General features: G+C 62.7%; 77 protein-coding genes and 2 pseudogenes. 38 read left to right on the top strand and 41 right to left on the bottom strand.

Annotated elements, in window-relative coordinates; translation table 11 throughout:
- Positions 1-204, top strand: a 204-nt coding sequence (locus AC0L2M_RS31175; protein WP_473536831.1) for a hypothetical protein, incomplete at its 5' end; no start/stop codon positions are given.
- 146 nt (positions 205-350) lie between these two features.
- Here the strand turns inward: AC0L2M_RS31175 and AC0L2M_RS31170 are convergent.
- Positions 351-1,385, bottom strand: a complete 1,035-nt coding sequence (locus AC0L2M_RS31170) for a hydantoinase/oxoprolinase family protein (RefSeq protein ID WP_128173317.1) — start codon at positions 1,383-1,385, stop codon at positions 351-353.
- A gap of 56 nt (positions 1,386-1,441) precedes the next feature.
- On the opposite strand from AC0L2M_RS31170, the gene AC0L2M_RS31165 reads away from it, so the two are divergent.
- Positions 1,442-2,140 carry a HisA/HisF-related TIM barrel protein gene (locus AC0L2M_RS31165; protein WP_128173316.1) on the top strand — a complete coding sequence of 233 codons (699 nt, stop codon included), beginning with the start codon at positions 1,442-1,444 and terminating at the stop codon, positions 2,138-2,140.
- A 265-nt stretch (positions 2,141-2,405) separates the two neighbouring features.
- On the opposite strand, the gene fae is transcribed toward AC0L2M_RS31165, so the two are convergent.
- The 7 genes from fae to AC0L2M_RS31130 all read right to left on the bottom strand — a co-directional run bounded on the left by fae (position 2,406) and on the right by AC0L2M_RS31130 (position 8,984).
- Entirely contained in the window at positions 2,406-2,912 is a 507-nt protein-coding gene (gene fae, locus AC0L2M_RS31160) for a formaldehyde-activating enzyme (protein ID WP_023797737.1), read from the bottom strand.
- Between the two features lie 168 nt (positions 2,913-3,080).
- The gene (locus tag AC0L2M_RS31155) at positions 3,081-3,950 is read right to left on the bottom strand and encodes a triphosphoribosyl-dephospho-CoA synthase (RefSeq protein WP_023797738.1); all 870 of its coding nucleotides are present in this window, start codon (positions 3,948-3,950) and stop codon (positions 3,081-3,083) included.
- Positions 3,947-4,915, bottom strand: a complete 969-nt coding sequence (locus AC0L2M_RS31150) for an ATP-grasp domain-containing protein (RefSeq protein WP_128173315.1) — start codon at positions 4,913-4,915, stop codon at positions 3,947-3,949. The genes AC0L2M_RS31155 and AC0L2M_RS31150 overlap by 4 nt, the downstream gene beginning before the upstream one ends.
- An 86-nt stretch (positions 4,916-5,001) precedes the next feature.
- Positions 5,002-5,958, bottom strand: a complete 957-nt coding sequence (gene mch, locus AC0L2M_RS31145) for a methenyltetrahydromethanopterin cyclohydrolase (RefSeq protein ID WP_128173314.1) — start codon at positions 5,956-5,958, stop codon at positions 5,002-5,004.
- Positions 5,955-7,091, bottom strand: coding sequence for an ATP-grasp domain-containing protein (locus tag AC0L2M_RS31140; protein ID WP_287180476.1), 1,137 nt, complete (start codon positions 7,089-7,091; stop codon positions 5,955-5,957). Before AC0L2M_RS31140 ends, mch begins: the two co-directional genes overlap by 4 nt.
- A complete protein-coding gene (locus AC0L2M_RS31135; protein ID WP_128173313.1) occupies positions 7,081-7,974 on the bottom strand; it encodes an NAD(P)-dependent methylenetetrahydromethanopterin dehydrogenase in 894 nt (297 codons plus the stop codon). The genes AC0L2M_RS31140 and AC0L2M_RS31135 overlap by 11 nt, the downstream gene beginning before the upstream one ends.
- A 41-nt stretch (positions 7,975-8,015) precedes the next feature.
- Positions 8,016-8,984, bottom strand: a complete 969-nt coding sequence (locus tag AC0L2M_RS31130; protein ID WP_128173312.1) for a beta-ribofuranosylaminobenzene 5'-phosphate synthase family protein — start codon at positions 8,982-8,984, stop codon at positions 8,016-8,018.
- Between the two features lie 159 nt (positions 8,985-9,143).
- On the opposite strand from AC0L2M_RS31130, the gene AC0L2M_RS31125 reads away from it, so the two are divergent.
- From AC0L2M_RS31125 to AC0L2M_RS31105, 5 genes are all read left to right on the top strand, one after another.
- Positions 9,144-9,524: a 4a-hydroxytetrahydrobiopterin dehydratase gene (locus tag AC0L2M_RS31125; protein ID WP_128173311.1), complete on the top strand. Its 381-nt coding sequence runs from the start codon at positions 9,144-9,146 to the stop codon at positions 9,522-9,524.
- Positions 9,525-9,788: 264 nt separating this feature from the next.
- Positions 9,789-10,880: a tungsten formylmethanofuran dehydrogenase gene (locus tag AC0L2M_RS31120; RefSeq protein ID WP_473536829.1), complete on the top strand. Its 1,092-nt coding sequence runs from the start codon at positions 9,789-9,791 to the stop codon at positions 10,878-10,880.
- Positions 10,874-12,505, top strand: a complete 1,632-nt coding sequence (locus AC0L2M_RS31115; RefSeq protein WP_287364401.1) for a formylmethanofuran dehydrogenase subunit A — start codon at positions 10,874-10,876, stop codon at positions 12,503-12,505. The genes AC0L2M_RS31120 and AC0L2M_RS31115 overlap by 7 nt, the downstream gene beginning before the upstream one ends.
- Complete coding sequence (gene fhcD / locus AC0L2M_RS31110; RefSeq protein ID WP_128173308.1) at positions 12,493-13,401, top strand: formylmethanofuran--tetrahydromethanopterin N-formyltransferase; 909 nt, start codon at positions 12,493-12,495, stop codon at positions 13,399-13,401. The genes AC0L2M_RS31115 and fhcD overlap by 13 nt, the downstream gene beginning before the upstream one ends.
- The gene (locus AC0L2M_RS31105) at positions 13,398-14,207 is read left to right on the top strand and encodes a formylmethanofuran dehydrogenase subunit C (protein ID WP_128173307.1); all 810 of its coding nucleotides are present in this window, start codon (positions 13,398-13,400) and stop codon (positions 14,205-14,207) included. Before fhcD ends, AC0L2M_RS31105 begins: the two co-directional genes overlap by 4 nt.
- 61 nt (positions 14,208-14,268) lie before the next feature.
- Here AC0L2M_RS31105 and AC0L2M_RS31100 read toward each other — a convergent pair whose 3' ends face one another.
- The 3 genes from AC0L2M_RS31100 to AC0L2M_RS31090 are packed head-to-tail and all read right to left on the bottom strand — an operon-like array spanning position 14,269 to position 17,837.
- Entirely contained in the window at positions 14,269-15,093 is an 825-nt protein-coding gene (locus AC0L2M_RS31100) for an alpha/beta hydrolase (RefSeq protein ID WP_128173306.1), read from the bottom strand.
- An 11-nt stretch (positions 15,094-15,104) separates the two neighbouring features.
- Positions 15,105-16,592, bottom strand: a complete 1,488-nt coding sequence (locus AC0L2M_RS31095) for an NAD-dependent succinate-semialdehyde dehydrogenase (protein ID WP_128173305.1) — start codon at positions 16,590-16,592, stop codon at positions 15,105-15,107.
- 18 nt (positions 16,593-16,610) lie between these two features.
- Positions 16,611-17,837: an iron-containing alcohol dehydrogenase gene (locus AC0L2M_RS31090; RefSeq protein WP_128173304.1), complete on the bottom strand. Its 1,227-nt coding sequence runs from the start codon at positions 17,835-17,837 to the stop codon at positions 16,611-16,613.
- 137 nt (positions 17,838-17,974) lie between these two features.
- Between AC0L2M_RS31090 and AC0L2M_RS31085 the strand changes: the two genes are divergently transcribed.
- Positions 17,975-18,676 carry a GntR family transcriptional regulator gene (locus tag AC0L2M_RS31085; protein ID WP_128173303.1) on the top strand — a complete coding sequence of 234 codons (702 nt, stop codon included), beginning with the start codon at positions 17,975-17,977 and terminating at the stop codon, positions 18,674-18,676.
- A gap of 126 nt (positions 18,677-18,802) precedes the next feature.
- The gene (locus AC0L2M_RS31080; protein ID WP_023797753.1) at positions 18,803-19,396 is read left to right on the top strand and encodes a DJ-1/PfpI family protein; all 594 of its coding nucleotides are present in this window, start codon (positions 18,803-18,805) and stop codon (positions 19,394-19,396) included.
- 87 nt (positions 19,397-19,483) lie between these two features.
- Here AC0L2M_RS31080 and AC0L2M_RS31075 read toward each other — a convergent pair whose 3' ends face one another.
- The 3 genes and pseudogenes from AC0L2M_RS31075 to AC0L2M_RS31065 all read right to left on the bottom strand — a co-directional run bounded on the left by AC0L2M_RS31075 (position 19,484) and on the right by AC0L2M_RS31065 (position 22,772).
- Positions 19,484-21,007, bottom strand: a complete 1,524-nt coding sequence (locus AC0L2M_RS31075) for a xylulokinase (protein WP_128173301.1) — start codon at positions 21,005-21,007, stop codon at positions 19,484-19,486.
- Between the two features lie 82 nt (positions 21,008-21,089).
- Positions 21,090-22,057: pseudogene (locus tag AC0L2M_RS31070) on the bottom strand (shikimate dehydrogenase).
- A 73-nt stretch (positions 22,058-22,130) separates the two neighbouring features.
- Positions 22,131-22,772, bottom strand: coding sequence for a glucose-6-phosphate isomerase (locus AC0L2M_RS31065; RefSeq protein WP_287171187.1), 642 nt, complete (start codon positions 22,770-22,772; stop codon positions 22,131-22,133).
- 103 nt (positions 22,773-22,875) lie between these two features.
- Between AC0L2M_RS31065 and AC0L2M_RS31060 the strand changes: the two genes are divergently transcribed.
- The 6 genes from AC0L2M_RS31060 to AC0L2M_RS31035 all read left to right on the top strand — a co-directional run bounded on the left by AC0L2M_RS31060 (position 22,876) and on the right by AC0L2M_RS31035 (position 29,256).
- Positions 22,876-23,649, top strand: coding sequence for an orotidine 5'-phosphate decarboxylase / HUMPS family protein (locus AC0L2M_RS31060; protein WP_287171185.1), 774 nt, complete (start codon positions 22,876-22,878; stop codon positions 23,647-23,649).
- Positions 23,634-24,140 (top strand): SIS domain-containing protein, encoded by a 507-nt coding sequence (locus tag AC0L2M_RS31055; RefSeq protein ID WP_473536827.1) that lies wholly within the window; start codon positions 23,634-23,636, stop codon positions 24,138-24,140. Before AC0L2M_RS31060 ends, AC0L2M_RS31055 begins: the two co-directional genes overlap by 16 nt.
- 308 nt (positions 24,141-24,448) lie before the next feature.
- Positions 24,449-25,921 carry an ABC transporter substrate-binding protein gene (locus tag AC0L2M_RS31050; protein WP_091596667.1) on the top strand — a complete coding sequence of 491 codons (1,473 nt, stop codon included), beginning with the start codon at positions 24,449-24,451 and terminating at the stop codon, positions 25,919-25,921.
- 73 nt (positions 25,922-25,994) lie between these two features.
- On the top strand, positions 25,995-27,131 hold the full coding sequence (locus AC0L2M_RS31045; protein WP_031254400.1) for a carbohydrate ABC transporter permease: 1,137 nt from the start codon (positions 25,995-25,997) through the stop codon (positions 27,129-27,131).
- Positions 27,128-28,174: a carbohydrate ABC transporter permease gene (locus tag AC0L2M_RS31040; RefSeq protein WP_023797762.1), complete on the top strand. Its 1,047-nt coding sequence runs from the start codon at positions 27,128-27,130 to the stop codon at positions 28,172-28,174. Before AC0L2M_RS31045 ends, AC0L2M_RS31040 begins: the two co-directional genes overlap by 4 nt.
- Before the next feature lie 5 nt (positions 28,175-28,179).
- Complete coding sequence (locus AC0L2M_RS31035; protein ID WP_128173295.1) at positions 28,180-29,256, top strand: ABC transporter ATP-binding protein; 1,077 nt, start codon at positions 28,180-28,182, stop codon at positions 29,254-29,256.
- Positions 29,257-29,347: 91 nt separating this feature from the next.
- Here AC0L2M_RS31035 and AC0L2M_RS31030 read toward each other — a convergent pair whose 3' ends face one another.
- The 6 genes from AC0L2M_RS31030 to AC0L2M_RS31005 all read right to left on the bottom strand — a co-directional run bounded on the left by AC0L2M_RS31030 (position 29,348) and on the right by AC0L2M_RS31005 (position 36,837).
- A complete protein-coding gene (locus AC0L2M_RS31030; RefSeq protein WP_027151366.1) occupies positions 29,348-30,856 on the bottom strand; it encodes a tripartite tricarboxylate transporter permease in 1,509 nt (502 codons plus the stop codon).
- A 10-nt stretch (positions 30,857-30,866) separates the two neighbouring features.
- Complete coding sequence (locus AC0L2M_RS31025) at positions 30,867-31,328, bottom strand: tripartite tricarboxylate transporter TctB family protein (RefSeq protein WP_023797766.1); 462 nt, start codon at positions 31,326-31,328, stop codon at positions 30,867-30,869.
- Between the two features lie 99 nt (positions 31,329-31,427).
- Positions 31,428-32,402: a tripartite tricarboxylate transporter substrate-binding protein gene (locus tag AC0L2M_RS31020; protein WP_128246209.1), complete on the bottom strand. Its 975-nt coding sequence runs from the start codon at positions 32,400-32,402 to the stop codon at positions 31,428-31,430.
- A gap of 257 nt (positions 32,403-32,659) precedes the next feature.
- A complete protein-coding gene (gene uxuA, locus AC0L2M_RS31015) occupies positions 32,660-33,892 on the bottom strand; it encodes a mannonate dehydratase (RefSeq protein WP_473536826.1) in 1,233 nt (410 codons plus the stop codon).
- A 264-nt stretch (positions 33,893-34,156) separates the two neighbouring features.
- Positions 34,157-35,263 (bottom strand): glycosyltransferase, encoded by a 1,107-nt coding sequence (locus AC0L2M_RS31010; RefSeq protein WP_287259124.1) that lies wholly within the window; start codon positions 35,261-35,263, stop codon positions 34,157-34,159.
- Between the two features lie 8 nt (positions 35,264-35,271).
- Positions 35,272-36,837, bottom strand: coding sequence for a GumC family protein (locus tag AC0L2M_RS31005; RefSeq protein ID WP_128173290.1), 1,566 nt, complete (start codon positions 36,835-36,837; stop codon positions 35,272-35,274).
- 171 nt (positions 36,838-37,008) lie between these two features.
- Here AC0L2M_RS31005 and AC0L2M_RS31000 point away from each other — a divergent pair, with 171 nt between their 5' ends.
- The gene (locus AC0L2M_RS31000; RefSeq protein WP_287225747.1) at positions 37,009-38,385 is read left to right on the top strand and encodes a VpsF family polysaccharide biosynthesis protein; all 1,377 of its coding nucleotides are present in this window, start codon (positions 37,009-37,011) and stop codon (positions 38,383-38,385) included.
- Here AC0L2M_RS31000 and AC0L2M_RS30995 read toward each other — a convergent pair.
- Entirely contained in the window at positions 38,334-39,776 is a 1,443-nt protein-coding gene (locus AC0L2M_RS30995) for a glucosamine inositolphosphorylceramide transferase family protein (RefSeq protein WP_473536825.1), read from the bottom strand. The two genes, AC0L2M_RS31000 and AC0L2M_RS30995, sit on opposite strands and share 52 nt — an antisense overlap.
- Positions 39,777-39,974: 198 nt before the next feature.
- Here AC0L2M_RS30995 and wecB point away from each other — a divergent pair, with 198 nt between their 5' ends.
- Genes wecB through AC0L2M_RS30980 form a run of 3 tightly spaced genes read left to right on the top strand, consistent with a single transcriptional unit; the run spans position 39,975 to position 43,253 of the window.
- Positions 39,975-41,129 (top strand): non-hydrolyzing UDP-N-acetylglucosamine 2-epimerase, encoded by a 1,155-nt coding sequence (wecB, locus tag AC0L2M_RS30990; protein ID WP_091596635.1) that lies wholly within the window; start codon positions 39,975-39,977, stop codon positions 41,127-41,129.
- A complete protein-coding gene (wecC, locus tag AC0L2M_RS30985) occupies positions 41,122-42,453 on the top strand; it encodes a UDP-N-acetyl-D-mannosamine dehydrogenase (RefSeq protein ID WP_287342127.1) in 1,332 nt (443 codons plus the stop codon). The genes wecB and wecC overlap by 8 nt, the downstream gene beginning before the upstream one ends.
- Positions 42,450-43,253 carry a WecB/TagA/CpsF family glycosyltransferase gene (locus AC0L2M_RS30980; protein WP_473536824.1) on the top strand — a complete coding sequence of 268 codons (804 nt, stop codon included), beginning with the start codon at positions 42,450-42,452 and terminating at the stop codon, positions 43,251-43,253. The genes wecC and AC0L2M_RS30980 overlap by 4 nt, the downstream gene beginning before the upstream one ends.
- Positions 43,254-43,357: 104 nt before the next feature.
- On the opposite strand, the gene AC0L2M_RS30975 is transcribed toward AC0L2M_RS30980, so the two are convergent.
- Entirely contained in the window at positions 43,358-44,797 is a 1,440-nt protein-coding gene (locus AC0L2M_RS30975) for a lipopolysaccharide biosynthesis protein (protein ID WP_287342129.1), read from the bottom strand.
- 165 nt (positions 44,798-44,962) lie between these two features.
- Here AC0L2M_RS30975 and AC0L2M_RS30970 point away from each other — a divergent pair, with 165 nt between their 5' ends.
- Positions 44,963-46,081, top strand: coding sequence for a glycosyltransferase family 4 protein (locus AC0L2M_RS30970; protein WP_287342130.1), 1,119 nt, complete (start codon positions 44,963-44,965; stop codon positions 46,079-46,081).
- A complete protein-coding gene (locus tag AC0L2M_RS30965; RefSeq protein ID WP_287395706.1) occupies positions 46,078-47,496 on the top strand; it encodes a phenylacetate--CoA ligase family protein in 1,419 nt (472 codons plus the stop codon). The genes AC0L2M_RS30970 and AC0L2M_RS30965 overlap by 4 nt, the downstream gene beginning before the upstream one ends.
- Here AC0L2M_RS30965 and AC0L2M_RS30960 read toward each other — a convergent pair.
- Positions 47,490-48,734, bottom strand: coding sequence for a glycoside hydrolase family 5 protein (locus AC0L2M_RS30960; RefSeq protein ID WP_287342132.1), 1,245 nt, complete (start codon positions 48,732-48,734; stop codon positions 47,490-47,492). The genes AC0L2M_RS30965 and AC0L2M_RS30960 overlap by 7 nt on opposite strands.
- Positions 48,735-48,851: 117 nt before the next feature.
- On the opposite strand from AC0L2M_RS30960, the gene AC0L2M_RS30955 reads away from it, so the two are divergent.
- From AC0L2M_RS30955 to AC0L2M_RS30945, 3 genes are all read left to right on the top strand, one after another.
- Positions 48,852-50,756 (top strand): heparinase II/III family protein, encoded by a 1,905-nt coding sequence (locus tag AC0L2M_RS30955; RefSeq protein WP_473536823.1) that lies wholly within the window; start codon positions 48,852-48,854, stop codon positions 50,754-50,756.
- 241 nt (positions 50,757-50,997) lie between these two features.
- Positions 50,998-51,987, top strand: a complete 990-nt coding sequence (locus AC0L2M_RS30950; RefSeq protein WP_287342133.1) for a sterol desaturase family protein — start codon at positions 50,998-51,000, stop codon at positions 51,985-51,987.
- Positions 51,984-53,114 (top strand): GNAT family N-acetyltransferase, encoded by a 1,131-nt coding sequence (locus tag AC0L2M_RS30945; protein WP_287342134.1) that lies wholly within the window; start codon positions 51,984-51,986, stop codon positions 53,112-53,114. Before AC0L2M_RS30950 ends, AC0L2M_RS30945 begins: the two co-directional genes overlap by 4 nt.
- Before the next feature lie 92 nt (positions 53,115-53,206).
- Here the strand turns inward: AC0L2M_RS30945 and AC0L2M_RS30940 are convergent, their stop codons facing one another.
- From AC0L2M_RS30940 to AC0L2M_RS30910, 7 genes are all read right to left on the bottom strand, one after another.
- Entirely contained in the window at positions 53,207-54,526 is a 1,320-nt protein-coding gene (locus AC0L2M_RS30940; RefSeq protein WP_287171337.1) for a PQQ-dependent sugar dehydrogenase, read from the bottom strand.
- 64 nt (positions 54,527-54,590) lie between these two features.
- Positions 54,591-55,676 (bottom strand): c-type cytochrome, encoded by a 1,086-nt coding sequence (locus AC0L2M_RS30935; protein ID WP_473536822.1) that lies wholly within the window; start codon positions 55,674-55,676, stop codon positions 54,591-54,593.
- The gene (locus AC0L2M_RS30930; protein WP_023797787.1) at positions 55,676-56,299 is read right to left on the bottom strand and encodes a cytochrome c oxidase assembly protein; all 624 of its coding nucleotides are present in this window, start codon (positions 56,297-56,299) and stop codon (positions 55,676-55,678) included. Before AC0L2M_RS30930 ends, AC0L2M_RS30935 begins: the two co-directional genes overlap by 1 nt.
- Positions 56,296-56,676 carry a hypothetical protein gene (locus AC0L2M_RS30925; protein ID WP_128166553.1) on the bottom strand — a complete coding sequence of 127 codons (381 nt, stop codon included), beginning with the start codon at positions 56,674-56,676 and terminating at the stop codon, positions 56,296-56,298. Before AC0L2M_RS30925 ends, AC0L2M_RS30930 begins: the two co-directional genes overlap by 4 nt.
- Positions 56,677-56,683: 7 nt before the next feature.
- Positions 56,684-59,200: a cytochrome c oxidase subunit I gene (gene ctaD, locus AC0L2M_RS30920; RefSeq protein ID WP_473536821.1), complete on the bottom strand. Its 2,517-nt coding sequence runs from the start codon at positions 59,198-59,200 to the stop codon at positions 56,684-56,686.
- A complete protein-coding gene (gene coxB, locus AC0L2M_RS30915; protein ID WP_473536820.1) occupies positions 59,197-60,198 on the bottom strand; it encodes a cytochrome c oxidase subunit II in 1,002 nt (333 codons plus the stop codon). Before coxB ends, ctaD begins: the two co-directional genes overlap by 4 nt.
- Positions 60,199-60,498: 300 nt before the next feature.
- Positions 60,499-60,969, bottom strand: coding sequence for a nucleoside deaminase (locus AC0L2M_RS30910; RefSeq protein WP_023797791.1), 471 nt, complete (start codon positions 60,967-60,969; stop codon positions 60,499-60,501).
- Between the two features lie 164 nt (positions 60,970-61,133).
- On the opposite strand from AC0L2M_RS30910, the pseudogene AC0L2M_RS30905 reads away from it, so the two are divergent.
- A pseudogene (locus tag AC0L2M_RS30905) lies at positions 61,134-61,570 on the top strand (DUF2267 domain-containing protein).
- A gap of 35 nt (positions 61,571-61,605) precedes the next feature.
- On the opposite strand, the gene AC0L2M_RS30900 reads toward AC0L2M_RS30905, so the two are convergent.
- Complete coding sequence (locus tag AC0L2M_RS30900; RefSeq protein WP_023797793.1) at positions 61,606-61,785, bottom strand: hypothetical protein; 180 nt, start codon at positions 61,783-61,785, stop codon at positions 61,606-61,608.
- Between the two features lie 423 nt (positions 61,786-62,208).
- Here AC0L2M_RS30900 and AC0L2M_RS30895 point away from each other — a divergent pair, with 423 nt between their 5' ends.
- The 4 genes from AC0L2M_RS30895 (at position 62,209) to AC0L2M_RS30880 (ending at position 68,259) form a co-directional block, all read left to right on the top strand.
- Entirely contained in the window at positions 62,209-64,158 is a 1,950-nt protein-coding gene (locus tag AC0L2M_RS30895) for a PrkA family serine protein kinase (RefSeq protein ID WP_023797794.1), read from the top strand.
- A gap of 19 nt (positions 64,159-64,177) precedes the next feature.
- Positions 64,178-65,488: a YeaH/YhbH family protein gene (locus AC0L2M_RS30890; protein ID WP_023797795.1), complete on the top strand. Its 1,311-nt coding sequence runs from the start codon at positions 64,178-64,180 to the stop codon at positions 65,486-65,488.
- A 9-nt stretch (positions 65,489-65,497) separates the two neighbouring features.
- Positions 65,498-67,120 (top strand): SpoVR family protein, encoded by a 1,623-nt coding sequence (locus tag AC0L2M_RS30885; RefSeq protein ID WP_128166565.1) that lies wholly within the window; start codon positions 65,498-65,500, stop codon positions 67,118-67,120.
- 548 nt (positions 67,121-67,668) lie between these two features.
- Entirely contained in the window at positions 67,669-68,259 is a 591-nt protein-coding gene (locus AC0L2M_RS30880; protein WP_287062108.1) for a DUF1772 domain-containing protein, read from the top strand.
- A gap of 21 nt (positions 68,260-68,280) precedes the next feature.
- On the opposite strand, the gene AC0L2M_RS30875 is transcribed toward AC0L2M_RS30880, so the two are convergent.
- Positions 68,281-68,487 (bottom strand): hypothetical protein, encoded by a 207-nt coding sequence (locus AC0L2M_RS30875; RefSeq protein WP_023797798.1) that lies wholly within the window; start codon positions 68,485-68,487, stop codon positions 68,281-68,283.
- Positions 68,488-68,605: 118 nt separating this feature from the next.
- The gene (locus AC0L2M_RS30870; RefSeq protein WP_473536819.1) at positions 68,606-70,600 is read right to left on the bottom strand and encodes a protein-L-isoaspartate(D-aspartate) O-methyltransferase; all 1,995 of its coding nucleotides are present in this window, start codon (positions 70,598-70,600) and stop codon (positions 68,606-68,608) included.
- Positions 70,601-70,860: 260 nt separating this feature from the next.
- Between AC0L2M_RS30870 and AC0L2M_RS30865 the strand changes: the two genes are divergently transcribed.
- The 3 genes from AC0L2M_RS30865 to AC0L2M_RS30855 are packed head-to-tail and all read left to right on the top strand — an operon-like array spanning position 70,861 to position 74,886.
- A complete protein-coding gene (locus AC0L2M_RS30865) occupies positions 70,861-73,272 on the top strand; it encodes a phosphoketolase family protein (RefSeq protein ID WP_473536818.1) in 2,412 nt (803 codons plus the stop codon).
- Positions 73,272-74,444: an acetate/propionate family kinase gene (locus AC0L2M_RS30860; protein WP_473536817.1), complete on the top strand. Its 1,173-nt coding sequence runs from the start codon at positions 73,272-73,274 to the stop codon at positions 74,442-74,444. Before AC0L2M_RS30865 ends, AC0L2M_RS30860 begins: the two co-directional genes overlap by 1 nt.
- Entirely contained in the window at positions 74,410-74,886 is a 477-nt protein-coding gene (locus tag AC0L2M_RS30855; RefSeq protein ID WP_473536816.1) for a hypothetical protein, read from the top strand. Before AC0L2M_RS30860 ends, AC0L2M_RS30855 begins: the two co-directional genes overlap by 35 nt.
- Before the next feature lie 180 nt (positions 74,887-75,066).
- Here AC0L2M_RS30855 and pdxR read toward each other — a convergent pair whose 3' ends face one another.
- Positions 75,067-76,575 (bottom strand): MocR-like pyridoxine biosynthesis transcription factor PdxR, encoded by a 1,509-nt coding sequence (pdxR, locus tag AC0L2M_RS30850; protein ID WP_473536815.1) that lies wholly within the window; start codon positions 76,573-76,575, stop codon positions 75,067-75,069.
- 169 nt (positions 76,576-76,744) lie between these two features.
- Between pdxR and AC0L2M_RS30845 the strand changes: the two genes are divergently transcribed.
- The 3 genes from AC0L2M_RS30845 to AC0L2M_RS30835 are packed head-to-tail and all read left to right on the top strand — an operon-like array spanning position 76,745 to position 78,974.
- Entirely contained in the window at positions 76,745-77,377 is a 633-nt protein-coding gene (locus tag AC0L2M_RS30845) for a LysE family translocator (RefSeq protein WP_473536814.1), read from the top strand.
- A gap of 11 nt (positions 77,378-77,388) precedes the next feature.
- On the top strand, positions 77,389-78,309 hold the full coding sequence (locus AC0L2M_RS30840; RefSeq protein ID WP_128183971.1) for a dihydrodipicolinate synthase family protein: 921 nt from the start codon (positions 77,389-77,391) through the stop codon (positions 78,307-78,309).
- A 23-nt stretch (positions 78,310-78,332) separates the two neighbouring features.
- Positions 78,333-78,974, top strand: coding sequence for a LysE family translocator (locus tag AC0L2M_RS30835; RefSeq protein ID WP_473536813.1), 642 nt, complete (start codon positions 78,333-78,335; stop codon positions 78,972-78,974).
- A 364-nt stretch (positions 78,975-79,338) separates the two neighbouring features.
- On the opposite strand, the gene AC0L2M_RS30830 is transcribed toward AC0L2M_RS30835, so the two are convergent.
- From AC0L2M_RS30830 to AC0L2M_RS30810, 5 genes are all read right to left on the bottom strand, one after another.
- Positions 79,339-79,491 carry a hypothetical protein gene (locus AC0L2M_RS30830; protein ID WP_473536812.1) on the bottom strand — a complete coding sequence of 51 codons (153 nt, stop codon included), beginning with the start codon at positions 79,489-79,491 and terminating at the stop codon, positions 79,339-79,341.
- Positions 79,491-80,324 carry a methyltransferase gene (locus AC0L2M_RS30825; RefSeq protein ID WP_473536811.1) on the bottom strand — a complete coding sequence of 278 codons (834 nt, stop codon included), beginning with the start codon at positions 80,322-80,324 and terminating at the stop codon, positions 79,491-79,493. The genes AC0L2M_RS30830 and AC0L2M_RS30825 overlap by 1 nt, the downstream gene beginning before the upstream one ends.
- A 311-nt stretch (positions 80,325-80,635) precedes the next feature.
- Positions 80,636-81,301 (bottom strand): DUF6064 family protein, encoded by a 666-nt coding sequence (locus AC0L2M_RS30820; protein ID WP_473536810.1) that lies wholly within the window; start codon positions 81,299-81,301, stop codon positions 80,636-80,638.
- 160 nt (positions 81,302-81,461) lie between these two features.
- Positions 81,462-82,277 carry an aldo/keto reductase gene (locus tag AC0L2M_RS30815; protein WP_473536833.1) on the bottom strand — a complete coding sequence of 272 codons (816 nt, stop codon included), beginning with the start codon at positions 82,275-82,277 and terminating at the stop codon, positions 81,462-81,464.
- Between the two features lie 312 nt (positions 82,278-82,589).
- A complete protein-coding gene (locus AC0L2M_RS30810; RefSeq protein ID WP_287171143.1) occupies positions 82,590-83,090 on the bottom strand; it encodes a hypothetical protein in 501 nt (166 codons plus the stop codon).
- Positions 83,091-83,327: 237 nt separating this feature from the next.
- Between AC0L2M_RS30810 and AC0L2M_RS30805 the strand changes: the two genes are divergently transcribed.
- Both AC0L2M_RS30805 and AC0L2M_RS30800 read left to right on the top strand, forming a co-directional pair.
- Positions 83,328-84,173, top strand: a complete 846-nt coding sequence (locus tag AC0L2M_RS30805) for an alpha/beta hydrolase (protein ID WP_473536808.1) — start codon at positions 83,328-83,330, stop codon at positions 84,171-84,173.
- A 28-nt stretch (positions 84,174-84,201) separates the two neighbouring features.
- Positions 84,202-85,788: an ABC transporter substrate-binding protein gene (locus tag AC0L2M_RS30800; RefSeq protein ID WP_473536807.1), complete on the top strand. Its 1,587-nt coding sequence runs from the start codon at positions 84,202-84,204 to the stop codon at positions 85,786-85,788.
- Positions 85,789-86,054: 266 nt separating this feature from the next.
- Here AC0L2M_RS30800 and AC0L2M_RS30795 read toward each other — a convergent pair whose 3' ends face one another.
- Positions 86,055-86,231, bottom strand: a complete 177-nt coding sequence (locus AC0L2M_RS30795; protein WP_473536806.1) for a hypothetical protein — start codon at positions 86,229-86,231, stop codon at positions 86,055-86,057.
- 101 nt (positions 86,232-86,332) lie between these two features.
- Complete coding sequence (locus tag AC0L2M_RS30790; RefSeq protein WP_023797816.1) at positions 86,333-86,524, bottom strand: hypothetical protein; 192 nt, start codon at positions 86,522-86,524, stop codon at positions 86,333-86,335.
- A gap of 240 nt (positions 86,525-86,764) precedes the next feature.
- Here AC0L2M_RS30790 and AC0L2M_RS30785 point away from each other — a divergent pair.
- Positions 86,765-86,974 (top strand): hypothetical protein (locus tag AC0L2M_RS30785; RefSeq protein WP_473536805.1); only part of this gene is annotated, 210 nt, incomplete at its 3' end.

Here is an 86,974-nt window from a genome sequence, read left to right as displayed (position 1 = left end):
CCCTCAATGCGAGCGCGACGTCCGGTTCGTGATCTCTACCTCACCCCACGCGCCCATCCCGCGCAGCGGGTTCGTTCGTCGGCCCCATTGCGGTCATCCGCGAGCATGAATCTGGCTGACTGGTATTGGCGCAACTACGACCTCCAGCGTGATCTCCGGCAAGGTCTGCTTTCAGGAAGCTGCGAAGCCGATCTCTACGGCTGAGATGGGCCGCAAACCGGACATGCGCCGAGCGGGTGCCGAACGCGAACCTTCCACCCTGTTGCGACCTGCGCTGGTACGGGTCGGGATCTTCGAGCCGGGGGAAATATCTCATCGATCCGACTGATCGGACGGCCATGATGTAGCGCCTACAAGTGCGATCCCGCCAGCAGCGCCACCGCTGACGCGGGCGCGACGCTGCTGGCTTCGCCGCGAACGGCGTCATCTGCGGGGATGATCTCGGCGAAATCGACGAAGCGGCGTTCCATGCGTTCGGCCAGCCGCCTGATCTGCCAGCGGCCGGTTCCGGCGCCGACGATTGGCACATCCGGGACAAGGGACCCGGCAACCAGGGACGCTGCGTCGTGGATCTTGCGCAACTGCTGTTCGCTGAACCAGCGCGCGATTTCATGCCATTCCGGCAGGGTCAGCTCGGCGGCGTCGCGCCCGATCATGCGCGCCAGCCGCGCGATCGAGCCATCGATCGTCTTTTCCTTGCCGTCGGCGGAAGCGTGCCTGTCGTCCTTTTCGTCGAGCACCCCGAGGATCCGGTGCGCATCGGCGATCGAGGCGAAATACTCGTTCATCAGCGGTGTCAGCCTGCCGCGGACGGGGGCCGACGAGGCGACGCCGAACAGGAACGTCCTGGTGAAGCCGGTGTAGACCAGTTCGCCGCTCAGCAGCCGTCCGGCATCGGTGTAGCCGTCATTGGCGACGGCGCCATTGCTAGTGGCGATAATGTCGGTGGTGGTCGAGCCAATGTCGACGAACAGGGCATCGCCGGCGAGCTTCGCCACCAATGACGCTGTCGCATGCCAGTTGGCAGAGGCGACGTCGGCGCTCAGCCGCGCTGCCTGCTCGACCCCGACAAATCCGGACGGTCCGGCATAGATCAAGTTTTCGCCTGGGACCCGCGCTGAAATCTCATCCAGCAGGGCCGCGACGCCGGCGTCGCGAGACGGAAAGATATCAGCCAGTTCGCCGGTCATGGTGAATGCGTTGAGATCGGCGCCGGCATAGATCGGAGCGGTTTCCTCGAATGCCGAGGTCAGGGTATGGAGCCCTAGCCAAAGCGGCGTGGCGATCGTTACAGCCTCAACGATGCGGCCGTCTTGCGCACGCGTCACCTTCAGATGGGCGCCGCCAATATCGAAGCCGGCAACGATGCTCTTTCTTTTTTCCACACTTCAAGCTTTCATCATAGTTGGTCAGGGGCAGTTGGTCAGCGAGAAAAAGAGCGTTGCGTATCATTCCGGTTCTTGACCTGAAAGGCGGCGAGGTGGTGCGCGCCCAGCAAGGAAAACGCGATCGCTACAGGCCGATCGTCACGCCGCTTAGCCAAACTTCCGATGTCGTTGCGGTCACTGAGGGCCTGCGCCGGCTTTACCCTTTTCCGACCTTCTATATCGCCGATCTCGATGCCATCGAAGGCGGAACGCCAAACAGCGGCGCGCTTGCCCGGCTGAAGGCGATGGCGGAGCCGCCGGAGCTTTGGGTCGATGCCGGCGTCACCGACGAGAAAACACTTTCGGCGGCACTTGCCGAATCTTGGCTTTGCCCGGTCGTGGGGTCCGAATCGCAGCAGGACGACGCGCTGTTGCGGCGTTTTTGCGATCATCCGGAGCTTATCCTGTCGCTGGATTTCTTCGACGATGGGTTTCGCGGTCCGGCATCATTTCTCGACGAGCCGGCGCTTTGGCCGCAAAAGGTGATCGTCATGACATTGGCCAAGGTCGGTTCCGCCACCGGTCCCGATTTCACGCGGCTCAAGGCCATCAAGACGAAGGCTGGAAGCCGCTCCGTCATCGCGGCCGGCGGGGTGCGCAATGAGGCTGACATTCGCGCCCTTTCGTCACTCGGTATCGCCGCGGCGCTGGTTGCGACCTCGCTGCATGACGGCACGCTCACGCCGGGGCACCTCGCAGCGCTTGTCACCTGACAAACGCTGGGCACCTGACATTCGTGTGGCCTCGAACTTCGGCCGCGGAAACAGGGCCTTGTAGAGCGGCGGGCCGTCAAGTCGATCGTCTCGCCGCTCTATCTCTTTGCTGGAGCATCGGATTTCCCAAAACCGGTCCACCCTCGGGTCAGGCCCGAGGGCAGGCTCTTTGTCCGGTGCTCTAAAGGCCCAGAAGCTTTTTCAGGCGGCGCAACAGACCATCCGGCTCCGCGGAGGGTTTTGCCTGTGCGGGGCTGTCTCTTGTCTAAGCCGCGAACGGATGCTTCACTTGGTCCCGCTTATCCGTGGCTTCGGCGGCCGTTGGCGTTCCTGCAACGGCGCGTTGGATGGCTTCCTTCGTCGCTTCGTAATTGTACTTCTGGATCTTGGCGTCGTCGGCGGCGTCCCAATGGATGAAAACGCCGACGCAGATGAACAGGTCGTCCGCCTCATTGGCAGGAATGGTCCCATCGGCGACGCTGTCCTGCACGGCCTTTGCGACTGCATGCTGGGCCGGGCCGAACATCTGCACCGCCTGCTTGGCGCCCTTGATCGTGACCTTGTTGAACATCACGGTGTTGGGCTTGCACTGAAGATTGGGCGCGATCACCGCCAAAAGGGAGGTAAAGCCGTCCTTGTTGTTGGTCAGCGCGTTGCAAAATGCTGTTTCGACTGCGCTCCCCCGTGGGCCGATGAGCAGGTCGACATGCGCCACTTCGTTGCCGTCTCCTACGAGCGATTCACCGACCATTACTTTCGAGATCTTTGCCATGCCAATTTTCCTCCAAGACACAGTTATGGTGTCCAAAGACGCGCCAAACCGAGCGAGCGCTCGATGGACAGCTATCCTTGTTGGCAGCGCCCGGGGATCCGGACCGGTTGGCTGGATAGCCGCGGAAGCCCAGCTTCCGCTCCTGAAAGTCAACCACCAACGTTGCGATTATGCAAGCTGAACGCCGAGAGTGTGGACTAAAAGAGTAGCCACGGTCAGGTCGGCCGAGGTGCCGGGGTTGACGTTGTTCGCTTTCAGCCGGCGGTCGAGCTCCATGAGCAGACGAATGCGTGACGCCTCGTCGTCATTGCCATGCAGTGCCGCCTCAACGGCAAGGGCTTGTTGCCGCGCCTGATTTGCGACTTCAGCGCCATGGTTGCGCACCACATGACTGTCCGGGAAGACGGCGAGAAACGCCATATAGGCGAACACCGTCGGCCACATGCCGCCTTCGCCGCGTGCCAAGGCCGCTTGCAGAGCCGCAAGCCCGACGCCGAACACGTCGCCGAAACCGGTAACATATTGGCGGGCGATCATGTCGCGGTCGGCCGCCTCCCGCATGGCGTCGAGCAGATGAACCTTCGGCTCCTGCCGCACATCGTTCTCGGCCTCTCCGAGGCCGCCCGGCGCGGCGGCGACGATCGCCTCGAATACAGCCCTGGTATCGTCGATGCTCATCGCGCGCAGCACCGCGTCGAGATTATCGCGCAGGCGATTGTCGTGCAGTTGGGCGCCCGCCATTTCGGCGGCGCATAGCAGAGGCCCAGCAAGAAGGATGATGCCGAGATTGGTATTGGTCGCGACCGCCAGGCGCGTCGCGCGGACCGCTTCCAGCATGCGCTGTCCGACCGGCAGGCGCGGATCGGTCAGCGGGACGGACGAGACCTCGGCGCTGGTCATGAACTGGGCGGCGGACATGCCGTGCCCGTCGGCGAACAGATGGACGTTGCCCGGTTTCAGCGCCTCGATCTCCATCCGGCAGGCGTCCTTGTAGGCAGCCCGGAGGCGTTCTCGCGAATGCGCCATGCCGTCGGTCACGAATTCGCCGGCGCGGTGAGGCGGTAGGGTCGCGCCGCCGCCGCCTCTGGGTGATCAGCTGGGCGATCAGCCAGGAATTTCAGCAGGGCGTCGGCAATCGCATCGGCGATGTTGACCGCGACCACCGATTGAAGCCCGGACCAGGCGGGCATGCTGTTGACCTCCAGCACCAACAGCTTGCCGTCTGCCGCCGGCACGATATCGACGCCGGCGAAATCCGCTGAGATAGCGGCGGCGGCGGCCCGTGCCAGCGCCGCCAGTTCGGTTTCGCCATGCCCCGAAACCTGCCCCGAGACTTGCTCGGGCACCGCCCCGCGATTGACATTGGTGATCCAGTCGTCGCCACGGCGGCTCATCATCGCCAAAACCTCGCCGGCGCAGACGAAAACGCGAAAATCGCGGAAAGGAGGGCCAGAACGCGGCACGTAATGCTGGAGATAGTAGACGCCGTTCACCTCGTCCTCGGCGGGGAGGTCGGACAGTGTTTCGATCAGCCGGATGCCGCGGCCCTGGGCGCCGAAAAGCGGTTTTAGCACCAGTGGCGCGAACGGCAGTTCGCGTCTGGCGACCGCTTCGGCCATGGCAAGACCCTCGACCGCGAATGTCGGCGGCGTCGGCAGGCCGGCATTCTTCAGGAGGAAGGTCGTCATCGACTTGTCGACGCAGCGTTCTATCGCCTGCGCGGAATTCCACACCGGAATGGAAAGCTTGCCGAATGCGTGCAGCACGCCGAGACGCCGGGTGACCGCTTCGAACGATCCGGCGGCGATCGAACGGACAAGCACGGCGTCGGGCAGCGCGCCGTCGAAACCGGGGATCGACAGTCCGCTCGGGCTGCCGGTGTCGAACGCGATCGCCGCCAGCGGCACGGTTGCGACCACGGCGCCGCGCCGCTCCAGCCTTGCCGCCAGGCCCTTGGAGCGGGCGTCCGAGACGTCGCTGACGATCAGGATGCGAGGGATCATGTCACGCCTTGGACACCGGTATACGGAAAGCCGGAACGAATGCCCCGGCAGGCGGATGACAGACCGATCCATTGCAGCGCCATGGTCTAACCGAGGCTCCGTTCGAGCATCTGCAGATCACGCTCGCCGGCGCGGAACGTATCGCCGGTCTCGATCGCCGTGACGATCACTTCGGCCGGGCTGAACAGCAGCGGATCGATGGCATAGAAATCTCCCTTGAACCGCTTGAAGACTTCGGCGAAGGGGTGGCCGTGGTCGCGCGAGGCGCGGCTCGGCAATCGCTCCGCGAGTTCGCTGGCGTCTTTCGCCGAGCCTTTTACGAAGAGCTGGACGCTGCCGCCATAGATGATGGCGTCGTTGGTTCTGCCCATGGCGGTCAGAAAATCCGGATGCGGGGCGGGGATGGGCGCCGTGCCGATGCCGTCGACAACGTTCTCCAGCGGAAATTTGAGATCGTTGGTCTTGTGCAGGGCAACCTCGAGCGCGCGCGCAACGATCTGCACGCCGCCCGCCAGGCTTTGTGTCGGCGCATAGAGGAAGGTGAGCTTTTCGGGTGCCAGTCCGGTTGCCCTGCTGACCTTCTCGACGATCGCCTGGGGCGGCGGTTTTGCCGTCTCCAGGATCAGCACGGCGGACGACGCGGTATCGCGATAGGAGAGTGTTTCGAACAGCGGTTCGACGCGGGCGAGCGCCCGCGCCGGTCCCGATCCCATGGCAAAATAATCCTGGCTCGACAGGTTCCAGCCCGCATACTGGCTGCCCAGGCAGGCAAGCACCGGCTGCGACGACCGCACTTCGATGGTGAACGGCCATTTTGGCGACGCACGGTCCATGCACACCGAAATGCTGCCGAGGCCGCCCATCGCGGCTTCCGCCATGCGCAGCCCGGCCTCGACGCCGCCGGCGGCCTTGGCGCCGGCGTCGATCAGGCACTCGCCCAATGGCCCGGTGGAAACGCCGATACGCAGGCGTTCGGCGTCGCCGATCATGCCGTCGATGATGCGCTGCGCATTGTCGTTGAGGAATGCCGAACCGTCTTTCATGTCCGGTCTCCTTCCCATTGGTGTTGCAATCGGCTGGCTTGTCCCTTGATCAGCCGCCTGGTCAGATCGGCGCTCGGACCGCGCGCGAAGATGGTGCAGACCGGATCGCCGGCGATCAGTCGGGTGCCGGGCGACTGATGGTCGGCAGTCCATTCAGGCCAGGCAATCGATGGAAAGCGGGCGATCGGCGCCGCCGCATAGGTCACCATCGACGCCATCGAATCGACGAAGCGCGGCAGACGGTATTTCTTGCCCGCCGCGGCGCGCAGATGCGCTTCGATCAATGGCGCGTCGGCATCGTCGAAAATGTCGAGCGTGGCGCCGGGCCGCGGATTGATCTCGATGAGCTTGTAGCCATCCGGTCCGCGAATGAGATCGGCGCTGCACAATCCAACCAGGCCGGCGCGACGCGCCAGACCTGAAAGCCAGCCGCGGATCATCGCCGCCCGTCTGCGATCGAAGCGCCTCAACCGCACGGCGCCGCCATAGCGATAGGGCGCTGCCGGGGCAGGCGACGCCCATTGTTGGCTGAAGCCGACGATGTCAGCGCTTTGGCCGTCGCCGACGAACAGGGCCGAGATGCTGCGACCGGCAACGAAACGCTGAAAATAGCGGCCGCTAGGAGCCTGACACTGTAATATCGGGGTTTCTCCGGCGGCCCGCCTGATATGCGCGCCGCCGGCGCCGCCTGCGGTCTTGACCACCCAGTTCTCCGGATCGGGCGGCGGGTCCCATCGGAAGTCCGGATGCGGGATGCCGAGTTCGGCGCAATCGGCGGCCAGCAATTGCGGGTCCTTGATCCTGCGGATCGCGGCGCCGCTGTTGCCGGCGAGCGGAAAATGGCGCGCGAACTCGTCGACGGTCTCCGTCATCCGCTCGAAGCCCGAGCCCAGGACAATGGCGACCGGCTGGTCGTCTCCGGCCAGTTGCCGAAGCGTCTCGATGATGCGCTCGCCGTCGATGCCGCCTTGCAGGTCGCCCGGCAGCATCGTCGCGCGCTCGGCAAGCGCGACCGTGTCGGTATCGCAAAAGAAATCGGCGACCAGCGGACGATAGCCGGCGCGGCGCGCAGCGGCAGCCAGCGCCCGGCCTGAAATCGCCGCGATCAGGAGAGATCCGGCGTTATTTGGCAATCTCGCGTGCAAGGGAAAATGCTTCCTGGAAATCGAGCGTGATGGTTTTTTCGGATTCGATCATTCTTTTGAAGAGGCCGAATTCGACCTTGTATTTCACGTTGCCGATGGCGAGCGGACCAATGCCGACAGCTTTTGCCGCTTCGAGCGGATCGCCATTGGCATTGACGGCCACGCCTTCGATGCCGGCCGGCGGGACCGCATTGACGTCGGCGGCAATGAGCAGGCCGTCGCCTTTCAACTGGGCTTTTGAGACCACCTGGACGCCGGCCTTGGCGCACGCCAGGATCACCTCGCTCGCCTCGACCAGCTTCGTCTTGCGGGCGTCGCTCGATCCGTCGGCCGCATCGACGGCGGTGTTGAACCGGCTTTTGATCTCGGCCGCGATCTGCTTGACCCTTTCGATGCCGTCATGGCCGACCAGGGTCACCCGGGCGCCTTCCCTCGCGGCGATCACGGCGGTGCAGAAGCCGACGACGCCGGTGGCGCCGAAAACAGCGATCCTGGTGTCTTTCAGCCCGCGCTCGAATTTCTTCTCCAGCGCTTTTTCGACCTTGGTCACCATCGCCGCGGCCGTGGTGAACGAGCCGGCCGGATCGGCGAATACCGAGACCTGGAAAGGCGGCACCATCGCTTTTCGCGCTGCCTCGAACATGTCAAGCGCCAGCGAGGCATCCTTGCCGGCGATAAAAATGCCGGTATCGACGCCCACATCGGGCGGGCGCGAAAAGATCGCGTCCTGCACGAGGCCTGTCACCTCTCCCAGGCTTACATCGACATAGGGGACGACGGCGTCGAAGCCTGCATCGAGCGCCATGTTCACGTCGAAAGGGCTCATATGCTTCAACGGCGTCAGCATGTGTAGGATATGTTTGCGGGCCATTTCTCGCCTTTCTTCTTGAACCTGATCGCGTTGCCCAGCCGTCAGCTGCCGACGAGGTCAAGTCTGGTCGAACTGATCTTCGCGCCGGAATTCCTGCCCTTGACGATCCTGATCTCGATGCCGTCTTCAACTGTCTGCCGAACCGCGTTGACGAAGCTGACTGCAGCGTCTTGCGATGGGGCAAAGGCAAACCCTGTCGGCCCCCACGAGCTCTGGCCGATGCCGACAGCGCCTGCTTCGTTGAGAGCGTGGGCCACGTTCTCGACCCGCCTGGAGGTGAACACGCCGCCTTGCGCCGGGGCGAAATGGGTGCCGATCAGCATCTGGATCGCGGTGACGGCGGCGCCGAAAGCCGGCAGGTCGTGCTCGACAAGAGCCGGCATGATGCCCATCAGCACCCGCCGGCAGATCTCGCCGCTGCCGGATGCCGGGAAGGGCGGCAGCGAACGAAATGCCGCGATCTCGGCATCGCCATGCAGTCCATGCCCGCTATGGTCGAGGATCAGGATAACGCGCCACTCTTCCGGAAACGGCAGTCGCGCCACGACCGGCGGCGGCCTGCCGCTGTCGTCCTTGCCAGCGTCGACAATGACGCCACCGCTTTCGAAGCTGGCGATGCCGATGCCGGATCGTCCGCCGCGATCGAGCAGGGTCGCATCGCTGCCGATATCGAGCGGCAGTTTGTGGAGCGTGCGCAACGCCGCGGCGACGGCAAGGGCGATCTGCGTGCCGGAGCCCAGGCCGGCATGGCTCGGGATCGACTGTTCGACCACCAGACGGTGCTGACCGCGAATGCCGAGATGGCTGCAGAGCGTCGACAGATGTTCGCCGGCGCGCCGGCTCTCGGCACCTTCGACGATGGTCTCGCTGGACCGTGACAGGGTGACGATGGTTTCGGGTTCGCTCAGCGGCAGCCCGACGCTGCCAAAGCGACGCCCGGTATCGCCGTTGAGATCGAGGAAGCCAAGATGCAGGCGGGCGGGCACTTGTAAGGTGACAGAATTCGACATCTACCCCCCGATGGGTGCATCATAGACGCATCATGGAAGTTTAGGTGCCCGTCGCCATGATAGCTGTTTTCGTCGAAGGGGCAAGCCGCAGAGAGTGCATTCGTTTTATCTTCTTTTGGCTCGGGGCGAGAACGGACCGGGCAATTCGCGGAGGTCGAGATGAACGAGACGCCCAAGGAAAAGGTCTATTCGGAAGCCGAGATTGCCGACCGGCTCGAGAAGGAACTGCCGAAATGGTATTACGAGAACGGCTGGATCCGGCGCAAATATAAGACCCACAGCTGGAAATCGACACTGATGGTCATCAACACGGTCGGCCATCTCGCCGAGGCGGCATGGCACCATCCCGACATCACGGCTTCCTATGCCTGGGTCGAGGTGCGCCTGATGAACCATGCGGCCAAGGGCATCACCGACAAGGACTTCGAGCTGGCCAAAAAGATCGAGGAGGTCGTCCAGTGGCAGCCGGCCCGGGAAGGCGGCGCGCTGGAAGGCACTCCGCCGACCGATCAGCGCTTCGCTTACATCAAATATGATTAAGCGCGGTCGGAATTTGTTGATGGCGTATAAAAACATTCGCTAATCTGCTGAGAGACTGTTTGGAAACTCTACTCTGGCGGCCATCTGATGGCGTTTTCTGCGCTTCCGGTGCTCACGGACCCAAATGTCCGCTGCGCTCCGGTTCTCGAAACCACCACCATATGACTCACCAGAGCGAATTTCGAAACAGTCTCTGACAGGCGGGGTTCACGGCCGATCCAGTTTCGTCTAGGATCGGGCCGGCACCAGAAAGTAGCGTAGTGAATGGCGGTTGCTTGGATCGGCAACCGGGAAACGCTGGTCGAGCGCGCGGCCGCACATGCCGCCGCGCTGTTGGGGTCAAGCCGGTGCCCGGTTTTCAGCCTGGATACGGATATACACGGCACCAGGGCGGCGATCGCGCTGGCTGAGCGGGTTGGCGCGGCATACGATCATGCCGATGGCGCGGCAGTTTCCCGGGAGGCCGCGCTTTTTACCGACAAAGGCGCGATGACCGTCGCGCCCGGCGAAACGCGCCGGCGCGCCGATGTCGTGGTGATCGTCGGCGAACTCCCGCAGATCCATCATCAATTTGTCGGCGAGCTTGCCGATACGGTTCCCGACCTCTCGGCCAAGAATCAGCGCGAGATCTTTCTGGTCGGGTCGAAAGAAACGTCTGCGCCGCGGTTGAGCAACGGGCGGACGGCGACGCTGCTGTCCTGCGGCGAGGCAGGCCTCGGCGCGACGCTGGCGGCACTGAGGGCGCAGTGGAGGGGGCGCCAGACATCGCAGCCGGTGTCGAATTTCGACGATTTCGCCAAAGCCCTGGAGGCTGCGCATTTTCCCGTCTTCCTGTTTTCAGGCGACGCAACCGAAGGGCTGGCGCTGGAGATGCTTCAGGGACTGGTCAGCGATCTCAACCGCAAATCACGCGCATCCGGCCTGCATCTGCCGGCGAGCGAAAATGGCTGGGGAAGCGCGCTCGCCTCGACCTGGATGACCGGTTTTCCGCTGCGCACCGGCTTTGCGCGCGGCTTCCCGGACTTCGATCCCTGGCGTTACGATGTCGCGCGCATGATCGCCGCCGGCGAAGCCGACCTGCACCTGCGGATCTCGTCCTCGATTGTCCAGCCGCAGAAGAAAAGGAACCGCATGGCGCTGATCGCCCTGGCGAAAACGCATGAGCCGGTCGCGGGTGCTGCGGTCACCATCGCCATCGGCGAAGCCGGCGTCGATCACCAGGCGGTGGCCTATTCCAGCCGCACCGGTTCGCTAAGGTCGGTCGAGGCGCGAGCGGCGTCGGAACTGCCCTCCGCTGCGACCGTTATCCGGCTGGTTGCCAGTCATGTCTCCGCCGAGGCGGCGTTGCCATGCTGACGAAAATCGCCGGCGGCGACATCATCGATCCGGTCAACGGCCGTCTCGGCAAGGGCGACCTGTGGATCAGCGACGACAAGATCGCTGCGGCGCCGGCGGCGGGCGCTGCCGACCGGACCATCGACGCAGCCGGCTGCATCGTGATGGCGGGCGCCATCGACATCCATTCCCACATCGGCGGCGGCAACGTGAATACGGCACGGCTGCTCCTGCCCGAGCAGCATGCGGCGCACCAGGCGCGACCGGCGACGACGCCGCTTTCCAATGCCGGCTGGTCGACCTTCCAGACCGGGTGCCTCTACGCCAAGATGGGTTTCACCACGGTGGTCGAGCCGGCGATGTCGCCGGGAGCCGCGCTTCACACCCATCTCGAACTGGCCGACATCCCGATCATCGACAAGGCGACGCTCGCCATTCTCGGCAACGACGATTTCCTGCTGTCGATGATCCGCGACGACGCCTCCTCAACGATGATCGAGGACTATGTCGCCTGGACGGTCGCCTCGACGCGGGCGCTTGGGGTCAAGGTGATCAATGCCGGCGCGGCGGCCGCCTTCAAGGAAAACGTCCGCACCTTCTCGCTGGACGATGTGGTGCCTTCCTATGGCGTCAGCTCGCGCAAGATCGTCAAGACGCTGCAGGCGGCCGTCGACAGCCTTGGCGTCCCGCATCCGCTGCATGTCCATTGCAACAATCTGGGCAGCCCCGGATCGGCGGACACGGCGGCCGCGACGATCGCAGCGGCGGAAGGATTGCCGCTGCACCTCGCCCATCTCCAGTTCTATGGCTACGGCACGGAAGGCAAGCGCAGGTTTTCCTCGGCCGCGGCGCGCCTTGCCGAACTGGTCAATGCGACGCCGGAAGTCACCATCGATATCGGCCAGGTGATGTTCGGCCAGACGGTCACCATCTCCTCCGACGTCATGCGGCAGTTTTCGGCGCGTGGCAGTGCGCAGCCGAAGAAATCCGTCATTCATGACGGCGACGGTAATGGCGGCGGCATCGTGCCCTACCGCTATGGCAAGGATTTCTATGGCACGATGCAGTGGGCGATCGGGCTCGAGCTTTTTCTCCTGATCGACGATCCGTGGCGTGTCTTCTTCACCACCGATCATCCCAACGGCGCGCCCTTTACCGCCTATCCGGCCCTGTTCGAGCTGCTGATGAGCCGGGAAGCGCGCACCGAAATGATTGCCGGACTTCCAAAATCCGCCATAGCGCTCTCCACCCTGGCCGCAATCGACCGCGAATACACGTTCGAGGAAATCGCCATCATGACGCGTGCTGCCCCGGCCAAGCTGCTCGGGCTGACGGATCGAGGCCATCTCGGCGCCGGCGCTATCGCCGATATCGCTGTCTACCGCAGGGAGGACAATATCGCGAAAATGCTGGGGCAGGCGGCGTATGTCTTCAAGGATGGCGATCTCGTCGTGCAGGACGGAGAGATCACCCATTACCGCTGGGGCAAGGCGCTCAGGCTCAATCCGCCGCCGGACAAGGCGATGCTGCGGCGCTTGGAGGATTATCACCAGCAGCGCTACGGCCTGTCGCTGGACTGGTTCAATTTCCCGGAATCGGCGATCGCGCGAGAACAGCCATTCGGCGAGGTTGCATGCCGAACGTGAGCGTAAATGGCATAGTGATCGACGATACCTTTGCCGAGGCCTTCGGCATGCGCGCGACCGCCATCATCATCACCGCGCCGAACCGGAAATGGGCGCGCCAGGCGGCGATCACCATGACCGGCTTTGCCACCTCCGTGATCGGCTGCGGCTGCGAAGCGGCAATCGATGTCGAACTGGCGCCATCGGCCACACCGGATGGCCGGCCCGGCTGCCGCGTGATGATCTTTGCGATGGGAACAGACGAACTGCAGAAACAACTGCTCAATCGCGTCGGCCAGTGTGTCTTGACCTCGCCGGGTTCCGCCTGCTTCGCCGGACTGCAGGGCAGCGCCGAGCTGAAGCTCGGTTCGGCGCTGCGTTATTTTGGCGACGGCTGGCAGATCTCCAAGAAAATCGGCGGCAGGCATTTTTGGCGCGTTCCCGTCATGGACGGCGAATTCCTGTGCGAAGCGACGACCGGGCTGACGAAGGGCGCCGTCGGCGGCGGCAATTTCTTCGTCATGGCTGAAAGCAGCGCCAGGGCCTTAGCTGCCGCCGAGGCCGCGGTTGCCGCGATCGGCCTGGTGCCGGGCGCGATCGTGCCGTTTCCGGGCGGCATCGCTCGTTCGGGTTCCAAGATCGGCGGTAAATACAAGGGCATGATCGCCTCGGCCAACGAAGCCTATGCGCCGACACTGCGCGGTGTCGTCAGGAGTGAGCTCGGTGCCGACATCAACGCCGTCCTGGAAATCGTCATCGACGGCGAGACCAACGATGCCGTTGCCGCCGCGATGAAGGCCGGCATCAAGGCCGTCATCGAGCTTGGGCCGAAGCGAGGCGCGGTTCGCATAAGCGCCGGCAATTACGGCGGCAAGCTCGGCAAGTTCATCTATTCGCTGAAGGATATGCTGCCGTGAAAGCGCTGACCTTCACCCTTGTCGCCGAGCCGCCCGAGCGCCTTGACCTGTCGGCGCTGACGCCGGAGCGGCTTGCCGGGATCGAAAGGCGCGATATCGAAAAGATCCAGATCGGCACGTCGAAGCATGGCTCGAAGGTCGGCGATATCTTTCGCGTCGCCGGCAACGATCCGCTGGACATCGTCTTCGAAGGCGGCAGCGCGCGCCTCGACCGTGTGGCGGAAGCCATGCGGGGCGGTTCGGTTCGCGTCGTCGGCAATGCCGGCGCCCAGGCCGGGCACGCCATGCGCGGCGGCATGCTCACGATCGAAGGCAATGCAGGCCCGCATGCCGGCTCCGGCATGCGCGGCGGCAGGCTTGAAATAACCGGCAACGCCGGTGATCACCTTGGGGCGCCGCTCGCCGGGGAACTGGCCGGCATGAATGGCGGCGTGCTGATCGTCAGGGGCAAAGCCGGCGCTTTTGCCGCCGACCGCATGCGGCGCGGCCTGATCGCGGTGCTGAAAGGCTCGGGCGACAATGCCGGCAGCCGCATGATCGCCGGCACGCTGGTGGTGGCCGGCGGCACCGGCGAGATGCCCGGCTATCTGATGCGTCGCGGTTCGATCCTGCTCGATCGCGCGCCGAAAAGCCTGTCGCCGAGCTTCGTCGAATGCGGCGCGCCGGAGAGCGTCTTCGCCGCCGTCATCGATCGCCATCTGATCGCAAGTGGTATTTTGAAACGGCCGCTGCTGGGCAACGCGCCGCAGAAATACGGCGGTGACAACGCGGTGCTTGGCATGGGTGAGGTTCTTTTCCCCCGCTGAGGCGTGCTGCTGACGCCCTTGCGGTAAGCCGCGATGGATGATGGCCGGCATGTCTGCTGGGTCAACGATCGTCGTTGGCAATCAGTTTCGTCAGGCAATCCCCCGCCTGGCTCTCCGGCAGGCCGAGATCTCTGACACTGTCCATGTGGTTGCGGTTGGCGAGAACAAGCGACGTTACCGGCAAACCCTGCTGCAGCAGGTGGACTTTGAATCGATCTGCTTGCTGATGGAAAGCCGGCGTCTCGTTGGCTCCGACCAGAACCATCGCCCTGGTTTGAGGGTCATGCCGATGGGCAAGCGGTGTAAACCTGGCGACTTCCTCATCGGTGATTGCAATCTCGTTGGCGAGAAAGGAGTTTTGGAGCGGTTTCAAATCGTAGAGCCCGCCGAGCAGAAGGGCGGCCCGCACATTCGAGGGGCTATGCTCGCTGGTGAACAGGAACGTTGCAAGATGGGCTCCAGCCGAATGACCGCTGACGGTGAGGTCTGCCGGGTTTCCGCCATGGTCGGCGATATGGGCCAGAACCCACTGCTTGGCGCGGCGCACCTGGTCGACGATCGTCGCCATCCTGACCTTGGGCATCAGAGCATAGTCGACGATGGCGGCAATCGCACCGGCCTGGGTAATCGTCGCCGCGACGTATGAGTAGTCGCGCTTGGAGAACATCCTCCAGTAGCCGCCATGGATAAACATGTGCACCGGCAGGCCGCTTGTTTTGCCCGGGGGAAAGAACAGGTCGATGGTTTCGGTCTGATCCGGCCCATAGGCAATGTCCGCTGTCATCGGGATGGTTGCGCGGACGGCCTGGCTGCGGTGAACGATGTCCTGGACGATTTTGTCAAAATCGGCGACATGGTTGCGGATGCGGAACGGATCGTTTTGCACTCTTCCTCCGCTCAGATGCTGATGGCGAGGTATTTCGCCTCCATGAACTCGGCAATGCCGTGATGCTGGCCGCCCTCGCGGCCGAGGCCGCTCTGCTTGACCCCGCCGAACGGTGCTGCCGGATCGGACATCAAGCCGCGGTTGAGAGCGACCATCCCAGCTTCGATCCTGGATGCCACCCGCATTCCACGCGCAAGATCGCGCGTGTAGATGTAGGCGGCAAGACCGTATTCGGTGTTGTTGGCACGCGCGATGATTTCGGCTTCCGTTTCGAAGCTCGAGATCGGCGCCACCGGCCCAAAAATTTCCTCGTGCGCCATCTCCGCCTCGGCCGGGACGTCGCAGAGCACGGTCGGCGGATAATAGTATCCCGTTCCGGAGCCTGCCTTGCCTCCGCACAGCACCCGCGCGCCACGGGCGACAGCATCGTTGACCAGGCGGTCGATCTTGTCGACTGCCTTCCTGGTGATCATCGGCCCGCACTCCGTGGCCGCGTCCGTGCCGGCGCCGATCGTGAGTGCCGACATCCGCCTGGTGAGGCTTTCGCAAAAGGCATCGTAAACGCCGGACTGGACATAGATGCGGTTTGCAGCCGTGCAGGCCTCGCCGGCGTTGCGCATCTTCGCTACCATCGCCCCATCGACCGCCGCGTCGAGATCCGCGTCATCGAACACCAGGAATGGCGCGTTGCCGCCAAGTTCCATCGAACACGAAACCACGTGCTTTGCGGCCTCGGCCAGCAGAACGCGCCCGACTCCGGTCGAGCCGGTGAAGGAGAGTTTGCGCACCCGCGGATCGGCCAGCATCGCGGCCGTCACCGGGCCGGGATTGGAGGTTGTCAGAACGTTGACAACCCCTGGCGGAACACCTGCTTCCTGGTAGAGCGCGGCGAGCGCGTAGGCGGTGAGCGGGGTCTCGCTGGCCGGCTTCAAAATCACCGTGCACCCGGCAGCCAGGGCGGGCGCGATCTTGCGCGTCGCCATGGCGGCAGGAAAATTCCAGGGTGTGACAAGGACGCAGATGCCGATCGGCTCGTAGTCGACGACGATGCGGTTGGTGCCGGAAGGCGCCATCCCGAATTCGCCGGTGATGCGAACGGCTTCCTCGGCATTCCAGCGAAAGAATTCCGCAGCATAGGCGATCTCGCCACGCGCGTCCCGCAGTGCCTTGCCGTTTTCCAGCGAGATCAGGGTGGCCAGCGTCTCGCAACGCTGCGTCATCAGCTCGAAGCAGCGTCTGAGGATTTCGGAGCGCTTGCGGGGCGCCGTCGTGCGCCAGCCATCGGCGGCCTTGGCTGCAGCCTCGACGGCGGCTGCGGCATCTTCGATCGTCGCATCGGGAACCGCAGCGATCACCGCTTCCGTGGAAGGGTCGACGACCTGGATTTCCCTGCCGTCGGCGGATTGCCGCCATTGGCCGCCAATATACAAGCCGTGGGAGAATCTATGGAAGCCGGCAGTGTCCTGCTCGTCCTCCAGCAGCTGATGAGATATGTTCATGGCCTGCTCCTCAATTGCTCACATGACACAGGCGGCGAGGTCGCCATCATAGGCGGCCTGGATCAGGCCGCGCATGGCTGCCGGATCGAAAGGACGCGGATTGTTCTTGATGAGACGGTCGATGCCGAGCGCCTGTTGTGCCGTCCAATCGAGCTTGTCGGCGGGAAGCCCGAGCCTGGCCAGCGTAGGCGTGATCCCGATCGCTGCAAACAGCCGGCCGATCTCGTCGATCGTCGCGTCGGCCATCTCGGCGGTGCTCCGGTCCTTGCCGTCGAGACCAAGGGCAAGGCCGATCTCGGTCATCTCGGCGGCCGCGGCGGCCCGGTTGTACTTCATGACATACGGCAGCATGGTGGCGACACCCAGCCCGTGAGCGGTGTGGGTAAGGGCGCCGACCGGATATTGCACCGCGTGCGCCGCCGCCGTTCCGGCCGTCCCGAACGCGCAGCCGGCTGCAAGCGCGCCCATCATCACATCGGCGCGAGCGTCCTCGTCGGCGGGGGCGCGGCAGGCCTTCTCGAGACTGCGGCCAAGCAGCTTGATCGCGAGCAGCGCAAAATGATCGGTCAGCGCGCTCTTGCCGATGAAGACATGCTGTTGCGGCAGGCTGGGGTCAGTGCCGCGCCTGGCGGCGGTAAAAGCCTCGACCGCATGGGTCAGCGCGTCTGCGCCGGCGATCGCCGTCAGTCCCGGGGGACATGTCATCGTCAGTTCCGGGTCGCAGATGGCGGCTGCCGCGATCAGATGCGGGCTGGAGATGCCTACTTTCATGGTGCGATCCGGATCAGAAATCACCGCGACAGGGGTCACTTCCGAGCCGGTGCCGGCTGTCGTTGGCACCGCGATCAGCGGCAGCGTTGGACCAGGCACCTTGAACTCGCTGTAGTAGTCCTGGAGCAGGCCGCCGTGACTGATGAGCAACGCGGCGCATTTGGCCATGTCGAGACAACTGCCGCCGCCGATGCCGATCACCATGTCGGGCGCAAAATCCCGCGCCTCCTCGACGCAGACGGCAACCGTGTCGCGTGGCACATCGGGCTGCACACGGTCGTGCACCAGCACAGCGATCGATGCGCTCTTGAGCGCCGCGATGATCTCGGCGAAGGCGACGGTTGCGGCAAAGCGCTCGTCCGTGCAGACGAGAGCGCGCTGGCCGTGCCTGGCCGCAACGGTTGCAATGACATGGCGCTGGCCCTTCCCGAAGAGGATTTCACGCGGCAGCCTTATGGCAGCGAAAAGGCTCATGGTCTTGCGTCCCTCGATGATGGTGGAAAGGCGAAAGCTCGCCGAGCTCCCAAGGTATCCTCTATCGAATCGTATAGGATATAGGATTGTATTGAGCGAAGCATCGTGTTAGCCAGTGATCCTGTCAAGAGGCAAAGATGCAGGTCACGAACGCAACCAATGCCCGAGAAGTCGACCCCGCCAGCGGGCGCATCCAGCGATCCACCAGCCTGGTGGAGGACGTCTATGAAGCGATCTTCGCGCAACTCATGTCGCTGAAGATCGCGCCTGGCTCACGGATCACCGTCGACAGCCTGGTCAAGGAACTCGACGTATCGCACACGCCGATCCGTGAAGCGCTTGGCCGCCTCGAAGGCGAAGGCCTTGTGCTGAAGACACATTTGATCGGCTACCGCGCCGCGCCGCAGATAACCAGGCGCAGATTTGACGAACTCTATGAGCTTCGCCTGCTGCTCGAGCCGCATGCGGCGGCCAAGGCAGCCGCATTGATGGATGAGACGAAACTTGCGGTGCTTGAGGAGTCCGCAGGCGGCATGGCGCGCCGCGAAGGCAAGGATGAACGCCTGCGTTACTCCAACTTCGCGCGGCAGGACGCCATTTTCCACGACCGGATCATGGAATTTGCAAACAATGAACTGGTGCGCGAAACCCTCGCGTTCCAGCATACGCACTTCCATATCTTCCGCCTCATGTTCCATTCGCGCGTCACCGAGGAAGCGCTCGACGAGCATCAGGCCATCCTGGCCGCCTTCGCTGCCTCTGACCCCGCTGCGGCGGAACAGGCGATGCGCCGTCATATCGAGCATTCCCGTGATCGTTTGCTGCCGGCGTTCGATTGAGGCTGGCACGATGTTTGCCACCGTCGGGAGCGGCGCCGTCAAGTTGAATTCACCGTTTATCAACGCGAGCAAACGTCCGGGAGATCCCGGATAAAACCCTTCCATCCAAAAAACGAGGAGCCGACCATGCCAGGCAAGAAAATACTGATGTTGACCGGTGAGTTTACCGAAGAATACGAGATCTTCGTCTATCAGCAGGCGATGGAGGCGGTCGGCCACATCGTCCATGTCGTCTGTCCTGACAAGAACGCTGGCGACCTGATCAAGACGTCGCTTCACGATTTCGAGGGTGACCAGACCTACACCGAAAAACCCGGCCACTACGCGTTGCTGAACAAGACCTTTTCGGAGGCGGAAAGACAGCTCGACCAGTATCATGCCGTCTATTGCGCCGGCGGCCGTGGCCCCGAGTACATCCGCACCGACAAGCGTGTGCAGGCGATGGTTCGCCATTTCCACGAGACCAGGAAGCCGATCTTTACCATCTGTCATGGCGTCCAGATCCTGATCGCGGTGGACGGCGTCGTGCGTGGCAAGAAGGTCGGTGCGCTGGCTGCCTGCGAGCCGGAAGTGACGCTGGCCGGCGGAACCTATATCGACCTGTCGCCGACCGAGGCCTATGTCGACGGGACGATGGTCTCGGCAAAGGGCTGGACCGCACTTGCCGCGTTCATCCGCGAGTGCCTGAAGGTGCTGGGAACGGAAATCCGCCACAGCTGAAGTCGATCGTCCGATGCATCCCAAACGGGATGCATCGTGATTGCCAGATCTGTCGCTGCAGTCAGGGCTCGGCAGGCCTGAGATGCGTTACGGCTGCTTCGGCCGCGTGGCGGCCGCCAGTGCGTCGATGTCGTCGTAGAGCGCCTGGCTGTGATGGTAGAGCTGCTCGAAAACCGGTTGGGTGCGGCTGTAGATCTCGACCCATCCGGGGTCCGGCAGGATTTCGGCGCCGTAGCTCACGAAGCGCTCGGCCGCCTGGTCGACGCGCGAGAAGCGGCCTGTCGCCGTCGCGGCCATCGCGGCACAGCCGACAATGCCGCATTCGGGCTCCCGCGGGACCAGGATCGGAATGTTGAAGGCACTGGCCTTGATCTTCAGCCAGAGTTCGGTGCGCGCCCCGCCACCGGCGGCGATAACGCGCTCCAGCGGCCTGTTTGACGCCTGTTCCATGATGCGGATGTGGCGGGTCATGGCAAAGGCGATGCCTTCCAGGATCGAGCGGTGCAAATGCTCCATGCCATGCCCGGCGCCCAATCCGAAGAACTGTGCGCGGGCGTTGCGATGGCGCCCCAGGCGTTCGCCGGTGAGAAAGGGCATGAAGAGCAGCGCGTCGCAACCGGCCGGCGCCTCGGCGGCGCGGGCGACGATCTCGTCATAGGACAGCGCGTTGCCGTGGAAGGCACGGCGTGCCCAGCGCATGCCGTCGCCGCCGGTCTCCAGCAGCACGAATTGCCCCCAGTTGCCTTCGACCGTCGCAACGTTCGAGATTTCCGGGTCAAGCAGCGGCTTCTCCGCGATAACAGTGATGATGGCGCCCGTGCCGGTGCTGTCGGAACCCATTCCCGGGCGACAGGCGCCTGAGCCGAGCAGTGCCACCGGATAGTCGGCGCCACCGACCAGCACCGGGGTTCCAGGGCGCAGGTCGGTGTCGAGCGCCGCCTGTTCGGTGACGTGGCCGACGACGTCCAGCGGGTTGCGGATCGGCGGCAGCTTGGCGGCGTCGAGACCCATGCGTTCGATCATCACCGGCGACCAGTCGAGCCGCTCCGGGTTCATCAGGAAGCTGCAGGACGCGTCGCCTGTATCCATGGCGATCTCGCCGGTCAGCCGGTAGTTGATGTAATCCTTCGGCATGATGGCGACTGCGCTGCGGGCGTATGCGGCGGGATCGTTGTCTCGGACCCATTGCAGTTTGAAGCCCGGCCATGCCGGGGTCGGCGTGTTGCCGCTTTCGGGCAGGTAGCTGTCCGGCTCATTCGCTTGCTCGAAGCGACGGACGAGATCGACGGTGCGCTTGTCGTTCCAGAGCGGTGCCGTGTCGCGCGTCAGCGCTCCGTGCGCGTCGAGCAGGACCAGCCCGTGCATCTGCCCGCAGACGCAGATGGCAGAGATGTTTTCGCGGGCGCCTTCGACGCGGTCCAGCACCGTCTTGACGCTCGCTCGCGCACCCTCCCACCAGTCGAGCGGCCGCTGTTCGGCCCAGCCGAATTCCGGCACGATCTGGTCGTGCTCGCGCGACGCAAGCTCGAGGATCTTGCCGGCGACATCGATCAGTGCGGCGCGGACGCTGCCGGTGCCGACGTCGATGGCGAGGAAAAGCTCGCCGCTCATTTCGGAAGAGTCCTGAGATGGGCAAACATGTGATCCTCTGTCTATCGGTCAGAGCGAGCGCGGCGTGACGAGACCCACGGCATCAGCCTTTCACCGCTTCGATGGCGATGCGCGACATCGCGTCGAAATCCGGCCCGGACACCGGGATCGCGATGTCGAAGACCTCTGCGATCACCTGCGTCCAGCCATGCAGGAAATATGTCCAACCATCCTCGATCTGCAACTGCTGTCGGGCCTGCTGCCGCCTTGCCTGGTCGAGGAAGATCAGGTCGCCGCGATAGTTGAGATCCCAGGCAATGCCGCGCTTGGGGAACACGCCGTCATCGGTAATCGGCGAGCCGGGCGCGTCCTTGCCAAGTCCGGTCGCGTTGATCACCAGCGAGCCTGGTTTCAGCGCCGCCAACGTCTCGTCATTGATCTCTGGTCGGTCCGCCAGGACATATTCGAGCGCGACCGCCGACGTCATGTCTCTGTGGATGCGATCGATTTCATCTAGACGCGGCTGCCAACGGTCGCTGACAATGATGCGCGAAGGCACGTCGGCGCCACGTTGCTTGCGCATCAGGTGCCAGGTGATCGCTATCGTCGATCCGCGGCGCCCATCGACAGGACCTCCGCGCCGGTGTCCGCAAAATATCCCGCCGGAATGAAACCGTCTATCGCAAGGCCCGAAGAGATCGGATCCTTGGCATGGCAGACGAGTTTTCCGCCCCGCTTCGACAGGCAACTGGTCTCGTGCATCAGGCGGGCGTGCGGATCGATCACATCGAACAGGTCGCGCGCTGCGTTGAAAAGATCGATCTTGTGCGTGGTGACCAGCGCGCCAAGCGACTGCGGGTCGGATTTTATGAAGGAGACGACCTCACGGTAGGCCTCCGGATCGGCATGGAGTGGAAAGTCGATGCCCCTGAGAACCGCATCTTTGAGAACCGCTTCCTTCAGCCCGAGGTGGCGCGCCCATGCCGGGAAAACCCGCATGATCGAGCTGCTCGTCGTCGTGACGCCGATAAAATAGAATGTCGGCTGGGTGGCCGGCCGATAGCGGCTCATTTGCCATTCTCCCGGATTTTCTCCGCGCGCAGTGCAGCAATGCTAAATGAAGCAGCGATCTCGTAGCGAGCCTTCATGCCGGCGCCGTGCCGGATTGTTGCCCATAGAGGGCAGAGATCAGCTTTGCGTCACGCGGTCGCCAATCCGGGTTGTCGACTTGCCTCCAGCCTCCATCGCCGGCGACCACGCGCGAGCGCATGCCTCCCGATCTCGCGATGATCTCGTAGTCCTGCCCTGAATCGGCGGGGTAGCAGAACAGCATCACCAGATCGCCTTCCCCGACATTGATCGAGCGGTGGATCCAGAACGGCGGAACGTAACAGACGGTCTGGGCGTCGATCGGCAGGATGCGAACCTCGCCCTCCGGCGACTCCATCAGCATGAGACCGTGGCCTTTCTGGCCATAGTAGATCTCGGGCCGGTTGGCCTGCCTGTGGATATGGCCGCGCGTCATGAAATACTCGTCGCCGACCTTGCCGGGCGCCATGTGCGTGACGCCGAAAATCAGATCGCCCGACTGCTCGGTCGGTCGGAACTCGGAAACCTCGTAGACGATGCGCTCGCCCCATGTCGCGCGCATGGCTTCGAAGGCCGCGGCGTCGGCATAGAGCCCGTCCAGATCGCGGAAACGCTTCTGGTAGCTGCCGGTTGCATCTCCCATCGCACCAGTCGACAGGTCGACCTTGCATCCAATGGGCTCAAACAATCTCGTCAAAGGACTACCTCATACTGCATTGCAGGTGGCGTCGGCGCTGATCTGGCCCGCACCTCCTGCTTTCGACAAGACCACTTGCTTTGCAGGGTACGATTTGCTCCCTATGCAGACCAGCCTGGAGGTTGCTGGATTATGGCAGATTTCGACCACGAAGCACACGACAGTGGGTTGGGCGGCATGCCGCATCCGCTGTCTTAAGCAATCCGAGAGAACCGCCTTGCTCCTCCAAGTCGCCTTCGACAAGCCTGAACACCTGGCCCTGCTCGCGCAGATGAAGGAATTTGCCGACATTATCGAGATCGGCACGCCGTTGCTGAAACGCCTCGGCCTCTCGGCCATCGCCACGGCGCGCGAGCTCTGCCCTGAAGTCATGGTGTTGGCCGATACCAAAACCGTCGACGCCGGCCAGTTCGAGGCTGATATGGTATTCGGCGCCGGTGCCGCGTTTATGACGGTGCTTTCGTGTGCTTCGTCCGCCACGCATGAGACGGTGGGAAAACGTGCCGCAGCCTTCGGCGCGACGGTCGTCGTCGACACCATCACCGAGGCGGGCAAGGCAGAATTGATTCCCTTGAATGCTGTCTTCCCCGAAAGCTTCGGCTACATCGCGGTCCACTCGCCAACCGATGCGCGGCTGGCAGGCAACATCTCCACCTCACATATCGACGCCGTGAGAAAGATGCATGATCGCGGCTTTCTGGTTTCGCTCGCCGGCGGGATCGGCCCCGACACGCTGGAAGCGGTGATCGCAGTCGAGCCTGAAATCCTCGTGGTTGGCAGCGCCATCACAGAATCCGCAAGCCCGAAAGAGGTAGCCCGATGGATTCGCGACAGATTGCCCAATCCAGGCCGTGGCTGGCCGTGGGACAGGAGATAACCGAAGTTCTTGGCCGGATCGACGCCGACTCCTTTGCAGGGCTGGTGCAGGCGTTCGATGACTCCGATCAGCGATGGTTCTTTTCCGGGCAGGGACGCTCCGGCCTTGTCGCGCAGATGGGTGCGATGCGCTTCATGCATCTTGGCCGAACGGTGCATTTCGTCGGTGAGGTATCGGCGCCATCGATCCGCGAGGGCGATGCGCTGCTGATCATCTCCGGCTCCGGGGAAACGCCGGTCAGTACAGGCTTTGCCCGCATCGCCAAGGCGGAGGGCGCCAAGGTCGTTACGCTGACGCATCAGCCGGCCGGGACCCTGGCCGGCATTGCCGATGTCACGCTGCATGTCCCTGTCGAGGGTTCGAAACAGTTTGGCGGCAGCCTGTTCGAGCAGTCCTGCCTCATCCTGCTCGACAGCATTGTGCTCTTCATGGCCCAGCAGATACCCGACGCGCACAGACTGATGCTGCACCGCCACACCAACTTGCAGTGACCATGCCGACGGTGGTGAGCATCGGTCACGGGGATTGTCGATGCGGTGGAATATTCCCCAGGCAAGATCGAGCGGTTTTCTGGCGACTCCGCGCTAAAACCGCTGCGCGCTTTTGGGCGACATGCATTGGCCGGGAAGCCTGGCTGGGCGCCTCATCTTCCGTAGCGGCAAGGCACTGGACTCGCTGCGCGATGCCGATATTGTGCTTGGCAAGCGTTGGTGCCGTGCTCTGGCGACGGCAACCGACGGGGAGATACCGGCGGCTTGGTTCGCAGGAACATGTCCCGGTCAACACGGGAGGAAGTCTGATGAGAATTGGGGTCTTTCTGGCCGGCTTTTCGGCTTTTGCCGCGCTGGTTGGCGCGCCTGCCTTCGCGCAGGACAAACCGTTTGCGGGCGTTACCGTGAACGTCATTACGCAGACCGGTGCGATTCAGGAGCCGCTACAGCGGCGCGCGCCCGAGTTCGAAGCGCTCACCGGCGCCAAGATCAATGTCATCGCGGTGCCATTCTCGGATCTCTATCAGAAGATTCTCACCGACTGGGCGAGCGGCACCAACTCGGTCGATGCCGGCGTGTTCGCCCCGCAGTGGATGGTCGACTACATTGCCGGCGGCTATCTCGAGGACCTGACGCCGCGAGTGGAGGCCGACAAGGACATCCAGCAGGACGATGTGGGCGCGTTCTTCCGGGACTTCTCCGAGAAGTACAGCGGCAAGACCTACATGATCACGCTCGATGGTGACTTCCACATGATGTACTACCGCAAGGACGTGCTGGAAGCGGCCGGCCTGGCGGTGCCGAAAACCTGGGACGAGTATCTCGAGGTCGCCAAGGCCACACATGGCAAGGACATGAGCGGCGATGGCACGCCGGATTTCGGCTCCTGCATCGCCAAGAAGCGCAACGCGCAGAGCTATTGGTTCGTCACCGATGTGGTCGGCTCGATGACCCAGTCCAAGGGAACCAGCCAGGGCACCTTCTTCAACACCAAGGACATGACGCCGCTCGTCAACAACGACGCCTTCCGCAAGGCGCTCGACTTCCTGTCTGAATCGACCAAGTACGGCCCGCCGGACGAACTGAACCTCGACGTCAGCGATACAAGGCCGCTCTTCGCTTCCGGCCGCTGCGCGCTGAACCTCGACTGGGGTGATGTAGGCACGATCTCGATCGATCCGAAGCAGTCCAAGGTGATGGGCAAATGGGGCGCTGCGATCATGCCCGGATCCAAGGAGGTCCTGAACTGGGACACCGGCAAGCTAGAAGCCTGCACGGCAGAAAACTGCCCGCACGCGATCGACGGCGTGAACCATGCACCATTCGCCGCCTTTGGCGGCTGGGGCGGCGGCATCAACGCGGCGGCCGATCCGAAGGTGAAGGACGCCGCCTACGCCTACTTCTCGTTCATGACGCAGCCAGCGCAATCGAATGCCGACGTTACCGTCGGCGGCACCGGGTTCAACCCGTACCGCACCTCGCAGCTCGGCTACAGCGACCTTTGGAAGAAGGCCGGCATGAGCGAGGAGGAGGCCAAAGTCTACCTGGGCGCGATCAACGACAGCATGAGCAGCCCGAACATGATCCTCGACCTGCGCATCCCACAAAATCAGAAGTACCAGCAGGTCGTGCTCGACGAGGCGGTCTCGCGCTTCCTCGCCGGCGAAATCGACAAGGAAGCGACCGTCGCGGCGGTCGAGGAAGGCTGGAATGAGCTGAACGAAGAGGTTGGCAAAGACGAGCAGCTCAAACTTTACAAGGCGACCATCGGCGCCAAATAGGCAGCCAAGCAAACAACCCGGCGTGGCATCGTCCGCGCCGGGTCTGATGCCTGCCCCACTTTCTCAGGGTATGATGACCGCAACCGACACGATGCCAGACGCTGCCGACCGCCGCAGCTGGGCCGAATGGCTGGACGGTCACTCAGGCCGGATCATGGTGCTGCCAGCCGTCGTCGTGCTTCTCTGCTTCGCAATTTTTCCGCTCATCATCTCGGCCTATCTCGCTCTTTCGCGCTTTGCGCTCGCGTCGGGCGGATTCACGTTGAAATTCATCGGACTTTTGAACTTCCGCAAGCTGCTGGTCGGCTCGCAGCAGTATCACCTGCTCGGTAAGTTTGGCACGTTCGGCTTTGTCCAATTCGCTTTGCTGGCCTTGATCGCGGCAGGGCTGTTTTTCCTCCTCGCCCGCTACTTGTTGCGTGGCAGGCCGACCGTCGTCGGCACGGTTGGTCGGCTTCTGGCGACGGCGATGGCGATGAGCCTGGCGGTTCTTGCGCTGGCCACCATGGCGCCGGGCGGCGTGCCGGGGACTGTCGTCAACACGCTTCTCTACGTGTTCGTCGGCGTGTCCGTGCAGTTCGCACTGGGACTGGGCCTCGCGCTGCTGTGCGGCCAGCCGATCCGCGGCCGGAATTTCTTTCGCGTCCTCTTCTTCATCCCGCTGATGGTAACCCCGGTCGGTATCGCCTACACGTTCCGCATGCTCGCCGACATGCAGAAGGGGCCTTTCGCCCCACTCGTGCGCGCTTTCGGCATCAGCGAGTGGTCGTGGGCGACAGAGGCCTGGTCGGCGCGGCTGATGGTGTTGGTCGGCGACACCTGGCAGTGGACGCCGTTCATGTTTATCGTGCTGCTGGCGGCCATCGAGAACCAGCCGCGCGATCAGGTCGAGGCGGCGCGGCTCGACGGCGCCAACGGCTTCCAGATTTTTCGCGACATTACCTGGCCAGCGATCGCGCCGATTGCCGCCACCGTCGTGCTGATCCGGCTCATCGAGGCCTTCAAGATCATCGACCTGCCGAACGTGCTCACCGGCGGCGGTCCCGGCCTGGCGACGGAATCGATGACGCTCCATTCCTTCATTTCCTGGCGCACCCAGGATCTCGGCGGCTCGGCCGCTATCGGCTACATGCTGCTCTTCATCTCGACCATCGTATGCGTCTCGTTCTTCAACTTCGTGGTCCGGCCGGCGCGCCGGTTCGAAGCATGAGCACCGAGCCGCGCTCGCTGGCGCGCCGGCTGTTCGAGCCGGCCTCGATCGACAGCCAGGCGCCGGTCGCCAGGGTGCTGACCTATGTGCTGTTGTCCCTGTGGACGCTGGTTGTGGTGATTCCCCTCTACTGGGTGTTCATCACGTCCTTCAAGGGGCCTGGGGAGGTCGACAACGGGCCGTTCTATCTCCCGTTCGTCGACTTTGCCCCTTCGCTTCAGGCATGGGACTTCATGCTCGTGCAGAATTACACGCTGCGCCCTTACATGAATTCGGTCGTTGTCGCGGTCGCCAGCACACTGCTCGCAGTCCTGATCGGCTCGCTGGCGGCCTACGCGCTCGTGCGTATCCGCTTCCAGGTGAAGCTCGCCGCTGTTGCAATCTTCTTGATCCTGCTCACTGCAATCATCGTGGCGGTGGCCACTTTCGGCGTGCGGTGGGAGATCGCTATTGTCGTGGCGGCAGCTCTCTTCGTCATTGCGCTGTTCACGCTCGTTGGACGCACGAAGCTTGCGGTCGGCAACAGCGACATTGAGTTCTGGATCATCTCGAACCGTATCATGCCGCCGATCGTCGCCGTATTGCCGATCTACGTGATGTTCCAGCAGATGCGCCTGCTTGACACGCAGGTGGCGCTGATCGCCACCTACACCGCCATCAACCTGCCGATCGTGGTGTGGCTGACGCGCGATTTCTTCGCCGGCATCCCGCTCGACCTCGAGGAGAGCGCACAAATAGACGGCGCCTCCAAGTTCCGCGTTTTCTTCACCATCGCGCTGCCGCTGGTGCGGTCCGGCCTGGTCGCGACCTTCCTGCTGGTGCTGATCCTTGCCTGGAACGAGTATCTGCTGGCCCTCTTCCTCTCCAATGCCGATGCGCAGACCATGCCGGTGCTGGTATCGGCACAGAACACGACCCGCGGGCCGCAATGGTGGAACATGTCGGTGTTGATCACCGTGATGATCGCCCCCGTGATCATCATCTCCAGCATCCTGCAGAAGCACATCGCGCGCGGGCTGCTGGTCGGCGCAGTGAAGGGCTAGTCAATATGCGGGTCACCCTGTCCGATATCTACAAGTCCTTCGGCGCGGTCGAGGTGGTCAAAGGGCTCGACCTGGAGATCGAGGACGGCGAGTTCCTGGTGCTGCTCGGCCCTTCAGGCTGCGGCAAGACGACAGCGCTGCGCATGGTGGCCGGGCTTGAATCGGTGAGTTCCGGCCGCGTCCTCATCGGCGACCGCGACGTCACCCACGTGCTGCCCAAATATCGCGACGTGGCGATGGTGTTCCAGTCCTACGCGCTCTATCCGCACATGACGGTTGCCGAGAACATCGCATATCCGCTGAAGCTTCGTGGCGTGCCGCGCACTGAGCGCGACGCCGCCGTGCGCAGTGCCGCCGTCAAGGTGCATCTCGAGGAGTTCCTCGACCGCTATCCGCGGCAGCTTTCCGGCGGTCAGCGGCAACGCATCGCGCTCGCCCGCGCCATGGTGCGGCGGCCGAGCGTGTTCCTGATGGACGAGCCGCTCTCCAACCTCGACGCCAAGCTGCGCGGCCACATGCGTTCGGAACTGAAGCGCCTGCAGGCCGATCTGGGCGTGACGACGATCTACGTCACCCACGATCAGATCGAGGCCATGACCCTGGCGCACCGTGTTGCCATCATGAACCGCGGCGTCGTGCAGCAGATCGCGACGCCCCGTCAGATCTACGACGATCCGGCGAACCTGTTCGTCGCCGGCTTCATCGGCTCGCCGCCGATGAATTTTCTCCACGGTGAGCTGGTCGAGGGTAGCTTCGCCTGCGCGGAAGGGCGATTTGCGACCAGCGTTGCCGAAAGCCGTAAGAAGGTCACTGCCGGCCTCCGGCCCGAGGATTGCCGGGTCACGGCGCCATCGGAGGGCAAGATTGCGGCGCGAGTCTATGCCGTGGAACTGATCGGCGATCATACCTTGATCACCTGCCAGTTCGGTGGGGCCACAGTAACCGTTAAGGCCGACAAATCGGCGCACTACGACATGGATGAGCCGATCGGCATCACCTTCCAGGATGCCGCCGTCTTTCTGTTCGATGCGGAAACTGGGGCCCGCATTCGCGGCCGCGCCGGTAGACAGGCGGCCGCGTGACTTAAGTTCTTGTTTTTATGGATGTCGTTATCGCAAAACCGCTGCGCACCCTCGGGTCAGGCCCAAGGGGCATGCTTTTGCGCGACATACATTAATTCTCTTCCACGAACACCTCTTCGCGCTTCTTCTTGACCGCCGGCAGGAAGACGATGACGAGCACGGCGAAGGCGATGAACAGCAGGCCGGCGCTGATCGGCCTCGTCACGAAGGTGGTCGGGTCGCCGCGCGCGAGAATCATGGCACGGCGCAGGTTTTCCTCGAGCAGCGGGCCGAGCACGAAGCCGAGCAGCAGCGGCGCGGGTTCGCAGCGCAGCTTGGTCAGGAGATAGCCGAGCAAGCCGAAGAAGGCGACGGCGTAGAGGTCGTAGATGTTGGTGTTGACGCTGTAAACGCCGATCGAGCAGAACGCCATGATGATCGGGAAGAGCACGTAGTAGGGGATCGTCAGGAGTTTCACCCAAAGCCCGATCAGCGGCAGGTTCAAGATGATCAGCATCAGATTGCCGATCCACATCGAGGCGATGATGCCCCAAAACAGCGCCGGCTGTTCGATCGCGACATTGGGGCCGGGCACGATGCCCTGGATGATCATCGCGCCGATCATCAGCGCCATGACCGGGTTGGCCGGAATGCCGAGTGTCAGCATCGGGATGAAGGAGGTCTGCGCACCGGCATTGTTGGCCGATTCCGGTCCGGCGACGCCTTCGACGGCGCCCTTGCCGAATTCCCCGGGGTTTTTCGAGATGCGTTTTTCGACCGTGTAGGAGGCAAAGGCTGCAAGGATCGCGCCGCCTCCCGGCAGGATGCCGAGCGCCGAACCGATGATGGTTCCGCGCACGATCGGCGCCGCCATGCGGCGAAAGTCGTCGCGGGTCGGCATCAGGCCGGAGACGCTTCGGATCATCACCGAGCGCTCGTGCTCGTTTTCGAGGTTGCGCAGGATCTCGGCGACGCCGAAGACGCCGACCGCCACCGCGACGAAATTCAGCCCGTCGGCATATTCGCGGATGCCGAGCGTGAAGCGCGGCGTGCCGGTGTAGATGTCGGTGCCGACGATGCCGAGCAGCAGGCCAAGCACGACCATCGCCAGCGCCTTGACGATCGAGCCGTGGGCGAGCGCAACGGACGAGACGAGGCCGACGATCATCAGCGAAAAATACTCGGCCGCGCCGAATTCCAGCGCGATCGCCGTCAGCGGCGGGGCAAAGACGGCGACGAGGAAGGTCGACACCGTGCCAGCGAAGAACGAGCCTATCGCCGCGATGGCGAGTGCCGCCCCGGCGCGGCCGTTCTTGGCCATCTGGTAGCCGTCGATGGCGGTTACGGCCGACGAGGACTCGCCAGGCATGTTGATGAGGATGGCGGTGGTCGAGCCGCCATATTGCGCGCCGTAATAGATGCCGGCGAGCATGATAAGGGAGGAAACCGGGTCGCCGATCTGGAAGGTGATCGGCAACAGCATGGCGATGGTGGCGGTGGCGCCGATACCGGGCAAAACGCCAATCAGCGTGCCGAGAAGGACGCCGATCAGGCAGAAACCGAGATTTGCCAGCGACGAGGCCGTCGAAAAACCAAGCGCGAGGTTGTCGAGGAGTTCCATGTTCATCTCCTCAAAACTGCAGCCACGGGCCGAAGCGCCGGAACGGCAGGCCGAGCGCATAGCTGAAGACGAGGAACGCAAACAGCGTCAGGCCGGCGGAGAGCACGAGCGCGGTCAGCGGCCTCATGCGACCGCTGGCAAAGGATGCAATCAGCGCCGTCAGGAAGATCGAGGGGAGGAAGCCGAGGCCGCGCACGGTCAGGCCGAAGAAGATCGGGGCAGGCAGGATGAACAGCATGCCACGCCAGGCTACATGGCCGATCGGCTCGCTCTCGAAGCGCACCGCTTCGACGAGGATGACGGCGCCAAGCAGGATCAAAACGATTGCCAGGACCAGCGGGAAATAGCCCGGTCCCATGCGGAAGGCGGTGCCGATTTCGAGGTCGAGCGACTGCAGCGCGAAAAATCCGCCGAGAAAGATGAACAGCGCGGCGCATATGCCGTTGGTCGTGTCGATGGTGAAGGGTTTCATGACGTCCTCCCAGGCCCGCGCCGCGGGCGCGCCGATGCCGGTGTGAAAATGGGCCGGTGTGAAAAAAACGGGGCGCTGGTGGGCGCCCCGTTCAAAATCTCAGTCGGCGTACTGGCCGGCGGCTTCGATGATCGGCTTCCAGCGCGCGATCTCGCCCTCCAGCTTGGCCTTCAGCGCGGCCGGAGTCGCATCAGCTTCAGGCGATGGCTTGGTGCCGAGTTCGGCGAAGCGGGCGACGACATTCGGGTCCTTCAGCGCGACCTGAAGCGACTTCGACAGGCGTTCGGTGACCTCTGCCGGCGTGCCCTTGGGCGCGTAGAGGCCGTGCCAGATGCCGACCTGCACCTCCGGGAGACCGGCTTCCGTCGTCGTCGGGACGTCCGGCAGAACATCGAGGCGTTCAGCCGAGGTGACGGCGTAGACCTTGATCGTGCCGCCCTGGATCTGCTTGGTGGTGTTGGTCGACTGATCGCACATGATGTCGACCTGGCCGCCGAGAAGGTCGGTCATGGCCGGTCCGGTGCCTTTGTAGGGCACGGTGACCAGCGGCGTGCCGATCGCGCTCATGAACAGCATGCCGCACAGATGCGAGGCCGCGCCTATGCCGGCATTGGCGACGGTGACGGTATCCTTGTTGGCCTTGGCGTAGTCGACCAGCCCCTTCAGGTCGGTCGGCTCGAGGTCCTTGCGGCCGACGACGGTCATCGGCACCTCGGTGACGAGGCCGACATATTCGAAGCTGTTCAGCGTGTCGTATGCGAGCTTTCTGTACAGCGTGGCGCTTGTCGCCATGCCGATATGATGGAGGAGAAGCGTATAGCCGTCGGGCTCGGCGCTCGCGACGCGACCGGCGCCCAGCGTGCCGCCGGCGCCGCCGACATTCTCGACGATGATCTGCTGGCCGAGATCCTTCGACATGGCTTCCGCGACGAGGCGCGTGACCGTGTCGGTCGGGCCGCCGGCCGAAAACGGCACCACCACGGTGATGGTGCGTTCGGGATAGGTTTGCGCGCCCGCGGCGAACGAATACAGCGTGACGGCGGCGGCGGCCAGAGCGGCGGCGAATCTTCTCATCTCAACTTCCTCCCAGGATATGAATTCCCAACCGCCTCCTGGAGTTCTTCTCAACACCGGCTGCGGGTGGACCAATAACTAGCGTAACCTAGCGGATTGCAATCGGACTCAAGCCGCATGCTGCTATTATACACAAGTCCGCGCAAATGGGTGAAAAGGTGCCATCGAGCCGGAGGCGGACTGCCGGGCGCCCAGCGGTCGAAGATGGCATGTTTAACGAGCATAGGTCGCGGACCGGCCTTACGCCTTTCCTTGGATTATGCGGGATAAGTGGAGAGCGGCTCTCCTGATGTCGATCTGCGAATCGCATGTTCGACGCCGCGGAGCTCGGCCAATCCCTTGAGCCGACCGATGGCCGGATAGCCGGGCTGCGCCCCGCGAGTCAGGTCATCGAGGATATCCTGGCCGTGGTCGGGGCGCATCGGGATGACGGCGTCCTGGCGGCCCTCCACTTTGCGCCGCGCTTCCTCGCGAAGCAGCGCCGCCACCACCGCCACCATGTCGGTGTCGCCGGCAAGGTGCTCGTCCTCGTGGAACGAGCAGGGGGTGCCGGCCGCTTCCTTGCGCACATTGCGCAGATGGGCGAAGTGGATTTTTGGCCCCATCCGCTCGATCATGCCGGGCAGATCACTATCGGGTCTCGCGCCGAGCGAGCCGGTGCACAGCGTCGCGCCGTTGGCCGGGCTGTCGACTGCGTCCAGAACGTAGCTGTAGTCGGCCTCGGTCGACATGATGCGCGGCAGGCCGAGCAGCGGAAACGGCGGGTCATCGGGGTGGCAGCAGAGTCGCAGGCCGAGGCGTTCGGCCGTGGGCACGACCTCCGCCAGGAAATCGACGAAATGCCGGCGCAGGGTTGTTGCGTCGATACGGTCATAGTTTGACAGTTGAGCCGCGAGGCCGTCGAGAGACGTGTCTTCGGTCGAGCCCGGCAGGCCGGAATTGACGCTTCTTGCCAGAATCTTGCGCGCATGGTCATCCATTTGCGCATATCGGCGCGCCGCTTCGGCGGCGATCTCCGGTGTGTAGTCGCCGGGCGCCGCCTGGCGTTTCAGAATATGGATGTCGAATGCGGCGAAGTCGATCAGATCGAAGCGCATGGTGGTGCCGCCATGCGGCAGGCGCCAGGCAAGATCGGTGCGGGTCCAATCGAGCACGGGCATGAAATTGTAGCAGATGACCGAAATGCCGGCTCGCGCCAGGTTTTCCAGCGATGTCCTGTGGTTGGCAAGATGGCTGCGCCATTCGCCGACCTGCGTCTTGATCGATTCGGAAACCGGCAGGCTTTCGACAATCTCCCAGGTCAGTTCGCTTGCGCTTCCATCCGGCAAGGATGCGACTTCGCGCTGACGCCTTTCGATTTCGGCGGGCAGCCAGACGGCGCCGTGAGGAACGTGGTGAAGGGCCGTGACGATGCCTTGCGCCCCGGCTTGACGCGCGTCCGCAATCGTCACCTTGTCGACCGGGCCGAACCAACGCCACACATGTCTCATTCGAACACTCCTTTAAAAAGAATCGCCGTGCGGCCCGCCCGCGCTCCTGCCGCGGTGTGACCGACCTGCTGCTTTTCTTCATCCGCTGCTATCAGATTCCGGTGTCGGCGCGAATGGCGATAGTGGCTGACGGCAATCGACGCCAGCGCGAAGTTCTAGGCTAAAGCGCGTCGTGTCTGAAGGGATTCATGCGACGCGCTTTAAATCTTTGTTTTTGTGCATGTCGTTGACCCAAAACCGCTGCGCACTTTTGGGCGGCGTGCATTAGAGCAGCGCTTCGTACAGATCGCCGATCTTTTCAACTTCGAAATCCGCCGCCCTGCTTTTCAGGATGGCGGCAGAAGTGGGGTGGTCCAGCATGTCAGCCATCGCCTTTGCCATAGCCGCGGCATCGCCGACCGGCACCAAGGCGCCGAAACGGCCGTCACCGAGAATCTCGCGCGGGCCATGTGGCGCATCCGTGGAGACCACCGGGACGCCCGCAGCCATGGCCTCGACCAACACATTGCCAAAGCCTTCGCTCGTCGAGGAAAGCACGAACAGGTCGGCTGCGGCATAACAGGCGGCTGGGTCGTTGACGTAGCCAGCAAAGAGCACGTCCGCGCCGATACCGGTTCCCTCGGCATAGGCGCGCAATTCGACAGCCAGCGGACCTTCGCCGAAGATGATAAGCCGAGCGCGGCCGCCGGCGCGCAGGATGGCGAAAGCCCGCAGCAAGGTCCGATGGTCCTTGACTGGCACCAGGCGCCCGGCGGTCGCGATGACCGGGCCATCGCCCATCGTTGACAGCTGTGCCTGCCATGCTTGGGAATCTTGTTCGAGCGCCGCAACCGGCGGCAGCGGATTGTTGATGACGACAATTTTGGATTTGGGAAAACCGCGGGCCGCAAGGTCGCGGCCGACACCCGCTGAGACGGCGATGGCTTTGGTTGCGCGCGCTGCAACCAGTGCGGAAAGCCAGACCGCTATTCTCGCGCCGAGGCTGCTGGAAGGCAGTGAGGCGGCTGCGTGGAAGCTTGGAAAGAACCGCGCCCGGCTTCGCGCCAGGAGAAGCGCCAGCGCCACGACCAGATTGGCAAATTCCGGGGCGCTGTAGACCGCATGCGGACCAAGGCGGCTGAACAAACCTGCGCTTCGCACGATGCCTTTCAGCGTCTCCCACTTGCCGTAACCCTCGCCCTGGATGGGAAGGTCGAAATCGACCAGATGCACGGCGGGGGATCGCAGCGCGGCGTTGGGTCCTTGCGCGTTCCAGGTAAAAAGGGTGACATCGTGCCCACGCGATGCCAATTCATTTGCCATGAGGACGAAGACACGCTCGGCGCCGCCGCCCCTGAGACTGGCGATGTGAAAGACAATGCGCTTCGCCATGCCTGGATTCAGGCTCGGCTGACGCCGATGCCTGATCGGTTCGGCGGCTGGCGCATGTCGCGAACGATACCCATGGCAATGGCCAGCAGCATGCCCAGAGCAAAGCCGGCGAAAGCTCCCAGGCCTGCCGTCACAGGGGTGCGGGGCGGCCACGAGCGACCCGGTGGCGGCACGGCGGTGGAAATCACCTGCACATTGGTGGTGTCGATCTGCTCGCGCTCGGTGATTTGGCGCGCGCGAGACAGGAAGCTTTCATAGACCGCCCTTCTCGAGGCGGCGTCGCGTTCAAGCTCACGCAGGGCGACCTGGGACTCGCTGTCGGTGAAAACGTTGTTCTTCAGAGCGTTCATCCTGGCGGTGAGAGAAGCCAACGAGGCGTTGGCCTTGTCCAGGTTGGCTTTTGCCGTGCCGACCGTGCGGGAGAACTCCGCCCTGAGTTGAGAACTGACGGTTTCGAATTCTGTCCTGAGCCGGACGATCGTCGGGTGGCGCGGACCAAAGGTCATGGACTGAGAATCGATCTGCTGCCGCAAGCCATTCGCCTTGTCGCGCAGCACTGAGAGTGCTGCCGAAACCGCGGGGTCAGGATTGGCCCCATTGACACCGGAAGCAACCAAGGCGTCGTAACTTGCCTGCGCCGCGATAACGCGCGATTGCGCCTCGCCAATTTCGCTATTGAGCTGCGTCATCGTCTGCGAACTGACAAGCTGGCCATTGCTGGCCGACAAATTGTGGCTGCGCCTGTAGCTCTCGACCTTCTCTTCGGCTGCCTGCACGTCGCGCTTGAGTTGGCCGAGCCGGCCCTCAAGAGCAGCTGCGGCACGGCCGGCGCCAGCAGCTTCGGCCGTGGCCAGTTCTTCCTGGAAAGCCTTCACCATGGCTTGCGAGATCAGGATCGCCTTGCCGGTGGTTTCTGCCGATACCGCGAGGGTTGTGACGAACGAGGTTTCATCTGCAGCGACGCTGACCCGCTGCGCCAGGCTTTTCTGGGCGACAAGCTTCGGATCGGACTTGCCGCCACTCACTGCAGCACCAGAGGTGGAAGCGGTCTGGTCCGGATCGAAAAACTCCGGATCGTTGGCGAGACCGAGTTCGTCCACCACACGTGCAAGCACGTTGCCGGAGGTCAAGATGCGCTGCTTGCTGCGCGCGTTCAGTATTTGGCTGTCGACCTGGCCCGGTTGCGAGTAGACATCGTTTTCCACAACCTGCAAATTGGCAGGATTGATGAGGATTTCCGTCGTGACGGTATAACGCTGTTTGCTCAGCAATCCGTAGGCGGCGCCGATGACGCCGCCGGCCACCGCCAGCATCAATGCCAGGACGAGCCCGGCACGCAGCCAGACAAAAAGGCGTCGAAAATCGAGCTCGAGGAAATCGCCGATCTTGTCGAGCGTCACCGTCGGGACAGGCTCGGGCGTGGGCGGAGTGACAGGGGCGGAGGGGCGCGCCGTGACCGGAGCATCCTGTTGCAGCCTTGCCCTGCTGGCGCGCCGCGCATTGGCGATCCGCTCGAATGCGCTGATATTGGAATCCGCTGTAGGGGGAGGGGTTGTGCCGGAAGCGGCAGACATGGCGCTAACTCTGGTTATTCGCTACGCGGACCAGCACTACAGAAAGATCGTTAACATGTCATTTTCCAAGTTGGCATATTTTGCCGAGTCAGGCACCGCGTCTGTTCAGCGGTCCCTTGAATGGATCTCGTTGGCCAGAATGGCGTCTGAATACCCTCACTTGGATCGGCGATGAGCTATCCCGCCGCCGTATCGGAACGAACCAGCCAGGCGCGCCGTCAGAACGCGCTGTCGCTGCTGTTTTTCCTATGCGCGGCGTTGGCGTTCCTGCTCCGCTTCACGGTATCGCCGCAGATCATGAACATGGTCGTCGACTATACCGCCGACGGCGGTTCATTCTACGAGAAACTGCATGTCGGCACCTATGCCATCTTCCTGCTGCTTCCTGTCGTTCTTTTCAGCCGACCGTTTCTGCTGCAGGGCGACGAAATTGGAATCTTCAAGGCCTTGCTGCTCTATTCTGCGGTGATTTTCGCGCTGGTGCCGTATCTGTTCATCACCGGCCGCGCCGGCTCCTCCGGGTTTATCATCGATACCTATCTGGTGGCGGGCGCCGCAGGCCTGTTGATGCTGGCCCTGAACGCGCAAGTGCGGCGTGCCTTGGGCGACCTCGTGCTTGGGATGGTGGTCCTCAGCGCTGTGATGGGCACGATCGAAGCGGTGACTCAACATCGGTTTCTGCCCTACGGTCTCAACGAACTGCAGTTCAGGCCGATCGGGCTATCGGCGCACCCGCTGGCCCTGGGCGCGCTCTGCGCCACAGTCATCGGGTTCGTACCGCTGACGAACTGGCGCATATGGGTTCGGGTGCTGGCGATCTTCGTATTGCTCGTCGGCTGTGCTGCATCAGGCGCGCGCGCCGCCCTGTTGCTCGCTGCCGCAGAAACCCTCATTCTGCTGATGTTCGTGCCTTGGCCGCGCCTGTCCCTCAAGCATCAGCGGCAGGCCAAGTCTGTCGTGCTGCTGTTCGCTGTGGCGGGCGGCGCAGTGCTGGTGGCCATACTGTTTTCGGGCGGGCTGCTGAACCGATTCGGCAACACGATCTTTGACGAAAATTTCATGGCGCGGGTGACGATCTACCAGGTGTTCGGACTTGTCAGCTGGAAAGACATCCTGTTTGGCATGAACGTCGACGACCTCCTGGCGATCGTCAACGAGAAGTTGCATCTGCCCTATATCGAGAGCGCGCCGGTGGTCATCATCATGCTGTTCGGCTTGCCGATCGCTGCGCTCTTCATCGGGCTGGTATTCTGGTTCATTTTCCGGTTGCTGCGCGGGGCGCTGCTGCCGGCATGGATCGGCACCATGACGTTCCTGCTTGCTGCGCTATCGAACAACGCGCTCTCGTCAAAATCGCCGGAGATCACCATTATCGTGGTGTTGCTGCTTGCCTATAGAAACGATCCGTTTCGAAACCGGCAGGGGAGCATATTGTCGACCGCGGCGGCATCCGAGCCGACACTGGATCGGCCTGGACAGCGCAGACTCCAGACGCGTCAGCCGGCGCTATCCACAACCTCGAGATTGCCTGCGCGGTTGAGCGTGTGAATGCCAGCGCGGACCCATGCCGGCCCCGGGCCGATCGGGCAGGGCGGCGCAAAACGGACCTCGAAATCGTCAAGCCGTTCCAATCGCATCAACCCGAGACCGCCACCATAGGCTCTCGAGCCGTTTTGCACCGGCAGCACCAGGGCGTCACCGTGGCGGATGAAGGCGCCGCCGGGCCGAGCGGCCGAGTGATCGACGGCGATGGGATTGAGCGCGTGCGTAACCCACGGCCCGCGCAGCGAGGGTGCGGAATAGACCGCCATCGTGTCCGACGCGCTGCCATAACCGAACCGCTCCGTCCCCAATAGCCAGAAGCGGCCGGCCGATTCGAGCAGCGTGGCGTCATTGAAATCCTTGTCCGTCAACAGCACGGTGTCGCGTACCCAGCGATCTGGAAACTGCGCAGCGCGGTAGAGCACAAGCTCGCGCGCCGCCGCACTTTCAGGAATCATGAAAATCTCGCCGGCGCGAGCGAACACCTGCGGATACGACAAATGGTGGGTTTCCTCCAGCACCACCCTCGGCACGCCGAAGCTGCCGTCGTCACCCAGTTCGGCGACAGAAATCACGCCGCGACCGGTAGCGTAGGGAAATTCCTCGACGAACAGATAGTGGCGGCCATCCCGCTCGAGGACGAATGGGTCGGCATAGAATCGCTGGCCATCGTCCGGCAGGACGGTGAACGGCTTACCGTCGAGCTGTCCGGTTTCGGCGACACCTGGCCCGTCGATCAGCCGATAGGCAACCTGCCAATAGAAGGGACGCCGTCCAAGCCTGAGTTTTTGCACGGCGCGATCGACCAGCCCGCTGCAGAAAAAGGGCAGATAGTGCCGGACAAAACCGCCGTTCCTCAGCATCGGCGCCGGACTATCGGCTATCGGCACAAGTTCGCCCGCGGCAAACCGGGCGACGCTTTGCGCAACCAGCGAGATGGCCCCAGCGAGCATGTCGTTGCAGCTGCGAGACAGCCAGAGCCGGTCGCCGAGCATCGGTCGGCCCCGGGCGACTGTGACGCCGTCGAGGCGCACGGCAAGTTCGGGCAATCGCCCGCTCGCCAGCGTCTCGGCCACACCGGCAGGGAAGCTGCTGCGGCCGCAAAATTCGAGCGTCAGAACCGGCGTGCCTCGCCGTGCGAAAGTGCCGGTAAGATCGACCACGAGTTCGGCCGGACCAGAACCGCCAGACGGCAACGGCTCGGAGCGGCTTGCCAATGAGGGACCGAAGCGCCGGCTCTCGATCGCCAGCACATTATCCAGGCCGCGTGCGATCGGCGCAGGCGTCGGCGCGCGGCCGCTCGAAACCACGTGACCGCCTGCGCTCAACCGCACCAGAAGCGCATTTTCCCAGCGCCGAGATCCGACCGTGTGGCCGATAATTAAAATATTAGTCAATCGAATATATTCTTTTTCAAGACTACTCTGCCAGGATACCTATCGGTTCAGGCTTTCACAAGAGTTACCGGGGCGAACGTGGGCTTGGTTGTTAATCATATATTAAGATTTAAGGTCACGGAGGCGGCTTCTGCCGCTATTATAGCTCGTGGCGAATAATCGGCAGGTCGCGACGCCTTCTGGCGACCAGGATCAGCAATGAACATCCTTTCACATCCAAAATTGCCGTCCAGGCAAAAACTGCTGATCGTGTTCGGCACCAGGCCTGAGGCGCTCAAATGCTTTCCGGTGGTGCGTGCCGCGCTTGCCCATCCAGGTTTCATCACCGAGACATGCATCACCGGCCAGCATCGCGAGATGGTCGACCAGGTCATCGAACTGACCGGCCTGCCGGTGCATCATGATCTCAACATCATGCAGCCCGGCCAGACATTGTTCGACGTGACCTCGCGCGTGCTGCTGGGCATGGCCGAAGTGCTGGAGCAGGCGAAGCCTGATATCGTCCTCGTGCAAGGCGACACGACCACGGCGATGACTGCGGCTTTGGCTGCCTTCTACAAGCGCATCCCGGTCGCCCATATCGAGGCCGGATTGCGCAGCCACAATATCAACTCTCCGTTTCCAGAGGAACTGAACCGCAAGATTGCCGGCGATATCGCGACCTGGCATTTCGCGCCGACCATCCAGGCGCGCGACAATCTCATCGCCGAAGGAAAGGCTGCGAGCACCATCTTCGTGACCGGCAACACGGTGATAGACACGCTGTTGCATTTTTCCGGCGCGATCGACGCCGACAGTCTGATGAGCGCAAAACTCGCCGCCGGTTTCCCGTTCCTCGATCCGGCCAAGAAAATGGTGCTCGTCACCGGTCATCGTCGTGAGAATTTCGACGGCGGCATCCATCGTATCTGCACGGCGCTGAAGGGGCTGGCAATGCGCGAGGACGTGCAGATCGTCTATCCGGTCCATCCCAACCCCAATGTGCGCTCGGTGGTGAACGCAGAACTGGGCGGCGTGCCGAACATCCACCTGGTCGACCCGCAGGACTATCTGCCGTTCCTGTTCCTCCAAAAGCAGAGCTATCTGGTGCTGACCGATAGCGGCGGCGTGCAGGAAGAAGCGCCTTCGCTCGGCAAGCCGGTGCTGGTGATGCGTGAGAATACCGAGCGGCCCGAGGGGATCGCGGCGGGCACCGCCCGTCTCGTCGGCACCGATATCCAAAAGATCCTGTTGAATGCCAACAGCCTGCTCGACGACCAGGCGGCCTATCGCGGCATGGCGGAACGACACAACCCCTATGGCGATGGCCGGGCCAGTAACCGGATCGTTGAGGAACTGCTGCATCATGGCTGAGATCAAGACCGTTTCCGTTATCGGCATGGGCTATATCGGCCTGCCGACCTGTGCCATCTTCGCCAGTCGCGGGCTCGACGTCATCGGCGTCGACGTCAACGAAGCGGTGGTCGAGAAGGTCAATCGCGGCGAGATCCACATCGTCGAGCCGGACCTCGATGGTCTGATCCAGAAGGTTGTGGCAAACGGCAAGCTCAGGGCTTTCAGCACGCCGCAGCCTGCGGACGCCTTTGTCATCGCCGTGCCGACCCCGATGACCGCGGACCACAAGCCTGACGTGAGCTATGTGCTCGCGGCGGCACGCAGCGTTGCCTCGGTGCTGAAGCGGGGAGATCTTGTGGTGCTGGAATCGACATCGCCGGTCGGCACGACGCGCATCATGACCGGACTGCTTGCCGAGTTGCGGCCCGATCTCAAATTTCCTCTCGCGCATGGCGAACAGGCCGATGTCCTGGTCGCCTACTCGCCCGAGCGGGTGTTGCCGGGAAAGGTCCTAACCGAGCTGATCAACAACGATCGCTCGATCGGCGGACTATCGCGCAAGTCGTCGGAACGCACCGCGGCACTCTATTCAACCTTTGTTGCCGGCGACCTGTTCACGACCCAGGCCGAAAGCGCGGAACTGGTGAAGCTGACCGAAAACGCGTTCCGCGACGTCAACATCGCCTTTGCCAACGAGCTTGCGGCGGTGTGCCAGGATCTGTCGCTCAACGTCTGGGAGGTGATCGATCTCGCCAACCGGCACCCCCGCGTGAACATCCTGCAGCCGAGCCCGGGCGTCGGCGGCCACTGCATTGCCGTCGATCCGTATTTTATCATCGATGCCGCGCCCAACAGCACGCGGCTGATGGCTTCGGCACGCCGGATCAATTCCGAGCGTCCGTTGTCGGTGGTCAGGGATATACAAGCCTTGCTCGACCCATCCCGCAAGCAGACGATCGCTTGCCTTGGCCTCAGCTTCAAACCCAATATCGACGATATGCGCGAGAGCCCGGCTGTCGAGGTGGTGAAGCTTTTGTCGGATATCCCCAACCTGAAGATCATTGCGGCTGAACCCAACGCACGCAGGCTGCCACATGAGCTCGAGGGCAAGGGCATCGTCTTCACCGATGCGCTTTCCGCCATCGACCAGTGCGATATCGTCGTCCTGCTGGTCGACCATCGGCAGTTCAATCTGGTTGATCCCGAAGCGCTCAAGGACAAGAAGCTCATCGATACCAGGGGTTTGTGGACCTGGCGCAAGGCACGCAAGCCCGACGCCCGCATCGAAGGCAAGAAATCAGCGCTCGAGGCGCTTGCTGCAAGTGCAGAGGAGGCCGCATGAACGCGCACGACCCAGCCTGGGCGCAGCATCGCCTGTTGGCGTCGCGGCGCCGGGAATTCCTCGGCGCGCCGATCCATGCGCTGACCATGGCCGAGACACTGGCCATCGCCGATGAGGCGATGACCCTGCGGCGGCCGCTGCATCATGTGGTGGTGAATGTCGCCAAGCTTGTGAACATGCGCAACAATAGCGAGCTGCGGGAGGATGTCGCGACGGCGGATGTGATCAACGTCGACGGCATCGGCGTGCTTTGGGGGGCGCGTCTTTGCGGCGTCGCGCTGCCGGAGCGGGTGGCCGGCGTCGACATCATGATCAATCTGCTGAGCCTCTGCGCGAAGCGTGGCTTCAGGCCCTTCCTCCTGGGCGCCGAACAATCCGTTCTCGATGCCGTTGGAATGCGACTTGCCAAGGATCATCTGGGTCTCGTCGTCGCCGGCATGCGCAATGGCTATTTCAAGCCGGAAGACGAGGCCGGCATCGTCGAGGCGATCAACGCCTCGGGGGCCAACTGCCTGTTGGTGGCGATGCCGACGCCGCGCAAGGAGCGCTTTATCAAGCGCTATCGTGACGAACTCACCCCGAGTTTCGTCATGGGCGTGGGCGGCAGTTTCGATGTCTATGGCGGCAAGGTTGCCCGGGCGCCAAAACTGGTTCAAGCGGCCGGTCTGGAGTGGTTGTTTCGCGTGGCGCAGGAGCCGCGACGCTTGTGGCGCCGCTACTATGACACCAACGCCGCCTACGCGGCGCTGCTGTGCCGGGAGTTATGGGGCCGTCGGGGACGCCGGAAGGTCGGTCCATAAATAGCGATTACCAGGGCGCCGACCCTGGGCTGCTGCGTCGGTCCGAAGTCGGAGCCGCCTTTTCCAGGACTATGGCACGGCAATTTGGCAAATGCCGTTGCGGCCTAGGCGAGCCTTAGCCGCGCCCTCAGCTTGGCTACGAATTGCATCGCGGCGGCAGGGTAGACCAGCCAGGTCAGCCCGAAGAAAACCACTGTGCCAGCGGCGGCGCCCGCGACGAGCGAGAAGATGGCCGGCATATCGCCGAACAGAGCGCTGGCAAGGCCGGCGGCCAGCCCCGTGCTGAGCGAGATGACGACCGACATGCCGATGTCGCGCCATGGCACCGGCACCGGGGTGAGCCGTTCGCTGATGATAATGCAGGCTAAAAGGCCGACCAGCGATCCGCCCGCCAGTGCCAAAGCAGCGCCGACCTCCGCCATCGGCGGGATCAACAGCACGGACAGTGCGATTGTCGCCACCGAGCCGAAGGAATTGGCGATGATCAGCAGCCACGGCCGCTTGTGCGCGTGCACCACGGTGCCATAGACGAAGCTGGCGAGATTGGCACACAGCACGCTGAAGGCGATGATCGGAAAGAGCAGACCGAAACGGCCGTGATATTCGGAGGGCAGCAGTAGCTGCGTGATATCGCTGCTGAGTGCGACCAGCATCGCTGCAACCGGCAGGCATAGGCGCATCATCAAGGCCATCAATTGCGACAGCAACCGGCCCGATGCCGCAGGCCCGTCGTCGTCGAACCGACTGACCACCTCGGGAAAGGCGCCCATGTTAATGGAATTGGCGACCATATCGATCGGCTGGCGGGCCAGTGCATAGGCTGCGGCGAAGATCGCCACTGCGCCGGCATCGTAATAGATCTTGAGGAACACACGCTCGGCGCTATGCAGGCCGAAGCCTACCAGCGCCATTATGACCAGGGGCACGCCGAGGACGAAGAACTCCTTTTGGGTGAAGCGTGGCGGACCGGCAACGACGCGTCGGGATGCCATGATGCCCGCCACGATACCGGCGATTAAAACACCAAGGCTCGAGCCGAGCGATACCGTCAGAAAGGAATCTTGAAACAGGACGATGGCGCCGATCGGCAGCGCCAGCTGCAGCAGGGCGCGCAGGAACTCGAGCATCGAATAGACCGAATGACGCTGCTGCATCTGCAGCACCGTCAACGCGTAGCGGCCGATGGAACCGGCAATCAGGTAGCTGCACACAGCGGTCGCGAACTCGACCCAGCGCTCCGGCACGATCACTGCGGAGGCGACCACGGATATGATTAGCGCCAGTGCCGTGCTGGCAAGCAACACCCGCCCGGCCAGCATCAGGCTGCCGCGGCTGACGTCGCCTTTGCCGCCAAGCCTGAGCAAAGCGATGCGCAGCCAGTTGGTGACTGCAATGTCGGTCATTTCGCCGACGGTCACCACTAGGGTCAGCAGGCCATACTCGGTCTGGTCGATCAGCCGCGTCACGATGACTAGCAGGAGCAGCGCCGAAATCCGCGTCAGCAGGATCGCCGGGGCATAGATGAGCGTGGAGCGCAGCAGCAAAGGGTCGTCCCCGGAAAATTCCACCTCGACTAGCCGTCGACTGGCGGAAAATCCAGCACGACAGCGGCGAAAGGTGAACAGATTCAGTTTGAACTAAAAAATTTGTCGTAAACTTACCGGGAACGTTTGCTTTGTGGTTACTCGGTCCGTGCTATCCAGAATACCATGCTGCAAAGTCTCTTACCCGATCGAAAAATCCATGTCCTGGTCGCGACCCCGTCGGGTGTGTCGGGGCAGGGCGGCATCGACCGCATCATGGCGGCGCTTGATCGCGAACTCCAACGGCAGGGAGTTGGAAAGATCGAAGCGAGGTTCCTTCCCAGTCGCGGTTCGGGCTCGGTCGCGCTGTCGGTCTTCTACATGATTGGCTTTTGCCTTCGGATGTTCATCGCGCGTATTGCCGGCCGTGCCGACGTCGTTCACATCAACGTATCGAGCTTTGGCAGTACCTACCGCAAGATGGTCATCGCGAGGTGCGCGCGATTGCTCGGCATCCCCTATGTGCTGCATTTGCATGGAGCTCAATACCAGACGTTCTGGAAGGAAAACCGCAGCTTCATGAGCCGCCACATCCGGCATATGTTCGAGCATGCCGATCGGATCGTGGTTCTGGGCCGTATCTGGCGCGACTTCGTCACGGCACGGGCACCAGGCGCGGCCGCGAACATAGTGATTGTGCCCAATGCTACCGAAGTGCCGTCGCTCGCCCATGTCGGTGGTGGAGACAGCGTTCACATCCTGTTCCTGGGCCGTATCGGCGACCGCAAGGGCGTGCCGCAATTGTTGGACGCACTGCATCGCATGAAGCCTGCCAGACAGTGGCGCGCCACAATCGCCGGTGATGGTGACGTCGAGGCCGTACGGGCAAGATCGGCCGGGCTGGGGCTTGCCGGATGTATTGCGTTTCCAGGCTGGGTGGGTCCGAACGAGGTTGCATCGCTGATCGCTTCGGCCGACATTCTGGCGCTTCCCTCATTCGCCGAAAACCTCCCGGTCTCGGTCATCGAGGGAATGGCCTCCGGCCTCGCGGTGGTAACCACGCCTGTCGGCGCCGTAGAGGACATCATCATCGACAAGAAGACCGGGTTGCTGGTGCCGCCCGGCGATGTGGCGGCGCTGACCGAGGCACTGACAGAACTGGTTGACGACACGGCGTTGCGCGCCCGTCTTGGCTCGGCTGCCATGGCGGTGCACCGGGAACGGCTGGAGCTTTCTTCGTTCGCGGCATCGATATGCCGTGTGTGGCATGAGGCGGCAAACGGCAGGTCCGGTGCAAAATCATGAATTTTCTTGACGTAGCGCGCGGTGCCTATGTGCGAAGCCCGACAGCGGTCAGGCGGCTGCTGGCGCCCGTGCTGGCGCTGGCGCCAACTCGGGTAAAATTTGGTGCGACCTATCGGTCGTGGCGGAGCCGGATCGCCATGGCCGCCGAGGATCCTGTCTATGCCGGGCAATTTCATCTGGCCGCGCTGCGCGCGCTGTTGCGGAAAGCCCATGCCGGCAGTCCGTTCTATCGCGAGTCGATCGACCAAGCCCTCGGTCCTGGCTTCGATCTGTCGACGCTGGGACTTGCCGACCTGCGCCGCCTCCCGGTTCTGTCCAAGGACATCCTGCGAAAGGCTGGAACTGCAGCGTTGGCGGTGCCGATTGCCCAACTGGATGAGGCCTCCGGCAACGGCTCCAGCACCGACAAGCCATTTCGCTTCTATCTCGATAAGGATCGGAGCGCCCGCGAGATGGCGTTCGTCTACCACGTCTGGTCGCGGATCGGTTTTGATGAAGGCACGGCGCGCGTCTGCTTCCGCGGCTTCAGCCTCGATGCCACCGGCAAGCGACGGCATGAATGGGACCCGGCACTCCGTGAACTGAGGCTCGCTGTCTTTCCAATGACCATCGACGACGCCGATGCCTATCTCGACCTGATCGACGCGCGGGGCATCACGTATTTTTATGGCTATCCCTCGGCCATAGAGCTGTTTTGCCGGCATATGCGCGTGCTTGACCGAGTACCAAAACGGCCCGTCAAGGGCATGATGATGATCTCAGAGCCAGTCCATCCCCATCAACGGGAGATCATCCGAAACGTTCTTGGCGACGTACCGCTGTCCTGCTTCTATGGGCTCAGCGAAAAGGTGCTGTTCGCCGAAGAAACGCCCGGAGCCCTCGGCAGCTACGAGTTCAATCCTCTCTACGGCCTCGCCGAATTGGTCGACGCGGCAGGCGAGCCGGTAACAGAGACAGGCAAGGAGGGAAGGCTCGTCGGCACTGGCTTCCTGTCGACCGGCATGCCTTTCATCCGCTACGATACCGGCGACTCTGCCCGGTTGGTGGAATTGCCGAATGAGGCAAACGGCCAGCGGCTTAGAGTCGAGGCTGTCATGCCGCGCCGAAACGTCGACTATCTGGTGACCGCCGACGGCGGCCGGGTGGTGACGACGCACCTCGTGCCCGACGGCCCCGCATTCTTCGACGGCATAGAGGAACTGCAATTCTACCAGGACCAGCCCGGCGAGGCATTGATTCGCTATATCCCGACCGCCGGGGCGGCACCTGCCTGCGCCGCGCGACTCGTCGAGTCGTTGGTCAACCGCACAAACGGTCGTATCCGGTTTTGCCTGAAAGCCGTGGACCGCATTGCCGCCGGGCGGGGCGGCAAGCGGGCGCTCATCAACCAGCAACTCGACATGTCGCGTTACTGAAACGCAAGACCCAGCGCTCGCACCAGTCCGCCATCAGCTACGGGCGGTCCGTCGGGGAGGATCAGCGACATCCCATGCGGATTGGCGAATTCCCAGACAGACCAGGGTATCGCGAAGCGTTCCGCCTGCTGGCGCACCGCCTCGAGATAGCGCAGACGGTCAGCGTCGAACGCGCCCATGCGGCCGTCCGCCGACATGAGGATGACGCCGAATTCGCCCATGAACAGCCGCCGGCTTGGAATGCCATGCGCCTGGCCCCAGTCGACCGCCTGACGGAAGCTCGCCTCGAGTTGGCTCGGCCCCCAATTCTGCTCGAAATACCGGGCGATTGCTTCACGCGCCGCGACCATGTTCATCACCTGCTCGACCGGGCTCAAGCCGGCGGCGTCCATTCGGGCCTTAAGGGTTTCGGTCACCTTTTCGGGCGTGCTGCTGTCGGCCGGCCAGGGCAGCCCCGAGGCGAAAGCGCCTGTACCGTCGGAGCGCTGGTGGGTGAAACTGTGCGGCTCGTACATATGGAAGCTGTAGTAGATGTTCGGATCGTCAAAGCCGGGGGCGAGATTGACCAGTCCGGCAATGCTGCCGCCACAGGCGCCTGTTGCGATGATGGTCAGTTCGCTGCTGACTGCGCGAATATCGCGGACCGTGTCTGCCATGATCCGCTGCCAGTCATCGCTGCCGCTCGGATCACAGGGATAGTATGCCGGCTCGTTGTAAGGCTCGAGGGCTGCCTTGTCGGTGCCAACCCTGGCCAGCATGGTGGCGACCGCCACAACCATTTGGCGATAGCTGGCAACGCCTTCGCTGTCGGCACCGTCATAGATCATCTCCATGCTGTAGGCCGGAACCTGGGTGACGCCGTGCAGGTCGAAAACCACCTTGAGGCCGGCCGACGTGACCCGCTCGACCGCGGCGGCAAGTATGTCCAGCGCCTGCTGGCGTTTGGCGCCCCGGCTGGCAAGCAGAGGGCCGGGATCGACGCTCAGCCGGACGAAGTCGAAGCCCATCGACCGAATGTGCGCAAACGCGTCGCCGGGCCAATCGGTGAGCGGGGTATGTGCAGCGCGCCACTCCTGCTCGCTGCGATAGGGCGGCCAACGGTAGGATCCATCGTTCTCCACCGGCGACCAGTTGAGCCATTCATGCACGCCAACGCCGCGCTGCAGCGGGATCGGGGCAGCGCTGGCGGCTATCGCCATGCCGAGCATCCATGCTGCAACAAGCGCCGTCCTTCTCATCGCCACTCTTTCCGTTTCATGGTCGGAGATATTAACCGCAGGATCGGAAAAGAGGATTGCGGTCGCGCGGCTTTTCGACAGCATGGTATACAAGAATCCAAACCTTGGCGGAGCGGTATGAGAATCGGCTGGTACATCAACCGGTTGCGCAGCATGGAGCCGGCTGAGGTGTTGCACCGGCTGGGCGAGCAGCGTCGAAGGATCGCTTCGCGCCGCCGCGACGGCGGCTGGCAGCGTTATGCTTCGCCCCGGTTGCATCCGGTGCTGCGCGGATTGCGCGATGCTGTGCTGGCTGCGACACCGGCACAACGGCAAGCCATAGCGGCGGCGGCGCAAAACACGCTTGGCGGCGAGTTTTCCGCACTTGGGCGGACATGGCCGCGGCGCGATCCCGATCGGCTGTTTCCTCCCGAGCTTTGGCGCCTTGATCCGGTGACCGGCAGGCTTTGGCCGGGTGCCGAGGCCCATACTTTCGATATCGATTTTCGCCATGGCGGCGGCCGCGGCGATGTAAAATACGTGTGGGAGATCAACCGGCTGCAGCGGTTGCCGCCACTGGCCGCCCACCTGCTTCTCGCCGGCGACGACCAGTCCCGGAGGGCCATACAGGCGGCGATCGACAGCTGGCATTCAGCCAACCCGCCGTTTCGGGGGGTTGGCTGGGCCTCCGGCATCGAAGTCGCGCTGCGGGCCATCAGCCTGATTGTCACCATGGACCTCGTCGGCGACCGACTGGGCGCGGCGACACGGCAGCAAGTGGGCGGAATACTGGCGGCAAGCGCCTATTGGCTGCCGCTGTTCCCCTCCCGGTTTTCCTCCGCCAACAATCATCTCGTCGCAGAACTGGCTGGCGAGTATCTGATCGGCCTGGCGTTGGGGGCTGCAGCCGACGCTGCACGCGGCGCCCTCCAGGCTGAGGCGGGCAAGCAGATTCTCGCCGATGGCGCCGGTGCCGAGCAGACCCCGACATACGCGGCCTTCACCGCCGAACTCATCTTGCTGTGCGCCGCTGCGGCACGCCAGGCCGGAACGCCGTTTGCCTCGCCCGTCGAAGCGCGCCTGGCCGCTTTTGCCAATTTCGTCGCCTGGCTGCCACCAGCCGCCGGCTTTGGCGACAATGACGAAGGTCGCGTGCTGACGCTCGGGGACGAGCCGGACTATGTCCGATCCGTCGCCGCCGCCATCCATGGCTTTCTACAGATGCCGGGCAAGGCAGCGGGACCCGACGATTTTCGGGCGCTTGTCTTTGGCACGCCGTTGGAGCCGGCACCGGTGTCGCGTGGGCTGCAAACGTTCACGCAGGGCGGGCTCTCGGTCTGGCGCGGCGAGATGAACGGCCGCAGCATCGATCTGACATTCGACCACGGCCCGCTCGGCTATCTCTCGATAGCGGCTCACGGCCATGCCGACGCGCTGTCGCTCACCTTGTGCATCGATGGCGAGCCGGTGCTGGTCGATCCCGGCACCTGGCTCTACGGTTCGGGAGGCGTCTGGCGCAACTGGTTTCGCTCGACACCGGCGCATAACACGCTGAATATCGAGGGCAAAAGCCAAAGCATCATCGCCGGGATGTTCAACTGGTCGCACAAGGCGATTGCGGAGTTGGTGGAGAGCGAGCCGGGAACGCACTGGAAGCTGCGCGCCCGCCATGACGGGTATAAAAGCCGCTTCGGCGTCGTGCATCAGCGCACCGTGACGCACCGGGCCGACGGCATCGTCGTGAGCGACCAACTGCTCGGCGGCAGGCGTGTGGCCGAGATCGTCTTTCAACTCGCAGCCGGCCTCGGCACTGACCGGGACGAAAATACGGTCACGGTGCAGCGCGGCGATGAGCCGCTGATAGCCATGCGCTTTCCGGACGCTGCGGTCGACATCCGTGCCGGCGGCGACGCACCGGGGCAGGGCGGCTGGGTTTCACCGCGTTTTGGCGTCAGGCAGCCGGCCGAACGCGTCGCCTGGCGTGGCGAAGTGGGCGAAGACGGAATTGAGATACACCTCGCGGCAATCCGCTGGCCGCTATGATAGCGACCGGCGCTGCAGCAGAGCGGCCTCTCCGGTGTTTCGGCCATGTTCGAGATTAATTGCTTTCGAACTTTTAGCGTTTTGTTACGGTTGAACTGCTAGTCTGGCGCAAATCCGGCATGCTTTTGCTTGTTGCAGCCGCAATAGCCATTTGGTTGCCGGCACATGCAGTGGGTTTGGCAAGTTTGTTGCTTCGCAATTCGCCGGACGGCCATTTTACGGCCCAGGAGCCACCGCACCGATGTTTTCTGAATTCGCCGGATTGATTGTGGAAAAGCTTTCGAACGTCGATCTGGTGACGCTCGGCCTCCTGCTTTTCACGGCACTGGGGAGCGCGGTGGTCGCTTACTGGCGGACTGTCGAGCATAAATCCCTCAGGGACTTCTTCGATTTCGCTTTCCCGGCGGAAGTCATCCTGCACCCGTCGGCGCGAGCGGATGTCCTATTTTGGGTCACCAAACGGGCGATAATGCCATTCCTGCTCATCCCTGCCGGCGCCACCTTCGTTGCCGCCGTCGGCTATGGGACGCACCACGCAATCGGCTGGCTGCTTGATATTGAGGCGCCGCTCATCAACGGCCCGGCCGGACCGGTGACGATCGTCATCTTCACCGCAACCATGCTGATCGCCTACGACATTTCGTACTATCTCTACCATGTCGCCCAGCACCACTTCCCGTTCCTGTGGGAATTGCACAAAGTGCATCATTCGGCCGAGGTGATGGTGGGAATCACCAAGGATCGGGTTCATCCGCTGGACGACCTGATGAACCGTATCTGGGATGGCGTCATCCCGGGGATCTGCTTCGGCATCTGGAGCCTGATCGCGCTCGATCCGGTAGAGATCGCCATCTTCGGCACCAACGTCTATGTCATCCGCAACATCCTGATGATGGACTTTGTTCGTCATACCCATTTCAAGATTTCCTTCGGCCCGTTGAACAACGTCATCTTGTGTCCGCACTGGCACCAGGTGCACCACAGCATCGACCCTCGCCACTACGACAAGAATTTTGGCCTGCTGTTTTCGTTCTGGGATCGCCTCTTCGGGACGCAGTTTGTCCCGGATCCGGATGAAGACCTCAAATTTGGCCTGATAGATCGCGATGTGCGCGACTATCAATCGCTCTTTGGGCTTTACGTCCTGCCGCTCAGGAAGATGGGAGGGCATCTTCGCAGACTGTTCCTGAGGCGTCCCGATGCCATCGCACAGGATCGTTCCCCTTCATGAACACCATTGTTTCGATTGACGCCTCGAGCGCAGAGCGCCTGGAAGTTGTCCGTTCGGCGGATCGCCTGGCTGCGATCGAAGCCGATTGGATGAATCTCTGGCATCGCACCGATGGGCTGGTCTTTCAGAGTCATGCCTGGATTTCGGCCTGGTGGAATACCGTAGCTGACCGTGACCAGCGCGCGCTGCGGATCGGCCTGGTCTGGAATGGTGACAAGCTCGTTGCTGTCCTTCCCATGGCGATCGGCAAGCGCAAAGGCCTGCGGTTTCTCGAATGGGCGGCCAACAGTTATACCGATTACGGCGATATTCTTGTTGCTCCGGAATGCTCGTTATCGGCCCTGCAGGACGTATGGGCCCGGATCTGTGATGCCGGTGGCTTCGACATTGCCTTTCTCAATCGTCTCTTGCCGGGTGCGGCGGTCCGCAAAATGCTCACTCCGGATACCTCCAGCGGGATCAGGCTTCGCCCCAATCACAGGGAGGAAGTCAGTTATCGCGTCGCCGGACAGTGGGCGAGCGGAGGAGCGTGGTTCGCGGAGCAGTCGAAAAAGACACGGCAGAATTATCGGCGCGGCGTCAAGACGTTGGAAGAAGCCGGCGAAATGAAATTTCGCCTGCTTGCGCCAGACGAGCCACTGCAGCCGGTACTCGACCGGCTCTCTGCCCTGAAGCGCAGATGGCTGGTCGAGCGCAAGCGTGAATCGCAACTTTTCGAAGAGGGAGCGCCGGTACTGGCCGCACTTGTTGACGCGCTGGCGCGTGCCGGCGTGCTGCACATTTTCGTACTTGAATGCGATGGCGCAATGGTCGCGGTTTCCATCAACTTCGTCCAGCACCACACCATGATGGCGTTCGTGACCACTTTCGATCCGGATTTCAGCCAGGCGTCGCCGGGCATGATCCTGATGATGGACTACATACAGTGGTCGTTCGATCACGGCTTGAGCACGGTCGATTTCCTGTGCGGCGCAGAGGCGTTCAAGCATAAATTCGCAACGCAGGGCGTTGTCCTGCAATCCGTCCTTGGGACGCGCACGGCGCAAGGCTCGCTCGCTTCCCTTGCCGATCGTATGCGTCAAAGGGTCCGGCACGCACGGGGGCGCGGATTGGCAACGACAGCTTGATTTTCGGCTTTGATCGGCGCCGGAACGCCCTGTCCGACCGGCAATGGCAAGCGGTGCCATATCGCTTCCGGGCCGCCGGCAGCACGAACTGCTCAAAGTGCCGATTGCGTCTGAGCTGGAACGACCCGCCAGATCTTGTTGCCGACATCATCCGCCACCAGCAGGGCGCCGCGCCGGTCTATCGCCACGCCCACGGGACGGCCAAAAGCCTTGTCGTCCTCGCTCAGGAAGCCGGTGAGGATGTCCTGGGGCGGGCCGGAGGGCCTGCCGCCTGAAAACGGCACGAAAATCACCTTGTAGCCGCTGTGCGGCCTGCGGTTCCACGAGCCATGCTGCCCGACGAAAGCGCCATTCCTGTATTGAGGACCGAACAGGTCGCCTGTGTTGAAGGTCAGTCCCAATGAAGCCGTGTGCGCCCCGAGCGCATAGTCCGGCTTGATCGCCTGGGCGACGAGGTCGGGCCGCTGCGGCTTGACGCGATTATCGACGTGCTGGCCAAAATAGCTGTAAGGCCAGCCATAGAAGCCACCATCCTTCACCGAAGTCATGTAGTCCGGCACCAGATCGCTGCCGATCTCGTCGCGCTCGTTGACGACGACCCAGAGCTCACCGCTTTCCGGGTTCCACGACAGGCCGTTCGGATTGCGCAGGCCGGAGGCGAAGAGACGCGTCTGTCTCGAGGTGAGATCGATCTCCAGCACGGCGGCTCGGTTCTCTTCTTCCTCCAGGCCGTTCTCGCCGACATTGGAATTGGATCCGACCGTCGCATAGAGCTTCGTCCCGTCCTGCGAGGCGGTCACGTCCTTGGTCCAGTGGTGGTTCCTCCCCGCGGGCAGATCGACGATCTTCTCCGCTGGTGCGGTGATCTCGGTCGCACCCTCCTGGTAGGGAAAGGCCACAATTGCATTGGCGTTGGCGACGTAGAGCTTGCCGTTGAGCAGGGTCATGCCGAATGGCGAGAACAGCCCGGTGAGAAAGGCGGTTCTGGTTTCTGCCACCCCGTCGCCGTCCTGATCGCGCAGCAGCGTGATGCGATTGGCGCTATGCGTCCCCGCGCCGGCCTGGCTCTGGAAGAAATTGACGAAGAAGCGCCGTATGCTGAAGCCCTCCTCCGGCCTGGGCGGCGCATTGCTCTCGGCCACCAGCACGTCGCCGTTTGGCAACACATACAGCCAGCGCGGATGGTCGAGCCCGCGGGCATATTCGTTGACTGCAAATCCCTGGGCCGCTGTCGGCTTGGTGCCCTGCGGCCATGGCATGGCCTTGGCGACATGGACGGTCGGCAGCCAGGTCGGATTGGGCTCCGGCAGGGTCGGGTTGGGGCCATAGGTCTCCGCGATCGGAACGGTCGCTTGTTCGCGCGACAGGAAGAAGATCGCTCCTGCGGCGATTACGAGAACAATGATCAGCATGAGAAGGGCGGTAGCCAAGTTTTTCACCAGAACCTCGAAAAACGTCGAAAGGACGCAAACGCGCTTATCGCGTTGCGGTTGCCGACGCAGCGGCCGATCGGGAGAAGTAGGCCGCAAGCGCGCGGACGTCGTCGTCCGTCAGACCCTTCGCGGCATTTGCCATGAGATGGCCGAAGCGCGTTCCGCCACGCTTTCCCGCCCTGAACAACCCAAGCTGCGTCTCGATGTAGGGCGCCGGCTGGCTGGCGATCGAGGGATAGAGCGGGCTGCGGTCCTGTCTTCCGTGACAGCCGAGACAGGCGGGCACATTGGCCTGCCTGACGCCGCTCTCGGCAATTTCCTTGCCGCGCCGGACAAGTGCTGGATCGCCGCCGCCGCCGGGGTGCATCGCCGGCAGGGCAGCGAAATGCTTGGCCAGGTCCGGCCAGAGTTGAGGCCCTGCCGCAATGGCGGGCAGGCTCATCAACCCGCTTGCCCGGCCTTCCTCGGCATAGGCACGCAGGCTTTCAAGCAGATACGCCTCGCTCTGCCCGGCCAGAACGGGTATCGCAGGACCGCGTCCAAAACCGTCCTCGCCGTGGCAGCGGGCGCAATCCGCCAGCGCTTGCGGCAGGGTTCCGGCAGCGTCTGCAGGAGGCGCAGGCCTTTCGCCATAGGCGAGATCACGATAGCTGGCTTCGTCCATCGACGGCAGTTCGCGCAGCAAGGCGACCATCGCCCAGACCTCGTCGTCGCGTTCCTGCGTCGGCCAGGCCGGCATGCCGGTGAAACGCACGCCGTGCTTGACGATACGAAAAAGCTCCGCGTCCGACCATTCGCCGACGGCCCCGGCAAGGTCAGGCGGCTGCGGCAGCATTCTCATGACGACAGGAGATCGCGGCTCGCCCGGCGCGCCGTGACAGATGGCGCAGCCGCGTGCGAAATGCCCGGCGGCCGGCTGAATCGCATGGCGCGGCAGAGCCTCTGGAACGTCGACCGCCAGGGCATAGGTGCGCACAGCCGATCGCATGGCGAAATGGAGGAACCATTCCGTGATCTTCCAGTGGCCGCTCGAGGCACCGACATTGAAAAAGCCGATCCAGGCCGCCAGCACCACGACGAAGGGCAGAATGGCAAGCGCTATGGCGAGCTTCTTCCAGCTGATATGCATCAGACCGTCTTCCGCGGTGGTGTGGCGAGGATGCGCGCGAAAAGCGTCACGCCGCCGGCCAGGTAGACCGCGGCGCCGACCAGAAGCATGATGACGCCGCCAAGTTCCTGATCCTGCTGGGCGGAAAGCGCGATGCCGAAGCAGCTTGTCTCGCCGGTCCCATAAAGCGGCCGCGGGGTCAGCGCCAGCAGCGCGCCGAGCAAGGTCATGTGGATGGACGTCAGAAGCAGGGCGAAGGCGCCGGCGGCATAGCCTGTGGTGTCCGAGCCGCGGCGCGGCAGGCAGGCCAGCCACAGGAACAGCCCGGCGGCAAGGAACGTGACCTGCTCGACAGCGGTGACAAACAGCGAGCTTTGCGCCAGAGCCCGCAAGGCCGGTGCGTGCCAGGACCAGACGACGATGAGTTCGACGAGGGAGGCGGGGAGGGCGAGGGTGAACGCCCGGCTCGCACCTGGTGTCGGGCCGAGCGGGACCCCAATCGCCATCAGCGGCGCGGCGATCGCCACCACTCCCATATGCGCCAGCATGTGCGCCGAAAACGAATCCCGCAAGCCATCGAGCAGCGGCCCGAGCCAGACCAGGGCAAGGACGAGGATGCCGAGGATGAGGCAGGCGCGTCTCACCGGATACACTCCGTCAGGAACAATGCAGGCATCGCGGTGAAGATCACGGCGATGAAGCTGAGACCCGAGAGCAGCAGCGTCGCAAAGCCCTGGAACAGGGTCCGGTCGCGTCTCGTCGGATCGTCGTGCGGCGGATCGTCTGTGCCGAAGCCCCATTGCCGCCAGGCGAGCCATGCTGACAGCGCGATCAGCGAGAGGGCGATCACGGTGGCGGCGGCGATGCCGGCGCGCACAGCGCTGAAACTCAGCCCGACAAGCTCGGGCTTGGCGCAATAGATCGCCGCGCCGATGTAGCAAACAAGGAAATGCGCAGCCCACACCACCGGCGCAGTGAACAGCGTCCACAGTGTCTCGATCTGTTTTGGGACAAGCCACATCGGCGCCTCACATCGCAGCCGGAAAGAGGCCGATGATGGCGAAGGTGGTGACGGCGGCAATCAGCAGGAAATGCCAGTAGAGCACCACATTACCTAGATCCAGGTCATGCTTCGGCGTCAGTCGGCCGGCCAGCGAGCGGGCCAGGCAATAGGCCTGCATGACTGTGCCGAGCGCTGCATGGGCGAGCACCCAGATCACCAGGATCCAGACGATTGCGGGATAGACGTGGCGCGTCGGGTCCATGCCTGGAGACAATGGCGCGGCCAGGCCTGTGGCGGACGCGGCAACGGTCGTTAGCAGGGACAGCACCAGCAAGCCGCGCATAGTGGCCGTAGCGCCGCGCCTGTTGACCGTGCGTGCCGCCACCATCAGGCCCCACGCCGCAGCGAACAGGCTGGCAGCCACCAGCGACCAGACCGCATCGGGCCCGGCAATCCCCGCGGTGAAGTCGGAATGGATCGTCCAGTAGAAGAAATAGCCGAAGACGAGGCTGGCGAACGCGGTGCCATCGCCCACCATGGTGATGAACATCGCCCACCAGCCGACCGAATCGGAGCCGGAGGCATAAAGCGGCAGGCTGAGGCCCAGGCCGACATCCTTTTCCGGCTTCTCGGGGATTTCGCCAGTGCCCGTCCAGAGCCAGTAGATGATGGCCCAAAAGCAGATGAATGCGGCCAGAGCCGTCGCGATCCACCAGTGGAAGGTAAGCGCGATGAAGGCGCCTCCGAGCGAAAGAGCCGAGACGATGGTGACATGGGAGGTGCCGCCGACGCGCAGCACCTGGACGGGTTCGGCGTCGAGCACGGTGGTGACCAGTCCCTCGCGCCATCCCTCTTCCGCGTCGGGCAGATAATAGCGGCCTTCATTGACTTTGCGGGCAAGGTCCTTCTGGTCCCACAAGGGGTAGCGGCTGCGCACGATGGGTATCGAGCGGACGCCCCAGTTCTCCTCCGGCTCGGAAATCCATTCCAGCGTGCCGGCATTCCACGGGTTGAATTCGCCGCGCGGCTGCCGGTGCTTTGGCCTGAGCACGTCGAAGACGACCACCAGCACGCCCGCGGCGAAAATGAAGGCTCCGGCCGTCGAGATCAGGTTCAGCCAGTTCCAGCCGATTTCGGCCGGATAGGTGAAGACGCGGCGGGGCATGCCGCGCAAGCCGCTCAGATGCATGGGGAAAAAGGCGATGTTGAAGCCGCAGAACATCAGCCAGAAGGCGAGCCGCCCCAACCGGTCTGAGAGCTTCTTCGCGTCGATCAGCGGGTAATAGTAATAGAGCCCGGCCACGACCGGGAAAAGCATGCCGCCGATCAGCACATAATGGAGATGCGCAACGACAAAATACGTGTCGTGGGCCTGCCAGTCGAAGGGTGCGAGCGCCACCATGACGCCCGTCAGGCCACCAATGACGAAGATGGCCAGCCCTCCGGTGCCGAACAGCATCGGGGTCGAGAAGATCACCCGGCCGGCCAGCATGGTGGCGATGAAGACGAAGATCTGCACGCCCGTCGGGATCGCCACCGCCTCGGAGGCCGCCGAGAAGAAGGCCAGCGAGATCTGCGGCAGGCCTGTGGCAAACATATGGTGCACCCACAGGCCGAAGGAAAGGAACCCTGTCCCCACTGCCGCGAGCACGATCCAGGAGTAACCGACGATCGGACGCTGGGAAAAAGTCGGCACGATCATGGCCATCAGCGCGATCGCCGGCAGGAAGATGATGTAGACTTCCGGATGGCCGAATATCCAGAACAGATGCTGCCACAGCAGCGGGTCGCCGCCGCGCGCTGCGTCGAAGAACGGCCAATCGAACATCCGTTCCATCTCGAACAGGAGGTCGCCGGCGATCAGCGGGGGGAAGGCGAACAGGATCATTCCGGCAACGATCAGCAGGTACCAGGCGAAGAGCGGCATCAGGTTGATGCGCATGCCCGGCGCGCGGCATTTCATGATGCCGACGATGAGCTCGACGGCGGCCGCGATCGAGGCGACTTCGATGAAGGAAAGGCCGAGCAGCCAGATGTCGGCGCCAATGCCGGAGAACTCCTTGTCGGTGGCGAGCGGCGGATACATGAACCAGCCTGCCGACGGCGCCGCATTGAAGAAGATCGAGCCGCAGAGGAAGATACCGCCGAGCAAAAAGCTCCAAAAACTGAAGGCTCCGAGGCGCGGAAACGGCATTTCGCGGGCGCCCAGCATCGGCGGCAGCAGGAAGATCGCGACCGCCTCGAAGATCGGCACCGCGAACAGGAACATCATCACCGTGCCGTGCAGGGTGAAAGCCTGGTTGAATAAGTCGGCCGAGAGGAGGTCGTTGTCGGGCACGGCGAGCTGCAGCCGCACCAGGAGCGCGAGCACGCCGGCAAACAGCATGAAGGCGAAGGCCGCCGAGCCGTACCAGAGGCCGATCTGGTAATTGTTCACCGAGGTCCAGTAGCGCCAGCCGGTTGGATTGGCCCAGACGGCGCGCAGCCGCTGTTCCTGCGCCTTGTATTCTTCCGGCGAACGCTCCTTGACAGCAGCGCTCATCGCAGGCCCCTCAGCCAGGCGGCTATGGCGCGAATGTCGCCCGGCGGCAACATGTCGAAGGCCGGCATCCCGGAACCAGGCTTGATCAGGTCGGGCCGGGCGATGAAGCGGGTGACGGCGTCTTCGGTGTTGGGCAGGATTCCGGCTGCGACGGTGGCGCGAGAACCGATATGCGAAAGGTCCGGGCCGATCAGGCCGCGCGCATCGGTGCCCGCGACGAAATGGCAGGACCCGCAGCCATGGCGCAGGAACAGCGCGCCGCCGCTTGCGCCGGCCCCTTCCGCGGGAATTGCCTGGGCGGCAAGCCAGGACCGGAAGGCTTCGGGCGCCATGGCGACGGCCGAGAGCGCCATCAGCGCGTGAGACGTGCCGCAATATTCCGCGCACGGGCCGCGGAATATACCAGCTTTGGTGGCCATGATCGAAAGCCTGTTGGTGCGGCCGGGGATCATGTCCATCTTGCCGCCGAGCGGTGGGATCCAGAAGGAATGGATCACATCGGCGCTTTTCACGGTCAATTCGACCCGCTCGCCGACCGGCAGCCTGATCTCGTTGGCGGAAGTGACCGGCGGTCCCTGAGGAGGGTGATAGACAACTTCCCACCAGAACTGCCTGCCGGTGACTTCGATCCGCAGGGCGGCGGGGCTCGCCTGGGCGAAGGGCCGAAGGCCAGGCATCAGCCACAGCGCATAGGCGAGCAGCGCACAAAGCGTGACCGAGGGGAAGACTACGCCGCCCCAAAGGATGATGCTGCTGGCAGATTTTTCGGCCAGCCTGCGGCGATTGACCAGGGCTGCATGAATAAGCAGGCCGACCACGCCCAGCCAGATGACGGCGCCGCCGCTTAGCATGACCCAAAACAGCATTTCTATCTGCTGCGCTTCCGCTCCCGCGGGCTCAAGTGCCGACTGAGTGCTCGACTGAGTGCTCGACTGGGCGCCGGCAGAGCCGCTCGCGAGCAACAATGACGCAGCTGACAGGCTGAAATATCGACCCATTTGCAACCCCTCCGCGGTAAACCGGCGAGAGGGGAGGAAGGTTCCGGGCAACTGAGCTTTCCAACTGGTGGAATGAACGTGTCGGTCGAGTCCGAATGTAGGTTCCAGTCGGCGGTTTTGCGTGTCGGCGGTTTTGCGCGCGCGAGTCCTGAGATGCGCACCGGGATTTGCGATGAACGCGTCGATGGCTTTCTGCAACAAGACGCGGGCCTCGCGTGTCAAACCTTTGGGCCGGAAGTGGCCGGAGCTCGTGGCGCCGCAGAGGCTACGGATTCTTCACAGCAGTCCTTTTTGGTTCGGTCACCAGAAATCCTTGTGGTCGGTTACGATCTCTTCTTCGAGTTCAGGGAATGGGCCACGGATTGCTACATGGCGCCGTCCGGCGGCGAACACTTGGTGACAACTCAGATCGAGGGTCAGATTCTCCGAATTGTCTCCGGTCAGCTCGGCCAGCCGCCTTTCGCTGAGTCCGTAGACCACGGTGCCGATGCCAGCCCAGTAACAGGCCCCGGCGCACATGCAGCACGGCTCGACCGAGGTCACCAGAGTGCATCGCTCGAGAAAGGTCGGGTCGTATTGCTGCGCGGCCGCGCGGGCCACGTTTGCCTCTGCGTGGCCAACGCCGCGATCCCGGGCGTAGGTGTTGCCCGACGAAAGCAGCACGTCGCCTTCCGGCCCGACCAGGAGCGCCCCAAAAGGATGATTGCCACTCGCCCGGCTCTCGGTGGCGATCTCCACGGCGAGACGTAGATATTCGGTATCGCTCTTCATGGCCGCCTCCTTGGGGTGCCCGTTCGTAACTGTACGCGTAAAGAGCTCTTGGACAATTTTCAACGAGTGACGAAACAATTGCGCTCGATCGCCGTTTGCGCGTCATGGCGGGTATTTTGGGCGGGTGATTTGGGCGGGTGTTGGACTGCCCAGAGGAGGCGACGATGAGCGCAACCGGCTTGGAAGTTTTTGACAAAACCCTGCAGACGACAAACATCTGGCTGGACGAGATCATGGCCGATCACGGGCCCGACAGGCGCGTGGCCTGGCATATGCTGGGAGCCGTTCTACGCACCTTGCGGGATTGGCTGCAGATCGAACTGGCTGCCAATTTGGGGGCTGAACTGCCGCTTCTTGTGCGCGGAGCCTACTATGATCGGTATCGGCCGCGTGATCTGCCGACGAGCAGCCGTTCGTTGGAGGATTTTTTGCAGCGGGTGGCCGAGGAGATGAAATCCACTCGACCGGTGAATCCCAGGATGCGACGAGATCCGTGTTCAAGGTACTCGCCAGGCATGTCGACCTCGGCCAGTCGGCCAAGGTGCGGGACGCGTTGCCGAAGCAGATCCGGGCGCTTTGGCCCGAAAGTGTTGGAGTCTAGCAGCAAGACCAAAGTCGGGCCTGCCGATGCGGTTCTCAACTGCCTCCGCCCGGGCGATCGTTTTCCTCGCGATACAGTCGCTCGGTGGCCCGATCGCTTTCTCTGCGCTCTGCAGGCCCACGGCGTCGCCACGTAAGGAGTGCGTAGGCGAGCACGATTGCCAGCAGTAGCGGGCCGCCAGCAACGACGATCAACCACATGCTGTTCTCGAACATGGAACATCTCCTTTCCCTCGTTTCGTTACCGAGCAGGAGCGAAACCGTTGCTCCCGGTGCAGGATTGGACACCGCAGTGCAACTCTCTTCGCCGAATGGCCAGTGATTCGCCATTCAACTGCTGAACGCGGGCAACTGCTGAACGCGGGCAACTGCTGAACGCGGGCGGTTTATTCCCTCAGAAAGGCAACTTGTACCCAGCGGGCTGTTGCGCTCGGCAAGCGCTGGTGGAAGAATGGACTTCCCTCGGAAACGTTCCATTGTGCGAGCCATTCGCTGGCTGACTTCCAGGCGTTCACGATATCTGTCTGGACCCCTAACATCCGGTCGCGGACGCACTACGTGTAATAGGGAACCACAAAGGCTTTCCGACAGTTGAGTGAAGAGGCGACAGCAACCAGACCGGCCGGGGCGAGGAATACCATGCGCGAGAACCACTCCGACGTCTTCGATCTGTTTTCGGAGATTTACACCAATGCGGCGCAGGAGGAGATAAGCATCCAGCAATATCTCCTTGCCTGCCGCGAGGATAAATCGATGTATGCTTCGGCGCCCGAGCGGATGGTCGAGGCGATCGGCGAGCCCACCCTGATCGACACCAGCATGGATGAGCGGCTCGGCCGCATTTTCTCGAACAGGACAATCAAGGTCTATCCCACCTTCGCCGAGTTCTATGGCATGGAGGACACGATCGAGCGCATAGCCGGCTATTTCCGCTATGCCTCTCAGGGGCTCGAGGAGCGCAAGCAGATTCTCTATCTGCTTGGCCCTGTCGGCGGCGGCAAGTCCTCGCTCGCCGAACGGCTGAAGAAGCTGATGGAGGAGCGTCCGATCTATACGCTGAAGGTCGGCGGCCAGATCAGTCCGGTTTTCGAATCGCCGCTCGGGCTTTTCAATCCTGACCGCATGGGCGACCTTTTGGAGGACAAATACGGCATCGCGCGGCGCCGGCTGAACGGTCTTATTTCGCCATGGGCGGCCAAGCGCCTCGACGAACTGTCCGGCGACATCTCCAAGTTCAGCGTCGTTAAGCTGATGCCTTCGCGGCTACGCCAGATCGGCATCTCCAAGACCGAGCCAGGCGATGAGAACAACCAGGACGTTTCGGCCCTGGTCGGCAAGGTCGACATAAGACAGCTCGAGCATTTCAGCCAATCCGATCCGGACGCCTATTCCTACAGCGGCGGCCTGAACCGGACCACGCAGGGGCTGCTCGAGTTCGTCGAGATGTTCAAAGCGCCGATCAAGGTCCTGCATCCGTTGCTGACCGCTACCCAGGAAGGCAGCTACAACGGTACGGAAAACTTCGGATCTTTCCCGTATCAGGGCATCGTCGTAGCCCACTCCAACGAATCGGAATGGCTGCAGTTCAAGAACAACAAGAACAACGAGGCATTCCTCGACCGTATCCTGGTGGTCAAGGTGCCGTATTGCCTGCGGGTCACCGAAGAAAGGCAGATCTACGAAAAGCTGCTGCGCGAAAGCGAATTGGCCTCCAGTTCCTGTGCACCGGAGGTTCTCGATATTCTCAGCCGGTTCACCGTCTCGACCCGTCTGGCCGAGCATGACAATTCGCCGCTCTACACCAAGATGCGCGTGTATGACGGCGAGAACCTCAAGGACATAGATCCCAAGGCGAAGTCGGTTCAGGAATACCGCGATGCCGCCGGGGTCGATGAAGGCATGACCGGCGTCAGCACGCGCTTTGCCTTCAAGATCCTGTCGCAGACCTTCAACTACGACACCAAGGAAGTGGCCGCCGATCCCGTGCACCTGATGTACATTCTGGAGGAGGCGATCAAGCGCGAGCAGTTCCCCAAGGAAACGGAAGCCGCCTATCTCGACTTCATAAAGTCGGAACTGGCCACGCGCTATGCCGAGTTCATCGGCCATGAAATTCAGAAGGCCTATCTGGAGTCCTACAGCGAATACGGCCAAAACCTGTTCGACCGCTACATCGCCTATGCCGATGCCTGGATCGAGGACCAGGACTACAAAGACCCCGATACCGGCCAGATCCTCAATCGCGAGGTGCTGGACAACGAACTGTCGCAAGTCGAAAAGCCGGCCGGCATTGCCAACCCCAAGGACTTCCGCAACGAGGTCGTGAAGTTCACGTTGCGCGCAAGGGCGAGGAACCATGGCCGCAACCCGTCGTGGACGAGCTATGAAAAGCTGCGCGAAGTCATCGAGAAGCGGATGTTCGGCCAGGTCGAGGATCTGCTCCCGGTGATCAGCTTCGGCTCCAAGCAGGACAGCGTAACGGAGAAGCGGCATACCGAGTTCGTGCATCGGATGGTCGGACGCGGTTACACCGAACGCCAGGTCCGCCGGCTGGTGGACTGGTACATGCGGGTGAACAAGGCGGGCTGAGTCCGGCCGGGATGGTTCCATGCCGATCTTTGTCGATCGCCGACTGAACCCAAAGGACAAGAGCCTCGGCAACCGCCAGCGCTTCCTGAAGCGTGCGCGCGAAGAGCTGAAGCGAAGCATCCGGGATCGGATCCGTACCGGCAAGATCGCCGATGTCGACAGCGAGCACACCGTTTCGATGCCGGCGAGGGGCACAGCAGAGCCGAGCTTCAGCGATGCCAAGGACAGCGGCCGGCGACAGCACATCCTGCCGGGCAACAAGCATTTCGCCCCTGGCGACCGGGTTCCCAAGCCCGGCCAGGGCGGCGGCGGCTCGTCTCCCGGCAAAACGGTCTCGGAGGACGATTTTCGTTTCGTGCTCTCGCGCGAGGAGGTGCTCGACCTCTTTTTCGAGGATCTCGAACTTCCCGACATGGTCAAGCTCAACCTCAAGGAGATACTATCCTTCAAACCGCGCCGCGCCGGGTTCGCTGCGACCGGTTCGCCGACCAACATCAATGTCGGGCGCACGATGCGAAACAGCCATGGTCGCCGGATTGCGCTAAGGCGCCCCAAGCAGGAGGAACTCGATGCGATTGCGGAGCAACTCGCAATCCTGGAGGCCGAGCCGCAGAGCGCGGCGCCGGCACGCCAGCGCATTGCAGCGTTGCGGGAGGAGCTTGAGCGACTTGAGCGCCGCCGCAAGCGGATCGCCTATGTCGATCCCGTCGACATCCGCTTCAACCGTTTCGACGCCCAGCCCGTGCCGAATGCCAATGCGGTCATGTTCTGTCTCATGGACGTATCCGGCTCGATGGGCGAACGCGAGAAGGATCTGGCCAAGCGCTTCTTCGTGCTGCTGCACCTGTTCCTGAAACGGCGCTACGACCGCACCGAAATCGTCTTCATCCGCCATACGCACGAGGCGCAGGAGGTGGACGAGGAAACCTTCTTCTACAATACGCAAAGCGGCGGCACGGTTGTTTCCACGGCACTCGAGGAAATGCACCGCATCATCGCGCAACGCTATCCCAGCAACGAGTGGAACATCTATGCCGCCCAAGCGTCGGACGGCGACAATTTCGTCACCGATTCCGAGCGCTGCATCGGCTTGATGGACGGCCAGGTCATGCGCCTGTGCCAGTATTTCGCCTATGTCGAGATCATCGACGAACGTGAGAGCCATATTTTCGGCACCACCGACAATGGGACCTCGCTCTGGCGCGCCTACAGCGTTGTCAACCAGCGATGGCCGAATTTCCAGATGAGCCGTATCGCCAACGCAGCCGACATCTATCCGGTCTTTCGCCAGCTCTTTGCCAGGCAGCCGGTCCTGCAGAAAAGCGCTTGAGGGGAGCCGATGGCGAACCAGACCAGCACGTCGGGCCAGACCAGCAAGTCGGGCCAAACCAGCAAATCAGGCCCAACCAGCAAACCAGGCCAAACCAGCAGATCAGGTTTGCTCTTTTCGGGGTCCGACTGGGATTTCAAGACACTGTCGCGCGCCTACGACGCGATCGAGGCGATCGCGATCGAAGAGCTTCACCTCGACATCTATCCGGTGCAGATGGAGATCATCTCGTCCCAGCAGATGCTCGACGCCTATTCCTCGGTCGGCATGCCGCTGATGTATCGCCACTGGTCCTTCGGCAAGCATTTCCTCTACCAGGAATTGCTCTATCGCAAAGGCGGGCGGGGGCTCGCCTATGAGCTGGTGATCAATTCCAATCCTTGCATCGTCTACCTGATGGAGGAAAACACAATGGCCCTGCAGGCCCTGGTGACAGCTCATGCAGCGCTTGGCCATAATCATTTTTTCAAGAACAATCATCTGTTCCGGCAATGGACGGACGCCAGCGCGATCCTGAGCTATCTGGACTTTGCCAAGGGTTACATTGCCCGTTGCGAGGAGCGGCACGGCGTTGCCGCGGTGGAGGCGATCCTCGATGCGGCCCACGCGCTGATGGAACAGGGGGTCTTCAGATATCGCCGGCCGCCGAAGCTGTCGTCGGAGCGGCAGCGTGTAGGCGTTCGTGAGCGCCTGGAGTACGAAGAGCGTTCTTACAACGATCTGTGGCGCACGCTGCCGCCTTCGAAGGGCGGAGACAATGTTGGGGCAAAGGATTCCAACATCGCGGAGCGAAAGAAAACGCTCAAGCTGCCCGAGGAGAACCTGCTTTACTTCCTGGAAAAAAACAGCTTGGTCCTGGAGCCCTGGCAGCGTGAAATCGTCAGGATCGTCCGCGTCGTCGCGCAATACTTTTATCCGCAGCGGCAAACACAGGTGATGAACGAAGGCTGCGCCACCTTCGTGCACTACACGCTGATGAACATGCTGTTCGATCGTGGCCTGATCAGCGAAGGCGCGATGCTGGAAATCCTGCGCAACCATTCGAACGTGATCTTTCAGCCAGGCTTCGACGACCCGCGGTTTTCCGGTATCAATCCTTATGCGTTGGGCCTCGACATGATGCAGGACATCCAGCGCATAGCGACCGAGCCGACCGCCGAGGATCGTGACTGGTTCCCCGATATCGCCGGCAACGGCAATTGGCGCGAAACCCTGCTCGACGCGTGGGCGAACCATCGCGACGAATCTTTCATCCGCCAGTATCTGAGCCCCGCCCTGATGCGGAAATGGCGGTTCTTTGTCCTCGCCGACGCCGCCAGCGAGCCGCATTACGAAGTCGCGTCGATACACAATGAGCGTGGCTACGAAAAGATACGCGCCGGGCTCGCCCAGAGCTACGACATCGGCGCGAGCCGGCCGGATATCCAGGTTGTGGATGTCGATCTGCTCGGCGACCGGCAGTTGCGACTGGAGCACAAGGTGAAGAACGGCATCATGCTGGAGGAGGCCGGTCGCGACGCGACGCTGCGCCATATCCGGACCCTGTGGGGCTATGAGGTCAGCCTGGCGGCGATCGATGCGCAAACCGGCGCGACGCTCAACGAACGTTCGACCAGCCAAATCGGGGAATGACCAAAACCGGAATGGCCGGCGACGGCGTCGTTCTACCGCCGGGTTTTTACTCCTGGGTCCAATGCTCCGGGTCCAATGCCCTGGCCGTCGGACCCGGGAAGGTCGGTTTCGTGGGGATCTCCGGTGGTATATCGGGAGGAATTTCGACGGGCTGCCTTTCGGGGCTGGGAACGGGATCAGGCGAAGGCGGAGGAACGCCCGGAGGCTCACCAGGCGGAGTCTCCGGCGGAGCAGGCGGCCGGGCCGGCTCAGGATTGGGATTATCCGGTATCGGCACGGGATTGTTCGGGTCTGGATCAGGATCGGTCATCGGAGACTCCCCGAAGCTTGCTTCACATCTCCTCGGCGCCAATGTGTTTCCACTCAACAGCTCCGGCGCCAATGAATGGCTCGTTCTCGCTGTCGACCCCGGCCTAGACGTGGGTCGTTCACAGCGGCATGTGTCTCCTTCCGTTTCCTCGGAGGAGGATCATCCAGGGTGACAACCATCGCGCCGAACGATGGTTCCATGGCTTGGCGGTGGGGCTCAATGCCGGCGGCGTTGAATAATGGAGCGGCGGCTCCACCTTCGTCGCCTTTACCGTGTCGGCGAGCACGCTATGTACGCCGCGTATTGCCAAGACGGTTCAGGGAGGAACAGCATGCGCGCGTTCATGATTGTCACCCTTCTTCTGGTCGCAATCGCAATGGCGCTGTCGCTCGCACACGCGTTGGAGTTGCCCGGCAAGTTGCGCCTCAAGGAGGCCACCTACAAATCTGTGCAGGAGATCTACTATCCCGGCTTCACGATCGGCGGGTTTGCCGAGATCGGCGGCATCATTGCACTCGCCATCCTGCTTTACCTCACGCCCTATCCAGGCGGTCGATTCTGGTGGACTTTGGCGGCCCTTGTCTTCCTGGTGGCGGAACATGCGACCTATTGGCTGGTAACACATCCCGTCAACAATTTCTGGGTGCAGGACGTCGCAGTGTCGAAACCAGCCGCGACGTTTTTTTCAATGCTCCGCCGGAAGCAAAGCGGCGACTGGAAAGACTTGCGCGATGTTTGGGAAGCCTCGCACGTCGCCAGGGCAGGCCTGGCGATGCTGAGCCTGATCTCGATTGCTGTCGCCGCGACATTTTATGCTGGGAGTGAATAGCGCGTGGGATGCGCAGCGACGCTACTTGTTCGTCCGCATCTTTTGCCTTGGATTGATCCCGCCAAGGGCGTTCGTGTCGTTCTCGACGTCGCCTTCAATGGTGTTTTCGCCTTCGAGCAAGAGTTCGTCGCCTTCCTTGATCGTGCCCTTGGAGCTGCCGATGCCGGGATTGTTCCTCAGATCGGCATCGCTCGGCTTTTTCCACTTTGGATGTTTGGTTCCGCTCATGGCACAGCTCCTTCGAAAAGGGTCCTGTTCTAGAAAAAGGGTCCTGTCCTAGAAACAGCACGGCGCGATGAATGTTCCGCCCGAAACTCACCTTGACGCGGCCTTGTCAGAGAGGCGTCTAAACCCCGAACGGATAGGTGTCGGGAACGCCGGTTCCGACATGCTCCGGCCCAAGCGGCGTCACCGCGACGGTTTCGTCAAACCAGACGAACGCGTCAAACTGCTGGGCAAGAGAGGCATTCGCGTAATGGCTGCGCAGTTCGGTTTCCGGCCGATAGATCACGCCGATGAAGCGCTCCAGCCGACGCTCCAGAAGCCGCTCGCGCAACGTATCGTCGCGCTTGATGTCGAGCAGGAAACGCGAGACGCCGCTATCATGGCAAAGCCGCTCGTAGCTATCGCTATGGGAAGGCCGCACCCGCTTGATCTCCATCTCGCTGTCCCAGTCGGAGGCCGCGGCGACTGTCCCGGAATGCGTGCTGAGCCCGATCAAGGCTGCCTCGTCGCCGAAGCGCTGGCGGCAGAACTGGCCGATGTTCACTTCGTCCCTGACAATCCCCATTTCGGTGTAGCGGGCATCGCCGATATGGGAATTATGCGCCCACACAACTGCCTTGGCGTTGGGGCCGCGAGCTTCCAGCAGATGCTCGAGCGTCTCGAACATATGGGTATCGCGTAAATTCCAGGACTGCGCGCCGCCATAGTACATGATCCGGTAGTAGCGTTCCGCGGAAGCGATCAGCCGGGCATTCTGGGTGGCATCCATGAAATCGGCGCCGTCCTGCTGGGCATAGTCGAGTTGCCTGGCAAGCAGTTCGCGGCATTGTTCGAGCACGGCCTGCTCGCATTTCTCGTAGCCGGAGGTGAGCGCGACACGGCCGTAGGTGGATGGTTCATGCTGCCAAGGCGTCAGGCAGCCATAGCGTTCACGCGCGATCTTTGCTGCCTGCGGATCGACCCGGTCGAGGTATTGCAGAACCGCGGCGATCGATCCGCTCATATTGTAGATGTCGAGGCCATAGAACCCGGCTAGCCGGGACGATAGCCTGATGCGCTCGTTGTGATGTCGCATCCAGTCGACGAACGCCGCAACGTCGGTGTTGCGCCACATCCAGGTGGGAAACCGCTGGAACGGCGGATCGGCGTTGGCGCGTGGCGGCCGATGGCGGAGGTAGCGGTCGATCGCCGCTGCATCAGGCCAGTCGGCCTCGACAGCGACAATGGTGAAGCCGTGCTTCTCGATGAGCCTGCGGGTGATCGCGGCGCGGGCCCGGTAGAACTCCGACGTGCCGTGGCTCGCTTCACCGAGCAGGACGACGCGCCGGTCGCCAAACCGATCGAACAATTCGCCGAACGCCGGATCGTCGAAATCCGGCAGCGGTTCGGCCGCCGCCGCGATCATCTCCGGCAGGCTGCGCGTGCGTGCGCGTCCGGACGGGCGATCATTCGCGATACGGTTGCCGTTCTCGGGCCAGCCCTGCTCGCCAATGAGCGGGACAAACCGCACGCCGCCGAAATCCTCCTCGCTGTAAGTTGCAGCGCCGGTTCGGGTGACCTTGAGAAGGCGCTGATCATGCGGATCGTCGCCGACCGGGATGACGAGCCTGCCACCGACGTCGAGCTGTTCCTGAAGCGCGAGCGGCGCACCGGGTCCGCCGGCGGCGACCAGAATGGCGTCGAAGGGCGCTGCGTCGGGCCAGCCTTTGGTGCCATCGCCGGTGCGGACTTCGATATTGTCGTAGCCAAGCTCTTGGAACCGCTGTCTCGCCGTTTCGGCCAACCCGGCGTGGCGCTCGATCGTGTAGACGCGTTCGACGATCCGGCTCATCACGGCAGCCGCGTAGCCCGAACCGGTGCCAACCTCGAGGACATGGTCGCCCGTTCCGATTTCCGCCATCTCGATCATCAAGGCGACGATGTAGGGCTGCGATATCGTCTGACCCTCAGCGATCGGCAACGGCCCGTCCTCGTAGGCGAATTCTTCAAAGCCGGGAGCGACGAAAGCCTCGCGCGGAACCTCGCGCATCGCTTCCAGCACTTCGCGGTCATGGATGCCACGGCGGCTGAGATGGATTTCGACCATTCGGTTGCGTGCGTGGGAAAGATCGAGCATCTTTTTGCTCCTCTTGCGAGCAGACTGCCCCCGATTGTCCCCTAATCGTGCCCGACGGCTCATCGGGTATGCGCTCGGCCTCGGCAACTCATGGCCGGCGGCTAGTCTCCTTAACCATTGGCGAGCTTTCAGGTTCCTGCAAAAGAGCGATTGGCGGGCGCAAATGGCGGCTCCAGCCGAACTTATTTCCGTGAAAATCCTTTCTCCAGAGCGATGTCACTCCAGATATCGACGGGCGAACGCATTCTGGAGAATTTTCGATGAACGACGAGGCTCAGAAAGCTGCGACCACAACGGGCCTTTATCAGGTCGATCTCATGGACCGTTATTGGCGGGCCGCGAACTACATTTCGGTTGGCCAGATCTATCTGATGGACAATCCGCTGCTGCGCGAGCCGCTGAAAGCCGAACACGTCAAGCCGCGGCTGCTTGGCCATTGGGGCACGACGCCTGGCCTCAACTTCATCTACGTCCACCTGAACCGCGTCATCCGTCAACGCGGTCTCGACGTTCTGTTTATCTGCGGCCCAGGTCATGGCGGCCCGGCGATGGTCGCAAACACCTGGCTCGAGGGCAGCTACAGCGAAATCTATCCCGAAATCGGCCAAGGCGAAGACGGCCTGAGGAAACTTTTTCGGCAATTCTCGTTCCCCGGAGGAGTGCCGAGCCACGCTGCTCCGGAAACGCCCGGCTCGATCCATGAAGGCGGAGAACTGGGATATGCGCTGGTCCATGCTTTCGGCGCGGCCTTCGACAATCCCGATCTGGTGGTCGCCTGCGTCGTCGGCGACGGCGAAGCGGAAACCGGTCCGCTCGCGGCGGCATGGCACTCCAACAAGTTCCTCAACCCGGCATCCGACGGCGCTGTCCTGCCGATCCTGCATCTCAACGGCTACAAGATCGCCAACCCGACGATCCTTGCCCGCATGGATGACGTGGAATTGCGCGCCCTGTTCGCCGGCTATGGCTACGAACCCTTTTTCGTCGAAGGTCACGAGCCGGCTCGCATGCATCGGTTGATGGCCACCAAGCTGGACACCGTGCTCGACAGAATCCGTTCGATCCAGGAGCGCGCCCGTACGCCGTTCTGGCAAGGAGAGCGTCCGCTGTGGCCGATGATCGTGCTGCGCAGCCCGAAGGGGTGGACCGGCCCGAAGGAGGTCGATGGCGAGAAGGTCGAGGATTTCTGGCGCTCGCATCAAGTGCCGGTGTCGAACGCCCGCAGCAATGCGGGACACCGCAAGATCCTCGAAGACTGGATGCGGAGCTACGAACCGGAAAAGCTGTTCGACGACAGCGGGCATCTTCTTCCAGAGCTGGCGGCGCTTGCGCCAACCGGATCCAAGCGCATGGGCGCAACCCCCTATGCCAACGGCGGACTGCTGAAGCGCGACCTCGTGCTTCCCGATTGGAAAAACCTGGCGCTCGATGTGCCGCGTCCGGGTGGCGCCAAGGCCGAGGCGACGCGGGTTCTCGGGGGCTATCTTCGCGACGTCATGAGCCTGAATGCGCAGGCCGGGAATTTCCGGCTGATGGGGCCGGACGAGACATCCTCCAACCGGCTTGACGAGGTATTCGAGGTTACCGACCGGGTCTGGATGCAGCGGATAGAGCCCTATGACGTAAAACTCTCCCGGGACGGCCGCGTCATGGAAGTGCTCAGCGAGCATCTCTGCCAGGGATGGCTGGAGGGCTATCTGCTGACCGGCCGCCATGGCCTGTTCTCCTGTTACGAGGCGTTCATCCACATCATCGATTCCATGGTCAACCAGCATGCGAAATGGCTGAAGACATCCCGCGAACTTGCCTGGCGCCAGCCGATCGCTTCCCTCAATTACCTGCTGACCTCGCATGTCTGGCGGCAGGATCACAACGGCTTCAGCCACCAGGATCCGGGCTTTGCCGATTTCGTCGCCAACAAGAAGGCCGACACGGTCAGGCTCTATTTCCCGCCGGATGCCAACACGCTGCTGTGGATCACCGACCATTGCCTGAGAACCTATAACCGCATCAACGTCATCACCGCCGGCAAGCAGCCGGCGCCGCAATTTCTGTCTGTCGAAGCCGCGGAAGGGCATTGCAGGGCGGGGGCGGGGATCTGGGAGTGGGCCGGGACGGTTGCCAAGGGCGAGGATCCGGATGTGGTCATGGCCTGCGCCGGCGACGTGCCGACACTGGAGACGCTCGCGGCCGCCGACATTCTGCGTTCGGCGCTTCCCGACCTGAAGGTACGCGTCGTCAACGTGGTCGACCTGATGACGCTGCAGTCGAATTCAGAGCATCCGCATGGCCTGGCGGACGAGGATTTCGACGCGCTGTTCACGAAGGCCAGGCCGGTCATCTTCGCCTATCACGGCTATCCCTATCTCATCCACCGCCTGACCTACCGGCGCGCCAACCATGACAACATGCACGTGCACGGCTTTCGCGAGGAAGGCACCACGACGACGCCGTTCGACATGGTCGTGCTCAATGAGCTCGACCGCTACCACCTGGCGCTCGCGGCGGTCGAACGCGTGCCTGGGCTCGCCGAACGGGCGAAAGACCTTGCCGCCGAGCTTCACGGGAAGCTTGCCGAACACAAGGCTTACGTCCGCGAGCATGGCGAAGACATGCCCGAGATCCAGGAGTGGAACTGGCCCGAGAACAGCGCGACGAAGGCTGGCGATTGATGCGACAGGCAATTCTTGCACTGAACGCCGGCTCCTCCAGCATCAAGTTCGGACTATACGATCTCGAGCCGTCCGCCGAACTGCAACTTGTCTCGCGTGGCACGCTGGATCTGGGCGATGCGCCGCGGCTCAGCGCGAAAGCGGCCGACGGAACAGCGCAATGTGATCGGCGGCTTGCCGGAGACGCTCGGGATACGGGCATCGGCGATTTGCTCCGCTGGATCGAGAGCGAACTTGGCGGCAGGAAACTGGTCTGCGCCGGTCACCGCATCGTGCATGGCGGGCGCGAGTTCGTCGAACCCGTCCGCCTGACGCCGGTCGTGATCGAGGCCCTGGACAGGCTGACGCCGCTTGCGCCGCTGCACCAGCCCCGCAGTCTCGCGCCGATCCGCACACTTGCGGCGCTGCGGCCGGATCTGCCGCAGATCGGCTGCTTCGACACCGCCTTCCATCAGGCGATCGATCCGATCGTCAGCCGCTTCGCGCTGCCGCGCAAATACGATGCGGACGGAATCCGCCGCTACGGGTTTCATGGTCTTTCCTACGAGTACATCGCCGGGCGGCTCAAGGCGATATCGCCGGCGCTTGCAGCGAAGCGGACGATCGTCGCCCATCTCGGCAACGGGGCGAGCCTGTGCGCCATGCGCGACGGGAGAAGCTTCGACACGACGATGGGCTTTTCCGCGCTTGACGGGCTGGTCATGGGCACGCGTTGCGGCGCCATCGATCCGGGCGTGCTTTTGTACCTCGTCCTGGAACGAGGCATCGCCGGAGAGGCTCTGCAGCATATGCTCTATGAGCAATCCGGGCTGCTTGGAATATCCGGCATCTCGGGCGACATGCGCACGCTGGAAGCGAGCGACGACCCCCACGCCCGCGAAGCGGTAGAGCTTTTTGCCTTCCGGGCGGCACGGGAAGCTGCCGCGCTCGCCAACACGCTGGGCGGCCTCGAATGCCTGGTGTTCACCGCCGGCATCGGCGAGCGCTCGGCGCCGGTCCGCAAGGCAATATGCGAAAGGCTTGATTGGCTTGGCGTGGCGATCGACGAGCCATCCAATGCCGCCCATGCCGGGATCATAAGCCGACCTGACAGCAAGGTCGAAATACGCGTCGTCGCGACCGACGAGGAGAGCATCATTGCCCGCCACGCGCGGGTGCGAGGGGATGCTTGATAATGCAGTCAGCGGCGCGTTTTCGGGGCAAGGAACCCTGCGCGTCCGCGACCGTTTCCCCTATCTGATGACCATGGGGGATATGATTACCAAAGGGAGAAATCCAATGGCGGAGACCACCAATATGGCAGGCACCTCAAAGGCGGCAAACGACGCGCAGGAAACGATGAAGAAACAGATCGCCGAGCTTCGTCGCGAAATCGCCAAAATAAATCGGACCCTTTCCGACCGTGCCGAGGAGGCACAGGGCTGGTACGAGAGCGCCGCCGAACGGGCCTCGCGCGCAGCCCGGCAATTGCGTAGCCAGGCACACACCGTGACCGAAACCGTCCAGCAGAACCCAGGCACGATCTCTACGGCGATGATGCTTGGCGGCGTGCTCGGCGTTCTCTTGGGAATTGTGATTGCAAAGAGCTCCGAGCCTGAACGGCGGTGGTTCTAGAGCATTTTGCAGCCAAAAAATCTTGGTTTGGCGTCCAACAAAATGCGTAAAACAAGGAGTTAGAGCGCGGTTTTGGTCCACCAAAACGCAAAGCGCTCTAGCGGCAGATCACCACCCGCGCGGTGCCGAGGCTGCCTTCGGCGTCGCGCGCGCCTGTTCCCTCAGCAGGCCGTAAAGCACCTACGATACATCGCCGCAGCCTGTTGCCTCCTCGTAAGCACGTCGAAGGAGCTTTAGTCCTCTGTGGATCTGGCCCTCGGTCAGACTTGCGTATCCCATAACCAGGCCGAGGCAGCTGCGATCCAATGTCTGGTCGAAATCCAATGTCTGGTCGAAGTAATGCGGCGATATCGAATAGATGCCAACTCCGAGCGCGGCGGCTTTATTGATGAACGATGCCGCCATGGAGGGCGGCGTGTCGTGAAACCAGACGACGACGTGCAGACCGGCCTCTGCGCCTTCGACCCGAACGAGATCGCGGAATTCCGCCTGCAGAGCGTCCAGGAGCGCTGCACGTCGGCGGGCATTTTGACGCCGGGCCTTGCGCACGTGGCTTTCGTAGGCGCCGGTTTCCATCAGGGTCGCAAGCGCCTCCTGTTCGAGGCTGGGGGCATGCCTGTCCGTCAGCCGCTTGGCATGGGCAAAAACCTCCTGCAACTCACGCGGAACGACGACGTAGCCGATCCGCAGCAACGGCGACAATGTCTTCGAGACCGTACCGATATAGATGACGTTCGACGCGCCTCCCAGCGCGCGAAGCGGCGGTATCGGGTTCATGTCGAAACGATATTCGCTGTCGTAGTCGTCCTCGACGATGTAGGCCCTCTTCTCTTTCGCCCATCCTAGCAGTTGCTGGCGTCGACCCATCGACATTACGCTTCCCAGAGGAAACTGATGTGAAGGCGTGACGTAAGCCAGCCGCGCGTCAACATCCGCCAGCAAGTCCGCCCTGATGCCTTCGGCGTCGACCTCCACCGGGGCGGCGATGGCTCCTGTCATCTCGAAGACGCTCCGTGCCATCGGGTAGCAGGGCTCTTCGATGGCGAAGCCGTCGCCCTCATCGAGAAGCAGGCGGGCGCAGAGATCCAGTCCCTGCTGAGAGCCGTTGACGACGACGATCTCGCTCACCTCGCACCGGATGCTGCGCGCTCGCCATAGATAGCCCTGCAGGGCGGCACGCAGGCGGATCAAGCCACAGGGGTCGCCATAGGACAGCTTGAGCGGCCGTCCCAGCGCAGCATCGTTCATGGCCTTTCGCCAGGCAAGGGTCGGGAAGTCAGAGGCCGACATGTCGCCGTAGCGGAAGTCGGCGACGAGCTTCTCCGACGCAACCCGCATCGGGATGGCTCGGGATCGAAGCCTTTCTGCGAAAGCGGAGAGGCTGTGTGGCTCTGCGGCTGTATCAACGAGGTCTCCCGGCTCGCTGTGCGCGACCTTGATGGCCACCCGTGGCCGAGCGCCATGTCGAATGACCACGAACCCCTCGGCGGCGAGCTGTTCGTAAGCGGACGTCACAGTCGTTCGCGAGACGCCAAGCTCGACCGCCAGTGCACGAGCCGACGGAAGCACGTCTCCGCGGCCGTAGACCTCCGCCACGATCTGTTCCCGCAGGTTCTCATAGATCCCGCGCGCGCCCAATCCCGACGACGAACTTCCCGACGACGAATTCTGCTTGCTGGACTGGACCATTCGCGATTACCCAAATGAAGACGTTTCGTTGATCCAGACATTACCGGGAAAATCAGCCAGGCAAAGGCCTGAGGCCAACTGGACCAGCGCTTTTTATTCAAAACTGGTCCTAGGCCAAGGCCAGTTGCGCTTGTATTGATGACGCCAGATTGCACCTCCCGAGAGTAAAATGCTTGCCGAGTTCCACCAATTCATCATTGTCTTTACCGCCTACGTCATCGCTGCCGGCAGTCCCGGGCCGAGCAATATGCGCATCATGGCCGTCGCCATGAACGACGGCCGCGGGGCCGCACTGGCAATCGCGTCTGGCGTCGTCAGTGGCTCGATCTTTTGGGGCCTGATGGCGGCGACAGGTGTCTCGGCGATCCTCAGCCGATACGCGCACGCACTCGTGGTCCTGCAGCTGCTCGGCGGCCTGTATCTTCTCTATCTCGCCTTCAAAGCGGGCAAGGCTGCGCTTTCTTCGGACAAGGATCAGCTTCGCCCGACCAACGAACGGAAGGCGACGGCGGCCACTCTCTACCAGCGCGGACTGCTGATGCATCTCACCAATCCGAAATCGATCCTGGGATGGATCGCGCTGATGACGCTGGGACTCGGGCCCGGGTCGTCGTCGCATACGGTTCTGGTGATCCTCGCGGGCTGCGCGGTGCTGAGCGTCACCATCTTCTGCGGCTACGCGATCGTCTTTTCGACCGCTCCCATGATCCGCCTGTATCGGCGGGCGCGGCGCTGGATCGAAGGCACGCTGGCGGTATTCTTCGGATTTGCCGGGCTAAAGCTTCTCCTGACCCGCATCTGAAAGGTTCCTTCATGTCACTCTTCCAAGGCCTTTCAGCATTCCCGATCACCCCGGCGGACGCTTCCGGCAGGCTCGACACCGCCGCCCTCGCGCGCCTTCTGAGGAACATCGAGGAGGCGAGAGCGGACTCCATCGGACTGCTCGGCAGTACCGGCGCCTACGCTTTCCTCACGCGAGAAGAGCGTCGACGCGCGGTCGAAACGGCAATGGACACGGTCGGCGGCAAAATCCCGGTTATGGTCGGCGTCGGAGCGATCAGGACCAGCGATGCCGTGGACCTTGCCCGTGACGCGAAGGCTGCCGGCGCCGACGGCCTGCTTCTCGCTCCGGTTTCCTATACGCCGCTTGTCGACGACGAGGTCTTCGAACACTTCACCGCAGTCGCCGACGCGGGGCAACTCCCGCTTTGCATCTACAACAATCCCGGCACGACCAGGTTCACCTTCAGCCTGGACCTCATTTCCCGCTTGTCGAAGGTGGCGAACATCGAAGCCGTGAAGATGCCTTTGCCGTCCGGTGGTGACTTCGCGTCAGAACTTGCCTCCCTCCGGTCTGCGACCGGGTCGGCATTCAGGATCGGCTACAGCGGCGACTGGGGCGGCGCGCCTGCGCTGCTCGCCGGGAGCGACGCCTGGTATTCCGTCGTCGCAGGACTTCTGCCGTCACAGGCCCTGGCCCTGACGCGAGCCGCGCAAGCCGGGGACGCTGCGGCCGTCGAGCGACTTGACGCCGCCTTCGGACCGCTTTGGGCGCTGTTCAAGGAATTCGGCAGTTTCAGGGTGATGTATGTCGTCGCCAGGCTTCTGAACCTCTGCGACGTCGATCCGCCACGCCCCGTCCTCCCGCTGAAGGACCAGGCAGAGCAGCGCGTCGCCGCCGCTCTCGACCATCTCGATGCGGTTTTCTCCGCAGGTTGTATGCAAGCTCGATAGACAGACTTCGTCAGGACATTTCCATGCTGGATTCCAACGCCTTCACCGTCTACCTGTTCACGGCATTCCTGCTGGCGATTACCCCGGGTCCGGGGAGTTTTTATGTCGCCGCCCGAACCCTTTCCGGCGGTCGCTCGGAAGGAATCGCTTCGAGCCTTGGCAATGGCCTCGGCGGGCTGTTTCATGTCGTGGCCGGCAGCCTTGGCGTCTCGGCGATCGTGCTGGCAAGCGCCGAATTGTTCACGGCACTCAAGGTCGTCGGCGCGCTCTATCTGGTCTGGATGGGATACCGAACCATTCGCCATGCCAGGCTCGACTACAAGTCGCTGGGTCATTCGGAGCCGCCCGTCGGCACGATGCGGGCCTTCAGGGATGGCGTTCTTGTCGAAGTGATGAACCCGAAGACGGCCGCATTCTTCCTCGCCTTCATTCCCCAGTTTGTCGATACATCGTCGGATCACGTCGTTCTGCAGTTCCTGATCCTCGGCGCCATCTCGGTTGCCCTCAACACGCTCGCCGATATTGTCGTGGCGTTTGCAGCCGGAAGGCTTCGCGATGGCGCGGCGTCGCGTGGGAATCTCGTTCGCCGTCTTCGTGAAGGCTCGGGCGGTGCCATGATCATGCTTGGATGTGGGCTGCTGCTGGCAAAGCGCCCAGTTGCCTGAGCTTGTGAGAAGGAGCAAAAATGCATGACGGCCGCTGGCCTTGTACCTGCTATGACGGCCGAATTCGCTTACCTCATCGACATCAAGTTCGTGACCAGACCTGCCTTGACCTCAAGCACCGGCGCGGGCGCCTCGGCATGGCCGATGTCCCGCAACCGCGGGCGTCAAACCAGCGATTGCCCGACGTCTTGAGACGGTCCGTTGCCAAGTCTTGAGAGCCGCGATTGCGGTTGCTGTGGTTTTCAGCACAAGTCCAAGCAGACGGTGAAGATCGACGCGAGTTTGCGTGTGAGCCATTTCGGCCTCCATCATCATTGTCGGCAGGGTTGAACTGCGGGGCGCCTGTTACACTGCGCTTTGCGCCTTACGGCTTGCGGCCGATCACGGCGCCGTTCGCGCCGGGTGCCTCGAACCAGACCGTCTCGATGTGCCGGAATCCGGCTTCCTCGAGCCACGCCGAATATTCGGCCTGCGTGTAGTTTCGTCCTTCCGTCTCGATCAGCATGTTGAGGCTCATCAGCGCCGCCGGCGCCGGTCCGGTCTTTTCGTCATGACGAGAAGCTCGCTGATGACGACTGCGCCGCCGCTCGGCAAAGCCCCGAACGACCGGCGCAGCAGGGCGCGGTTCTTCGCCTCGTCCCAATCGTGCAGGATCATCGACAGGAGATGCAAATCGTGACCCCCGGGAAGCTGCTCGAAGAAGTTGCCGCCTGCGGACTCGATCCGGTCGGTCAAGCCGGCCTCGGCAATCTTTCCGGCGGCGATCGCGGCCACATGTGGCAAGTCGAACACGGTCGCACGCAGCGCCCCATACTGTTTGCAAAGCTCGATGTCGTACGCCCCCGATCCGCCGCCGATGTCCAGGAGGCGGCGGAAATGTCCGAAATCCAGGGCTTCGCCGAGCTTGCGCGCGGTCATCGTGGAGACCGAATGCATCGCCTCCCAGAACAGCGCCAGCATCATCGGATCTTCGCCGTCGAACGCCGAGGATCGCACAGCCGGGTCCCACGTGGTCGGCCGGTTCGTGCGCAGCGCCTCGGTAAGCCTGCCCCAGCCGGGATAGAGCCGCTTGTCGAGCATCTGCACAAAGCCGCCGAAGTAATACGGTTTTCCGCGCACGAGATAGGTTTCGCTTAACGGCGTGTTGCGATAGCGGCCGCCGGTTTTCTCCAGGAGCCCGAGTGCAGCGCAGCCGGTCAACAGCATCTCGGCCGGGCGTTGATGCAGGCCGAGCGCTTCCGCCAGCTCGGTAACCGTGGTGCCGGCGCCGCCCGCAAGGCGGCTGAAGAGGTCCAACTCATGCGCAGCCGCCAGCGTCTTGAAGGCCAAGAAACCGGTCGACAGCGCCATCAGCGGGACGGCGGAAGGATGTTGCGGCGTGGCGGCAATCGGTTGGACGGTTGCATGCTTGGCCGGAGGCGCTGTCCGCGAAAGTTGATTGGCCATGATTACCTCTCTTTCAGAGCAAGTCACATCCGCAACCGACTGGCGCAACCGGCTGGCTTGTGACCGTCCGCTCGGCGAGCTGTGGCTGCGGTCTGCTGAAGTGCGAACCTGGCGGTACGGCGTTACGCGACGATTTCAGAAGGAGAAAATTCGGTTACATCTGAAACTTGTATTTATCTGGCCGGAGCCGGCTGATTTTCTCGATCGTGCCGGCATCACCGTGCGATGCGGCGCAGGGTCAAGGCAGCGAAAATGGTGGCCGCTGCCAGAAGCGGCAGCCAGGCTTGTGGATCGCCCATGGCATGCAGCGTCAGGCCGCTGAGCAGCAGCCACAGCAGCGGGATCGCCAACAGCAGCGGCACAAGCCCGCCGCTCGCGGCAAGCAGGACGCCGAGCGCTGCGATCGCCGTCGGGTCCGGCGCGATGCCGAAGACCTCGGCGCTCGCCCATGGCCGCCCGAAGAGCGGCGGCAGGAGGGGATAGACGACGAGGCCAGCGACCGCGATCAGCAGCCCGAGCCGCCCTGCGATGTCCTGCCGGTCAAAGGCGAGGCCGCCGCGCGCGGCACCGCTGATCGCCAGCAGCAGCGCCTGCAGGCCGAAGGCCGGCGCGACATAGGCGATCGCCCAGTTGATCGCGGCATAGCGGCTCCACAGCAAGGACCAGCCGACGAAGGCAAAGAGCGCGGCGAAGACGAGCGCAATCCACAGACCATGGCGACGCGGCCGCCTAAGCACGAGCAGGACAATGGCGAGGCCGGCGGCGAGCGTCAGGAGATGCAGCGGCCAGAACTCGGCATTGGCCAACTCGAACATGCGCCAGTAGACGCGCGGCGAGAAGAGCAGGAAATCCTCCAGCCGGTAGGTCCACCATTCCGACATCTAAGCAGGTTCCGCAAAAGTGTCCCACGGTTTTGCGACAAGAACCTGCGACAAACAACTAAGCAGGTTCCACAAAAGCCTCCCACGGTTTTGCGACAAGAACCTGCGACAAACAACAGAATCCAGGCAGGCATTCGTGGGCCAGCCCACGAATGCCTGCTTAGAGGTCCCGGACGTAGGCCGCCATCCGCCCGCGCATGGCCGCGTCGGGGAGGGGACCGGTCGCCGCCAACAGGTTCTCGCGCACGTGGTCGACGCGGGTGGTGGCGGGGATGGCGACGGTGACGGCGGGATGCGAAACGATGAATTTCAGTATGAACTGCGCCCAGGTCGCGGCACCGATCCCGGCCGCCCAGTCCGGCAGCGTCTCGCCCTGGAGCTGGCGCGTCAGCGCGCCTTGCCGAAACGGCCGGTTGACGATGACACCCATGCCGCGCTCGGCCGCCAGCGGCAGCAGCCGTTCCTCCGCTTCTCGGTCGACGACGTTATAGGTGAGCTGCACGAAGTCGAGCGGATGCGCGCGCATGATCTGTTCGAACAAATCGTGCCGCCGGCCTTCGGACGTCGTGATGCCGACATAGCGGATCCGCCCGTCCTCCTTCATGGCGAACAGGGTTTCGAGATGCGTCTCCCAGGCGACGAGGTTATGGACCTGCACGAGGTCGAAACGCGGCACACCCCAGAAGCGGCGCGACTGCTCGATCTGCGCGGGTCCGTCGGCGGAGGAGGTCCAGACCTTCTCGGCGGAAAACAGCGCTGCGGGCCGGCCGAGCTTTTCGAGGCCATAGCCGATCACAGGCTGCGAGGAGCCGTACATCGGCGAGGAATCGATCATGCGGCCGCCTGCCGCGAAGAAGGCCGCCATCACCTCGGCGCACTCGTCGCGCAGCACCGGATCGTCGCCGACATTGAAGGTGATCCAGGTGCCCAGGCCGACAGCGGGAAGCATTTCTCCCGAGGAGGGCACGGCGCGCATCGCCGGCGCGGGTGGCGCGCCGGGCGCGGCTGCCGGCAACACCAGAGCCGCTCCGGAAGCGGCGGCAGCCTTCACGAATGTCCTGCGGGTGATGATCATCGTCTGCCATCCCTGTCCCTTCGACCTCTTGTACTCCCGACCCCAAGAATGGTTCCGGCCGACCGGCTTTCCGCAAGGCCAATCGGCGGGGAGCCGGCGGTCGTCTCTGGCAACGATTCGGATATGGAACGTCTGCCTGAAACAGGAACGAAGTCTGCAGGGCCTGGGTTGCGCCAGCCAGCCCGATCACCTGGAACCCGATTAGCTGGCCGGTTACCTGGGGCTGGCTCTTGTCCTGACTTGATGGCGCTGGCGGGCATAGGCCACGCAGCCGTCTACCGTGCTGACGCAGAGCGCATCGCGGTGGTTCGGCGTGTTGTTGTCGCCGGCGTACGCAACCTCGGCAACACGGCCATCGACCATTCGGATTTGCGTGTTGCAATAGCCGCCAGGATCGACATTGAGCGATCCTCCAACCGTTGGGATCGCACCCACGGCCAAGGTTGGAATCACGACGTTGAGATTGCCGCGTTGAACGGTACGCTGATAGGTCCAGATCTGGCTTCCCCCCGCATCAGCGGTGGCAGTCGGAAAGCCGGCGCACATTCGAACGTCCGCCTCGCTGAGACCGACCATCTCTTTGCGGGCTGCCGCCGTTGTGGCGTCTTCCTTCGGGAGGTTCGACGTGTCGTCAGGGGCGACGCAGGAGGACACGATCGAACTGCCGGCAAAGAGAACAAGAGGGACAAGCTTGCGGATGCGGGAAAATATCATGTGACCGCGAACTTAGGCGAGCAGACAACCGAGTCAACCTGCACAACTTCACGATGTCGTTGGTCGTGCCGCTCGGCTGGACTTGACGCGCGACGGCCCGGATAGCTGCTCACGCTTGCCCGATGATGTCAGGCGTTACGCGATGTAAAATACGTACTTTCCTGACGATGTGGATAAACAATGCTTTTCAGTCACACAAAATGATGAAACAATGAGATTGAGATCAGGGAAAATTCGATGCGCAACGTCAGCGGACATGGCAAGCGCCTGTCCTATTACGATTTCGGGCACACGACGGTGTACGCCTCCCGCTTCGACCAGCGCTTCCCCTATTGCGCCTATGTCCCCGACGACTATGACGAGGACAGCGACAAGACCTATCCGCTGGCGGTGATCGTGCATGGCACCGAGCGCGGCATGCTCGCCTACCGGGACGCCTTCGCCGACTTCGCTGAACAGAACGGCGTGATCGTGCTCGCCCCGCTGTTCCCGGCGAATATCTGTTTTCCGGGCGATCTTTCCTCTTACAAGATGCTGCGCCAGGGCGACCTCCATTACGATGCCGTGCTGCTCGACATGGTCGAGGAGATGCGCGAGCGCTATCGCATCCGCGGCGACCGCGTGCTGATGTACGGCTTCTCCGGCGGCGGTCATTTCACCCATCGTTTCCTGTTCCTCCATCCCGAACGTCTGCTGGCGGCATCGATCGGTGCGCCGGGCGTCGTGACCCTGCTCGACTTCGATCACGATTTCTGGGTCGGGGTGCGCGACTTCGAGAAAGTGTTCGGCAAGGCCATCGACCTCGACGCCATGCGCAAGGTCGCCGTGCAGATGGTGATCGGTGGTGACGATCTCCAAACCTGGGAGATCACCATCAAGCCGGAGGATGACTGGTGGATGCCCGGCGCCGATCTCGCCGGCGCGACCCGCAACGACCGGATCAGATCGTTGAAGGGCAGCCTGGAGAGACATGGCGTCGAGGTGCAGTTGGATGTCGTGCCTGGCATCGCTCACAACGACGGCGCGCTCATCGCCAAGGCCAAGGAGTTCTTTGCGCGGACATTGAATGCGGCGCCCGCCTGAAAAACTGCTGTCAAACTGGAGATAAAAAATGGGAACAGGATTGATGATGGGAAGACGATTGTTCCAGGTGCTGGCGACAATCGCGGTGATGATTTGTGCACTGCCGGCGATGGCGCAGGAGCAGCCGAAAACCGGCGGCGCGCTCAAGGTCCGCATCAACGCAGACATCCGCGCCACCGACGGTCTCAATCGCGACGCAAACACCGACACTGTGCTGCACCATATCTTTGAGACGCTGGTGGCTTATCGCGCCGATCTCACGGTCGGCCCGGCATTGGCCGAATCCTGGACAGTATCGGACGACGGCAAGACCTATGCTTTCACGTTGCGCGCCGGCGCGGTTTTCCACAATGGCGACGCCGTGACCTCGTCCGACGTCAAATGGAACTGGGACCGCCGCATGGACCCGGCCAATCAGTGGTTCTGCATTCCCTTCTTCGACGGCAGCCAGGGCCTCAAGGTCGAGCAAGTGGCGACGCCTGATCCACGCACCGTGGTCTTCACGCTCAAGGCGCCGAACGCGCTGTTTCTGGCGCAACTCGCCAGTGTCCAATGCAATGGCTGGGTCGCCAGCCCGAAGAATGTCGGCGCCGACGGCAAGTGGCTCGCCGATTCCGCCATCGGCACCGGCCCGTTCACGCTGAAGGAATGGGTCAAGGGCCAGTATCTGGTGCTTGAGCGCTTTGCAGACTACAAGCCGGTGAAGGAGGCGCCGAGCGGCTTTGCCGGCAGCCGTGAGGCTTATGTCGACGAGGTGCGCTTCATGGTCATCCCCGACACGGCGGCGGCGGAAACCGCGCTGTTTGCCGGCGAACTCGATGTCCTGCCCGATCTTGAATCATCGCGTGCCGAGGAAGCCAAGTCGCGCGGCATGACGGTGCTGTCGACGCAAGGCCTGTCGTGGACGGTGATCCTGCTGCAGACCAAGGACCCGCTGCTGTCGAACGTCAAAATACGGGAGGCGCTGGCGCATGCCGCCGACATCAACCAGATCGCCGCCGCCAGCACCAGCGGTGCCGCCACGGGAGGTCCCTCGGCCGTCGCCCAGGCGAGCTCGTTCTTCGACGACGATTTCCTCAAATGGCCGGAATACGACCCGGCCAAGGCCAAGGCCCTGCTGGACGAAGCCGGTTACAAGGGCGAGCCGATCAAGATCCAGACCAACACCCGCTACCAGGGCATGTACGAGAACGCCGTGCTGCTGCAGGCGATGCTGACGGCCGCAGGCTTCAACGCCCAGCTCGAAGTGCTGGATTGGGCGGCACAGCTCGACAACTACCTTGTCGGCAAATTCCAGATCCAGTCCTTTGGCTATTCGGCTCGTCTCGATCCGTCGCTGATGTATGGCGTCATCCTTGGCGACAAGGCGACCGACCCGACGGCGCAGTGGGACAGCAAGGAGGCTCTCGATCTCTACACGAAGTCGATGGCCACGACCGACGCCGGGCAACGCAAGGCACTGTTCAAGCAGCTCCATGCACTCATGGCAAAGGATGTGCCGATCCTTGGCCTCTATTACGAGCCGTCCCTCGATGCCGTGTCGCCGAAAGTAAAGGGCTATTCGGTATGGCCCGCGGCAAACCCCCATGTATGGGGTGTCTGGAAAAGCGAATAGGCCGGCGGTTCTCCTGTCGCCAAAAGATCGGAGGCGTGTTGCCCTCCGATCTTTCGTTTGAAGGTACCTGGTGGTGAAAACCTGACGGTTGGTACCCGTCGTGGAAGACCTCTCTGGGTAGGATTTTGCGTTCACGTTCGCAATTAGAACGAGCAACCAGCGCCAATTCCAGTCATTCGTAGCCCTCCTCCAAACCTGACGTTCGCGCTACAGCTCGGCGATCCTGAGCCGACTGTCGGACGGTATGGCTGCCCGGATCCGCCTGGTCAGATCATATGCACGAGGTAGGGTTTTGCCATCTCTTCCTGCACATAGGTTATTCCCTGTTCGGCCAGCGCCGCGTGCAACGTTTGCGCCGTGGTTTTGAAGATGAGTTGGCCTTCGACGCAAACCTTGTGTTCGCGCGCCCTTCTCCGGAACCACAGTGCCTGCATATATGGCACGCTGCGCCTTAGGCCGACTTGCCGAGAGCTTTTCAGGATAAACCGAATCTGCTCACGCAGGCCCGCGTCGGTGTCTTCGCCGTGTTGAACGCAGTGCTCGATCAGAATCGGGTGGAAGAACGGCGTGAACGCGGTGTTGACCGCACGGGCGGCTTCTGCCGGTCCTCGACCTTGAGTTCGCCCGCCTCGGTCCCCTCGCGAATGATCGGCACAAAGATCGTCACCATTCGCTCGATATGCGACTTGATGATCGCCCGGTTCTCCTGCATGGCGGCGACGATCGTGTCGTGCATGCGCCTTTCCGGGAGTTGACACTCTCGACACTGCGCGAGAAAGGGGCGCATCTTCGAGGCGCCCGCGTCCGCGACTGAGGCGGGCGCTCTTCCATGTTTACGAAAGGAACACCCCTATGAGGATCGGAATCATCGGCGCTGGAAACATCGGCGCCACATTGGTGCGAATGCTTCGGCGCGTCCTCTCCTTAAAGCCGTCACCGGGCTTGCAATGCGGTGGCGCATTATGACGTTGGCCGCATGAGCACGTCCGCACAACCAGTGCGTCTGGTCCGCCCCGAAAAGAAGCGGCGTCGCATCCCCATTGCAGTCATCATGGCGATGAGTTTCGGCAGCCTCGTGTTCCTGTCGGTCGGCGGCGTGCTCGCATTGTCGGTCGGCGCCAACCTTCGCAACACTTTCGACCTGCTCGGCGCCCAGTCGACGCTCCTGATCGATGCGATGGAGGAT

The sequence above is a fragment of the Mesorhizobium sp. WSM4806 genome (assembly GCF_055811635.1).
Note: the sequence above shows the minus strand (reverse complement) of the source record. Positions and strands in the feature narration are given on the sequence as shown.

Coding starts and splice junctions, on each gene's coding strand:
- fae (WP_023797737.1), bottom strand. CDS start 2,912: ATGGCAAAGATCTCGAAAGTAATGGTCGGTGAATCGCTCGTAGGAGAC.
- AC0L2M_RS31150 (WP_128173315.1), bottom strand. CDS start 4,915: ATGATCCCTCGCATCCTGATCGTCAGCGACGTCTCGGACGCCCGCTCC.
- mch (WP_128173314.1), bottom strand. CDS start 5,958: ATGAAAGACGGTTCGGCATTCCTCAACGACAATGCGCAGCGCATCATC.
- AC0L2M_RS31135 (WP_128173313.1), bottom strand. CDS start 7,974: ATGGCCCGCAAACATATCCTACACATGCTGACGCCGTTGAAGCATATG.
- AC0L2M_RS31130 (WP_128173312.1), bottom strand. CDS start 8,984: ATGTCGAATTCTGTCACCTTACAAGTGCCCGCCCGCCTGCATCTTGGC.
- AC0L2M_RS31125 (WP_128173311.1), top strand. CDS start 9,144: ATGAACGAGACGCCCAAGGAAAAGGTCTATTCGGAAGCCGAGATTGCC.
- AC0L2M_RS31120 (WP_473536829.1), top strand. CDS start 9,789: ATGGCGGTTGCTTGGATCGGCAACCGGGAAACGCTGGTCGAGCGCGCG.
- AC0L2M_RS31115 (WP_287364401.1), top strand. CDS start 10,874: ATGCTGACGAAAATCGCCGGCGGCGACATCATCGATCCGGTCAACGGC.
- fhcD (WP_128173308.1), top strand. CDS start 12,493: ATGCCGAACGTGAGCGTAAATGGCATAGTGATCGACGATACCTTTGCC.
- AC0L2M_RS31095 (WP_128173305.1), bottom strand. CDS start 16,592: ATGAACATATCTCATCAGCTGCTGGAGGACGAGCAGGACACTGCCGGC.
- AC0L2M_RS31090 (WP_128173304.1), bottom strand. CDS start 17,837: ATGAGCCTTTTCGCTGCCATAAGGCTGCCGCGTGAAATCCTCTTCGGG.
- AC0L2M_RS31085 (WP_128173303.1), top strand. CDS start 17,975: ATGCAGGTCACGAACGCAACCAATGCCCGAGAAGTCGACCCCGCCAGC.
- AC0L2M_RS31080 (WP_023797753.1), top strand. CDS start 18,803: ATGCCAGGCAAGAAAATACTGATGTTGACCGGTGAGTTTACCGAAGAA.
- AC0L2M_RS31075 (WP_128173301.1), bottom strand. CDS start 21,007: ATGAGCGGCGAGCTTTTCCTCGCCATCGACGTCGGCACCGGCAGCGTC.
- AC0L2M_RS31060 (WP_287171185.1), top strand. CDS start 22,876: ATGCAGACCAGCCTGGAGGTTGCTGGATTATGGCAGATTTCGACCACG.
- AC0L2M_RS31050 (WP_091596667.1), top strand. CDS start 24,449: ATGAGAATTGGGGTCTTTCTGGCCGGCTTTTCGGCTTTTGCCGCGCTG.
- AC0L2M_RS31045 (WP_031254400.1), top strand. CDS start 25,995: ATGACCGCAACCGACACGATGCCAGACGCTGCCGACCGCCGCAGCTGG.
- AC0L2M_RS31040 (WP_023797762.1), top strand. CDS start 27,128: ATGAGCACCGAGCCGCGCTCGCTGGCGCGCCGGCTGTTCGAGCCGGCC.
- AC0L2M_RS31035 (WP_128173295.1), top strand. CDS start 28,180: ATGCGGGTCACCCTGTCCGATATCTACAAGTCCTTCGGCGCGGTCGAG.
- AC0L2M_RS31030 (WP_027151366.1), bottom strand. CDS start 30,856: ATGGAACTCCTCGACAACCTCGCGCTTGGTTTTTCGACGGCCTCGTCG.
- AC0L2M_RS31025 (WP_023797766.1), bottom strand. CDS start 31,328: ATGAAACCCTTCACCATCGACACGACCAACGGCATATGCGCCGCGCTG.
- AC0L2M_RS31020 (WP_128246209.1), bottom strand. CDS start 32,402: ATGAGAAGATTCGCCGCCGCTCTGGCCGCCGCCGCCGTCACGCTGTAT.
- uxuA (WP_473536826.1), bottom strand. CDS start 33,892: ATGAGACATGTGTGGCGTTGGTTCGGCCCGGTCGACAAGGTGACGATT.
- AC0L2M_RS31010 (WP_287259124.1), bottom strand. CDS start 35,263: ATGGCGAAGCGCATTGTCTTTCACATCGCCAGTCTCAGGGGCGGCGGC.
- AC0L2M_RS31005 (WP_128173290.1), bottom strand. CDS start 36,837: ATGTCTGCCGCTTCCGGCACAACCCCTCCCCCTACAGCGGATTCCAAT.
- AC0L2M_RS31000 (WP_287225747.1), top strand. CDS start 37,009: ATGAGCTATCCCGCCGCCGTATCGGAACGAACCAGCCAGGCGCGCCGT.
- wecB (WP_091596635.1), top strand. CDS start 39,975: ATGAACATCCTTTCACATCCAAAATTGCCGTCCAGGCAAAAACTGCTG.
- wecC (WP_287342127.1), top strand. CDS start 41,122: ATGGCTGAGATCAAGACCGTTTCCGTTATCGGCATGGGCTATATCGGC.
- AC0L2M_RS30980 (WP_473536824.1), top strand. CDS start 42,450: ATGAACGCGCACGACCCAGCCTGGGCGCAGCATCGCCTGTTGGCGTCG.
- AC0L2M_RS30970 (WP_287342130.1), top strand. CDS start 44,963: ATGCTGCAAAGTCTCTTACCCGATCGAAAAATCCATGTCCTGGTCGCG.
- AC0L2M_RS30965 (WP_287395706.1), top strand. CDS start 46,078: ATGAATTTTCTTGACGTAGCGCGCGGTGCCTATGTGCGAAGCCCGACA.
- AC0L2M_RS30960 (WP_287342132.1), bottom strand. CDS start 48,734: ATGAGAAGGACGGCGCTTGTTGCAGCATGGATGCTCGGCATGGCGATA.
- AC0L2M_RS30955 (WP_473536823.1), top strand. CDS start 48,852: ATGAGAATCGGCTGGTACATCAACCGGTTGCGCAGCATGGAGCCGGCT.
- AC0L2M_RS30950 (WP_287342133.1), top strand. CDS start 50,998: ATGTTTTCTGAATTCGCCGGATTGATTGTGGAAAAGCTTTCGAACGTC.
- AC0L2M_RS30945 (WP_287342134.1), top strand. CDS start 51,984: ATGAACACCATTGTTTCGATTGACGCCTCGAGCGCAGAGCGCCTGGAA.
- AC0L2M_RS30940 (WP_287171337.1), bottom strand. CDS start 54,526: ATGCTGATCATTGTTCTCGTAATCGCCGCAGGAGCGATCTTCTTCCTG.
- AC0L2M_RS30935 (WP_473536822.1), bottom strand. CDS start 55,676: ATGCATATCAGCTGGAAGAAGCTCGCCATAGCGCTTGCCATTCTGCCC.
- AC0L2M_RS30925 (WP_128166553.1), bottom strand. CDS start 56,676: ATGTGGCTTGTCCCAAAACAGATCGAGACACTGTGGACGCTGTTCACT.
- ctaD (WP_473536821.1), bottom strand. CDS start 59,200: ATGAGCGCTGCTGTCAAGGAGCGTTCGCCGGAAGAATACAAGGCGCAG.
- coxB (WP_473536820.1), bottom strand. CDS start 60,198: ATGGGTCGATATTTCAGCCTGTCAGCTGCGTCATTGTTGCTCGCGAGC.
- AC0L2M_RS30910 (WP_023797791.1), bottom strand. CDS start 60,969: ATGAAGAGCGATACCGAATATCTACGTCTCGCCGTGGAGATCGCCACC.
- AC0L2M_RS30900 (WP_023797793.1), bottom strand. CDS start 61,785: ATGTTCGAGAACAGCATGTGGTTGATCGTCGTTGCTGGCGGCCCGCTA.
- AC0L2M_RS30895 (WP_023797794.1), top strand. CDS start 62,209: ATGCGCGAGAACCACTCCGACGTCTTCGATCTGTTTTCGGAGATTTAC.
- AC0L2M_RS30890 (WP_023797795.1), top strand. CDS start 64,178: ATGCCGATCTTTGTCGATCGCCGACTGAACCCAAAGGACAAGAGCCTC.
- AC0L2M_RS30885 (WP_128166565.1), top strand. CDS start 65,498: ATGGCGAACCAGACCAGCACGTCGGGCCAGACCAGCAAGTCGGGCCAA.
- AC0L2M_RS30880 (WP_287062108.1), top strand. CDS start 67,669: ATGGAGCGGCGGCTCCACCTTCGTCGCCTTTACCGTGTCGGCGAGCAC.
- AC0L2M_RS30875 (WP_023797798.1), bottom strand. CDS start 68,487: ATGAGCGGAACCAAACATCCAAAGTGGAAAAAGCCGAGCGATGCCGAT.
- AC0L2M_RS30870 (WP_473536819.1), bottom strand. CDS start 70,600: ATGCTCGATCTTTCCCACGCACGCAACCGAATGGTCGAAATCCATCTC.
- AC0L2M_RS30865 (WP_473536818.1), top strand. CDS start 70,861: ATGAACGACGAGGCTCAGAAAGCTGCGACCACAACGGGCCTTTATCAG.
- AC0L2M_RS30860 (WP_473536817.1), top strand. CDS start 73,272: ATGCGACAGGCAATTCTTGCACTGAACGCCGGCTCCTCCAGCATCAAG.
- pdxR (WP_473536815.1), bottom strand. CDS start 76,575: ATGGTCCAGTCCAGCAAGCAGAATTCGTCGTCGGGAAGTTCGTCGTCG.
- AC0L2M_RS30845 (WP_473536814.1), top strand. CDS start 76,745: ATGCTTGCCGAGTTCCACCAATTCATCATTGTCTTTACCGCCTACGTC.
- AC0L2M_RS30840 (WP_128183971.1), top strand. CDS start 77,389: ATGTCACTCTTCCAAGGCCTTTCAGCATTCCCGATCACCCCGGCGGAC.
- AC0L2M_RS30835 (WP_473536813.1), top strand. CDS start 78,333: ATGCTGGATTCCAACGCCTTCACCGTCTACCTGTTCACGGCATTCCTG.
- AC0L2M_RS30830 (WP_473536812.1), bottom strand. CDS start 79,491: ATGAGCCTCAACATGCTGATCGAGACGGAAGGACGAAACTACACGCAG.
- AC0L2M_RS30825 (WP_473536811.1), bottom strand. CDS start 80,324: ATGGCGCTGTCGACCGGTTTCTTGGCCTTCAAGACGCTGGCGGCTGCG.
- AC0L2M_RS30820 (WP_473536810.1), bottom strand. CDS start 81,301: ATGTCGGAATGGTGGACCTACCGGCTGGAGGATTTCCTGCTCTTCTCG.
- AC0L2M_RS30815 (WP_473536833.1), bottom strand. CDS start 82,277: ATGCGCGCCGTGCCCTCCTCGGGAGAAATGCTTCCCGCTGTCGGCCTG.
- AC0L2M_RS30810 (WP_287171143.1), bottom strand. CDS start 83,090: ATGATATTTTCCCGCATCCGCAAGCTTGTCCCTCTTGTTCTCTTTGCC.
- AC0L2M_RS30805 (WP_473536808.1), top strand. CDS start 83,328: ATGCGCAACGTCAGCGGACATGGCAAGCGCCTGTCCTATTACGATTTC.
- AC0L2M_RS30800 (WP_473536807.1), top strand. CDS start 84,202: ATGGGAACAGGATTGATGATGGGAAGACGATTGTTCCAGGTGCTGGCG.
- AC0L2M_RS30790 (WP_023797816.1), bottom strand. CDS start 86,524: ATGCACGACACGATCGTCGCCGCCATGCAGGAGAACCGGGCGATCATC.